At 69.4% G+C, this 115,343-nt stretch carries 86 protein-coding genes, 10 tRNA genes, 6 rRNA genes, 1 other RNA gene, 3 pseudogenes and 1 riboswitch (1 of these 107 only partly in view); of the genes and pseudogenes, 51 read left to right on the top strand and 55 right to left on the bottom strand.

Annotation, left to right across the window (positions count from 1 at the left end; all coding sequences use genetic code 11):
- Nucleotides 1–249: the final stretch of a phosphate ABC transporter permease PstA gene (gene pstA, locus OG780_RS22575; protein WP_328450887.1), read on the top strand. 810 nt of this gene lie to the left of the window's left edge; only the last 249 of its 1,059 coding nucleotides appear in the window; the start codon falls outside the window, past its left edge; its stop codon occupies nucleotides 247–249.
- Nucleotides 250–296: 47 nt separating this feature from the next.
- On the top strand, nucleotides 297–1,073 hold the full coding sequence (gene pstB / locus OG780_RS22570; protein WP_328450885.1) for a phosphate ABC transporter ATP-binding protein PstB: 777 nt from the start codon (nucleotides 297–299) through the stop codon (nucleotides 1,071–1,073).
- A 443-nt stretch (nucleotides 1,074–1,516) separates the two neighbouring features.
- On the opposite strand, the gene OG780_RS22565 is transcribed toward pstB, so the two are convergent.
- Nucleotides 1,517–2,515, bottom strand: coding sequence for an inorganic phosphate transporter (locus OG780_RS22565; protein WP_328450884.1), 999 nt, complete (start codon nucleotides 2,513–2,515; stop codon nucleotides 1,517–1,519).
- 7 nt (nucleotides 2,516–2,522) lie between these two features.
- The gene (locus OG780_RS22560) at nucleotides 2,523–3,143 is read right to left on the bottom strand and encodes a DUF47 domain-containing protein (protein WP_037622416.1); all 621 of its coding nucleotides are present in this window, start codon (nucleotides 3,141–3,143) and stop codon (nucleotides 2,523–2,525) included.
- 237 nt (nucleotides 3,144–3,380) lie between these two features.
- Here OG780_RS22560 and OG780_RS22555 point away from each other — a divergent pair, with 237 nt between their 5' ends.
- Nucleotides 3,381–3,737, top strand: coding sequence for a metal-sensitive transcriptional regulator (locus OG780_RS22555; protein ID WP_326786949.1), 357 nt, complete (start codon nucleotides 3,381–3,383; stop codon nucleotides 3,735–3,737).
- Between the two features lie 132 nt (nucleotides 3,738–3,869).
- On the opposite strand, the gene OG780_RS22550 is transcribed toward OG780_RS22555, so the two are convergent.
- Both OG780_RS22550 and OG780_RS22545 read right to left on the bottom strand, forming a co-directional pair.
- Nucleotides 3,870–4,058 (bottom strand): hypothetical protein, encoded by a 189-nt coding sequence (locus OG780_RS22550; protein WP_328450881.1) that lies wholly within the window; start codon nucleotides 4,056–4,058, stop codon nucleotides 3,870–3,872.
- A 133-nt stretch (nucleotides 4,059–4,191) separates the two neighbouring features.
- Nucleotides 4,192–5,025 carry a hypothetical protein gene (locus tag OG780_RS22545; RefSeq protein WP_328450879.1) on the bottom strand — a complete coding sequence of 278 codons (834 nt, stop codon included), beginning with the start codon at nucleotides 5,023–5,025 and terminating at the stop codon, nucleotides 4,192–4,194.
- 118 nt (nucleotides 5,026–5,143) lie between these two features.
- On the opposite strand from OG780_RS22545, the gene OG780_RS22540 reads away from it, so the two are divergent.
- Entirely contained in the window at nucleotides 5,144–5,305 is a 162-nt protein-coding gene (locus OG780_RS22540) for a hypothetical protein (protein WP_328450877.1), read from the top strand.
- 369 nt (nucleotides 5,306–5,674) lie between these two features.
- Nucleotides 5,675–7,261, top strand: a complete 1,587-nt coding sequence (locus tag OG780_RS22535; RefSeq protein WP_328450875.1) for an FAD-binding oxidoreductase — start codon at nucleotides 5,675–5,677, stop codon at nucleotides 7,259–7,261.
- 47 nt (nucleotides 7,262–7,308) lie between these two features.
- Here the strand turns inward: OG780_RS22535 and OG780_RS22530 are convergent, their stop codons facing one another.
- From OG780_RS22530 to OG780_RS22515, 4 genes are all read right to left on the bottom strand, one after another.
- The gene (locus OG780_RS22530; RefSeq protein ID WP_328450873.1) at nucleotides 7,309–8,010 is read right to left on the bottom strand and encodes a phosphatase PAP2 family protein; all 702 of its coding nucleotides are present in this window, start codon (nucleotides 8,008–8,010) and stop codon (nucleotides 7,309–7,311) included.
- Nucleotides 8,011–8,202: 192 nt separating this feature from the next.
- Nucleotides 8,203–9,210, bottom strand: coding sequence for a C40 family peptidase (locus tag OG780_RS22525; RefSeq protein WP_328450871.1), 1,008 nt, complete (start codon nucleotides 9,208–9,210; stop codon nucleotides 8,203–8,205).
- A gap of 107 nt (nucleotides 9,211–9,317) precedes the next feature.
- Nucleotides 9,318–10,097 (bottom strand): trypsin-like serine peptidase, encoded by a 780-nt coding sequence (locus OG780_RS22520; protein WP_328450869.1) that lies wholly within the window; start codon nucleotides 10,095–10,097, stop codon nucleotides 9,318–9,320.
- 139 nt (nucleotides 10,098–10,236) lie between these two features.
- Nucleotides 10,237–10,683 carry an ATP-binding protein gene (locus tag OG780_RS22515; protein WP_328450867.1) on the bottom strand — a complete coding sequence of 149 codons (447 nt, stop codon included), beginning with the start codon at nucleotides 10,681–10,683 and terminating at the stop codon, nucleotides 10,237–10,239.
- A 206-nt stretch (nucleotides 10,684–10,889) separates the two neighbouring features.
- Here OG780_RS22515 and OG780_RS22510 point away from each other — a divergent pair, with 206 nt between their 5' ends.
- The 10 genes from OG780_RS22510 (at nucleotide 10,890) to OG780_RS22465 (ending at nucleotide 21,723) form a co-directional block, all read left to right on the top strand.
- Nucleotides 10,890–11,735 carry a helix-turn-helix domain-containing protein gene (locus OG780_RS22510; protein ID WP_328450865.1) on the top strand — a complete coding sequence of 282 codons (846 nt, stop codon included), beginning with the start codon at nucleotides 10,890–10,892 and terminating at the stop codon, nucleotides 11,733–11,735.
- An 11-nt stretch (nucleotides 11,736–11,746) separates the two neighbouring features.
- Complete coding sequence (locus tag OG780_RS22505; RefSeq protein ID WP_328450864.1) at nucleotides 11,747–11,941, top strand: DUF397 domain-containing protein; 195 nt, start codon at nucleotides 11,747–11,749, stop codon at nucleotides 11,939–11,941.
- Nucleotides 11,934–12,194 carry a DUF397 domain-containing protein gene (locus tag OG780_RS22500; RefSeq protein ID WP_328450862.1) on the top strand — a complete coding sequence of 87 codons (261 nt, stop codon included), beginning with the start codon at nucleotides 11,934–11,936 and terminating at the stop codon, nucleotides 12,192–12,194. Before OG780_RS22505 ends, OG780_RS22500 begins: the two co-directional genes overlap by 8 nt.
- 329 nt (nucleotides 12,195–12,523) lie before the next feature.
- Nucleotides 12,524–13,849, top strand: coding sequence for a S53 family peptidase (locus OG780_RS22495; protein WP_328450860.1), 1,326 nt, complete (start codon nucleotides 12,524–12,526; stop codon nucleotides 13,847–13,849).
- 479 nt (nucleotides 13,850–14,328) lie between these two features.
- Complete coding sequence (locus OG780_RS22490) at nucleotides 14,329–14,637, top strand: hypothetical protein (protein ID WP_037622434.1); 309 nt, start codon at nucleotides 14,329–14,331, stop codon at nucleotides 14,635–14,637.
- Between the two features lie 213 nt (nucleotides 14,638–14,850).
- The gene (locus tag OG780_RS22485; RefSeq protein ID WP_328450858.1) at nucleotides 14,851–15,702 is read left to right on the top strand and encodes a hypothetical protein; all 852 of its coding nucleotides are present in this window, start codon (nucleotides 14,851–14,853) and stop codon (nucleotides 15,700–15,702) included.
- Complete coding sequence (locus tag OG780_RS22480; protein ID WP_328450856.1) at nucleotides 15,692–17,014, top strand: hypothetical protein; 1,323 nt, start codon at nucleotides 15,692–15,694, stop codon at nucleotides 17,012–17,014. The genes OG780_RS22485 and OG780_RS22480 overlap by 11 nt, the downstream gene beginning before the upstream one ends.
- The gene (locus tag OG780_RS22475) at nucleotides 17,011–18,570 is read left to right on the top strand and encodes an SCO6880 family protein (RefSeq protein ID WP_328450854.1); all 1,560 of its coding nucleotides are present in this window, start codon (nucleotides 17,011–17,013) and stop codon (nucleotides 18,568–18,570) included. Before OG780_RS22480 ends, OG780_RS22475 begins: the two co-directional genes overlap by 4 nt.
- Before the next feature lie 14 nt (nucleotides 18,571–18,584).
- A complete protein-coding gene (locus OG780_RS22470) occupies nucleotides 18,585–20,009 on the top strand; it encodes an ATP-binding protein (protein ID WP_328450852.1) in 1,425 nt (474 codons plus the stop codon).
- 1 nt (nucleotide 20,010) lies between these two features.
- The gene (locus tag OG780_RS22465) at nucleotides 20,011–21,723 is read left to right on the top strand and encodes a type IV secretory system conjugative DNA transfer family protein (protein WP_328450850.1); all 1,713 of its coding nucleotides are present in this window, start codon (nucleotides 20,011–20,013) and stop codon (nucleotides 21,721–21,723) included.
- A gap of 147 nt (nucleotides 21,724–21,870) precedes the next feature.
- Here the strand turns inward: OG780_RS22465 and OG780_RS22460 are convergent, their stop codons facing one another.
- Nucleotides 21,871–22,431 (bottom strand): GNAT family N-acetyltransferase, encoded by a 561-nt coding sequence (locus OG780_RS22460; RefSeq protein WP_328450848.1) that lies wholly within the window; start codon nucleotides 22,429–22,431, stop codon nucleotides 21,871–21,873.
- A 149-nt stretch (nucleotides 22,432–22,580) separates the two neighbouring features.
- Here OG780_RS22460 and OG780_RS22455 point away from each other — a divergent pair, with 149 nt between their 5' ends.
- Nucleotides 22,581–23,342, top strand: a complete 762-nt coding sequence (locus OG780_RS22455) for a CDP-alcohol phosphatidyltransferase family protein (protein WP_328450846.1) — start codon at nucleotides 22,581–22,583, stop codon at nucleotides 23,340–23,342.
- A 178-nt stretch (nucleotides 23,343–23,520) separates the two neighbouring features.
- Here OG780_RS22455 and rrf (OG780_RS22450) read toward each other — a convergent pair.
- From rrf (OG780_RS22450) to OG780_RS44660, 6 genes and pseudogenes are all read right to left on the bottom strand, one after another.
- Nucleotides 23,521–23,637, bottom strand: a 5S ribosomal RNA gene (gene rrf, locus OG780_RS22450).
- 89 nt (nucleotides 23,638–23,726) lie between these two features.
- A 23S ribosomal RNA gene (locus OG780_RS22445) occupies nucleotides 23,727–26,849 on the bottom strand.
- 314 nt (nucleotides 26,850–27,163) lie between these two features.
- Nucleotides 27,164–28,689: ribosomal RNA gene (locus tag OG780_RS22440) — 16S ribosomal RNA — on the bottom strand.
- Together the 16S, 23S and 5S rRNA genes form the textbook arrangement of a ribosomal RNA operon.
- Nucleotides 28,690–29,388: 699 nt before the next feature.
- Nucleotides 29,389–29,802 carry a hypothetical protein gene (locus OG780_RS22435; RefSeq protein WP_328450844.1) on the bottom strand — a complete coding sequence of 138 codons (414 nt, stop codon included), beginning with the start codon at nucleotides 29,800–29,802 and terminating at the stop codon, nucleotides 29,389–29,391.
- Nucleotides 29,803–29,950: 148 nt separating this feature from the next.
- Nucleotides 29,951–30,274, bottom strand: coding sequence for a hypothetical protein (locus tag OG780_RS44665; RefSeq protein ID WP_443062193.1), 324 nt, complete (start codon nucleotides 30,272–30,274; stop codon nucleotides 29,951–29,953).
- 61 nt (nucleotides 30,275–30,335) lie between these two features.
- Nucleotides 30,336–30,820 (bottom strand): annotated as a pseudogene (locus tag OG780_RS44660) (IS110 family transposase); the annotation flags it as partial.
- A 26-nt stretch (nucleotides 30,821–30,846) separates the two neighbouring features.
- On the opposite strand from OG780_RS44660, the pseudogene OG780_RS22425 reads away from it, so the two are divergent.
- Nucleotides 30,847–31,019, top strand: a pseudogene (locus OG780_RS22425) (IS5/IS1182 family transposase); the annotation flags it as partial.
- Nucleotides 31,020–31,040: 21 nt separating this feature from the next.
- Here OG780_RS22425 and OG780_RS22420 read toward each other — a convergent pair.
- The gene (locus OG780_RS22420) at nucleotides 31,041–32,282 is read right to left on the bottom strand and encodes an IS110 family transposase (RefSeq protein WP_328444927.1); all 1,242 of its coding nucleotides are present in this window, start codon (nucleotides 32,280–32,282) and stop codon (nucleotides 31,041–31,043) included.
- A 344-nt stretch (nucleotides 32,283–32,626) separates the two neighbouring features.
- Here OG780_RS22420 and OG780_RS22415 point away from each other — a divergent pair.
- From OG780_RS22415 to OG780_RS22395, 4 genes and pseudogenes are all read left to right on the top strand, one after another.
- Nucleotides 32,627–32,742: pseudogene (locus tag OG780_RS22415) on the top strand (IS5/IS1182 family transposase); the annotation flags it as partial.
- 485 nt (nucleotides 32,743–33,227) lie between these two features.
- A complete protein-coding gene (locus OG780_RS22410; protein ID WP_328450840.1) occupies nucleotides 33,228–33,560 on the top strand; it encodes a hypothetical protein in 333 nt (110 codons plus the stop codon).
- 148 nt (nucleotides 33,561–33,708) lie between these two features.
- The gene (locus OG780_RS22400) at nucleotides 33,709–34,212 is read left to right on the top strand and encodes an IS5 family transposase (RefSeq protein WP_328450838.1); all 504 of its coding nucleotides are present in this window, start codon (nucleotides 33,709–33,711) and stop codon (nucleotides 34,210–34,212) included.
- 85 nt (nucleotides 34,213–34,297) lie between these two features.
- Nucleotides 34,298–34,684: a hypothetical protein gene (locus tag OG780_RS22395; protein ID WP_328450836.1), complete on the top strand. Its 387-nt coding sequence runs from the start codon at nucleotides 34,298–34,300 to the stop codon at nucleotides 34,682–34,684.
- Nucleotides 34,685–34,851: 167 nt separating this feature from the next.
- Here OG780_RS22395 and OG780_RS22390 read toward each other — a convergent pair whose 3' ends face one another.
- Entirely contained in the window at nucleotides 34,852–35,718 is an 867-nt protein-coding gene (locus tag OG780_RS22390; RefSeq protein WP_328450834.1) for an AraC family transcriptional regulator, read from the bottom strand.
- A 333-nt stretch (nucleotides 35,719–36,051) separates the two neighbouring features.
- Nucleotides 36,052–36,405 carry a hypothetical protein gene (locus OG780_RS22385; protein WP_328450832.1) on the bottom strand — a complete coding sequence of 118 codons (354 nt, stop codon included), beginning with the start codon at nucleotides 36,403–36,405 and terminating at the stop codon, nucleotides 36,052–36,054.
- Between the two features lie 181 nt (nucleotides 36,406–36,586).
- Between OG780_RS22385 and OG780_RS22380 the strand changes: the two genes are divergently transcribed.
- A complete protein-coding gene (locus OG780_RS22380; RefSeq protein ID WP_328450830.1) occupies nucleotides 36,587–36,982 on the top strand; it encodes a contact-dependent growth inhibition system immunity protein in 396 nt (131 codons plus the stop codon).
- A 306-nt stretch (nucleotides 36,983–37,288) separates the two neighbouring features.
- Here OG780_RS22380 and rrf (OG780_RS22375) read toward each other — a convergent pair.
- From rrf (OG780_RS22375) to OG780_RS22360, 4 genes are all read right to left on the bottom strand, one after another.
- Nucleotides 37,289–37,405 (bottom strand): 5S ribosomal RNA (rrf, locus tag OG780_RS22375).
- A gap of 89 nt (nucleotides 37,406–37,494) precedes the next feature.
- Nucleotides 37,495–40,615 (bottom strand): 23S ribosomal RNA (locus OG780_RS22370).
- 313 nt (nucleotides 40,616–40,928) lie between these two features.
- Nucleotides 40,929–42,454: ribosomal RNA gene (locus tag OG780_RS22365) — 16S ribosomal RNA — on the bottom strand.
- A 591-nt stretch (nucleotides 42,455–43,045) separates the two neighbouring features.
- The gene (locus OG780_RS22360) at nucleotides 43,046–43,594 is read right to left on the bottom strand and encodes a MarR family winged helix-turn-helix transcriptional regulator (RefSeq protein WP_326786919.1); all 549 of its coding nucleotides are present in this window, start codon (nucleotides 43,592–43,594) and stop codon (nucleotides 43,046–43,048) included.
- A gap of 181 nt (nucleotides 43,595–43,775) precedes the next feature.
- Here OG780_RS22360 and OG780_RS22355 point away from each other — a divergent pair, with 181 nt between their 5' ends.
- Nucleotides 43,776–45,050, top strand: a complete 1,275-nt coding sequence (locus OG780_RS22355; protein WP_328450828.1) for an MFS transporter — start codon at nucleotides 43,776–43,778, stop codon at nucleotides 45,048–45,050.
- An 89-nt stretch (nucleotides 45,051–45,139) separates the two neighbouring features.
- On the opposite strand, the gene OG780_RS22350 is transcribed toward OG780_RS22355, so the two are convergent.
- From OG780_RS22350 to OG780_RS22340, 3 genes are all read right to left on the bottom strand, one after another.
- Nucleotides 45,140–45,955, bottom strand: coding sequence for a class I SAM-dependent methyltransferase (locus tag OG780_RS22350; protein ID WP_328450826.1), 816 nt, complete (start codon nucleotides 45,953–45,955; stop codon nucleotides 45,140–45,142).
- 131 nt (nucleotides 45,956–46,086) lie between these two features.
- The gene (locus tag OG780_RS22345) at nucleotides 46,087–47,766 is read right to left on the bottom strand and encodes an ATP-binding SpoIIE family protein phosphatase (RefSeq protein WP_328450824.1); all 1,680 of its coding nucleotides are present in this window, start codon (nucleotides 47,764–47,766) and stop codon (nucleotides 46,087–46,089) included.
- Nucleotides 47,767–47,896: 130 nt separating this feature from the next.
- Nucleotides 47,897–49,258, bottom strand: a complete 1,362-nt coding sequence (locus OG780_RS22340; protein ID WP_328450822.1) for an NAD(P)/FAD-dependent oxidoreductase — start codon at nucleotides 49,256–49,258, stop codon at nucleotides 47,897–47,899.
- A gap of 377 nt (nucleotides 49,259–49,635) precedes the next feature.
- Here OG780_RS22340 and OG780_RS22335 point away from each other — a divergent pair, with 377 nt between their 5' ends.
- The gene (locus OG780_RS22335; protein ID WP_328450820.1) at nucleotides 49,636–50,415 is read left to right on the top strand and encodes a TetR/AcrR family transcriptional regulator; all 780 of its coding nucleotides are present in this window, start codon (nucleotides 49,636–49,638) and stop codon (nucleotides 50,413–50,415) included.
- Between the two features lie 421 nt (nucleotides 50,416–50,836).
- Entirely contained in the window at nucleotides 50,837–52,930 is a 2,094-nt protein-coding gene (locus OG780_RS22330; protein ID WP_328450818.1) for a sigma-70 family RNA polymerase sigma factor, read from the top strand.
- A 14-nt stretch (nucleotides 52,931–52,944) separates the two neighbouring features.
- Here OG780_RS22330 and OG780_RS22325 read toward each other — a convergent pair whose 3' ends face one another.
- Entirely contained in the window at nucleotides 52,945–56,436 is a 3,492-nt protein-coding gene (locus tag OG780_RS22325) for a BTAD domain-containing putative transcriptional regulator (RefSeq protein WP_328450816.1), read from the bottom strand.
- 464 nt (nucleotides 56,437–56,900) lie between these two features.
- Nucleotides 56,901–58,994, bottom strand: coding sequence for an asparagine synthase-related protein (locus OG780_RS22320; protein ID WP_328450814.1), 2,094 nt, complete (start codon nucleotides 58,992–58,994; stop codon nucleotides 56,901–56,903).
- An 844-nt stretch (nucleotides 58,995–59,838) separates the two neighbouring features.
- Here OG780_RS22320 and OG780_RS22315 point away from each other — a divergent pair.
- The 4 genes from OG780_RS22315 to OG780_RS22300 all read left to right on the top strand — a co-directional run bounded on the left by OG780_RS22315 (nucleotide 59,839) and on the right by OG780_RS22300 (nucleotide 64,979).
- On the top strand, nucleotides 59,839–61,260 hold the full coding sequence (locus tag OG780_RS22315) for an MFS transporter (protein WP_326786910.1): 1,422 nt from the start codon (nucleotides 59,839–59,841) through the stop codon (nucleotides 61,258–61,260).
- A gap of 145 nt (nucleotides 61,261–61,405) precedes the next feature.
- Nucleotides 61,406–62,611, top strand: coding sequence for an L-2-hydroxyglutarate oxidase (gene lhgO, locus OG780_RS22310; protein WP_328450812.1), 1,206 nt, complete (start codon nucleotides 61,406–61,408; stop codon nucleotides 62,609–62,611).
- 97 nt (nucleotides 62,612–62,708) lie between these two features.
- Nucleotides 62,709–63,545 carry a tRNA (guanosine(46)-N7)-methyltransferase TrmB gene (gene trmB / locus OG780_RS22305; RefSeq protein WP_328450810.1) on the top strand — a complete coding sequence of 279 codons (837 nt, stop codon included), beginning with the start codon at nucleotides 62,709–62,711 and terminating at the stop codon, nucleotides 63,543–63,545.
- A gap of 87 nt (nucleotides 63,546–63,632) precedes the next feature.
- Nucleotides 63,633–64,979 (top strand): PrsW family intramembrane metalloprotease, encoded by a 1,347-nt coding sequence (locus tag OG780_RS22300; protein ID WP_328450808.1) that lies wholly within the window; start codon nucleotides 63,633–63,635, stop codon nucleotides 64,977–64,979.
- Nucleotides 64,980–65,076: 97 nt separating this feature from the next.
- Here the strand turns inward: OG780_RS22300 and OG780_RS22295 are convergent, their stop codons facing one another.
- The 5 genes from OG780_RS22295 to OG780_RS22275 form a co-directional block, all read right to left on the bottom strand.
- Entirely contained in the window at nucleotides 65,077–66,021 is a 945-nt protein-coding gene (locus OG780_RS22295; protein WP_328450806.1) for an aldo/keto reductase, read from the bottom strand.
- A gap of 132 nt (nucleotides 66,022–66,153) precedes the next feature.
- On the bottom strand, nucleotides 66,154–67,188 hold the full coding sequence (locus tag OG780_RS22290) for a M23 family metallopeptidase (protein WP_328450804.1): 1,035 nt from the start codon (nucleotides 67,186–67,188) through the stop codon (nucleotides 66,154–66,156).
- An 11-nt stretch (nucleotides 67,189–67,199) separates the two neighbouring features.
- A riboswitch (cyclic di-AMP (ydaO/yuaA leader) is annotated at nucleotides 67,200–67,356 on the bottom strand.
- A 304-nt stretch (nucleotides 67,357–67,660) separates the two neighbouring features.
- A complete protein-coding gene (locus OG780_RS22285; RefSeq protein ID WP_443062326.1) occupies nucleotides 67,661–68,797 on the bottom strand; it encodes a PP2C family protein-serine/threonine phosphatase in 1,137 nt (378 codons plus the stop codon).
- Between the two features lie 337 nt (nucleotides 68,798–69,134).
- A tRNA-Met gene (locus tag OG780_RS22280) sits at nucleotides 69,135–69,208 on the bottom strand.
- 95 nt (nucleotides 69,209–69,303) lie between these two features.
- Entirely contained in the window at nucleotides 69,304–70,446 is a 1,143-nt protein-coding gene (locus tag OG780_RS22275) for a dihydrofolate reductase family protein (RefSeq protein ID WP_328450800.1), read from the bottom strand.
- Nucleotides 70,447–70,528: 82 nt separating this feature from the next.
- Here OG780_RS22275 and OG780_RS22270 point away from each other — a divergent pair, with 82 nt between their 5' ends.
- Together OG780_RS22270 and OG780_RS22265 are read left to right on the top strand one after the other, a co-directional pair.
- Entirely contained in the window at nucleotides 70,529–71,038 is a 510-nt protein-coding gene (locus OG780_RS22270) for a MarR family winged helix-turn-helix transcriptional regulator (RefSeq protein WP_328450798.1), read from the top strand.
- A gap of 122 nt (nucleotides 71,039–71,160) precedes the next feature.
- Nucleotides 71,161–71,823 (top strand): GTP cyclohydrolase II, encoded by a 663-nt coding sequence (locus OG780_RS22265; RefSeq protein WP_328450796.1) that lies wholly within the window; start codon nucleotides 71,161–71,163, stop codon nucleotides 71,821–71,823.
- A gap of 58 nt (nucleotides 71,824–71,881) precedes the next feature.
- On the opposite strand, the gene OG780_RS22260 is transcribed toward OG780_RS22265, so the two are convergent.
- The 6 genes from OG780_RS22260 to OG780_RS22235 all read right to left on the bottom strand — a co-directional run bounded on the left by OG780_RS22260 (nucleotide 71,882) and on the right by OG780_RS22235 (nucleotide 79,214).
- A tRNA-Lys gene (locus OG780_RS22260) sits at nucleotides 71,882–71,954 on the bottom strand.
- Nucleotides 71,955–72,076: 122 nt separating this feature from the next.
- Nucleotides 72,077–73,612: an amino acid permease gene (locus tag OG780_RS22255; protein WP_328450794.1), complete on the bottom strand. Its 1,536-nt coding sequence runs from the start codon at nucleotides 73,610–73,612 to the stop codon at nucleotides 72,077–72,079.
- A gap of 58 nt (nucleotides 73,613–73,670) precedes the next feature.
- Nucleotides 73,671–74,528, bottom strand: a complete 858-nt coding sequence (locus tag OG780_RS22250) for an FG-GAP repeat domain-containing protein (RefSeq protein ID WP_328450792.1) — start codon at nucleotides 74,526–74,528, stop codon at nucleotides 73,671–73,673.
- A 142-nt stretch (nucleotides 74,529–74,670) separates the two neighbouring features.
- Nucleotides 74,671–76,869, bottom strand: a complete 2,199-nt coding sequence (locus OG780_RS22245; RefSeq protein WP_328450790.1) for a DEAD/DEAH box helicase — start codon at nucleotides 76,867–76,869, stop codon at nucleotides 74,671–74,673.
- Between the two features lie 387 nt (nucleotides 76,870–77,256).
- The gene (locus OG780_RS22240; RefSeq protein WP_328450788.1) at nucleotides 77,257–77,775 is read right to left on the bottom strand and encodes a hypothetical protein; all 519 of its coding nucleotides are present in this window, start codon (nucleotides 77,773–77,775) and stop codon (nucleotides 77,257–77,259) included.
- 191 nt (nucleotides 77,776–77,966) lie between these two features.
- Complete coding sequence (locus tag OG780_RS22235; RefSeq protein ID WP_328450786.1) at nucleotides 77,967–79,214, bottom strand: serine hydrolase domain-containing protein; 1,248 nt, start codon at nucleotides 79,212–79,214, stop codon at nucleotides 77,967–77,969.
- A 163-nt stretch (nucleotides 79,215–79,377) separates the two neighbouring features.
- Here OG780_RS22235 and OG780_RS22230 point away from each other — a divergent pair, with 163 nt between their 5' ends.
- From OG780_RS22230 to OG780_RS22190, 9 genes are all read left to right on the top strand, one after another.
- Nucleotides 79,378–79,728: a metallopeptidase family protein gene (locus OG780_RS22230; protein WP_326790896.1), complete on the top strand. Its 351-nt coding sequence runs from the start codon at nucleotides 79,378–79,380 to the stop codon at nucleotides 79,726–79,728.
- A 148-nt stretch (nucleotides 79,729–79,876) separates the two neighbouring features.
- On the top strand, nucleotides 79,877–81,409 hold the full coding sequence (locus OG780_RS22225; protein WP_328450784.1) for a metallophosphoesterase family protein: 1,533 nt from the start codon (nucleotides 79,877–79,879) through the stop codon (nucleotides 81,407–81,409).
- Nucleotides 81,410–81,609: 200 nt separating this feature from the next.
- Nucleotides 81,610–81,682: transfer RNA gene (locus OG780_RS22220), tRNA-Glu, on the top strand.
- A 48-nt stretch (nucleotides 81,683–81,730) separates the two neighbouring features.
- Nucleotides 81,731–81,805: transfer RNA gene (locus tag OG780_RS22215), tRNA-Asp, on the top strand.
- 24 nt (nucleotides 81,806–81,829) lie between these two features.
- Nucleotides 81,830–81,903: transfer RNA gene (locus tag OG780_RS22210), tRNA-Phe, on the top strand.
- A gap of 208 nt (nucleotides 81,904–82,111) precedes the next feature.
- Nucleotides 82,112–82,489, top strand: coding sequence for a hypothetical protein (locus tag OG780_RS22205; protein WP_443062192.1), 378 nt, complete (start codon nucleotides 82,112–82,114; stop codon nucleotides 82,487–82,489).
- 71 nt (nucleotides 82,490–82,560) lie between these two features.
- On the top strand, nucleotides 82,561–86,538 hold the full coding sequence (gene hrpA / locus OG780_RS22200) for an ATP-dependent RNA helicase HrpA (RefSeq protein WP_328450782.1): 3,978 nt from the start codon (nucleotides 82,561–82,563) through the stop codon (nucleotides 86,536–86,538).
- A gap of 95 nt (nucleotides 86,539–86,633) precedes the next feature.
- Nucleotides 86,634–86,708: transfer RNA gene (locus OG780_RS22195), tRNA-Asp, on the top strand.
- A 326-nt stretch (nucleotides 86,709–87,034) separates the two neighbouring features.
- A complete protein-coding gene (locus OG780_RS22190) occupies nucleotides 87,035–87,226 on the top strand; it encodes a DUF6274 family protein (RefSeq protein ID WP_328450780.1) in 192 nt (63 codons plus the stop codon).
- Nucleotides 87,227–87,693: 467 nt separating this feature from the next.
- Here the strand turns inward: OG780_RS22190 and bldC are convergent, their stop codons facing one another.
- Together bldC and OG780_RS22180 are read right to left on the bottom strand one after the other, a co-directional pair.
- Nucleotides 87,694–87,900: a developmental transcriptional regulator BldC gene (bldC, locus tag OG780_RS22185; RefSeq protein ID WP_003949541.1), complete on the bottom strand. Its 207-nt coding sequence runs from the start codon at nucleotides 87,898–87,900 to the stop codon at nucleotides 87,694–87,696.
- A 623-nt stretch (nucleotides 87,901–88,523) separates the two neighbouring features.
- Nucleotides 88,524–89,372 carry a hypothetical protein gene (locus tag OG780_RS22180; protein ID WP_328450778.1) on the bottom strand — a complete coding sequence of 283 codons (849 nt, stop codon included), beginning with the start codon at nucleotides 89,370–89,372 and terminating at the stop codon, nucleotides 88,524–88,526.
- Nucleotides 89,373–89,594: 222 nt separating this feature from the next.
- Here OG780_RS22180 and OG780_RS22175 point away from each other — a divergent pair, with 222 nt between their 5' ends.
- Nucleotides 89,595–90,689, top strand: coding sequence for a Leu/Phe/Val dehydrogenase (locus OG780_RS22175; protein ID WP_328450776.1), 1,095 nt, complete (start codon nucleotides 89,595–89,597; stop codon nucleotides 90,687–90,689).
- 301 nt (nucleotides 90,690–90,990) lie between these two features.
- A complete protein-coding gene (locus OG780_RS22170) occupies nucleotides 90,991–91,245 on the top strand; it encodes a DUF3073 domain-containing protein (RefSeq protein ID WP_328450774.1) in 255 nt (84 codons plus the stop codon).
- Nucleotides 91,246–91,445: 200 nt separating this feature from the next.
- Here OG780_RS22170 and purM read toward each other — a convergent pair whose 3' ends face one another.
- The 7 genes from purM to purS form a co-directional block, all read right to left on the bottom strand.
- Nucleotides 91,446–92,546, bottom strand: a complete 1,101-nt coding sequence (gene purM / locus OG780_RS22165; RefSeq protein ID WP_443062191.1) for a phosphoribosylformylglycinamidine cyclo-ligase — start codon at nucleotides 92,544–92,546, stop codon at nucleotides 91,446–91,448.
- A 41-nt stretch (nucleotides 92,547–92,587) separates the two neighbouring features.
- Nucleotides 92,588–94,114 (bottom strand): amidophosphoribosyltransferase, encoded by a 1,527-nt coding sequence (purF, locus tag OG780_RS22160; RefSeq protein ID WP_328450770.1) that lies wholly within the window; start codon nucleotides 94,112–94,114, stop codon nucleotides 92,588–92,590.
- Between the two features lie 61 nt (nucleotides 94,115–94,175).
- Entirely contained in the window at nucleotides 94,176–94,967 is a 792-nt protein-coding gene (locus tag OG780_RS22155; RefSeq protein ID WP_328450768.1) for an META domain-containing protein, read from the bottom strand.
- A gap of 117 nt (nucleotides 94,968–95,084) precedes the next feature.
- Entirely contained in the window at nucleotides 95,085–95,879 is a 795-nt protein-coding gene (locus OG780_RS22150) for a maleylpyruvate isomerase family mycothiol-dependent enzyme (protein WP_328450767.1), read from the bottom strand.
- Between the two features lie 193 nt (nucleotides 95,880–96,072).
- Nucleotides 96,073–98,346 (bottom strand): phosphoribosylformylglycinamidine synthase subunit PurL, encoded by a 2,274-nt coding sequence (purL, locus tag OG780_RS22145; RefSeq protein WP_328450765.1) that lies wholly within the window; start codon nucleotides 98,344–98,346, stop codon nucleotides 96,073–96,075.
- On the bottom strand, nucleotides 98,343–99,047 hold the full coding sequence (gene purQ / locus OG780_RS22140; protein WP_328450764.1) for a phosphoribosylformylglycinamidine synthase subunit PurQ: 705 nt from the start codon (nucleotides 99,045–99,047) through the stop codon (nucleotides 98,343–98,345). Before purQ ends, purL begins: the two co-directional genes overlap by 4 nt.
- Entirely contained in the window at nucleotides 99,044–99,307 is a 264-nt protein-coding gene (purS, locus tag OG780_RS22135; protein ID WP_005482678.1) for a phosphoribosylformylglycinamidine synthase subunit PurS, read from the bottom strand. The genes purQ and purS overlap by 4 nt, the downstream gene beginning before the upstream one ends.
- A 361-nt stretch (nucleotides 99,308–99,668) precedes the next feature.
- On the opposite strand from purS, the gene OG780_RS22130 reads away from it, so the two are divergent.
- The 8 genes from OG780_RS22130 (at nucleotide 99,669) to OG780_RS22095 (ending at nucleotide 104,472) form a co-directional block, all read left to right on the top strand.
- Nucleotides 99,669–99,986 carry a histone-like nucleoid-structuring protein Lsr2 gene (locus tag OG780_RS22130; protein ID WP_328450762.1) on the top strand — a complete coding sequence of 106 codons (318 nt, stop codon included), beginning with the start codon at nucleotides 99,669–99,671 and terminating at the stop codon, nucleotides 99,984–99,986.
- A 161-nt stretch (nucleotides 99,987–100,147) separates the two neighbouring features.
- Nucleotides 100,148–100,219: transfer RNA gene (locus tag OG780_RS22125), tRNA-Gly, on the top strand.
- A gap of 77 nt (nucleotides 100,220–100,296) precedes the next feature.
- Nucleotides 100,297–100,369 (top strand) — tRNA-Gly (locus OG780_RS22120).
- 175 nt (nucleotides 100,370–100,544) lie between these two features.
- Nucleotides 100,545–101,549 carry an ABC transporter ATP-binding protein gene (locus tag OG780_RS22115; RefSeq protein WP_328450760.1) on the top strand — a complete coding sequence of 335 codons (1,005 nt, stop codon included), beginning with the start codon at nucleotides 100,545–100,547 and terminating at the stop codon, nucleotides 101,547–101,549.
- A complete protein-coding gene (locus tag OG780_RS22110) occupies nucleotides 101,546–102,349 on the top strand; it encodes an ABC transporter permease (protein ID WP_328450758.1) in 804 nt (267 codons plus the stop codon). The genes OG780_RS22115 and OG780_RS22110 overlap by 4 nt, the downstream gene beginning before the upstream one ends.
- A gap of 20 nt (nucleotides 102,350–102,369) precedes the next feature.
- Complete coding sequence (locus OG780_RS22105; protein ID WP_328458299.1) at nucleotides 102,370–103,716, top strand: sensor histidine kinase; 1,347 nt, start codon at nucleotides 102,370–102,372, stop codon at nucleotides 103,714–103,716.
- Nucleotides 103,717–103,729: 13 nt separating this feature from the next.
- Nucleotides 103,730–104,374: a response regulator transcription factor gene (locus OG780_RS22100; protein WP_328450756.1), complete on the top strand. Its 645-nt coding sequence runs from the start codon at nucleotides 103,730–103,732 to the stop codon at nucleotides 104,372–104,374.
- Between the two features lie 22 nt (nucleotides 104,375–104,396).
- Nucleotides 104,397–104,472 (top strand) — tRNA-Gly (locus OG780_RS22095).
- 77 nt (nucleotides 104,473–104,549) lie between these two features.
- Here the strand turns inward: OG780_RS22095 and OG780_RS22090 are convergent.
- The 7 genes from OG780_RS22090 to ffs form a co-directional block, all read right to left on the bottom strand.
- Nucleotides 104,550–105,449: a phosphoribosylaminoimidazolesuccinocarboxamide synthase gene (locus OG780_RS22090; protein ID WP_328450754.1), complete on the bottom strand. Its 900-nt coding sequence runs from the start codon at nucleotides 105,447–105,449 to the stop codon at nucleotides 104,550–104,552.
- Nucleotides 105,450–105,582: 133 nt separating this feature from the next.
- Complete coding sequence (locus OG780_RS22085; RefSeq protein ID WP_328450752.1) at nucleotides 105,583–107,109, bottom strand: N,N-dimethylformamidase beta subunit family domain-containing protein; 1,527 nt, start codon at nucleotides 107,107–107,109, stop codon at nucleotides 105,583–105,585.
- Between the two features lie 220 nt (nucleotides 107,110–107,329).
- Nucleotides 107,330–109,168 (bottom strand): hypothetical protein, encoded by a 1,839-nt coding sequence (locus tag OG780_RS22080; protein WP_328458297.1) that lies wholly within the window; start codon nucleotides 109,166–109,168, stop codon nucleotides 107,330–107,332.
- Between the two features lie 366 nt (nucleotides 109,169–109,534).
- Entirely contained in the window at nucleotides 109,535–110,788 is a 1,254-nt protein-coding gene (purD, locus tag OG780_RS22075) for a phosphoribosylamine--glycine ligase (RefSeq protein WP_328450750.1), read from the bottom strand.
- Between the two features lie 473 nt (nucleotides 110,789–111,261).
- Nucleotides 111,262–111,858: a hypothetical protein gene (locus OG780_RS22070; RefSeq protein ID WP_328450748.1), complete on the bottom strand. Its 597-nt coding sequence runs from the start codon at nucleotides 111,856–111,858 to the stop codon at nucleotides 111,262–111,264.
- A complete protein-coding gene (locus OG780_RS22065; protein ID WP_328450746.1) occupies nucleotides 111,828–113,576 on the bottom strand; it encodes a DNA polymerase III subunit gamma and tau in 1,749 nt (582 codons plus the stop codon). Before OG780_RS22065 ends, OG780_RS22070 begins: the two co-directional genes overlap by 31 nt.
- A 130-nt stretch (nucleotides 113,577–113,706) precedes the next feature.
- Nucleotides 113,707–113,805: signal recognition particle sRNA small type (gene ffs / locus OG780_RS22060), an RNA gene on the bottom strand.
- Between the two features lie 72 nt (nucleotides 113,806–113,877).
- Here ffs and OG780_RS22055 point away from each other — a divergent pair.
- Nucleotides 113,878–113,965 (top strand) — tRNA-Ser (locus OG780_RS22055).
- 62 nt (nucleotides 113,966–114,027) lie between these two features.
- Here the strand turns inward: OG780_RS22055 and OG780_RS22050 are convergent.
- Complete coding sequence (locus OG780_RS22050; RefSeq protein ID WP_328450744.1) at nucleotides 114,028–115,305, bottom strand: tyrosine-type recombinase/integrase; 1,278 nt, start codon at nucleotides 115,303–115,305, stop codon at nucleotides 114,028–114,030.
- Between the last annotated feature and the right edge of the window lie 38 nt (nucleotides 115,306–115,343).

Below are 115,343 nucleotides of genomic sequence, written 5' to 3'. Positions count from 1 at the left end.
GCGCGTATCGCCGGCGAGACCGCTCCCGTGCTGCTGTTGGTGTGGGGTACGAACTTCATCAACAACAACCCGTTCGACGGCCCGCAGGCCTCGCTCCCGCTGTACATCTACCGCCAGTACAGCGCCGGAACCGATGTGGCCACCGACCGGGCGTGGGCCGCAGCACTGGTCCTCATCCTCTTCGTCATGATTCTCAACATGGGAGCCCGCGCCATCGCGCGCTGGAAGGCACCCAAGACGGGCCGCTGACGCGGCCGATCAGCGACCCGATCCTTTCGAAAGAAGCAGTGACTGACATGGCCAAGCGAATCGACGTAAGCGGTCTGACCGCCTACTACAGCGCCCACAAGGCGATCGAAGACATCTCCATGACGGTCGAGCCCCGCTCCGTGACGGCCTTCATCGGCCCCTCCGGCTGCGGCAAGTCGACCTTCCTGCGCACCCTGAACCGCATGCACGAGGTCACCCCCGGCGGCCGCGTCGAGGGCAAGGTGCTCCTGGACGACGAGGACCTGTACGGCAACGGCATAGACCCGGTCGCCGTGCGCCGCACCATCGGCATGGTCTTCCAGCGCCCCAACCCCTTCCCCACCATGTCGATCTTCGACAACGTGGCGGCGGGCCTGAAGCTGAACGGCAGCTACAAGAAGTCCGAGCTCGCCGACGTCGTGGAGCGCTCCCTCAAGGGCGCGAACCTCTGGAACGAGGTCAAGGACCGGCTGAACAAGCCCGGGTCCGGCCTGTCCGGCGGTCAGCAGCAGCGTCTGTGCATCGCGCGGGCGATCGCGGTGGAGCCGCAGGTCCTCCTCATGGACGAGCCCTGCTCGGCCCTGGACCCGATCTCCACCCTCGCCATCGAGGACCTGATCGGTGAGCTGAAGGAGCGCTTCACGATCGTCATCGTGACGCACAACATGCAGCAGGCCGCGCGCGTCTCCGACCGCACCGCGTTCTTCAACCTCTCCGCGGTGGGCCAGCCCGGCCGCCTGATCGAGATCGACGACACGGAGCGCATCTTCTCCAACCCGTCCGTCCAGGCCACGGAGGACTACATCTCCGGTCGCTTCGGCTGACCGGACCGCCTCCTGGAACCCCTCGCGGTGCTGCATGGCGGTGCCACCGCGAGGACGAGAAGGGCCCGCCCCTGGCTCCCAGGGGCGGGCCCGTTCGTTTTCCCTTCCGCGGGCCACTTCCGAGGGCCCGTTCGTTTTCCCGCACCGAGCCTGGCGTTGGATACCCCGGCCGCTGATCTTCGGCCCGTCCGGCGTTCGAGGACGAGGCCGTTCAGGCCGACGCGGGGGTCCGAGGGCGGCAGCCCCCAGGTACGGGACGGGCAGCGGTGGGAGGGGGCGAAGTCCCCGAGGCCGGACCACGACGGACCTGCTCCCACGCGAACTCCCAAGGCCGGACCACGACGGGCGGCGCCCACGCGAACCCCCGGGCCCCGGAAACGCAAAAGGCCGGCCCCGAAGGACCGGCCCGCGCTCTGCCGGGCACCCCCAGCAGCGATCACGCCCTACAGGAACGCCAGGTTCACGACCCAGAAGGCGCACGCCGCCACGATCGCCGCGGCCGGCATGGTGATGAACCAGCCGAGGACGATGTTCTTGGCGACACCCCACCGCACGGCGTTCACCCGCTTCGTCGCCCCGACACCCATGATCGCCGAGGTGATGACATGGGTCGTGGAGATCGGCGCCTTGAAGAGGTAGGCCGACACGAACATGATCGACGCACCGGTCGTCTCGGCGGCGAAGCCTTGCGGCGGATCGAGCTCGATGATCTTCCGCCCGAGCGTCCGCATGATGCGCCAGCCGCCCGCGTACGTCCCCAGCGACAGCATCGTCGCGCAGACGATCTTCACCCAGACCGGGATCGGGTCGTTCGGTCCCTGTTCGCCGGCGATGACCAGCGCCATCACCACGATGCCCATCGTCTTCTGGGCGTCCTGGAGACCGTGGCCGAGCGCCATGCCGGCCGCGGACACCGTCTGTGCGATACGGAATCCGCGCTTGGTCTTGTGCGGGTTGGACCGCCGGAACATCCACATGATCGCGGTCATCACGAGATAGCCGACGAGCAGACCGACGAGCGGCGACAGGAACATCGGGATGATGACCTTGTCGAGCAGCCCGCTCCAGTAGACCGCCGTGCCACCGGCCAGCGCCGCGCCGACCATGCCGCCGAACAGTGCGTGCGAGGACGAGGACGGCAGACCGAAGTACCAGGTGATCAGGTTCCAGGTGATCGCGCCGACGAGCGCGGCGAAGAGGATGCCCATCCCCTTCGAACCCTCGGGCGTCTGGATCAGCCCCTCACTGACGGTCTTGGCGACCCCGCTGCCGAGGAACGCGCCGGCGAGGTTCATCACCGCGGCCATGGCGAGCGCGGCCCGCGGCGTCAGGGCGCGCGTGGACACGGAGGTGGCGATGGCGTTCGCCGAGTCGTGGAAGCCGTTCGTGTATGTGAATCCGAGCGCGACCCCGATGGTCACGATCAAAGCAAAGGTGTCCATGAACGGGTCAGGACTCCTTGACGGCGATGGTCTCCACCGTGTTCGCCACGTGCTCGAACGCGTCGGCCGCTTCCTCCAGCACGTCCACGATCTGCTTGAGCTTCAGCACCTCGATGGCGTCGTACTTGCCGTTGAAGAGGTGGGCCAGCAACTTGCGGTGGATCTGGTCGGCCTGGTTCTCCAGACGGTTGACCTCGATCCAGTACTCCGTGAGGTTGTCCATGGTCCGCAGGTTGGGCATGGCCTCGGCGGTCAGCTCTGCGGCCCGCGCCAGCACCTCGATCTGCTGCTCGACGCCCTTGGGGAGTTCCTCGACGTTGTAGAGGACGACGAGATCGACGGCCTCCTCCATGAAGTCCATGATGTCGTCGAGGGACGAGGCGAGGTTGTAGATGTCCTCGCGGTCGAACGGCGTGATGAAGGAGGAGTTCAGCTGGTGGAAGATCGCGTGTGTCGCGTCGTCACCGGCGTGCTCCGCGGCCCGCATACGCTCTGCGATCTCGGCCCGAGCGGAAGCGTCCGCCCCGAGCAGTTCCATCAGGAGTTTCGAGCCCGTGACGATGTTGTCCGCGGATGCGGAGAACATGTCATAGAAGCTCGTCTCCCTGGGGGTCAGACGAAAGCGCACGTTGGGGTCCTCGGGGTGCTTCGATTCGGTCAGGCTGATGCTAGGCGCATCATCCGGCCACGGCTAATGGGCCGCCACCCAGTGTCGCCCATCAGCCACAGGGATCGGCACGGGGTCCGGTACCGGCGCCGGGCAAGGGCTCCTTACCCAGCAAAGTTCGGTACGATATACCCACCAGGGGTATATGTAAGTGGCGTTTCAGACAGGATCGCCGATCGGATCCAGCAGGAGGACGCGATGACGACCACCGAGGCCGGCGCGACGACGCCCTCCGGCGACGCGCAGAAGATCGTGACCGACCACGACCGCGGCATCCACGGCTACCACCAGCAGAAGGACGAGCACCTGAAGCGGCTGCGCCGCATCGAGGGCCAGATCCGCGGCCTCCAGCGGATGGTCGACGAGGACGTCTACTGCATCGACATACTCACCCAGGTGTCCGCCTCCACCAAGGCGCTCCAGTCCTTCGCCCTCCAGCTCCTGGAGGAGCACCTGCGCCACTGCGTGGCGGACGCGGCCCTCAAGGGCGGCGACGAGATCGACGCGAAGGTCGAGGAAGCGACGAAGGCGATCGGCCGCCTGCTGCGCACCTGAGCCACCCGCCGACAGCACAAACCACGAGAAGTACGCGAAACGTGAGAGATACGACGCATGTGACATCCACGGCGCGCGCGCCTCGGCCACCGGACGGGGCCGGGCGGGGGGGCGTATGGGGGCCGGAAAGGACTAGTCCTCCACGCCCCGCTGCCCTGGAGCGCGTTCTTCGGCCACTTTCAGCACCGCGTCGATGCTCTCCAGGCTGAGGCGGTCCTCGTGCACCGCCGAGGCCGCGATGATCAGCTCGGCGCACAGGTCGATCTCGGCGAGGGCCACGTGGTCCTGAACTGCCGCACCGCCGACCGGAGCCACGCGCATCACCTCTTCCTGCCGTAACCGACTTCCTAGAGTAGGGAGCGGCCTACACAACGCGCATGGCACGGAAGGGCCATTTCCAGCCCTCCTCTGAAGCTACGGCTCCGGATGCTCTTGCCCATCTCTCCGGAAGCCACTACTCCGCGATCTTCCCGGCGTAGATGTCCGAGGAATCCGGCAGCCGTACGACGGCGGGGCTGCCGAAGTCGTACAGCAGGAGTGTCGAGGCGACCGCGACAGTGCCCGTCCGCTGTCCGTTGACGAAGCTGAACCGGTGCCGGACCTTGCGCAGCCGCCCCTCGTCGTCGAGGTAGGCGTCGAACGGGACCTCGGTGGTGGCGAACCCCTTCGCCGCCGCCCTCAGCGCCGGCCGCTGCCCCTCCGCGGCGTCCCGCGCGGCGGTGCCGAGGTCGGCGGTCCCCCGGTAGTGCCGTACGGAGATCCCGGCGACCTCGGTCTTCCCCACGTAGGTCACCGACCGCGCGCCGCGCAGCAGTTCGGCCGCGGCGTACGGGTCGGTGGCGCCGCCCGTGACCAGGTTGCCGTCCGTGAGACCGGCCGTCTCCACGCGCACCCACTTGTCGGCGGGCACCCCGGCGCCCCGGTTCTTCATGAACAGAGCGCCCGGGGCGAGGAGTTCGGTGATCGGACGGTGCTCGGCCGCTCCCGCCGGGTCCTGCGGCAGCAGCACCTTCAGCCGCCCGGTCTGCTTCCTGAAGTCGTACACGCCCTGCCCGCGGATGGTGACCCGGGTCCCGCCGGTGGCCATCTCCATCGACGTGCTGGCCTTCGCGCTGCCGGCGCGCTCCAGGACGGCCACCGCCCGGCGCAGCGTCCCGGCCGTGCCTGGCCCGGTGCGGACGTCCTCCGCGGCCGCCCCGCCGCCCGAGCACCCGGTGCCGCAGACGATCAGCCCCGCCGCGACGAACGCGACCAGGACCGCCGTCCGTTCCTGTTGCTGCGCCACCATCGTCCACCGACCCCCAGCCGGTCCGTCCCGGGCCTTCCCGTCGTTCCGGTTAACGACAGGTGAGGGCACCCGTCACGCGGCAGGAGTCCGTTCACCGGGCTTGGGTAACGTTGGAGGCGTGGAGCATCTGGACGAGACGGACCCTCCCTCCGGCCACCGGACGACTACGGTCGAGCAAGGCCCCTTCTGTCTGGCCCGCTGCACCTGCGGCTGGCGAGGCCCGGCCCGCCGCGCCAGGAGCCAGGCCCGCACGGACGCCGACAAGCACAACACGGGCTGAACCTGCGTACGGGCGGCGGCGATGCCGCCGGCCGCCGCGGCCCCCAGGGGGCACCGTCACAGCCACAGCGCGGGTGTCATCGACATCGGAGTTCAGGTCGCCAGGTACGAAGGAAGCGAATACCTGAACTCCTGCACCTACTGGCCGTCGGCTCCGGCTGATCGATGCGGGCGTCCACCGGACTTCCGCGAGCGGCCGACGTCACGAAGCGTCGGCCGCTCCGCCCGCCCCGCTCCGTCCACCCCGCTGCCCCCGCCCCCGAGCGGGCGTGCTGGGATGCGAAGTGCTGTAGCAGTTCTGCGACACAGCCGCGCGGAACCCCGGGGCCCGGGGACCCGTCTCGTTCCACGGAACCCACGGGAGGCACACATGCAACGGCGTTCGTTCATCGGCGGAGCCACCGCCGTCCTCACGGCGGCGACGACGTCCGCCTGCAACGGCAGCGACCAGGGCGGCGCGGGCGCCGACGGCAAGGCCGGGAGCACGAACACCACGAGCACCGCCGCCGAGAGCACCGGCATCCGGACGGAGACCGCGGCGAACCGCGCGGCCGCCAACTGGACCGCGCTGTCCCACCAGCTCGACGGCGCCCTGATCCGCCCCGGCGACCGGAGCTGGCCTGCCGCCCACCAGCTCTACAACACGCGCTTCGACAACCTGAAGCCCGCCGCCGTCGCCTATGTCGCGCACGCCGACGACATCCGCACCACCATGGACTACGCCCGCGCCCACGGCGTGAAGGTCTCGATCCGCAACGGCGGCCACTCCTACGCGGGTTGGTCCTCCGGCAACGGCCGTCTGATCATCGACGTCTCCAAGCTGAACAAGATCCGCGCGTCGGCGAACGAGGCGGTCGTCGGCGCCGGTTCCAAGCTGATCGACGTCTACCGCGCGCTGGCCGCCAAGGGCGTCACCATCCCCGCCGGCTCCTGCCCCACCGTGGGCGTCTCCGGACTGACCCTGGGCGGCGGCCACGGCGTCGTGTCACGGGCGTACGGACTGACCTGCGACAGCCTCACCCAGGCGACGCTGATCACCGCCGACGGCAAGCAGCTCACCGCGAACGCGACCGAGAACAAGGACCTCTTCTGGGCGCTGCGCGGCGCCGGCAACGGCAACTTCGGCGTCGTCACCGAGCTCCGCTTCAGGACGCATCCCGCGCCGCAGGGCGTCTCGGCGTACATGACCTGGCCGTGGGCCAAGGCCGCCGCGGTGGTGAAGGCCTGGCAGGAGTGGGGCCCGAGCCAGCCGGACGAGATCTGGTCCTCCTGCCACCTGTCCAACGCGGCCGGCGGCACACCCACCGTCTCCATAGCCGCCTTCTCCCTCGGCACCTACGGCGAACTCCAGAACGCGGTGGACCGGCTGGCGGACCGGATCGGCTCCCCCGCGCGCAGCGTCTCCCTCAAGAGGCGTTCGTACGAGGAGTCGATGGAGGTGTACGCGGGCTGCTCGTCGTTCTCGGCCGACGCCCAGTGCCACCTGCCGGGGTCGACGCCGGGCCGCAGCCCGCAGGGCGTCCTCGGCCGCGAGACGTACGCGGCCCGTTCGGACTTCTTCGACCGGTCGATCTCGGCGGCCGGTGTCCAGACGCTCCTGAACCAGATCTCCGCCGTCCGCGGCGGCGCGGGCAGCATCGCGCTCACCGCGCTCGGCGGCGCCGTCAACCGCGTCGCGCCCACGTCAACGGCGTTCGTGCACCGCCGTTCGCGCATGCTCGCCCAGTACATCGTCTCCTGGCGGGCGGGCACCTCCGGCACCACCGCCCAGTCCTGGCTGACCGGCGCCCACAACGCGATGGCCCGGTACGCCTCGGGCGCGGCCTACCAGAACTACACCGACGCGACGCTGACCGACTGGCGCAAGGCCTACTACGGTGACGCGGCCACCCGGCTGACGGCGCTGAAGCGCCAGTACGACCCGCACCGCTTCTTCTCCTTCCCCCAGGCCCTGTGAGGGTGACCGGGGGTGCCGTGCGGGCGGTGCCGTGACCGGGCGGGGAGTCAGGCGGCGAGGTCCCTTTCCTCGGTGTGCTCGGTCCGCGCCCCCGGGATCAGGGCCTCCTGTCCGGCGGGTGCGGTGCCGCGCGCCCGGATCAGCCGGCCCGCCCGCGGAGCCCCCTCCACGGCCTTCATGACCGGGGTCAGCAGGGCCGTGGCGAGTGGCGACAGCAGCAGGACGACGGCTGTGCCGAGTGCGAATCCGCCGATGACGTCCGTCGGGTAGTGCACGCCCATGAAGACCCGGCAGAACCCTTCGAGCAGCGCCAGCGCGATCCCGGCGAGTCCGAACTTCCGGTGGGCGACGAAGAGTCCGACGCCCACCGCCATGGTGATCGTCGCGTGGTCGCTGACGAAGGAGAAGCCGGTCTTGCCGCTCACGAGGACGGCCAGGCCCTGGTGGTCCACGAAGGGGCGCGGACGCTCCACGAACCCTCTTATCGGAACGTTCACCAGGAGCGCGATCCCGGCCGCGAGCGGTGCCCAGACGAGTGCGGCCACGGTCGCCGCCGCGTCGGCCCCGCCCCGCCGCCGCACGGACGACCAGCACCACAGGACCAGCAGGACCATCGCGAGCAGCAGACCCCACTCGCCGACGAACTCCATGACCCGGTCGAACCAGTGCGGCGCGTGCTTGGCCAGGCCATTGATGTCGTAGAGCAGGTCGACGTCGGGGTTCGAACCGGATTCGGCGAGTTGCGCCATGGCGCTGCGGCCCCTTCGTCGTCTTTCCCGCGACCGCGCCCTTTCGCGCGCCGCTCGATCCACCCCCGTGGTTGTAGATCAGTTCTCTACGTCAAAAGGAACGCACGGTTCCCTCTCATACGTTCCACCCTCCACGGAATGATCACGCACACGTTATCGAAGAGAGATATCGCCGCAGGTCAAAGGGTGGATTCATACCGAAGTGGGCAATGCTTTCGCGCCATCTTCCGTCACCCGGGTGGCCCCGAAGTAGTCGGGCGTGTCGATGGGGTCGAACCGGATGACGGCACCGGACCGGGGGGCGTCGATCATGTATCCGCCGCCCACATAGATGCCCACGTGCCGGATGGCGCGGGAGTTGGTGAGGTCGTCCGAGAAGAAGACCAGGTCCCCGGGCAGCAGTTCCTCCCGCTTGGGGTGCGGCCCCGCGTTGTACTGGTCGTTGGCCACCCGCGGCAGGCTCACCCCGACACTGTCGTACGAGGCCTTGGTCAGACCCGAGCAGTCGAACCGTCCGCCCTGGTCAGCCGTGCCGTTGCCGCCCCACAGGTAGGGTGTGCCGAGCTTCTTCTGCGCGTACGTGATGGCCGCCGCGGCCTGCTTCGAGGGGTCCACGCGGGTCACCGGGGCCGCGAAGCTCTTCGCCAGGGTGGTGATCGTCTTCACATAGTTCCGGGTCTCCGCGTACGGCGGCACACCCCGGTACTTGATGACCGCGTAGGCGCCCGCGTTGTAGGCGGCGAGCATGTTCTCCGTGACGTTTCCCGGAGCGTTCTTCACATAGGAGGCGAGCTCGCAGTCGTACGAGGCGGCCGACGGAATCGCGTCATTCGGGTTCCATACGTCGCGGACGCCGTCCCCGTCGCCGTCGACCCCGTGCGTGGCCCAGGTCCCCGGAATGAATTGCGCTATCCCCTCCGCCTGTGCCGGACTCTTCGCGTTCGGATTGAATCCGCTCTCCTGATAGAGCTGAGCGGCGAGCAGGGCCGGATTGATCGCGGCGCAGAGGTTGCCCCACTTCTGTACGAGGGTCTGGTACGCGGCGGGTACGGCGCCCTTGGCGAGCCCGACCGAACCGCCGCCGATGCCGCCCGCGAGGTTCCCGGCGACCAGGTAGACCCCGACGACGAGCACCATCACGAAGCCCATCCCCGCGCCCACGGCCGCGGTCGCCACGATCCAGGCCTTACGCACCGTCAACCGCCCCTCGCCGCACAGGAGTCCGCCGCGGCCAGTGTAGAGGCGGGCTCCTGTGCGAGGGGGTTGTCGCGCGCGGGGACGGAGCGGGATGTCCCTGCGTAGGGGTGCTATCCGGCCAGGGCGGCCACGTGGTAGAGGTCCTCGGCCTCGGTGCCGAACACGGCGCTGTACGAGACGTCGTCGGTGTCCCCGCCCTGTTCGTGGCCGCCGATGACGCCGACGACCGCCCCGTCCCCGTTCACCCAGGGACTGCCGCTGGTCCCGCCGGCGAAGTCGGGGCAGGCGACGCGCTGCTGCGTACGGCTCTGCGCGCCGGGCTTGTCGGTGCAGGTGATGGGGGTGTCGAGGGAGCCGGGGTATCCGGTGACGGTGACGGCGGTGGCCCCGGTGGCGCGGTGCGCGGCGAAGGCGTTCCCGCCGCCGACGACGTCCTCGACCTCCTCGCCGTCGCGGGTGCCGAGGACGGCGAAGGCGACGTCGCTGTCCTCGTCCTGGTCCTTCCTCCACCCCTCGGGGAGGAACACGCCCTGGACGTCCCAGAACCCGTACGGCGCCCTGCCGTCCCGGTAGCCGGGCGCGAAGGACAGTTCCGCCTCGCCGTCCAGACAGTGGGCGGCCGTGAGGAGGAGGTCCCGTCCCTCGCTGTGCACGACGGAGGCGGTGCAGAAGTGTCCGCCGGCACCACCGCTCGCGGCGCCCCCGTGGAACAGCGCGCCCACCCGGACGCTCCGGCTGTTGTCGGCGGCCCGGACGGTCACGCCGAACGGCCCGGGACCGTCGTTCGCCGCGGCGATGGATGAGGACGTCACCGCCAGCAGCACGAGGGCCGCACCGAGCAGGGCGGGCCGCCGGATTCCCGGGAGACGGGTGATGCGGATGCTCTTCATCGCCCCTCACCTTGCCGCGAGCGGGTGAGACAAACCTCGGACCAGTCCGAGTATCACCTGTGAAGACCGACCCCGCCCGGCCACCCGTGCCCGGCCGGGCCCACAGGCCCCACCCGCCCCGGAACCACCGGGCGCCGCTTCAGTCCCGTGCTCCCCCGGAGTGGCGGCACTCCGCCCACAGCAGCTTCCCGCCCCGCGACGCCCCCAGCTCGCGCAGCACGGAGACCCCCCACGCGTCGGCGCAGGCCCGTACGAGGTGCAGCCCCCGGCCGTGTTCGTCGTCGTGCGCGGGTGGGCCGACGGCGGGACCCTCCCGGAATCCCGACGGGACGGCCGGGTCCGAGTCCCACACGGCGACCCGCAGCCGGTCCGGTTCCGCCGAGAGAACGCGCAGGGCGTACGGACCGGGCGCGTGCAGATGGGCGTTGGTCAGCAGTTCGGAGGCCAACAGCTCGGCGGTCGGCGCCAGTTCGGTGAGCCCGCGGGCCGCGAGCACGGCACGCAGGGTGGCACGGGCGATCCCCGGGGAGCGGGGATCGTGCGGGAGTTGGAGGGTGTAGGACCAGGGCGGGGATACGGTGGCCATGAAAGTCTCCGATCACGGAGGGGAGTTGACTGCTCTCGTGTCGCTAGGTGCCCAGTGACCGCGGCCGCTCCGTCGAGCGGGGTACTTCTGGGCGGGGTCCCAGCAATAAGGTAGCGGCGCCCAGTAAAGGCGTTCACCAGATTGCGAGAATCGGCTTTACTGCCACCCGAGTGGGTGACGGGTACCAGCAAGGAGGCAGCGAGCCCGTGAGGACGAATCCAACGGGTCGCCAGCTCCGTTTCGGCACGGAGCTGCGCAAACTCCGCGAGCGCGCGGGCCTGACGTCGACCGAGGCCGGTCAACTCATGGGTATCAAGCAGACCCAGGTCAGCAACATGGAAGCCGGGCGGGTCGGCGTGAGCGCAGAGCGCGTCCAGACGCTCGCCTCCCACTACGACTGCCTGGACAGGGCCTTGATCCAGGCGCTCGGCGCCATGACCGCCCAACGCGTCCGCGGCTGGTGGGAGGAGTACCGCGAGATCCTGCCGGCCGGCCTGCTGGACCTCGCCGAGCTCGAACACCACGCCGGACGACTGCGCACCGCCGTCACGGCGCACATCCCTGGCCTGTTCCAGACCACGGACTACGCCCGCGAGATCTTCCGCCAGGCAGTACCCGAACTACCGCCGCCCGACATCGAGCACCGGGTGTCGTTCCGGGTGAAGCGGCAAGCCGTCCTCTTCCGCAGCCCTCCGACGCCGCACCAGGTGATCATTCACGAGGCTGCCCTGCGCATGATGTTCGCCGGCTCCCGGGTGACCCGGGAGCAGCTGACCTACCTGACGGACATGAACGAGCGGGAGCACATCGCGATCCACGTCCTCCCGTTCCAGTCGACCGTCTTCCCCGGTTCAGGACAGTCGATCTACTACGCCGAAGGACCCGTGCCGCAGCTCGACACCGTGAACCTCGACCAGTCGCACGGCCCTGTGTTCCTCGACGCCGAGGCCCAATTGCGCAAGTACCGAGTGCTGCTCGACCGTATGGAGGCGGCCGCCCTTCCCCCCGAGCAGTCACAGACGTTCATCCACAACATCCTCAAGGACCTGTGAAGGAGTCCGTGATGCCCACGCCCGCGTGGCAGAAGTCGTCGTACTGCCCGGAAGGCAACTCCTGCGTCCACGTGGCCGGAGAGCGCGCATCCGGCGCGATCCGTCTCACCGAATCCGGCGACCCGCGCGGAGCGATACTCACCGCCGCGCCCGCGGCCTTCCGCTCTCTTCTGGGTGCTCTCAAGGAGGAACGGCCCCGTGACTGACATCCCCTCGGACCTCGACTGGGTACGCGCCGCCCCGGAGGACGCGACCGGTCCCGGCCCCTGGATCGAAATCGCCTTCGGCGCGGACGACTTGGTCTACATCCGGGAGACCGGCGACGCGGAGAACGTCGTCACCACCACCCGCAGGAAGTGGGACGCGTTCGTCCTGGGCGTCCAGGCGGGCGAGTTCGACCACTTCGTCGAGGGCCTGGAGGACGAACGGCCCCCGGCTCCCGCCGAAGACCGCCCATGAGGCCCTGAGGTCCTGAGGTCCTGACGTGAGCGTGGCTGCCACGGAAGCGCGCGGCGCTCCGCCGAGCGCGGCGCCGCCACCAGTGCAATTCCCTTGAACGAGCTGTGAGTCGGGTCAAGAGGCCGTCAGCCTCCAGCCATCCGGGAGCCATGGGAAGGTCACGCGCCTGCCGCGTTCAGTAAGGCGGAAGTAAGGCTTCCATAAGCCTCTTGTTGTCGCGTACTCAACAAGGGATGGTCGTCCGCGGGCCGGCTCGGCCCACCGCCGGGGACACCGCACCGGCGGCGCACCCGCACCGCCCCTGTCAACCATCCTCAGGAGGCTGTCCGTTGCGCACCACAATCCCCCAGAGACCTTCCCCCACCCCCGCCCGCGGCACCTGGCGCCGGACCGGCGCGGCCGTCCTCGGCGTCGCCGCCCTCGTCCTCGCGGGCCTCGGCGCCGCCGGGAGCGCGGACGCCCGTACCGGCGCCGCGAAGGTCACCCCCCACGTCAGCTGGACCAGGGCGTGCGCGACGCCCACCAGGGCCGGCGTCGCCGCCTGCAACGCCAAACGGGTCACCGGCGGCGTCACCGAGTACATGGCGGAGAAGGCCTTCGCCAAGGGCGTCACCCCCAAGGCCGCCGACGCCTCCACACCGTCCGGCTTCGGACCGACGGACCTCCAGGCCGCGTACGGCCTGACCTCGGCGGCCGCCTCCAACGGCTCCGGCGAGACCATCGCCATCGTCGACGCCTACAACGACCCCAACGCCGAGGCCGACCTCGCGACCTACCGCTCCTACTACGGCCTCAGCGCGTGCACCACCGCCAACGGCTGCTTCAAGAAGGTCAGCCAGACCGGCTCGACCACCTCACTGCCGTCGAGCGACACCGGATGGGCCGAGGAGATGTCCCTCGACCTCGACATGGCGAGCGCCGTCTGCCCGAAGTGCAGCATCCTCCTCGTCGAGGCCAAGTCCGCGACCATGGCCAACCTCGGTACCGCCGTGAACGAGGCGGTCACCCTGGGCGCGAAGTACGTCTCCAACAGCTACGGCGGCTCCGAGTCGTCCTCCGACACCTCGTACGACACCTCGTACTTCAAGCACACCGGTGTCGCCATCACCGTCAGCGCGGGCGACTCGGGCTACGGCGCCGAGTACCCGGCCGCCTCGCAGTACGTCACCTCCGTCGGCGGCACCGCGCTGACCAAGGCGGCCTCCACCACCCGCGGCTGGACCGAGTCGGTCTGGAAGACCAGCAGCACCGAGGGCACCGGCTCCGGCTGCTCCTCGTACGACACCAAGCCGAGCTGGCAGACCGACACGGGCTGTTCCAAGCGCACCATCTCCGACGTCGCGGCGGTCGCCGACCCGGCCACCGGTGTCGCGGTGTACGACTCGTACGGCATCACCGCGGGCTGGTACACGTTCGGCGGCACCAGCGCCTCCGCGCCCGTCATCGCGGGTGTCTACGCCCTCGGCGGCACCCCGTCGAGCGGCTCCTACCCGGCGAAGTTCCCGTACGCGGCGGCCGGCACCTCGGCACTCAACGACGTGACCTCGGGGAACAACGGCACCTGCACCACCAGCTACCTCTGCACCGCCACCACGGGCTACGACGGCCCGACCGGCTGGGGCACCCCGGAGGGTGTCACCGCCTTCACCGGCTGACCTCCGGAGTGCGGGCGGCCGCCGGGAGACGTGGGGTTCCCCGGCACCGCCCCGCGAACGGGCCGCGGCAACCAGCCGCGGCCCGTTCCGCGTGTCCACCCCACGCGCACCCGGCGACCCGGGGAACACCGGCGCGACGCACCGTCAGAAGCCTTCCGGCGCGGCCGTGTCCGTTCGAATTCACCCGGCGCGCGAACCGTAGAAGGGGACAACGACGGAACCATGTGCCAGGTTCCGCTTCCACTTCATTGCCCGGCGTGACCGCCCGTGATACACAGAGTGACGATACGACTCTTCGTACACCGCCGTACGCCTCCCGCGAGGGTCCCGCGTACGCCGGTGCCAAGGAATTCGCACGAATCCCGCCAACCAATGACGTCAAGTCGACATACGAAGGCGTCATTGTCGGCGAGAATGGGCCCGACCTCTGCGCGCAGTGGCAGGGGGTGCAGAACTACCCACTAGGGGCGGTGACTTACATGCTTTTCGCAGCCGACAAGGGCGACATCAACACAATCATCGGTGGAATCGCCCCGGACTGGGGCCCCTTCGGCAGCCTGGGCAACGAAGCCAAGGTGATGGTCGAGGTGGTGATGGCGGTCGCCATCCTGCTCTGCCTCGGCATCGCGATCTGGGGTGCGGCCAAACAGCGCATCGGCGCTACCGCGCTCAGAGACACCTTCAGCGCCGAACAGGGCAAGGGGCTCATCATCGCCGGGCTCACGGGGGTCTTCATCATCGGATCCCTCGGCACGCTCTTCACCATCGTGTACGGCATGGCCGTGTAGCCCGGCCGGGCCGCGCCACACCCGGCGCGCCGCCAGTACCCGGCCGGGCGCGCCCGGATTCTCGCTCCTCCGATCCATCCGTCCGTCCGTCGTGCCCACCGGCTGAGGTTGCAACTCCCTGATGTCCAGTCACCACACCGCGCCCGCAAGGGAACCAGCACGGCTACCGTCGTACTACGTGGTTCAGCGAGAGATTGAGGGGGCGTACGCGGCATGAGTCTCGGTGACGAACCCGGGTACGGCGACGGCCCGCACGGCGAGGACGGGGGGTACGGCGGCTCCGGCCAGACCCGCACCCGCCTGCCCGACCGTCCGGGCGACGTCTACGGCGGCGCGCGGCGCGGACGCGGATCCTCCTCGCGGAGCCTGGTCACGGTCGTCGGCGTCGTCGTCCTGCTCATCGCCGCCATCGCCTTCGCGAACCGCGGGGACGACGCGGCCTCGCCCGGCGACAGCAGTGGTGACAAGGCGAAGACATCCCCCACGGCGGCCTCCGGCAACCACCCGGTGACCTCGAAAACGGCCGGCATCCCGTCGGGCTTCGCCCACACGGGCGAGGGAGCACAGAGCGCTGCCGCGAACTATGCGGTGGCTCTGGGTTCCACCGCCATGTTCAAGACGGCCACCCGTCACGACATCGTCGGCGCCATCTACACGTCCGCTGCCGTCACCCGGCTCCAGGGGCCGATGGATCAGGCGTACTCGACGGACTTCCTCAGCAAGCTGGGACTCGACGCGAACGGCAATCCGCCGGCGGGCAGCACATTCGTCTCGCGCACGGTCCCTGTCGGTACCAAGGTCGGGCAGTACAACGCGTCCGGCGCCAAGGTCTCGGTCTGGTACATGGGCCTCATCGGCATGTCCGGCGAGACGTCGACCGACCCGGTCAGTTCGACCTGGAAGACCTGGACCTTCGAGCTCCAGTGGGACAACGGAGACTGGAAGATCGTGGCGGACGCCCAGACGGACGGGCCCGCCCCGGTCCCCGGCGACGACAAAGCCGCCACCTCCGACGAGATCAGCAAGGCCGTCGAGGAGTACGGAGGGTTCACGTATGCCCGGTAGCCGAAGCAGTGTCCTCAAGCTCGCATCTGTCGTCACCGCCGTACAGAGCGCTGCCGTCCTGCTCGCCACCCGTGCCGCCGCGGCACCGAGCCCGACGCCGTCGCCTTCCAAAGACTCGTGCCATCTCCTGATCGGCCCCGCCAAGCAGTACTGCGAAAGCGGCACCAAGGGATCCGGAAAATCAGGTCTCACCACCGACCCCGGTGTCGGGTCCACGCTGGACCCCCTGTCCTCCCTGGCCAACGGCTGCGCCGACGCCGCCTCCTGGACCATCGACAAACTCTCCGCCGCCGTGAACGACACAGCCAACGTCGACTTCACGAACCCCAAGTTCCTCCAGCAGTACGCCGTCGTCTTCGCGGCGTCCACGATCCTGACCCTGCTGCTGTGGCTGCTGGCCGTCGCGAAGCGGGCCGTACGAGGTGTCCCCCTCGGCACGGCCCTGTCCGAGGCGATCGGCTTCCTCTGGCTGACCGTGCTGGCCTCGGCGTTCACCCCGCTGATCCTCTACACGGTCGTCTCCGCGACGGACGGCGTGACGGAGGTGCTCGCCAAGACGACGGGCAACCAGACGGACGCGTTCTTCGGGACGTTCTCCGGCGCCCTGGACAAGGGCGGCAACATCGGCGGCGGCCCCATCATGCTCATCGTCGTGTCCATGGTCTCGATCCTGGCCGCCGGAATCCTCTGGCTGGAGCTCGTCATCCGGGCCGCCCTGCTCTACGTGGGCGCCCTGCTCGGCACCGTCGTCTACGCGGGCCTCGTCGACAAGAACCTGTGGGGCCACGTCCGCCGCTGGGCGGGCATCATGATCGCGGTGATCCTGGTGAAGCCGGTCATCGTGATAGTGCTCGGCCTCGCCGGAGCCCTCAGCTCCGACAACGGACCCGACGCGTTCTCCGCCGTCGTCTCCGGGCTCGCCATCATCCTGCTCGCCATCTTCGCCAGCGCGATGATCTACCGCTTCGTACCGGGCTTCGGCGACGAGATCGCCGGTTCCCGCAACAACCGCATCATGCAGGGCGCCGAGAGCAAGGCCGCCGCCGTGATCAGCTCGCCGGCCACCCTGGTCGCGCAGGGCATCAAGACGCACAGCTCGCGCGCCGACAACAACGGCGGAGGAGGCGGCAACAGCCAGCCCCGCCCCGCCAACCCCGCGTCCGGCGGCGTGGCCGCGCACAGCAGCCGTACGCCGAACGGAGGCGGCGGATCTGTCCCCTCCGCCGCACCGCCGCCGCGCAGCAGCCCGGTCAACACCCCGCACGCAAGCAACACCCGCAACAGCAACCGCACGGGAGGTGAAGGGCGTTGACGACCGAGTCCCACCTGTCCCATCCGATCACGCCCCGCCGTACATATCTGATCGGCCGCGCCCGGCCGAACGCGATCGTCGGCCGGAACCGCGAGTCCGGCGAGATCGCGCTCATCATCGGAGGCGCGTTCCTGGGCATGATGTGCGGCCTGCTCGTCCCGGTGCTGTCCCTGCGGATCGTGCTGCTGATGGGCTTCCCGCTGCTCGCGCTCGCCGCGGTGTACGTCCCGTACAAACGGCGCACCTTCTACAAGTGGTTCGAGATCAACCGCAGCTACAAGCGGACCCTGCGCCAGGGAACGGCGTACCGCAACCAGGTGATGGAGGCCGGCACCCACCTCGACGGCAGAGAGATCGAGATCGGGCCGCCGCCCGGCATCGGGCGCATCGCCTGGCTCGCCGCCCCGTTCGGACCCGACGAGATCGCCGTACTGCTGCACGCCGACCGCCGGACCGTCACGGCCGCCATCGAGATCGAGGGGCCCGGTGTCGGTCTGCGCGACAGCGAGGACCAGGAGGCCCTCGTCGACCGCTTCGGCACGCTGCTCAAGCACGTGGCGAACGGCGACGGCTTCGTCACCCGCCTCCAGATGCTCGCCCGCACCCTCCCCGCCGACCCCGACGCCCACGCCAAGGACGTCTCCCAACGCGGCGACGAGCGGGCCCCCGGATGGCTCCAGCAGTCCTACGACCAGCTCCAGTCGATGGTGTCCACGAGCAGTGAGCAGCACCGGGCCTATCTCGTCGCCTGCATGCACTACTCGCGTGAACTGGCCGCCGAGGGCCAGGCCATGGCACGGGCGGCACGGCCGCAGGGCGGACGCAAGGTCGACCGGGACGCCGGACTCGCCGTCGTCATGGCACGTGAGCTGACCGACATCTGCTCCCGGCTCCAGGAAGCCGACATCCGCGTACGGCAGCCGCTCGGCCAGGGACGGCTGGCCTCCCTCGTGCACTCGATGTACGACCCGGACCACCCGATCGACCACATCCAGGCGATGACCAAGCGCAACGCCTGGCCGGCCGAGCTGGACGCCATGGAGCCGACATACCTCCAGGCGAAGACCCGCGAGTCCTCCACCCGCGCGCCCTGGTGCCACGCCACGGCCTGGGTGAAGGAATGGCCGATGACCCCGGTCGGCGTCAACTTCCTCGCCCCGCTCCTCGTCCACACCCCCGACGTCATCCGCACGGTCGCCGTGACCATGGACCTCGAACCCACCGAGATCGCCATCGAGCGCATGCTGACCGAGAAGACGAACGACGAGGCCGAGGCCAGCCGCGCCGCCAAGATGAACCGCACCGTCGACCCGCGCGACATCGCCTCGCACAACCGCCTCGACCAGCGCGGCGAAGACCTCGCGAGCGGCGCCGCGGGCGTCAACCTCGTCGGCTACATCACCGTGTCCTCCCGTAACCCCGAGGCCCTCGCGCGCGACAAGCGCACCATCCGCGCCTCGGCCGGCAAGTCGTATCTGAAGCTGGAGTGGTGCGACCGCGAGCACCACCGCGCCTTCGTCAACACCCTCCCGTTCGCCACCGGAATCCGCAGGTAGGGGCTGATGCACTGATGCGGGATCCGCTGTCCGCCGCGACGGACGCCTTCACGTCCTTCCTCTTCGGCAAGGTCGAGACGACCCGCCTGCCCGTGCGCACGTCCACGGGCCAGGCGCAGGCGGTCTACCTGCCCACCGCCGCACCGGGTCTCGGCGACTCGGGCGTCATCATCGGCCGCGAGGTGTACTCCGGCAAGGGCTACATCTACGACCCCTTCCAGCTCTACGGGCAGCAGCTCCCGGCCCCGCACTGGCTGGTCCTCGGCGAGTCCGGCAACGGCAAGTCGGCCCTGGAGAAGACGTACGTCCTGCGGCAGCTGCGCTTCCGCGACCGCCAGGTCGTCGTCCTCGACGCCCAGGGCGAGGACGGCGTCGGCGAATGGAACCTCATCGCGCAGGAGCTGGGGATAACTCCCATCCGGCTCGACCCGACGGCCGCCCTGGACATGGGCATCCGCCTCAACCCGCTCGACCCGACGATCACCACGACGGGCCAGCTGGCACTGCTGCGCACCATCATCGAGGTCGCGATGGGGCACAGCCTCGACGAGCGGTCCGGCTTCGCCCTGAAGGTCGCGCACGCCTACGTCAACGAGACCATCGTCGAGCGCCAGCCGGTGCTCACCGACATCGTCGAGCAGCTGCGCCACCCCGAACCGGAGTCGGCCGAGGCGATGAACGTCGCCCTGGACGACGTACGGGCGTGGGGTCTGGACGTGGCACTGGTCCTGGACCGGCTGGTCGACGGTGACCTGAGGGGCATGTTCGACGGCCCGACGACGGTCGGCATCGACCTGGACGCCCCGCTCATCGTCTTCGACCTGTCGCACATCGACCGGAACTCCATCGCCATGCCGATCCTGATGGCGATCGTCGGTGTGTGGCTGGAGCACACCTGGATCCGGCCCGACCGCAAGAAGCGCATCTTCCTGGTGGAGGAGGCGTGGCACATCATCAACAGCCCCTTCGTCGCCCAGCTCTTCCAGCGGCTGCTGAAGTTCGGGCGCCGCCTCGGCCTGTCCTTCGTGGCGGTGGTCCACCATCTGTCGGACGTCGTCGACGGAGCGGCGGCCAAGGAGGCCGCCGCGATCCTGAAGATGGCCTCGACGCGGACCATCTACGCGCAGAAGGCGGACGAGGCCCGTTCGACGGGCCGGGTCCTCGGCCTGCCCCGCTGGGCGGTCGAGATCATCCCGACGCTGACCCCGGGCATCGCGGTCTGGGACGTCAACGGCAACGTCCAGGTGGTCAAGCACCTCATCACCGAGACGGAACGCCCGCTGGTCTTCACCGACCGCGCGATGACGCAGTCGTCCGCCGACCTCATCTCCGACGACGCGATGCGCGCCGCCGAACTGGAGGCCGAGGAACGGGCGGCCGCCTTCATGGAGCAACACCTCAGCGATCTCGACGGCTCCACCGAGTCCACGGTCGCGTGAGATGAGCCAGTACCCCGACCGGCACGACGACCGCCACGCCCCCCGGCCCGAGGGGGCGGGCGGCATCCCGGACGGCCTGCTGATCGGGGTGCTGGGCTTCCTCCTCGGCATGACCCTGATGGTGTGGTCGGCGACAGGCCTCGCGGGATGGTTCTCCCACGGCGCCTGGCCGGACGCGATCACCTTCACCCGTACTCCCCTGGCCATGCGTCACCTGATCGGCGAGCCGCACGACATCGCCGGCGCCTGGCCCGACACCCCGGCCTCCCAGTTGTCGGGCTACGGCCTCTTCTGGGGCCTGTTCATCGGCCAGTTGATGGTGCTGCTGGTCCTCGCCGTGTTCGTGATGGGGACGGTGGCGCGGTGGCGGGCGGGACGAGCGCGAAGACGAGCGCAGGCCAGGGCGGCCGAGGAGTTCGCGGACACCCGTGATCCGGTGGTGCCACCGGCCAGGACGGAACAGCGGCCTCTGCCGGCAGGGCCCCTGGAGACGGCCCACAGGACGGCCGAGGGCGATCGAGCGGGCACCCCGCCACGGGAGCGGCCGGCCGAGCAGCCGGCCCAGCAGGGAAATGGCCAACCGGCCCAGCAAGGGAACGGCCAATTGGTCTCGCAGGCACAAGCGCAGGGACTCGCGGCCGCGCAGGCACAAGCGCAGGGGCAGGTGACCACGCAGGCACACGGAACCGGAAGCGGCTGGGACGCCGTCGCCTCCGAGGCCGCACCGGCCCGTCCCGCCACGACATCCCTTCCCGTCACGGCACCCCAGCGGCAGCCCGCGTGGACTTCCCCGCACGCGGTGGTCCTCGCCTCTGCGGAGACCCGCCACCCCACCGCGGCCCAGGCCGTACGCGACGCCGAGGGCCCGGCCCTCGTCATCACCTCCGACCCCCGCACCTGGTCGGAGACCAAGGACGCCCGCGCCAAACTGGGACCGGTCCTCCTCTACGACCCGGCCCACCTCTGCGACACCCCGGCCCGGCTGCACTGGTCCCCCGCGACAGGCTGCGAGGACAAGGAGACAGCGGCGGCCAGAGCGGTCGCCCTCCTCGCCCCGGTGCGCCCCTCCGCCAAGGCGGACCAGGCGATGGCCGATGTCGCGGAGACACTCATGCGCAGCTATCTGCACGCCGCCGCTGTGGAGGGCAAGGCCTTCCGCCACGTCCACCGCTGGGCCCAGGGCTCACAGGTGCAGGACGCCGTACGAGCCCTGCGCACGAACCCGAGGGCCGCGTCCGGCGCCGCGGGCGAGCTGGAGGCCGCGCTCGTCTCGCACCCCGAACGCCGGGACATCGCACAGGAGCTGACGGCGCGGGCGCTGTCGGCGCTCGCCACGGTCAACATCCGAGAATCCTGCACTCCGAACCGAAATGACAGCCTCGCCTTGGATTCCTTCGTCAACGAAGGGGGCACGCTTTATCTGATCGGTGAACCCATCGAGGACCCCAAGGCCGGCCCCGGTGCCATGCCTCTGCTGACGGCCCTCGCCTCAAGCGTGGTCGAGCGTGGCCGGCGCATGGCCGAACGGTCATCCTCCGGTCGGCTCGACCCACCACTCACTCTCGTCCTGGACGACATCGCGGCCGTGGCCCCGCTCCCCCAGCTCCCCGATCTCCTGGCCACGGGCCCGGCTCGCGGCCTGCCGACGCTGGCTCTCCTCCGCTCCCGCGAACAACTCCGCTCGCGCTGGCCTCAGTACGAGCTTCCGGTCTGACCCGGCTACCGACCTGCCGCGGATGCCGCTCGGACCCAGATGCGGACCTGCCCTGACGCCGACCTGACGCGGATACGGACCTGACCTGACAGCGACCTGACTCAATCCGGGCCTGACCAGATACCGGCCTGACGCCCGCGGGCCGCCCTACCCCCGGGTGATGACGAACTCGAGCTCCAGCTCGCCGGTGTCACCCGGCATCGGCGTCGTCTCCCCGGTCGGCAGGAAACCCGCCTTCCGGTAGAACGCCTCGGCCCGGCCGTTCTTCTCGTGCACGAACAGCCGCACGCGCTCGAGCCCGGCCTTCCAGGACCACGCGAGAGCGGCGTCGAAGAGCCCCCGGGTCACCCCGGCCCGGCTCCCCCGGTACTCGGGCCGTACGTACACCCCCACCAGATGTCCCTGGCTCAGCTCGGGCACCTCCCCGAACACGTCCGACACCCCGGCCTCCTCGACCAGCACGGTCACGGACCCGGCCCAGACCCCGTCCTCGCCCACGGCCACGATCTGCTGCCGCCCGGTGGCATCGACGGCCGCCCCGGACGCCCGCTCCTGCCAGAAGCCGTCCGGCTTGGACACCGCGTCCTCGTAGGTCTCCAGGAACGCGAGGTGCGCGACGGGGTCCCGCAGGGCATCGAGCCTGAGCTCCTTCACCTGCCGCCACTCATCGGAACGTATGGAACGGATCACGAAGGGATGGGAGTTCATGCCGTCACCGTAGTACGCGTGTACGGCCGGGCTCATCTGATATCCACCCTGCCGATCAGCGCCGGCCACGCCACCGTCATGCTCTTCCCTGTACGGCATTGTGAGCCGACCGATCCGATCACGCGCAAGCTCGCCAGGGAGAACACCGCATGGCCAAAGTCCAACTAGAGGAACTCCGCAACGTCATCCACCCCACGGGCAAGTTGGACAGCCGGGCGGAGCACTGGGCCGGACGCCTCTACATGAGATCCCTCTCCCTGCGTGTGACCCGCCATCTCGTCGACACCCGTATCTCGCCGAACCAGATCACCGTGATCATGGTCTTCGCGGGGATGCTCTCCGGAGTCGCCCTGATCCTGCCGGGTCTCGGTGGCGCCGTTCTCTCCGTCGTCTTCATGCAGTTGTATCTGCTGCTCGACTGTGTGGACGGCGAAGTGGCCCGCTGGCGACGCCAGTTCAGCCCGCTCGGGGTCTACCTGGACCGCCTCGGCGCCTACCTCGCCGATGCAGCCGTGATGGTGGGCATGGGTATCCGCGCCGCCCAACTCGGCCTCGACCTCTACCTGGTGGCCGGTCTGGTCGCGGCGATCGGCGTCCTGCTCCTGAAGTCGTCCTCCGACCTCGTGCACGTGGCCCGCTCGGACAGCGGCATGGAGAAGGCGACCGACGCTTCCGTCGTCCCGCGCTCCAGCGGTCTCGCGCAGGTCCGCCGGCTGGCCTCGGCCGTGGGTCTCCACCGCCTGGTCAACGGCATCGAGTGCACCATCCTGCTGCTCGTCACCGCGGTCGTCGACCTGGCGCTCGGCGACCTGACGGCCACGCGGATCGCGACCGTCGCCGTGACGGCGATCGTGTGGCTGCTCGTGCCGGCGCACATCGTCTCGATCGTCGCGTCGTCCCGCCTGAAGTGAAGTAACCGCAAAGCAGCCGCATCACGAGAAACGAGAAAGGGGCGGTCTCCTCAGGAGACCGCCCCTTTCACACGCACGAGAAATACCCTCACGAGAAACAGTCTTGCGGGAAATACCCCTTGGAACGCAGAAAACCCCCGGACCGGTGTCCCCGGTCCGGGGGTTTTCTTCAAAATTTGTTCGGCGGCGTCCTACTCTCCCACAGGGTCCCCCCTGCAGTACCATCGGCGCTGTGAGGCTTAGCTTCCGGGTTCGGAATGTAACCGGGCGTTTCCCTCACGCTATGACCACCGAAACACTATGAAACTGTCAACCAGACCACGCTCTGTGACAAACGTGGGGTTGTTCGTGGTTTCAGAACCAACACAGTGGACGCGAGCAACTGAGGACAAGCCCTCGGCCTATTAGTACCAGTCACCTCCACCCGTTGCCGGGCTTCCAGATCTGGCCTATCAACCCAGTCGTCTACTGGGAGCCTTAACCCCTCAAGGGGGTGGGAATACTCATCTCGAAGCAGGCTTCCCGCTTAGATGCTTTCAGCGGTTATCCCTCCCGAACGTAGCCAACCAGCCATGCCCTTGGCAGGACAACTGGCACACCAGAGGTTCGTCCGTCCCGGTCCTCTCGTACTAGGGACAGCCCTTCTCAATATTCCTACGCGCGCAGCGGATAGGGACCGAACTGTCTCACGACGTTCTAAACCCAGCTCGCGTACCGCTTTAATGGGCGAACAGCCCAACCCTTGGGACCGACTCCAGCCCCAGGATGCGACGAGCCGACATCGAGGTGCCAAACCATCCCGTCGATATGGACTCTTGGGGAAGATCAGCCTGTTATCCCCGGGGTACCTTTTATCCGTTGAGCGACGGCGCTTCCACAAGCCACCGCCGGATCACTAGTCCCGACTTTCGTCCCTGCTCGACCCGTCGGTCTCACAGTCAAGCTCCCTTGTGCACTTACACTCAACACCTGATTGCCAACCAGGCTGAGGGAACCTTTGGGCGCCTCCGTTACTCTTTAGGAGGCAACCGCCCCAGTTAAACTACCCATCAGACACTGTCCCTGATCCGGATCACGGACCCAGGTTAGACATCCAGCACGACCAGACTGGTATTTCAACGACGACTCCACCTGAACTGGCGTCCAAGCTTCACAGTCTCCCAGCTATCCTACACAAGCCGAACCGAACACCAATATCAAACTGTAGTAAAGGTCCCGGGGTCTTTCCGTCCTGCTGCGCGAAACGAGCATCTTTACTCGTAGTGCAATTTCACCGGGCCTATGGTTGAGACAGTCGAGAAGTCGTTACGCCATTCGTGCAGGTCGGAACTTACCCGACAAGGAATTTCGCTACCTTAGGATGGTTATAGTTACCACCGCCGTTTACTGGCGCTTAAGTTCTCAGCTTCGCCACCCCGAAGAGTGACTAACCGGTCCCCTTAACGTTCCAGCACCGGGCAGGCGTCAGTCCGTATACATCGCCTTACGGCTTCGCACGGACCTGTGTTTTTAGTAAACAGTCGCTTCTCGCTGGTCTCTGCGGCCACCCCCAGCTCATGGAGTAAATCCAATCACCGGTGATGGCCCCCCTTCTCCCGAAGTTACGGGGGCATTTTGCCGAGTTCCTTAACCATAGTTCACCCGAACGCCTCGGTATTCTCTACCTGACCACCTGAGTCGGTTTAGGGTACGGGCCGCCATGAAACTCGCTAGAGGCTTTTCTCGACAGCATAGGATCATCCACTTCACCACAATCGGCTCGGCATCAGGTCTCAGCCTTAATGTGTGACGGATTTGCCTATCACACGGCCTACACCCTTACCCCGGGACAACCACCGCCCGGGATGGACTACCTTCCTGCGTCACCCCATCACTCACCTACTACAGGTCTGGTCCGTCGGCTCCACCACTCCCCTTTGCCCGAAGGCTCCGGGGCGGCTTCACGGACTTAGCATCGCCTGGTTCGATGTTTGACGCTTCACAGCGGGTACCGGAATATCAACCGGTTATCCATCGACTACGCCTGTCGGCCTCGCCTTAGGTCCCGACTTACCCTGGGCAGATCAGCTTGACCCAGGAACCCTTAGTCAATCGGCGCACACGTTTCTCACGTGTGTATCGCTACTCATGCCTGCATTCTCACTCGTGAACCGTCCACCACTGCCTTCCGGCGCGGCTTCACCCGGCACACGACGCTCCCCTACCCATCACAGCGGGCGTTGGCCCTATTGCTGCAATGACACGACTTCGGCGGTACGCTTGAGCCCCGCTACATTGTCGGCGCGGAATCACTAGACCAGTGAGCTATTACGCACTCTTTCAAGGGTGGCTGCTTCTAAGCCAACCTCCTGGTTGTCTGTGCGACTCCACATCCTTTCCCACTTAGCGTACGCTTAGGGGCCTTAGTCGATGCTCTGGGCTGTTTCCCTCTCGACCATGGAGCTTATCCCCCACAGTCTCACTGCCGCGCTCTCACTTACCGGCATTCGGAGTTTGGCTAAGGTCAGTAACCCGGTAGGGCCCATCGCCTATCCAGTGCTCTACCTCCGGCAAGAAACACACGACGCTGCACCTAAATGCATTTCGGGGAGAACCAGCTATCACGGAGTTTGATTGGCCTTTCACCCCTAACCACAGGTCATCCCCCAGGTTTTCAACCCTGGTGGGTTCGGTCCTCCACGACCTCTTACAGCCGCTTCAACCTGCCCATGGCTAGATCACTCCGCTTCGGGTCTTGAGCGCGCTACTGAATCGCCCTATTCGGACTCGCTTTCGCTACGGCTTCCCCACACGGGTTAACCTCGCAACGCACCGCAAACTCGCAGGCTCATTCTTCAAAAGGCACGCAGTCACGACGCATTGAGTAAACTCAATGCGCGACGCTCCCACGGCTTGTAGGCACACGGTTTCAGGTACTATTTCACTCCGCTCCCGCGGTACTTTTCACCATTCCCTCACGGTACTATCCGCTATCGGTCACCAGGGAATATTTAGGCTTAGCGGGTGGTCCCGCCAGATTCACACGGGATTTCTCGGGCCCCGTGCTACTTGGGTGTCTCTCAAACGAGCCGTTGATGTTTCGACTACGGGGGTCTTACCCTCTACGCCGGACCTTTCGCATGTCCTTCGCCTACATCAACGGTTTCTGACTCGTCTCACAGCCGGCAGACTGTGAAAGAGAGATCCCACAACCCCCCAAGCGCAACCCCTGCCGGGTCTCACACGCTTGAGGTTTGGCCTCATCCGGTTTCGCTCGCCACTACTCCCGGAATCACGGTTGTTTTCTCTTCCTGCGGGTACTGAGATGTTTCACTTCCCCGCGTTCCCTCCACATACCCTATGTGTTCAGGTATGGGTGACAGCCCATGACGACTGCCGGGTTTCCCCATTCGGAAACCCCCGGATCAAAGCCTGGTTGACGGCTCCCCGGGGACTATCGTGGCCTCCCACGTCCTTCATCGGTTCCTGGTGCCAAGGCATCCACCGTGCGCCCTTAAAAACTTGGCCACAGATGCTCGCGTCCACTGTGCAGTTCTCAAACAACGACCAACCACCCATCACCCCGAACCAGTAGTTCGAGTGCACTGGGGCCGGCACTGAAGGCAGCCTTTCGGCCGTACCTTCAGACACCCAACAGCGTGCCCGACACCCTCGCCACTCATGATCAGCTTTCCACGCTCCGAAGAGCAGTACTGGCAGCCCGAGATGACTGAGAGTGCCGAATAATCAACGTTCCACCCATGAGCAACCAGCATCGGACATTCGCCGATGTACTGGCCTCTGACCTCACCCCGAAGAGTTCGGTAAGAAGTGCTCCTTAGAAAGGAGGTGATCCAGCCGCACCTTCCGGTACGGCTACCTTGTTACGACTTCGTCCCAATCGCCAGTCCCACCTTCGACAGCTCCCTCCCACAAGGGGTTGGGCCACCGGCTTCGGGTGTTACCGACTTTCGTGACGTGACGGGCGGTGTGTACAAGGCCCGGGAACGTATTCACCGCAGCAATGCTGATCTGCGATTACTAGCAACTCCGACTTCATGGGGTCGAGTTGCAGACCCCAATCCGAACTGAGACAGGCTTTTTGAGATTCGCTCCGCCTCACGGCTTCGCAGCTCTTTGTACCTGCCATTGTAGCACGTGTGCAGCCCAAGACATAAGGGGCATGATGACTTGACGTCGTCCCCACCTTCCTCCGAGTTGACCCCGGCAGTCTCCTGTGAGTCCCCATCACCCCGAAGGGCATGCTGGCAACACAGAACAAGGGTTGCGCTCGTTGCGGGACTTAACCCAACATCTCACGACACGAGCTGACGACAGCCATGCACCACCTGTACACCGACCACAAGGGGGGCACTATCTCTAATGCTTTCCGGTGTATGTCAAGCCTTGGTAAGGTTCTTCGCGTTGCGTCGAATTAAGCCACATGCTCCGCTGCTTGTGCGGGCCCCCGTCAATTCCTTTGAGTTTTAGCCTTGCGGCCGTACTCCCCAGGCGGGGAACTTAATGCGTTAGCTGCGGCACCGACGACGTGGAATGTCGCCAACACCTAGTTCCCACCGTTTACGGCGTGGACTACCAGGGTATCTAATCCTGTTCGCTCCCCACGCTTTCGCTCCTCAGCGTCAGTAATGGCCCAGAGATCCGCCTTCGCCACCGGTGTTCCTCCTGATATCTGCGCATTTCACCGCTACACCAGGAATTCCGATCTCCCCTACCACACTCTAGCTAGCCCGTATCGAATGCAGACCCGGGGTTAAGCCCCGGGCTTTCACACCCGACGTGACAAGCCGCCTACGAGCTCTTTACGCCCAATAATTCCGGACAACGCTTGCGCCCTACGTATTACCGCGGCTGCTGGCACGTAGTTAGCCGGCGCTTCTTCTGCAGGTACCGTCACTCTCGCTTCTTCCCTGCTGAAAGAGGTTTACAACCCGAAGGCCGTCATCCCTCACGCGGCGTCGCTGCATCAGGCTTTCGCCCATTGTGCAATATTCCCCACTGCTGCCTCCCGTAGGAGTCTGGGCCGTGTCTCAGTCCCAGTGTGGCCGGTCGCCCTCTCAGGCCGGCTACCCGTCGTCGCCTTGGTGAGCCACTACCTCACCAACAAGCTGATAGGCCGCGGGCTCATCCTTCACCGCCGGAGCTTTTAACCCCCACCCATGCAGGCAGGAGTGTTATCCGGTATTAGACCCCGTTTCCAGGGCTTGTCCCAGAGTGAAGGGCAGATTGCCCACGTGTTACTCACCCGTTCGCCACTAATCCACCCCGAAAGGCTTCATCGTTCGACTTGCATGTGTTAAGCACGCCGCCAGCGTTCGTCCTGAGCCAGGATCAAACTCTCCGTGAATGTTTACCGGTAATCCGGTGGAACATCACGAGAGCGGAACCAAGGGGAGGAATAATCCCCCGGTTCACAGCGTCCTCGCTGATGCGCCTACCCCGAGGGGCAGGACTTTTTCAAAGGAACCTCGTCCCGGCCGAACGGCCGGAGACGGGGTATCAACAAATCTGGCGTTGATTTTTGGCACGCTGTTGAGTTCTCAAGGAACGGACGCTTCCTTTGTACTCACCCTCTCGGGCTTTCCTCCGGGCGCTTCCCTTCGATCTTGCGTTTCCGACTCTATCAGATCCTTTCGGGCCTGATTCCCAGTCAGCGGGGTTTGTCTTCCCGGCCGTTGGGCCGTTCCGACGTCTCAAACTTTAGCGGATCTTCCCGGCAGTTCCTAATCGGGCCGCCGGGTCCCAATCGAATTGAATTCGGACACGCCGAATTTGCCCCGGTTGGGAGATCGTGCTGGTGGTTTGATTGCCGCATCAGCGACGGAGGCGCCGTCGCGGAACCGTTCCGGCTCCGTGACAACTCGGAGAACTTTACGGATCCGCCGGGACGGTGTCAACCTCCCCTGTCAAGATCTTTTAGGGCGGCCCCGGGCACCGCTCCCGGTAGCTACGGGAAGAACCGGTCGGCGTCCCTCCACCACGGGGACGCCGCCGATGCGCACCTCGAACCGGTCCAGGTGGGCCTGTGCGGCACCACAGCTGAGGGTCAAGCTGTGTCAGGGTCGGTGCCGATGGCGCCGGCCGAGCAAAGCGAACGCCCGAGGTCTCCGGTGAGGATGCGGGGGTGTCGACGCCACCACCAGAGCTCGGGTCCGGGCAATCCGTGGAACTGGTCGAGTGCTTGGCCGTCGTCATCGACAGTCGCGGCCTTGTACCGGTCGTCCAGAGCTTTGATCTGCGGAGTCCAGATCTGGACGATGTGTTCATCCAGCAGGAGCCACGCCTCGTGCAGCCAGTTTCGGCAGTAGAGGTCGTTGGTGTACTCGTAGATGTCGTAGCCGTAGCCGCGCTCGATGCCGCTCACCAGGGCGGCCCACGCGTTCACTCGTTCAGCGACCGTGAAAGCCGTTCGCCAGCCGCGCTGGTGCAACAGCTCTCCCACCTGGGTGTCAGTAGCCACGGGCGTGAGGCTCTCACGCCAAATCCGTCCGGGCGACCGGGATATGCCTCGGCAGAGGTTGCGGGCCCTGGAACGTGATCGAGGTGCCACGATCTCACCGTGGCTGATGTGATCACGGCGTCGGAACCCTCCTGGAGATCTCAGAGCTCTAACGCGTCAGGTCCTCCTCGGTGAGTCCGTGGTTTCCCCAGCGGTTCCAGAGCGTGTGATGCCAGACGTCGGCGTCGGGGCCCGGGCGTGTCACTGACGGCAGAGGGCCTGGGCTGGTCTCGATCAGGTGCAGCAGCGACCAGGCGACGCCGTAGCAGTCGTCGGGGCCGAAGCAGGCAGCCAGGGCGTGCGCCTCGTCGGGTGTGACGGGCGCGGAGATGGCTTCGAGTTGTCTGTATCGCAGGTCGACGATCTCCTCCTCGTCGGTGTCCCAGTCGGGGAGGGGGCCGTCGGCGACGAAAGCCTGAACTTCGGGTCTCATCCGTGAATGCTCGACTGCTGTGTACGCTCTGCGCAAGGTACGTAGCCTCAGGTCAGGCGACGGCCGTGTCGGCCCGGAAGGCCTCGCGAAGTCGCTCGGTGTCAGCTGCGAGACCCCGCTGCGACCGGCCTGACCGGCCCTCTTGAGCGCGCCCTGCAACTGTGTGCGGGACAGCCGAGCCGCCTTCCCCGATGTCAGGGCCGGCTTGAGGAGCTCGTGAGCCTCGGGCAGGCAGAGGCCGTTCTTCCAGGGTTCGACGGCCACGAGAGCGGCAGGGTGGTACTCGCGCAGCAGAGATCGGAGCTGGTTGTCGATCTGGTGGCGGGTCCAGGTTGCGTCCTGCTGAGCGCGCGCGAGGACGGCGCCGACGCGGGCCAGGCCGCATTCCTGGGGAAGGGGCCGGTGGGCGTGCGTATCGGTCCGCGGCACGTCGGTCAGGACCAGGGCGTCGCCCAGGTCGGACTTCTTGCGCGAGACGGAGTGACGGTCGCGGCATCGGTCGGCGGCCATCGGATCGATCGCGAACACCTGCCGCTTACCGGTCCGCTACCCCGCTACCCCGCTACCCCGCTACCTGCAAGATCCACCTCACGGGTGAAGGCGGATGCCGGCCGATGGCCTTCCTGGTCACGCCCGGCCAGTGGGGCGACGCACCCCAGATGATCGAGGTTCTCAAACACATCCGCGTTCCCCGCCCCAGGACAGTCATCCGCGTACCCGGCCGGACCACCTGGGTGGCGACAAGACACCCCATGCAGCTATCGGGTCAAGCAGCAGCTGCTGGCGGTGTCCGTGAGATGACGGTGAAGGCGATCGTTTCGTCGAACTTCTGGCGGGTCGTCAAGCAGTGATGCAGTTGGCCGAGCATGCGGTTGAACAGGCGTCGGAGGGCTGCGTGGTAGCGATCACCGGTGTCTCTTCGGCGGTTGTAGTGGGCATGGGCCCCGGGTGAGGCGGTGAGGGCGGCGAACGCCCAGTGCCGTCCGGTCGCTGCCAGGCGGCTGTTCTTGATCCGCCGATGGCTGACGCGTCTGCTTTTGCCGGATTCACGGGTCACCGGAGCGCTTCCGGCATAAGCCTTGAGGTCCCGGCCCGTCGCGAACCTGGTGCGGTCGTCACCTATCTCAGCGAGCATCCGGGCGCCAGTGAGCACGGAAAGGCCGGGGAAACTTGTGATGATCTCCGCGTCGGGATGCTGAAGAAAGAGTTCCTCGGTGTCACGAGCGAGGTCCTCGCAGGCCCGGCATGCCGCGTCGAGCTGGGCGAGCAGTGCGAGTGTCTGACGCCCCATCGCCGTTTCCACCAGAGCCGGTTGGCGAAGCCGTGTCTCGCGGAGCACTCCGAGGAGTCGGTCGGTCTCGGTATCGATCCGACGCTGGCGGCCGGCCCTTGTGACGGCGGCTCTCAGTCGGCTGCGGGTGAGGCGGGCAGCCTCCGCCGGAGTCGGCGCAACCGCCAGGATCGCGCGGGCCTCTCGGGCAAGCAGACGCTCGCGTTTGTCCGCAAACGCCTCAAGGATCGCCGGGTAGTACTCACGGAGATGAGATCGGAGCCGATTGTGGGCTCGCGTGCGGTCCCAGACCGCGTCCTGCTGAGCTCGAGCCAGAACGGCAATCGCCCTGGCCAGATCGGAGTCGTTCGGCAGCGCCCGATGCTGCTCGGCGTCGGTCCGCAGGATGTTCGCCAGGACCAGGGCGTCGTGGTGGTCGGACTTTTTGCGGGAGACGACATGGCGGTCGCGATAGCGGGCCACAGCCATCGGATTGATGGCGTAGACCCGGCGGCCGGAAGCCCGCAGGCAGGCCACCAGGAGTCCGCGGGAGGTCTCGATCGCGATCGGGATCGGATCGTCCGGGCTGTCGCCGTGCTCGGCGAGCAACTGCAGCAGGTCCTGGAAGCCGGCCGTGTCGTCACTGATCCTGAGCTTGCCGAGCAGTCGGGCGTCGGAGTCGACCACCGCCACGTCGTGGTGGTCCTCCGCCCAGTCGATTCCGCAGGTCACGTGCAACGTGCGCTCCTCTCGAGCCTTCGCTGTCCCTCGGCTTCGAGCCGAGACGGGACCACCCGGCCACCTAATAGAAGCGCTCGCCGGCGCACCACCCCATCAGCCGTCCGTGGCCCCAGCTGAGCCCAGGGGCCTCGCTCTTGTGGAGAGCTCCACGGCTCCGGCTGATCGGGAGGTGGCCCTGGGAACGGCTCGAACCACGGCACGGTACGCCGACCGAATTCGAATCGGCAGAGGCTGGGTCTGCGTCCCTCTTGTCGAAGCGCTCCAGGCGCTGCATACAGACCAGACGTCGCACCCAGCCCCTGCCAGGACTGGCTCAACGGCCAACCCACAGCGCCTATTAGGCATACAGCTCACGCCGCAACCGGCGCTATCTGCGGAGGCGCCAGATCAAGACACCATTCCCGAGCCGAAGAACCAGCGGGCCAACCGCAAGCGGCGCGGCAGTGGTTCCGGCCGTGATTCGCCGGCACGCTTCAGACGCCTGAGGGATCGGTGTGATCCCGGCTTCGGCCAAGCGGTAGCAGCTGGCTGAGGACAATCAGGAGCAGCCCAGCAAGGAAGAGCGCGTTCCCACCGAAGAAGCGGGCCTCCCAGGAATCACTCGGCAGGACTCGAAAGTAGAAGAAGCCCTACAGAACGAGGGAGCTGCCCGTGAGTAAGGCACCGAGACCGTGAAGTCGGGGCCTGGTGACGTGGCGGCGCGCCGTGGGCACGATCCACCCTGTCCGAAGCGTGACGATTCCCAATGCGATCGCCAGCAGTCCCAAGAAGGCTCCCGCTCCTACTACCCATGCCATGGCGCCGCTCCGCTCCGCCCCGTGAAAGGACCGGAACGCGAGTAACGTCCGGGCCCGAAGACGCCGACATTGTCGCTGGACCCGGTGGTGCCTGACGATGCCGGGGTCAGGCAAATTCCGTCCGGCTCCGGCTCAGCTGCTGTCTGTGCCCGATGTGCTCAAGATCCGCCGGACAGTGCCTGGCGGCAACAGGCTGCCCGCGATGGATATCGGGTGTACCCGCCTGGGGTTCGGCCGTGCAGGTTGCTCAGCAGGCCGTCGTGCTGGCGGGTACGAGTTCGGTGCTCTGCCGGTGTCGGGTGATGCACCGGGCGGCGCGGTCGAAGATCAGGCCGGCGACGGCCAGGTGGATCTCGCCGCGGTCCTCGCGTCGTCCGGTGTACCGCTGGAGGGGCCGCCACTGCCGATGCTCGGCGTTAGCATCCTCGACGCAGATCCGGCGGGCATCCTGTACGTCCTCTGCAACGACATTGCCTGACAACTGCTGCCGCTGCAGCTGGGGTTCGGCTCCGGACAGACCTGCTGGCGCCGTCTGGAGCGGTGGCAGCAGGCCGGGTCTTCGACCGGCCGCACCGCATTCTGCTCGCCGAGCTGAATGCGGCCGGCGAGCTCGACTGGTCCCGCGCGTGTGGACGGCTCCCACATCCGCGCGAAAGGGGGGAGCCGACACCGGTCCGTCACCGGTCGACCGGCGGAAGACGGGCAGCAAGCACCACCTGATCTGCGACGGCCGCGGCACCCCGCTCAAAGCCATCACCACCGCTGCCGACGTCAACGACGTCACCCAGACCCTCGCCCTGGTCGACGGCATCCCGCCCGTGGCCGGGCGTCCCGGCCGGCCACACCGCCGCCCCGATTCGCTGCCCGGCGACAAGGGCTACGACTCCAACCCCCACCGCGAGGAGCTGCGCAAGCGCCGGATCCTGCCGGTCATCTCCCGCAAGGGCGTCCCGAACATCAAGGGCCTGGGCAAACTCCGCTACGTCGTGGAGCAGGCCTTCGCCCTGCTCCACCAGTTCAAGCGCCTCGCCGTCCGCTGGGAACGCCGCACCGAACTCCACGACGCCTTCGTCTCATTGGCCTGCGGTCTCATCTGCTGGCGACGGCTTCGGAGGCCCAAGAACGACTGACCGGTGTCAGGGCAGGCCAGGCCCCAGCGGGCTGCTTCAGAGCGTTGGTACTCTCCGCACCAAGGGCGAGGCGGGGGAGATGATCGTGGGAGCAGCGCCGTCGAGTCCTCCGAGCCGCTGGTTCAGCGGAATCGGCTTTGGTGTCCTCTTCGGCGGGCTGACCGCAGTGGTGACCATTGCTGCGGTCGGGAGGGCATGGGCTGCTTGTGACATCGGCAGCAGCGCAGGAGCCAACGGCATGACTTTGCTGTTTCTTACGCCTCTTATATGGATCGCCGCTGCGGTTCCGTGGGTGATCCTGCACAGCACCATCGGGAGACGTCATCGCAGGACAGCCCTGATCGCAGGGCTCATCTTCACCTTGTGGTTCACCTGGTTCCTTGTCACATGGATCGGGATGCCGGACTCCTACCCCGCCCCGTTCTGCCCGGGCAACATCCCACCCTGGTGGCCGAGCTTCATCCCGGCATGACTCCGGCATGGCTTGTGAACGGCCTTGGCACCGGCAGCGCCAACCCACTCAGCAGCGCCCCCGACCAACCGCTTCACGCCAGCAAGATCGTGTTACGAGCTCTAAGCAGAGCAAGCGGCTGCACGAATACGGCGGGCTGCTCTGCAAGCCGTAGTCGGCGTCGGGGTTCAGCCGCCGACCCGCTCCACCGGAATCCACACTTCGGCGTCTGCGTGCGTACCGTCCTCGGACACCCGAGTGCGCGAGAGCGACGGACCCGGCCGGCTCCGGTACGGGTTCGACGGGAACCACTGCGTGTACACGTCTCGCCAGAGGTACTGCACCGCCAGCGGGAACTGGCCCGAGGACTCGAACACCGCCCACGTCCCCGGCTCGACGTCGAGGCTGTCCGAAGCACCGGGCACCTCCGCGTCGCTCACCACCCCTTGGAAGTAGTCGATCTCGGTGCCCTCCGCGTCGTCCGCCGAGTGGTTGCTGACAGCGGCCACGACACCGCCGGGCTCCCCGTCCGTGCACTCCTCCCAGCGCCCCAGCGTCTCCTTGCCGATGCTCTTGACGAACTCCACGATGGCCGGGTTCATCCCCTCGTAGACCAGCGGGACCTGTGTCCCCCTGCCCACGAGCCTGAACCCGTCCTTCTCCACTACCCGGTACCGCATGCTTGTGCTCCCTTCCACGATCAGCCGGAAGGACATCCGCGGCTGGGATTGCAGCGCCGCTCCTGTCCGCCGCGCCTCGCCGGGACCGACCCCGTGCACGGCGCGAAAGGCACGCGCGAACGCCTCGCCCGAGCTGTACCCGTACCGCACCGCGACATCGAGCAACGTCCGCTCCCCGGCGAGCACTTCGGCCCCGGAGAGCGTCAGTCGCCTGCGGCGGATGTACTCGGAGAGCGGGATGCCCGCCAGCGCGGAGAACATCCGCCGGAAGTGGTACTCCGACGTCATGGCGATACGGGCCAGCTCGGCCGCGTCGATGGGCTCATCGAGGTGGTCCTCGATGTAGTCCATGGCCTCATTCAGCCGCTCCAGCACTCCTGGCCGTCCTTCCCTTACTGATCTCCACGCTAGGGAAGTCCCACTGTGCCGGACCCGACATCCTGTGCCCGGTGCGGTCGGGTCAGCTCGTCGCCTGCGTCTCCCGCATGTCCTGATCACGCAGCGCCAGATGGCCGAGGTGTGCAACTTGGCCAGCAACTGGCCGCTGTCTTCGACCAGGCCGAGCATCGGGCACCACCGCTCCGGGTACAGGGCTCAAGCCCCAGACGCGTGTACGCCCCTCAAGGGCTGTCGCTATCACCGGATCAGGACGGCTCCGGCGCCGGGATCATCGCACCGTAGGCTCCCCTGGCAGCAGGCCTCCCCGCCTCAGTGGAACTCGTGGACCACCTGGATCCCGCCGACAATGTGGGCGTTGAAGTCGTCCAGTTCCTCGGCCGGAACCCAGAGCTCGAGGATCGTCTGCCCGCCTGCCTGCTGGATGGGGTACCGGCTCAAGAACTCCGACTCGACCTCGAAACGAGTGACGAAGCCGGCGCCATCGTGCTTCACGTTCCAGTCCCGCGCGATCCTTACCGCGTAGTCCTCGTTGAGGACCGGATAGAAGATCGGCTGCTCAGGCAGTCGGGGCGGCCAGGCACGCCAGTTCAGCTCCCGAACCAGATCCAGCTCCTTGGGGCCGGTGGGGCGCCACAGGGTCGTCGTGGATTGCTGGTTAGTCATCTGCATCGCTCTCTGGACGTAGGCCACCGGTACAGCGGGTCGGAAGAGCCGGACGATACCGGCACCGCCACCGCAGCAGCTCCGCAGCTCCCGTGCCCTGGCCATCTCAGTGCCCAGCACTTACGGGACGACCCTTCAGCCAGACCGCGGCTGAGATCTGCCGGCGTGGGACGATCGGCCGATGACTCGGCTCGTGGATCGTGACCGCTCTCTGGAAGATCTTGAGCACGACCATTGGCCGGCCCCGCCGGCTGACTCAAGTCGCCTGGTTTCGACGGCGCATGCCCTTCGGCGTCGGCCGATCGGCGGACTGACCGTCGAGGACTTGCGTCTGTTGATCGGGCAGGACGTGGGGCTCGCTCATCTTCTGCCGCTCGCCCTGAAGGTGCTGCGGGACGACCCGATGGCCGAAGGTGACATGTACGAGGGCGATCTGCTGTCCGCCGTTCTCACCAGAAGTCCAGTCGTCTGGGAGGAACGGCCCGAGCTCGCCCGGGAACTGGCCACGATCGTCTCGGAGTTGGCCGACCTGCCGCCGTCCTTGATGCAGGCGACGGCAAGGTTCCTGGCTCGGTAGTCGGTACTGCCGGTTGAATCCGTCGTACATCGCACCCTGCCGGCGCCGTTGTTCCGGCAGCAACGTCCGCTCCGCCACCGAGTGCACCGCACTCGCATCGCACGCCACCGATTCACCGGCTCGCACAGCTCCCACCGTTCGAGAGCGTGGCACGATGGACGGCATGACGACGAACCGAAAGGTCCGTGCCGCGTAGACGGGCCGGCTCGTCGTAAACGGGCGTCGATCCGCCATTGTTCGGATAGGTCCTGAACGCAGAAAACCCCCGGACCGGTGTCCCCGGTCCGGGGGTTTTCTTCAAAATTTGTTCGGCGGCGTCCTACTCTCCCACAGGGTCCCCCCTGCAGTACCATCGGCGCTGTGAGGCTTAGCTTCCGGGTTCGGAATGTAACCGGGCGTTTCCCTCACGCTATGACCACCGAAACACTATGAAACTGTCAACCAGACCACGCTCTGTGACAAACGTGGGGTTGTTCGTGGTTTCAGAACCAACACAGTGGACGCGAGCAACTGAGGACAAGCCCTCGGCCTATTAGTACCAGTCACCTCCACCCGTTGCCGGGCTTCCAGATCTGGCCTATCAACCCAGTCGTCTACTGGGAGCCTTAACCCCTCAAGGGGGTGGGAATACTCATCTCGAAGCAGGCTTCCCGCTTAGATGCTTTCAGCGGTTATCCCTCCCGAACGTAGCCAACCAGCCATGCCCTTGGCAGGACAACTGGCACACCAGAGGTTCGTCCGTCCCGGTCCTCTCGTACTAGGGACAGCCCTTCTCAATATTCCTACGCGCGCAGCGGATAGGGACCGAACTGTCTCACGACGTTCTAAACCCAGCTCGCGTACCGCTTTAATGGGCGAACAGCCCAACCCTTGGGACCGACTCCAGCCCCAGGATGCGACGAGCCGACATCGAGGTGCCAAACCATCCCGTCGATATGGACTCTTGGGGAAGATCAGCCTGTTATCCCCGGGGTACCTTTTATCCGTTGAGCGACGGCGCTTCCACAAGCCACCGCCGGATCACTAGTCCCGACTTTCGTCCCTGCTCGACCCGTCGGTCTCACAGTCAAGCTCCCTTGTGCACTTACACTCAACACCTGATTGCCAACCAGGCTGAGGGAACCTTTGGGCGCCTCCGTTACTCTTTAGGAGGCAACCGCCCCAGTTAAACTACCCATCAGACACTGTCCCTGATCCGGATCACGGACCCAGGTTAGACATCCAGCACGACCAGACTGGTATTTCAACGACGACTCCACCTGAACTGGCGTCCAAGCTTCACAGTCTCCCAGCTATCCTACACAAGCCGAACCGAACACCAATATCAAACTGTAGTAAAGGTCCCGGGGTCTTTCCGTCCTGCTGCGCGAAACGAGCATCTTTACTCGTAGTGCAATTTCACCGGGCCTATGGTTGAGACAGTCGAGAAGTCGTTACGCCATTCGTGCAGGTCGGAACTTACCCGACAAGGAATTTCGCTACCTTAGGATGGTTATAGTTACCACCGCCGTTTACTGGCGCTTAAGTTCTCAGCTTCGCCACCCCGAAGAGTGACTAACCGGTCCCCTTAACGTTCCAGCACCGGGCAGGCGTCAGTCCGTATACATCGCCTTACGGCTTCGCACGGACCTGTGTTTTTAGTAAACAGTCGCTTCTCGCTGGTCTCTGCGGCCACCCCCAGCTCATGGAGTAAATCCAATCACCGGTGATGGCCCCCTTCTCCCGAAGTTACGGGGGCATTTTGCCGAGTTCCTTAACCATAGTTCACCCGAACGCCTCGGTATTCTCTACCTGACCACCTGAGTCGGTTTAGGGTACGGGCCGCCATGAAACTCGCTAGAGGCTTTTCTCGACAGCATAGGATCATCCACTTCACCACAATCGGCTCGGCATCAGGTCTCAGCCTTAATGTGTGACGGATTTGCCTATCACACGGCCTACACCCTTACCCCGGGACAACCACCGCCCGGGATGGACTACCTTCCTGCGTCACCCCATCACTCACCTACTACAGGTCTGGTCCGTCGGCTCCACCACTCCCCTTTGCCCGAAGGCTCCGGGGCGGCTTCACGGACTTAGCATCGCCTGGTTCGATGTTTGACGCTTCACAGCGGGTACCGGAATATCAACCGGTTATCCATCGACTACGCCTGTCGGCCTCGCCTTAGGTCCCGACTTACCCTGGGCAGATCAGCTTGACCCAGGAACCCTTAGTCAATCGGCGCACACGTTTCTCACGTGTGTATCGCTACTCATGCCTGCATTCTCACTCGTGAACCGTCCACCACTGCCTTCCGGCGCGGCTTCACCCGGCACACGACGCTCCCCTACCCATCACAGCGGGCGTTGGCCCTATTGCTGCAATGACACGACTTCGGCGGTACGCTTGAGCCCCGCTACATTGTCGGCGCGGAATCACTAGACCAGTGAGCTATTACGCACTCTTTCAAGGGTGGCTGCTTCTAAGCCAACCTCCTGGTTGTCTGTGCGACTCCACATCCTTTCCCACTTAGCGTACGCTTAGGGGCCTTAGTCGATGCTCTGGGCTGTTTCCCTCTCGACCATGGAGCTTATCCCCCACAGTCTCACTGCCGCGCTCTCACTTACCGGCATTCGGAGTTTGGCTAAGGTCAGTAACCCGGTAGGGCCCATCGCCTATCCAGTGCTCTACCTCCGGCAAGAAACACACGACGCTGCACCTAAATGCATTTCGGGGAGAACCAGCTATCACGGAGTTTGATTGGCCTTTCACCCCTAACCACAGGTCATCCCCCAGGTTTTCAACCCTGGTGGGTTCGGTCCTCCACGACCTCTTACAGCCGCTTCAACCTGCCCATGGCTAGATCACTCCGCTTCGGGTCTTGAGCGCGCTACTGAATCGCCCTATTCGGACTCGCTTTCGCTACGGCTTCCCCACACGGGTTAACCTCGCAACGCACCGCAAACTCGCAGGCTCATTCTTCAAAAGGCACGCAGTCACGACGCACTGAGTAAACTCAATGCGCGACGCTCCCACGGCTTGTAGGCACACGGTTTCAGGTACTATTTCACTCCGCTCCCGCGGTACTTTTCACCATTCCCTCACGGTACTATCCGCTATCGGTCACCAGGGAATATTTAGGCTTAGCGGGTGGTCCCGCCAGATTCACACGGGATTTCTCGGGCCCCGTGCTACTTGGGTGTCTCTCAAACGAGCCGTTGATGTTTCGACTACGGGGGTCTTACCCTCTACGCCGGACCTTTCGCATGTCCTTCGCCTACATCAACGGTTTCTGACTCGTCTCACAGCCGGCAGACTGTGAAAGAGAGATCCCACAACCCCCAAGCGCAACCCCTGCCGGGTCTCACACGCTTGAGGTTTGGCCTCATCCGGTTTCGCTCGCCACTACTCCCGGAATCACGGTTGTTTTCTCTTCCTGCGGGTACTGAGATGTTTCACTTCCCCGCGTTCCCTCCACATACCCTATGTGTTCAGGTATGGGTGACAGCCCATGACGACTGCCGGGTTTCCCCATTCGGAAACCCCCGGATCAAAGCCTGGTTGACGGCTCCCCGGGGACTATCGTGGCCTCCCACGTCCTTCATCGGTTCCTGGTGCCAAGGCATCCACCGTGCGCCCTTAAAAACTTGGCCACAGATGCTCGCGTCCACTGTGCAGTTCTCAAACAACGACCAACCACCCGTCACACACCACTTACGCGATGCTTCACCGGGGCCGGCACTGAAGGCAGCCACATGGGCCGTACCTTCAGACACCCAACAGCGTGCCCGACACCCTTACCGCTTCCCTCATTCTTTCCACGCCCCGAAGAGCAGTACTGGAAGGAGAAGACAGTCAAGAGTGCCGAATAATCAACGTTCCACCCATGAGCAACCACCGTCGAACATCTGCCGACGTAATGGCCCTGGACCACCGGGCAAGCCCGGCGGCCTAGATGCTCCTTAGAAAGGAGGTGATCCAGCCGCACCTTCCGGTACGGCTACCTTGTTACGACTTCGTCCCAATCGCCAGTCCCACCTTCGACAGCTCCCTCCCACAAGGGGTTGGGCCACCGGCTTCGGGTGTTACCGACTTTCGTGACGTGACGGGCGGTGTGTACAAGGCCCGGGAACGTATTCACCGCAGCAATGCTGATCTGCGATTACTAGCAACTCCGACTTCATGGGGTCGAGTTGCAGACCCCAATCCGAACTGAGACAGGCTTTTTGAGATTCGCTCCGCCTCACGGCTTCGCAGCTCTTTGTACCTGCCATTGTAGCACGTGTGCAGCCCAAGACATAAGGGGCATGATGACTTGACGTCGTCCCCACCTTCCTCCGAGTTGACCCCGGCAGTCTCCTGTGAGTCCCCATCACCCCGAAGGGCATGCTGGCAACACAGAACAAGGGTTGCGCTCGTTGCGGGACTTAACCCAACATCTCACGACACGAGCTGACGACAGCCATGCACCACCTGTACACCGACCACAAGGGGGGCACTATCTCTAATGCTTTCCGGTGTATGTCAAGCCTTGGTAAGGTTCTTCGCGTTGCGTCGAATTAAGCCACATGCTCCGCTGCTTGTGCGGGCCCCCGTCAATTCCTTTGAGTTTTAGCCTTGCGGCCGTACTCCCCAGGCGGGGAACTTAATGCGTTAGCTGCGGCACCGACGACGTGGAATGTCGCCAACACCTAGTTCCCACCGTTTACGGCGTGGACTACCAGGGTATCTAATCCTGTTCGCTCCCCACGCTTTCGCTCCTCAGCGTCAGTAATGGCCCAGAGATCCGCCTTCGCCACCGGTGTTCCTCCTGATATCTGCGCATTTCACCGCTACACCAGGAATTCCGATCTCCCCTACCACACTCTAGCTAGCCCGTATCGAATGCAGACCCGGGGTTAAGCCCCGGGCTTTCACACCCGACGTGACAAGCCGCCTACGAGCTCTTTACGCCCAATAATTCCGGACAACGCTTGCGCCCTACGTATTACCGCGGCTGCTGGCACGTAGTTAGCCGGCGCTTCTTCTGCAGGTACCGTCACTCTCGCTTCTTCCCTGCTGAAAGAGGTTTACAACCCGAAGGCCGTCATCCCTCACGCGGCGTCGCTGCATCAGGCTTTCGCCCATTGTGCAATATTCCCCACTGCTGCCTCCCGTAGGAGTCTGGGCCGTGTCTCAGTCCCAGTGTGGCCGGTCGCCCTCTCAGGCCGGCTACCCGTCGTCGCCTTGGTGAGCCACTACCTCACCAACAAGCTGATAGGCCGCGGGCTCATCCTTCACCGCCGGAGCTTTTAACCCCCACCCATGCAGGCAGGAGTATTATCCGGTATTAGACCCCGTTTCCAGGGCTTGTCCCAGAGTGAAGGGCAGATTGCCCACGTGTTACTCACCCGTTCGCCACTAATCCACCCCGAAGGGCTTCATCGTTCGACTTGCATGTGTTAAGCACGCCGCCAGCGTTCGTCCTGAGCCAGGATCAAACTCTCCGTGAATGTTTTCCCGACTGCGTCTAATTAAAGACTGCGGGGCGACACCACGAGAGCGGAACCAAGGGGAGGAATAATCCCCCGGTTCACAGCGTCCTCGCTGATGCGCCTGCCGGAACAATGCCCGGCAGGACTTTTTCAAAGGAACCTCGTCCCGACCGAACGGCCGGAGACGGGGTATCAACAAATCTGGCGTTGATTTTTGGCACGCTGTTGAGTTCTCAAGGAACGGACGCTTCCTTTGTACTCACCCTCTCGGGCTTTCCTCCGGGCGCTTCCCTTCGGTCTTGCGTTTCCGACTCTATCAGATCCTTTCGGGCCTGATTCCCAGTCAGCGGGGTTTGTCTTCCCGGCCGTTGGGCCGTTCCGACGTCTCAAACTTTAGCGGATCTTCCCGGCAGTTCCTAATCGGGCCGCCGGGCCCCAATCGAATTGAATTCGGACACGCCGAATTCGCCCCGGTTGGGAGATCGTGCTGGTGGTTTGATTGCCGCATCAGCGGCGGAGGCGCCGTCGCGGAACCGTTCCGGCTCCGTGACAACTCGGAGAACTTTACGGATCCGCCGGGACGGTGTCAACCTCCCCTGTCAAGATCTTTTAATCGAGGTCGCTGAGCCGGCCGCCCGCGTCCGGCTGGGCGTCCTCCACCCGCCGCAGCAGGCGCGTCAGGACCTCGCCCAGGACACCCCGGTCCTCGGTGGAGAGGTCCTGGAGCAGGTCCTCCTCGAAGACCGTGGCGAGGCGCATGGCCTCCAGCCACTTCTCACGGCCCTCGTCGGTCAGCTCGACGATGACCCGCACACGGTTCGACTCGTCGCGCTCCCGGGTGACCAGCCCCTCCGCGACCATGCGGTCGATGCGGTGGGTCATGGCGGCCGGGGTGAGACCGAGGCGCTTGGCGAGCTCGCTCGGGCCCAGGCGGTACGGGGCGCCGGCGAGGACGAGTGCCTTCAGGACCTCCCACTCGGCGTTGCTGATGCCGAGCGCGGCGGTCTGGCGGCCGTAGGCGACGTTCATCCGCCGGTTGAGGCGGGACAGCGCCGAGACGATCTTCTCGACCTGGGGGTCGAGGTCCTGGAACTCGCGCTGGTAGGCGGCGATCTGTTCTTCGAGTGTCGGCTCGCTGACGCCGGGGGTGTCACCCATGGCCCGAGTATCGCACGACGCCGCTTGGTGTCGAAGTCCTTCAACGTGTAGAGTTCAAGTTCAAACTTTAGCTTTGAAGTCTTCAGGCTTGCATCCATGCGTAGGGAACGTGTCATCGGCACAGTGCCCGCAGGGGGCCCGTACGGCTTCACTACCAAGGCAGGTGAAAGTGACCAGGGCGATGGGCGCAGCAATGCGCCGGATCCAGGTGGGCAACGCGCTCAGCGCGTTCGGGCTCGGCTTTACCGTCCCCTTCCTCTACGTCTATGTGGCGCAGGTGCGGGGACTCGGCTCCATGACGGCGAGCGTCGTGCTCGCCGTCTTCGCCGTGGCCGCTCTCGTCGTGCTGCCGTTCGCCGGGCGGGCGATCGTCCGGCGCGGTCCCCTGCCGGTGCTCCTCGTCGCCCTGGTCACCGCCGCCCTGGGTGCGCTGAGCCTCGGACTGGCGAACAGCGCGACGACCGTGGTGCTGTCGGCCGCGGCGCTCGGTGCCGGGCAGGCCGTGATGCAGCCGTCGCTCGCGACGATGATCGTGGACTGCTCCACGGCGGACACCCGGTCGCGCGCCTTCGCGACGCAGTTCTTCCTGCAGAACCTGGGTCTCGGTGTCGGCGGTCTCATCGGCGGGCACATCGTCGACCCGGACCGCGCGAGCTCGTTCACGCTGCTGTTCGCGATCGAGGCGGCGATGTTCCTGGTGCTGGTCGTGCTGATGGCGACCGTGCGGATGCCGCACGCGCCGCACATCAAGGGGGACAGGCCGCAGGCCAGTGGCGGCAGCTGGAAGCAGTTGCTCGGCAACCGGGCCATGGTGCAGCTGTCCGTGCTGGGCTTCGTGCTGTTCTTCGCCTGCTACGGACAGTTCGAGTCGGGGCTTTCGGCGTACGGCGTGGAGGCGGCCGGGATCTCCACGTCCGCGCTCGGTACGGCGATGGCGGCGAACACGGCGATGATCGTGGTCGCGCAGTTCGCGGTGCTGAAGTTCGTCGAGCGCCGCAAGCGGTCCCGGGTGATCGCCGCGGTCGGGCTCATCTGGGCCGTCGCCTGGCTGGCGGCCGGATACGCGGGCCTCGGGCACGGCAGCCGGACCATGGCGACGGCGGCCTTCGTCTCGACGTACGCGCTCTTCGGGCTCGGTGAGGCGATGCTGTCGCCGACGATCGCTCCGCTGGTCGCCGATCTGGCGCCGGCGGGCATGGCGGGTCAGTACAACTCCGCCTTCGCCCTGGTGAAGCAGCTCGCGCTGGCGATCGGTCCCGCGGTGGGCGGCCCGATGGGGGCCTCGCTGCACGGCCCGTACGTCGTGACGTTCCTGCTCTTCTCGCTCGGGATCACCTTCCTGGCCGTGCGGCTCGGGCGGCGGCTCACCCCCGTACAGAACCAGCCGTCGCTCGCGCGGAGCCGGGTGGTCGCGCAGGGCGGGGCTCCGGCCGAGCCGGTGCCCGCAAGCGCCTGACCGCCGGGGCTGCGGGACGGACGCGGACCACGACGGCCGCCATCACGAAGGGACGTGATGGCGGCCGTTTCGTGTGCGCGGGGCGGGTCTCAGCGGATACCGGTCAGCAGGTTGGCGGTGAAGGGGAGGGTGGCGGTGCCATCGGGGGCCGTGTGGCCGGCGAGTCGGGTGTGTACGGTCCGCCCCGCGCGCAGGAGTGCGTCCTCGCCCGCGGTGTCGACGATCGCCTGTCCCCAGGATGTGGACGAGAGCTGGCCGGGGGCGTACGCGTCGAGGGGCGGGAACGGGATGCCGAAGGTGACCTGGCGGACGGCGACGTCGTGGAAGCCGGCGCCTCGCAGGGCGGCGGAGAGCCGTTCGGGGGTGCCGGAGAACGCGCCCTCGTAGTCCGCCGCGAGTTCCTTCCCGCCGTGTTCCTCGACCGCCTCGTACTGGGCGACGAAGTACGGGATGAGGTCTCTGGCGGCCCACGCGGTGGCGGCGAAGCGGCCGTCGGGGCGCGTCACGCGGGCCGTCTCCGCGAAGGCCGCGTCCAGGTCGGGGAAGAACTGGACGCCCTGCTGGCACACGACCGCGTCGAAGGCCGCGTCCTCATAGGGGAGCCTTTCGGCGGGGGCGACGGTGAACTCGATGTCCGGGTACATGCGGGGCGCGTGCTCCGCTGCCACGCCGATCATGCCCGTGTTGATGTCCGCCCCCGAGACCCGGCCGGCGGGGCCGACCCGGGCCGCCGCCGCGTGGGCCGCGAAGCCTGTGCCGCAGGCCAGGTCGAGCACCTTGGCTCCGGGGTAGAGGTCGACCGCGTCCAGGATCGCTTCCACGAAGGGCGCCATGAACGGCGCCGCGTACCGCTCGTAGCGCTCGGGGGCACTTCCTTTGAGCTGAAAGCCCGATTCATCTGCCATGGGGAGCTCTTAGCACCGGGCGTCCCGCTCGGCCAGGGGACGCGCGGAACGTGTCCGGGTGGCCGCCCGTGGGTGTCCGGGAGGACGCACGGGGCCGGCCCGGCGGACGGTTTCAGCTCCCGGGCGCGGTTTCACTTTGCGGCGCGCGGGAGTGCGAACTCGCACCACACCGCCTTGCCGCCGCCCGGTGTGCGGCGGGACCCCCAGTTCGAGGCGATCGTGGCCACGATCGCGATGCCGCGGCCCGCTTCGTCGCCGGGCTCCGCGCGGCGGCGGCGCGGGAGGTGGTCGTCTCCGTCGGTGACCTCGATGATCAGGCGGCGGTCGGTACGGCGCAGGCGCAGCCGCATCGGCGGGGTGCCGTGCTGGAGCGAGTTGGCGACGAGTTCGCTGGCGGCCAGGACGCCGAGGTCGTGCAGATCGCCGGGGAAGCGCCAGCTGGCCAGCACGCCGGAGGCGAAGGCGCGCGCGCGTGGGGCCGCTTCCATGCCGCCGAGCAGTTCCAGGGCGGCGTTGCGGAAGAGCTCGCCGTCGGGGCCCGTGCGGGAAGGGTGCTGGACGACCAGGACGGCGACGTCGTCGTCGTGGTCGGCGGTGACGCCGGCCGCGCGGACCAGGCGGTCGCAGACCACCTGGGGGGTGCCCGTGGCGCCCGCGAGGGCGCGCTCCAGGGAGGCGATGCCCTCGTCGAGGTCCTCGTCGCGGCGCTCGACCAGGCCGTCCGTGTACAGGACGGCGGTGGAGCCGGGGCCCAGGGGCACCGAGCCTGAGGCGTGCAGCCAGCCGCCGGTGCCGAGCGGGGGTCCGGTCGGCTCGTCGGCGCGGTGGATGGTGCCGTTCTCGTCACGGACCAGGATCGGCAGGTGGCCGGCGGAGGCGTACACCAGGCGGCCCTCGTTCGGGTCGTGGATGGCGTACACGCAGGTGGCGATCTGGTTGGCGTCGATCTCGGTGGCGAGGCCGTCGAGGAGTTGCAGGACCTCGTGCGGCGGCAGGTCGAGACGGGCGTACGCGCGCACGGCCGTACGGAGCTGGCCCATGACGGCGGCCGCGCGGACACCGCGGCCCATGACGTCGCCGATGACGAGCGCGGTGCGCCCGCCGCCGAGGGTGATCACGTCGTACCAGTCCCCGCCGACCGCTGCCTCCGTGCCGCCGGGCAGGTAGGTGGCGGCGATGCGCAGGTCGTCGGGCTCCTCCAGTTCCTGCGGGAGCAGGGAACGCTGGAGGGTGACGGCGGTCTCGCGCTGACGGCGTTCGCTGGCGCGCAGCCGCTCGGCCGCCTCGGCGTGATCGGTGACGTCGGTGGCGAAGACGAGGACGCCGCGGCCGTCGGCCTCCGGGGAGGTGTCGACGGGGGTGCAGGTGAACGTGTAGGAGCGGCCGGTCGACACCTTGCGGGACTTGACCGTGCGGGGTTTGGCGCTGCGCAGGACCTGGTCCAGGAGCGGCAGCAGGCCGAGTTCGTCCAGTTCGGGCAGGGCCTCGCGCGCGGGTGCGCCGGCGGGGCGGGCGCCGAAGGCCGCCGTGTAGGCGTCGTTGACGTACGAGACGCGGTGTTCGGGGCCGTGCACGAGGGCGACGAGGGCGGGGACGCGGTCGAGGACCGCGCGCACCGGGAGTTCGTCGACGGCGAGGCCTGGAAGGGCGTCGTCGGTGAGCTGTTCGACGCGGGCCGCCGGCACGGAGCCTTCCCCGCGCCGGTCCGGGGCTGCCGTATGCGCGGTCGTGTGCGCGGCCGTGTGCTCGGTCCGCGCTGCGGCGCGGCGCTGCGTTCCGGGGAGCCGGGCGCTCCAGCGCGTGAAGTTCACAGTGGGGAAAGCCTCGTGTTAGAAGGGCGAGCGGTTCACCCGCCCAAAGTCGTGGACCTGTCTGGCAGTCTGACCGACCGGGTCTCCATCCGTCAGACGCCGTCCCCGCCGGTGGAGTTCCTCGGTCCGGTCAGGACGACCCCTTCGGGTCGGTCGGAGGCTTTCCCCCGGCCGCCAGTTCGAACTCCGCACGGGGGTGTTCGAGTGAACCGAGGGACACGATCTCCCGCTTGAAGAGACCCGCCAGGGTCCATTCGGCGAGTACACGGGCCTTGCGGTTGAAGGTCGGCACCCTGCTGAGGTGGTAGACGCGGTGCATGAACCAGGCAGGATAGCCCCTCAGCTTGCGCCCGTAGACGTACGCGACTCCCTTGTGCAGTCCGAGGGACGCGACCGAGCCGACGTACTTGTGGGAGTACGTCTCCAGGGGTTCGCCGCGCAGGGTGTGCGCGAGGTTGTCGCCGAGGACCTTCGCCTGGCGCACGGCGTGCTGGGCGTTGGGCGCGGTCTCCTTGCCGGGCTCGGCGGTCACGTCGGGGACGGCGGCGGCGTCTCCGGCGGCCCAGGCGTGCGAGGCGCCGTCGACGGTGAGCTGGGGGGTGCACTTGAGCCGGCCGCGCTCGTTCAGGGGGAGGTCGGTCGCGGCGAGGACGGGGTGCGGTTTCACGCCGGCCGTCCACACGACGGTGCGCGTCGGGAAGCGCGCGCCGTCACTGAGGACGGCGACCCGGTCCGCGCAGCTGTTGAGGCGGGTCTCCAGGCGTACCTCGATGTTGCGCCGTCGCAGCTGGCTGACCGTGTACCTGCCCATCTCCTCGCCGACCTCGGGCAGGATGCGGTCGGAGGCCTCGACGAGGATCCACTTCATGTCCTCGGGCTTGAGGTTGTGGTAGTACCGCGCGGTATAGCGGGCCATGTCCTCCAGTTCGCCGAGCGCCTCGACGCCGGCGTAACCGCCCCCTACGAAGACGAAGGTCAGGGCCGCGTCACGGATCGCGGGGTCGCGGGTGGAGGAGGCGATGTCCATCTGCTCGATGACGTGGTTGCGCAGGCCGATGGCCTCTTCGACCGTCTTGAAGCCGATGGCGTAGTCGGCGAGTCCGGGGATCGGCAGGGTGCGCGAGACCGAGCCCGGGGCGAGCACGAGTTCGTCGTACGTGATCTGCTCGGCGCCCGCGCCCTCCTCCTCGGTGGCGAGCGTGGTGAGCGTGGCGGTGCGTTTGGCGTGGTCGATCGACCGGACCTCACCGATGACGATCCGGCACCGGTGAAGGACCCGGCGCAGCGGAACGACCACGTGACGCGGCGAGATGGAACCCGCGGCGGCTTCGGGAAGGAATGGCTGATAGGTCATGTACGGGTCAGGCGACACGACCGTGATCTCGACCTCGCCCCGCTTCAGTTCGGGCTTGAGCTGCCGCTGGAGGCGCAGGGCGGTGTACATCCCGACGTAGCCGCCGCCGACGATGAGAATGCGCGCACGTTCCTTCACCGTCCCATGACGCACCCCTCTTCGGAGTTTGTCCACAGCCCCGACAATTTGTGTGACCGGTCGCCGACAACGTGCGGAGTTGGCCGATTTGCCGGAGTCTAGGGAAAACCCGCAGCTCAAGGTGGGTGAGGGGGGTATTCGGACGGGGTGTAATCGGGACGTACGGGGTCCGTACTCCGATCGGGGGGCGCTCCGTGCGGAACCTGCCCCTTCTGAATTGACCCCCTCTCAACTATGTTCGTGTGTCGACGGGGTGTAGGGGGATGCGCTCGGCGATTCCGCACGACGGACTCGCGCACCAGCTTGTTCCACACGCTCCGGTCTGTCGATGGCGGGGAGAGTCTCCGGGGGGAGACGTCATTACCGGGGGAACGCTTATGCATATTCAGGACTCTCATTGGTCTTCCGCGTCAGCCATCGCACCTGGTGGTGCGATGGGCGCGGCGACGAGCGGCAACGGCCGCGGTCCGACGGACGGACCGCGCACGACGCCGCTGCGTGTGGACGCACAGCGCAATCTGGAACATGTACTGCGGGCGGCGCGCGAGGTCTTCGGCGAGCTGGGGTACGGCGCGCCGATGGAGGACGTCGCCCGACGGGCGAGGGTCGGTGTCGGCACGGTGTACCGGCGCTTCCCGAGCAAGGACGTGCTCGTGCGCCGGATAGCCGAGGAGGAGACCTCCCGGCTGACGGACCAGGCCCGTTCCGCGCTCGGCCAGGAGGACGAGCCGTGGTCGGCGCTCTCGCGCTTCCTGCGGACCTCGGTGGCCTCGGGCGCCGGACGGCTACTGCCGCCGCAGGTGCTGCGGGTCGGCGTGGCCGAGGACGGTCCAGAGCACGACGAGGCACGGGTGCCGCAGCAGCGGTCCCAGCCCGCGCCCGAGTTGCGGCTCGTCGAGCAGCGGACCGCCCCCGAGGACGAGCAGGTGATCGCCGCGGTGGACGACGCCGGGGCGGCGGCGCTCCTTGAGGTGGTCGGGCGGCTCGTCGACCGGGCGCGCGCGGCGGGCGAGTTGCGCGCCGACGTCACCGTGGCGGACGTCCTGCTGGTCATCGCGACGGCGGCACCCTCGCTGCCGGACGCGGCCCAGCAGGCGGCGGCCTCGGCCCGGCTCCTGGACATCCTGCTGGAGGGCCTGCGCTCGCGTCCCGCGTGAGCCGGACCGAAGGCCCCCGCGGTGTGGGCGGGTTCCGGACGCGGAGGCGTACCGAAGCACGTGGACACCGCGGGGCTGTGGACACCGCGGGGCACGAAGGCACCCCGCGTGCGCGGGCGCCGTCGTACGCGGCCGCCGCCGAACACACGGTCGCGCCTGGACACCCCGATGCTCCCGGGGCGAGTGACGTCACTCGCCCCGGGAGCATCGCGCTACCCGGCCGCGCTCCCGGTACGGAACGACTGCTTCCGCGCGTACGACGACTGTTGAACATTCCCCGAACGGGTGACAGTTAGTACTCCAGAGCGACAAAACCCCTCGGACGAGTGGTTGGGCTGTACGAGCACGTTCCGCTCGGGGAGCCTGTGGCACTCTGGCCCGGTATTCGGGTCCGAGAGTGTGCAGGCGGGGGCTTTCCGCGATGAGCGTTGACGGGCGGGACGAGTCACCCGGTGACGGTGGCGCCGACGGCGGCACGGAAACCGGCGGCTCACCGTCACGGCGGGTACCGAGCCAGGGCGGCCCGCACGGCGGGAACCCGCACGGCGAGAACCGGGACCGCGGAAGCCGGGACAGCGGCAACTCGGACCGCGGAAGCCAGGACGACGACTCGGACACCCGAAGCCGGGACGGCGACGACCGGCACCATGCCGGCACGGACGCCGAAACGGCCGACCGCGGCATGCCTGCGCAGCGCGACCGCTGGGACGCGCGCGACGACGGCGTTCTGCCGCCCCTGCGCGAGCCCGGGACCCCGGTGGACGCACCGCCCCCCGACGCGGGTCTGATCGAGCGGATGCGCGCGGGCGACGACACGGCGTACGAGGAGCTGTACCGCCGGCACGCCGAAGCCGTCCGTCGCTACGCCCGCACCTGCTGTCGCGACTCCCACACCGCCGACGACCTCACGGCCGAGGTGTTCGCCCGCATGCTCCAGGCCGTACGCGGCGGCAGCGGCCCCGAGCACGCCGTGCGCGCGTATCTCCTCACCACCGTCCGCCGGGTCGCCGCGAACTGGACGAAGACGGCCAGACGGGAGCAACTGGTCGACGATTTCGCCGTGTTCGCCGCACAGGTCGCCCGCGGATCCGAGGTCTCCGACGACGACACGCTCGACCTCGGCGCGGACGTACGCGCGATGCACGAGGCCGAACAGTCCATGGCCATGCGGGCCTTCCGCTCGCTGCCGGAACGCTGGCAGGCCGTGCTGTGGCACACCGAGGTCGAGGACGAGTCCCCGAGCGAGGTCGCCACGCTCTTCGGTCTCGACGCGAACGGCACCCGTGTGCTCGCCAGTCGCGCCCGCGAGGGACTCCGGCAGGCCTACCTCCAGGCACACGTGAGCACCACGCTCACCATGGACGAGGAGTGCGCGCGCTACGCCGACCGGCTCGGCGCCTACGCCCGCGGCGGCCTGCGCACCCGTGCCGAACGGGGTCTGCGCAAGCACCTGGAGGAGTGCGCCAGGTGCCGGCTGGCCGCGGGCCAGATCAAGGAAGTGGCCGGCGGGATCCCCGCGGTCGTGCCGGTCGCGGTCATCGGCTGGTTCGGTGCCGCCGGGTACGCGAAGGCCGTCGCGCTCATCGCCGGTGGCGCCGGAGCGGGTGCGGCCGGAGCCGCGGGCGCGGCAGCCGTGGCGGGCGGCGGCTCGGGAGGCGCCGGGGGCGGTGCCGCGGTCTCCGAGGGCCTGGGAGCGCCGGTCAAGGCCGGTATCGCGGCGGGTGTCGTCGCGGTGGCCGCTGCGGCGGTGGCACTGTCCCTGGTCGGCAACGACAGCCACGCCCGGCGGCCCGAGGCGGAACCGGCCGCCTCTCCCGCCGTCGAAGCGCCGGTGCAGCCGCCGGCACCGCCCAGGAAGTCCCCCACGCCGAAGCCGGCGCCGGTGGTACGCGGGCCGGCCCCCGCCCCGCCCCCCTCGGCGGAGCCGAAGCCCGCCCAGAAGCCGGCGCCGAAGGCGACCCCGAGTCCGCCCCCCTCGCCGGCCCCGGCCCCCACTCCGGCACCGCCGCCGACGCCACCCCCGCCGGAACCCGCCCCGGAGCCCACGCCGGAGCCCACGCCGACGCCTCCCCCTCCCGCCTCCGCCATCTACCGGTGGAGCGACCTGGACTACGACGTCATCGGCGACCACACCGGGCCGGAGATGCGGATCGGTGCGAGCGACTGGGTGTGGCAGCGCCACTCGATGAGCATCGCGAACACCCGGTACGCGCATGGTGTGACCGTCCACGGCCGCTCCTCGGTCACCATCGACCTGAACCGCGACTGCGGCTCGTACGACGCCATGGCCGGTGTGGACGATCTGATGCTGGGCCTGGGCAGTCTGCGCTTCTCCGTCTACGCGGACGGGTCACGGTTGTGGCGGTCACCGCTGATCGAGGGCGGCGACCCGGCGGTCCCCGTCCATGTGAACCTCACCGGCCACCGGACGGTCCGGCTCGTCGTCGAACCCCGGGGCCCGTTCGACTCGACGTCACTGGGCGACTGGGCGGACTCGAAGTTCCTGTGCCGGTGAACACCTAGTCCGACCTAGTCCGCCGAGTACGCCTCCCCTGGATGCACCCCGGGATACGCCTCGGGGTACGCCTCGAGCACTTCGGCCAGGTCGCCGAGGGCCTCTTCCTGGGTGTAGCCGGAGCCTCGGACGCGCTCGGACTCGTAGCGCTCCGGGCCGAGTGCCGCGAGAGCCGCGGCTGCGGTGCGCCGCGCGTCGGCGCTCTCACGGGTGGGCCGCAGATCCCCGCCGCGCCAGCCGGTGCCCGCGGCCAGCAGTCGCGCCGCCACCGGGTGGGCCCCCAGCTCGGTGAGCAGACGCGCGGCGCTCTCGACGAAACCCGAGGCCACCACGTCGGCGCACCGCGCGTCCATCGCTTGCCGCAGCGCGGCGCTCAGCTTCCGCAGTCCCGGCACGGGACCGGACTCGGCGGCCGTGACCAGGGCGTCCACCCAGTTCAGACCCGCCGAGAACTGGGGCGGCGGGGTGCCCCGGAGGCTCTCCTCGCGCGACTTCTCGCACAGTTCGCGTGCGAGGGCGACCTCCCCGTCGTCCAGGACCACCTGGGCGCGCAGCAGATGGACGAACGCCCGGGAGTCCGTCACCCCGTACCGGTCGGCGGCGACGCTCGCCTCGTCCAGCGTCGCCAGGGCCAGCGAACGCTCGCCGGCGCGGTGGGCGATCTCGGCCAGCCGCGCCATGAGGAACGGCACCTCCGCGTACGCCCCCACCTCGTAGGCGAGCCGCAGCGCCTCCGCGTACTCGCCCTTCGCCTCGTCGAACCGGCTGCGCGCCATGGCCGCCTCACCGGCCGCGCTGCACACCTGGGCGCGCATCCAGCGGTCCCCGACCCGTCGGCTGAGTCCGCGCAGTTCCGCCAGGTCCTCGTCCACTCCCGGCATGCCGCCCGGGGCGTCGACGACCATGTGCGTACGGAACATCAGGGCGACACCGATCTCCCATTCACCGCCGAACTCACGGCAGTTGGCGACCGCCGAGTTCATCGCGGGCCCCACGTCGTCCGGATCGCCCAGGAAGTGCGCGGCCATCGGCCAGACGATCCCCGGCATGCGCGCCGCGTCCGGACCACCTCGCTCGAAGGCGCCCCGCACCCGCCCCACGTACTCCCGCAGCCGCTTGTCGCCCCAGTCGTCCAGCGGAACGACGTCCACCTTCATGAACAGGTGGAGCATGCGCACCCTCATCCGCATGGCGTGCAGCGGGTGCCGCCAGTCACGCTCGGGATGGTCGAGGAAGGCGTCCACCGGATCGACGCCGTCGAGCTCGGAGAGGAGGCCGTCACCGGCAGCGGACACGGCACCGCCGTCCGCCACCGGACGGTCACCGGCCGGCGTGTCGAGCAACGCGCCCAACTTCAGGACGAGTTCCGTCCACGTGATGCCCTCGTACCGGAAGTTGCGCAGCCACCAGAACCAGCCCATGTCGAGGACGAGAGCGCCCGCCTCTTCCTCGTCGTGGGCGGCGAGCGCGCGCCGGAGAGCGGCCCGGATGTTGTCGAGCTCGGTCTCCAGACGCCGGATCCAGGGGAGTTGGCCGGCCGAGCGCAGCTGGGGCTCGGCCTCCGCGGCCAGGGCGCGCACCCACGCACGGTGGCGCCGCTCGGCGGTGGCACGCAGTTCCGGAACCTCGGCGGCGCGCTCGGTGGCGTACTCGTGGATGGTCTCCAGCATGCGGTAGCGCATCCCGCCGCCCGTATCGCCGCCATCGCCCCCGGCGTCCGGGCGCCCGTCGCCCTGCCCGCCGTGGTCACCGGGTCCGTACGGATGGCCGTCGGCGCCCGCGGGGTCCGGGGTGGCGACGAGGAGGGACTTGTCGACGAGCGCCCCGATGAGGTCGGCGGCGGGGCCGGTGCAGACGGCCTCCGCGGCGGCCAGGTCCCAGCCGCCCGCGAACACGGAGGCCTCCCGCAGCACGGTCCGCTCCCGTTCGTCGAGCAGATCCCAGGACCAGTCGACGACGGCGCGCAGGGTCTGCTGGCGGGGCAGCACCGTACGGCTGCCGGAGGTGAGCAGCCGGAAGCGGTCGTCGAGCCGGTCGGCGATCTGCCGCGGGGTGAGCAGCCGCAGGCGGGCCGCGGCCAGTTCGATGGCCAGGGGCAGGCCGTCGAGCCGTCGGCAGATCTCGTCCACGGCGGCGGAGTCGTGGAGGGCGGTGGCGGCTTCGGAGCGCACCACGGAGGCCCGCTCCATGAACAGGCGGCGCGCGGGATCGGGCGGGAGCGGCTCGACCGGGCGCACCAACTCGCCGGGGATTCCCAGGGGTTCGCGGCTGGTGGCGAGGATCGTGAGCCCTGGGCAGCGGGTCAGCAGCGTCTCGGCGAGTTCGGCCGCCGCGTCGATCACGTGCTCGCAGTTGTCGAGGATCAGGAGCTGGCTGCGCGGGGCGCAGTACTCGACGAGCAGGGCGACCGGGTCGTCCTGCGCGACCGCCATCTCGTTGGTGATCAGCGCTGTTTCGCGCAGGCCGAGGGCGCTGACCACGGCGCCCGGGACCGCCTCGGGCCGGTCGAGCGGGGCCAGTTCGGCCAGCCACGCCTGCGAGAGCCCGGCGGCGGCTTCCTCGGCGAGGCGGGTCTTGCCCGAACCGCCCGGTCCGGTCAGCGTGACCAGTCGTGCCCTCCGCACATCCGAACGGATGGCCCCGACCTCGCTTTCCCGCCCGACGAACGAGTTCAGGCGAGGACGGATGTTCCCGGTCCGCTGGGCACGGGAGGGGTCCGTGGAACGCGGTCCGGCGTCCGGTGCGGCACCGTCCATGGCTGGTCCGGGTTCCCGCGCTCCGCGGGCGTCCGGCGGGTCGAGCAGTGCGGCGTGCAGGTCCCGGAGCTCCGGCCCGGGGTCGGCGCCCAGACCGTCCATCAGCGCTCGGCGCACGTCCTCGTAGGCGGCCAGCGCGTCGGCACCCCGGCCGGTCTCGCGCAGGGCGCGGATGAGCAGGACGTGCAGCGCCTCGTCGTACGGGTGGGCCGTCGTCAGCCCCTTCAGCTCCGGTACGACGTCGGCGGCGCGGCCGAGCCGCAGGTCCGCCTCGACGCGGCTGCGCGTCGCCTCCAGGCGCAGGGCCTCCGGGCGGGTCGCCGCGGTGCGGTCGGGGAGGTCCGCGAGGGCGGGGCCGCGCCACAAGGCGAGGGCTTCGCCCAGTCGGGCGGCGGCGGTACGGGCGTCGCCCGTGTCGAGCGCGGACCTGCCCTCCGTGACGAGCCGCTCGAACACGAACAGGTCCACGTCGTCGCGGGCGGCGCGGAGGCGGTAGCCGCCGGTCTCGGAGGTGACCGCGTCCTTTCCGATGGCACGGCGGAGGCGGCCCACCAGTGCCTGCAGGGCTGCGGGGGCGTCCTGGGGCGGGTCGTCCGCCCATACCTCGTCGATGAGGGTGTCCGGGGAGAGCGTCCGGGCGGGGTGGCAGGCCAGGGCTGTGAGCAGCGCGCGTACCCGGGGGCCGCCCACCGCGACGAGCGTCCCCCGGTCGTCCTCCGCCTGGGCAACCCCCAGAATCCCGTACCGCACGCCCCCATTCTCACCGCCCCGCCTGCCCGGGGTCACCGTGTCACCCCGCCCGAGCCGCCGAAGCCCCCTTCTTCCCTGCGTCCCCGCCCCACCAAAACCTTCTTTCGCCCCCTCCGCCCCTACCCAACCCGTACCTGGGGCTCCGCCCCACACCCCGCTCCTCAAACCGGAGGGGCTGGATGTTGCCCCTGCACCCGAAAGGCGACCCGGAGGGAAGCGACCCCTCGGGGCTCCGCCCCACACCCCGCTCCTCAAACGCCGGAGGGGCTGAGATTCACGCATCGAAGGGGCCGTGCCGGTACATCGATGCCCGTCGCCACCGACGGCCACGCCTCATCCAACGGCGACGGGCTGATGCACCGGCACGGCCCCGACCCACAACGCACCCGGCACCGACACCCGCAAACGCCAGCGCAAGCGAACCCGCACCCCCGAACGCCGGCGCAGCGAACCGGCACGCACGTTCAGCCCCGCTGGGCTCCCGCCCCGAGTGCTCGTCCCTGCGGAACTATCCCCGCGGGAACGGCGCGTTGGCGGGCCGGTGTGCCCGTCCAGCACGTTCCGCGCCGGGCCAGCAGTCGCCGCAGCCACAGTTCGAGCGAGACGAGATCGGCCAGCCCGTCGAGGGGCAGCGGCGCCCCCTCCGCGGCCGAGCGCAGCGCCTTGCGGACGACGCGGGCCTCGACCAGCCCGGCCTGCGCGAGCAACGGCGTGTCGAACAGGGAGATCAGGGAATCCGCCGCCACCCGCACCCCCGTACGGGCCGCCGCCGTGGAGGACGCGTGAGACGGATCCCCCCACCCGGGGGGCAGATCGGCCACTCCGGCCCCCTCCAGCACCGTACGCAGGATCGCCGCCCGCGCTCCCGGCTGCACCCGCAGCGCCTCCGGCAGTTCACGGCACGCCCGGACGACCTGGTTGTCCAGGAACGGCGTGTGCAGCCGCTGGAAGCGGATCTCGGCGGCCTGCTCCAGGACGCGGACGTCGGCCGCGTGGCGGGCCAGCGCGGCCCGGGCGCGGAAATCCCCCGGCCGCTGTCCGGGACCGATGTTCGGCCGCCCCCCGCCGCCCTGGAGGCGAACCGATACTTCAGCCAGTGCCTCCCCGGTCAGCCAGCGCGCCGCCGGCCCGGGTCTCGCCCAGCTGAGCGCGGCGAGCGACGCGCCCACCGCGCCTCCGGGTTCCTCGAAGCGCCGGTGCAGCAACTGCTCGGCGAGGACGTCGACCCCGGTGCGGTACGGGGTGCGGGCGAGCTTGCGCGCCGCGCCGTACACGCGCGCGGGGACCATCACCGAACCGTCGGCCTTCGTCAGCGCGGCGACGGGTCGCACCAGATGACGTCGTTTGCGGTCCATGAGCAGGTCGGCGAGCCGGGCCGGATGGGCGTCGAGCACCTGCCGCGCGCCGTAGCCCGTGAAGTGGTCCGCGCTGCCGGAGGCGAGCCGCGCGCGGTGGCGTGCCGCGGTCACCAGGGAGGGGCCCGGCTCGTCGGTCAGCGGTCCCTCCAAGTCGGCGTAGGGAAGCGCCTCTTCGCCCCCGGCGACGACCACGTGGTGCAGCCGGGGGTTCGCGGCCAGCGTCCCGGCCCGCTCCAGCTCGGCCTCGCGCCCTCGTACGGCGAGGTCGTTGAAGGTGACGGCCAGGAGCCGTTCCCCGGCACCGGTGCCGTGTCCGAGGACCGTGCCGGGCGCCCCGGGAAGGCCGGCGGCGAGCAGCGCGAGGGTTCCCGAGGCGGGCCCTCCGGAGAGGTCGGCCCCGATGCCCGGTACCGGCGTCCCGCGCGCGGCGCGCCGCTCGGCGGGCCCCATGCCGGGCACGGGCCCGGGGTCCACGTCGGCGCCGGGCACATGGCGGGGAGCGGAGAGGCGGGCGCGGACGGCTTCCACGAGGGCGTCCCGTACGGCGTCCACGGCGATCGCGGGATCGGCGATGGGCGCGGCGACGGCGAGGGAGGCGACGGGTTCGTACCCGGCGATCTCGCGTGCTCCGGCCCGCAGGATGAGCGTGTGTCCCGGCGGGATGCGGCGCACGCCTTCGTACGGGGTGGAGTCGTGCACCGCGGCCGGTACGTCGGGGGCGGCGAGCATCGCGGCCAGGTGTCCGAAGTCGAGGTTGGCCTCGATGAGGTCGGCGAGCGGGAGCGCGGCGGTGGCGTAGGCCGTGCCGCCGGCCCAGGGGGTGTAGAACACGGGCCGGGCGCCGGCGAGATCGCCGCAGACGGTCACGCGGCGGCCGACCTGGACGACCGCGGTGTAGCTGCCGGACCAGTTGGTGAGGTGGCGCAGTGCTCCGCCGCGCGCGGCGAACAGTCCGACCCTCAGCTCGTCGTCGGTCGCCCCGCAGGTGCCGAGGACGGCGATGCGGTTCGCCGCGTCGGCCTTGACGACGCGCACCTCGTCGGGGCGCCAGTCGCCGACGGCCCACAGCGGATCCGGGTCGCCCCAGAGGAGTTGGGAACCGACGGGGTGCACGGTCTCGCCGTCGTTGCCCGTGGCGCCCGCCGAGCCGATCGCGGACGCTCTGGCGACGGTGCTGCTCCACCCCACCAACCATCGCATCGCCGCCTCCACAGGCTGTGGACAACCAGTGCACCGTACGAACTCGGCACCATGCTGCCACGAAGGAGGCGTACGGGAGGGCCCCTGCGGCGGCTTGCACTCCCCGAAGTGCGCCCCCACCCGAACGTCCGCGCCGTCACGCAGGGGCGCGCTACCGGCAAATACCCTTCATACAACGCCTGTTGAGGTCATCGACAGTCGCCACCCCGCACCGGAGGAAAACCCGCTCCGGATCGCCACGGGACCGCCACCGGACGACCCCGGCCGACGGCCGCGGCCACGACCCGGCCGACGAGGCACTACCGTCCGGGAGTCGCCCGGACCCCACCCCCGACGGGTCGACGTGAATGCGCCCCCGATACGCTCCCTCAGGACGCCCTTCGCGCCCTCAACTCACGTGGTGGGAGCCCTGATTGCCCTCAGGAGAGGTCATCGGTTTTCGGCCAAATCGGTGAGAGGCGGACGGACGCGGACACGCTCCGTACAGGCCTTGCGCACCGGTTCGGCAACGCACAGTCCGGGAGGCGGAGTTCGCCCCCCGGACCGGTCCGCCGCCCGCGGGGATGTAGGCGGCGGTGTCCCCCAGCCCACTGGATCCAGTACAGCGGGCCGACCCACGCATGTTCCATGGAAGCGCTCCCCACCGTGGCCGGAGAAGAGCGCACGGACGGGCGCACAGCCACACAACAGGAGCACGCCGCGACAGTCCGTACAGTCGTACGGACCACAATCCCGCCAACCGGACGTACGCCCCTTAACGCTGGGGATCGGGCGAACTACGCTGGGTTTACGAATGCCGCGTGGTTATGCCATTGCGGCAGCCGTCTGTGTCGAGGGGTGGCGCATGTCCAGGGAGCAACGCGGGCCGAACGAAAAACTCGGCGCCGTTCTCGCCCTCGCGGGAATCAGCAACGCAGGACTCGCGCGTCGCGTCAACGATCTTGGCGCTCAACGCGGGTTGACTCTTCGCTACGACAAGACGTCGGTGGCGCGCTGGGTGTCGAAGGGCATGGTGCCGCAGGGCGCCGCGCCGCACCTCATCGCGGCCGCCATCGGCCAGAAGCTCGGCCGTCCGGTGCCGCTCCACGAGATCGGCCTGGCGGACGCGGATCCCGCGCCGGAGGTGGGCCTCGCCTTCCCCCGTGACGTCGGGCAGGCGGTGCGGTCGGCCACGGAGCTGTACCGCCTCGACCTCGCCGGGCGCCGGGCCGGCGGCGGCATCTGGCAGTCACTGGCCGGCTCCTTCGCCGTGAGCGCCTACGCCACGCCCGCTTCTCGCTGGCTGATAACCCCGGCCGACAGTTCGGTGGCGCGCGAGGTGAGTCCGGGCGACGGCTCCGGAGCGCCGCTGAAAGTCGGCCACAGCGATGTGCTGAAGCTCCGCGAGGCGGCCGAGGACGCCAGGCGCTGGGACTCCAAGTACGGGGGCGGTGACTGGCGTTCGTCCATGGTGCCGGAGTGCCTGCGGGTCGAGGCGGCACCCCTGCTGCTCGGCTCGTACTCCGACGAGGTCGGCAGAGCGCTGTTCGGCGCGTCGGCGGAGCTCACCCGTCTCGCGGGCTGGATGGCCTTCGACACGGGCCAGCAGGAGGCCGCGCAGCGCTACTACATCCAGGCGCTGCGGCTGGCCCGCGCGGCCGCCGACGTGCCCCTCGGGGGCTACGTCCTGGCGTCCATGTCCCTCCAGGCGACGTACCGCGGCTTCGGCGACGAGGGCGTCGACCTCGCCCAGGCCGCCCTGGAACGCAACCGCGGACTCGCCACCGCCCGCACCATGAGCTTCTTCCGGCTCGTCGAGGCACGTGCCCACGCGCGCGCGAGCGACGCCCAGGCGGCCGGCGCGGCGCTGAAGGCGGCCGAGGGCTGGCTGGAACGGGCCCGTGACGGTGACAACGACCCGTCCTGGCTCGGCTTCTACGGGTACGACCGCTTCGCGGCCGACGCCGCCGAGTGCTACCGCGACCTGAAGGCACCGCGCCAGGTACGCCGGTTCACCGAACAGGCGCTGTCGAAGCCGACGGAGGAGTTCGTGCGTTCGCACGGACTGCGCCTGGTGGTGTCGGCGGTCGCCGAACTGGAGTCCGGCAACCTGGACGCGGCGTGCGAGCAGGGCGTGCGGGCGGTGGAGGTCGCGGGGCGCATCTCCTCCGCGCGCACCACCGAGTACGTGAAGGACCTGCTGCACCGGCTGGAGCCCTACGGCGACGAACCGCGCGTGGTGGAGCTGCGGGAGCGGGCCCGTCCTCTGCTGATGGCTCCGGCGTAGGGCCGGTTCCGGAGGGGACGCCCGACGACTCGGGACGGACAGGGCGCCACGGCCCCGCGGCGCGAAGGAAACGCGGGGCTCGGTCCTCGGGTTTGAGGGCATTGTCAGTGGCGCAGTGCACTATCGAGGCCGGGAGGTGGTGCGGATGCGGAGCGCCTACGACTGCGATGTTCTGGTGATCGGCGGGGGGATCGTCGGTCTGTCGACGGCGTATGCCGTCACACGGGCGGCACCGGGCACGCGTGTGACGGTGCTGGAGAAGGAACGGGGACCCGCCCGGCACCAGACCGGGCGCAACAGCGGGGTGATCCACAGCGGGATCTACTACCGCCCCGGCTCCCTGAAGGCGCGGTACGCGGTCCAGGGTGCCGCCGAGATGGTCAAGTTCTGCGCGGAGTACGACATCCCGCACGCCGTCACCGGCAAGCTGATCGTCGCGACGGAGAAGTCGGAGCTCCCCCGCCTGCACGGTCTGGTGCAGCGCGGCCGGGAGAACGGCATCCCGGTCAAGGAACTGGGCCCGACCCAGCTCACCGACTACGAACCCGAGGTCCGTGGCCTCGCCGCCATCCACGTCGGCACCACGGGCATCTGCGACTACGTGGCGGTGGCCCGCCGGCTCGCGGAGGCCTCCGGGGCGGAGATCCGGTACGGGGCGCAGGTCGTGCGCGCCGACCGCCGGCCTCACCTCGGCGTCGCCGTGCGCACGGCCGACGGGACGATCGTCCGCGGCCGCGTGCTGGTCAACTGCGCGGGGCTGCACTGCGACGAGACGGCCCGGCTCACGGGCGACGACCCCGGGATGCGGATCGTCCCCTTCCGTGGCGAGTACTACACGCTGGCGCGGCCGGAGCTGGTGCGGGGCCTGGTGTACCCGGTTCCGGACCCCGCGTTCCCGTTCCTCGGCGTCCATCTCACCCGGGGCATCGACGGCGGTGTCCACATCGGCCCCAACGCGGTTCCCGCGCTCGCCCGTGAGGGATACGGATGGAAGGTGGTCCGGCCACGTGAACTGGGCGGGACCCTGTCCTGGCCGGGTTCCTGGCGGATAGCGCGGCGGCACTGGCGCTACGGAGCCGGGGAGCTGCGCCGCTCGGTGTCGAAGTCGGCGTTCACGGAGGCGGTGCGGAGGCTGCTGCCCGCGGTGACCCCGGAGGATCTGGTCCCAGCCGCCGCCGGTGTCCGCGCCCAGGCGGTCCTGCGGGACGGCACCCTGGTGGACGACTTCCTGATCAAGGAGGGCCCGAGGACCGTGCACGTACTGAACGCGCCGTCCCCGGCGGCCACCGCCTCCCTCCCGATCGGGCGCGAGGTCGCCCGCCGGGCACTGGCGGCGCTGGCGGCGGTCTGAGCGCCCCACCCACCACCGGGACGGACCGCCCCACTGCACGCACCCACCACCGGGACGGACCGCCCCGCGGCACGGCGCCCGTAAAATCGACCCCACTGTGTCTGAATTCCTCGACTCCACCGAAGAGACCCGGCCCGCCTCCGCCGAGGACGGCTCGCCGCGTCACCACCGCGCCAAGGGCGGGCCCCGCTTCCCCGACGGTCCGCAGGCGGATCCCGCCGGCTCGCACTTCGAGCGGCGGATCCGGAGCTTCCAGCCGCGTCGGAGCCGGGTGACCACCGGACAGGCCGACGCGTTGCAGCGGCTGTGGCCCAAGTGGGGTCTGGACATCGACGGACGGCGGACGCTCGACCTCGCGGAGCTGTTCGGGGCGGACCTGCCGGTCGTGCTGGAGATCGGCTTCGGCATGGGCGAGGCCACCGCGCAGATGGCGGCCGAGGACCAGGGGACCGGGATCCTCGCCGTGGACGTGCACACACCGGGGCAGGGCAACCTGCTCAATCTCGCCGAGCGGAACAGCCTGACCAACATCCGCGTCGCCAACGGGGACGCGATCATCCTGCTGCGCGAGATGCTGCCGCCCGCCTCCCTGAACGGCCTGCGCGTCTTTTTCCCCGACCCCTGGCCCAAGAAGCGGCACCACAAGCGGCGGCTGATCCAGCCCGAGTTCCTGGATCTCGCCGCGACCCGCCTCGCGCCGGGCGCGCTCGTGCACTGCGCGACGGACTGGGAGCCGTACGCCGAGCAGATGCTCGAAGTGCTGAGCGCGCACCCCGCCTTCGAGAACACCCGGCCGGACGGCGGTTTCGCGCCCCGCCCCGAGTTCCGGCCGCTGACCCGTTTCGAGGGCCAGGGACTGGACAAGGGTCATGTGGTGAACGACCTCCTCTTCCGGCGCGTACAGCATCGAGACCAGCACACCCCGGGCGACTGACCCGCACACACCCGCAGCGTCCGCCGGGAGAACCCGGGACGCCGGTTACCGTCGCGGGCCACGCCCTCCCTCGTTAGGGTCAATGCCGTGGCCATCCATCCGCCGTACCCGAACCGGCCCGGCGCCCCCGCCGGACCTGCACTGCGACATCCGCACTGGTGGCAGCGTGGTTGGGTGCGGTACGGAGCGCTGATCACGCTGCTCGCGATGTCGGGTCTCGTGATCCTCGCCCTCGTCCGCGAACAGACCGGGACCGAGGGCTTCCTGGTCGGCCTCGGACTGGCCGTGTTCCCCGTGCCGCTGCTCATAGCCGCCTTCCGGTGGCTGGACCGGGTCGAACCGGGCCCCTGGCGCAACCTGTTCTTCTCCTTCGCCTGGGGCGCCTGCGCGGCCGCGCTCATCGCGATCGTCGCCAACAGCTTCGCGACCCGCTGGATAGCCATGACGACCGCGGATCCCTCCGGCGCCGACACGCTCGGCGCGACCGTCATAGCCCCCGTCGTCGAGGAGTCGGCGAAGGCTGCGGCCGTCCTGCTCGTCTTCCTCTTCCGCAGACGGGACTTCACGGGGATCGTCGACGGTGTCGTCATCGCCGGGGTCACCGCCACCGGCTTCGCCTTCACCGAGAACATCCTCTATCTCGGCACCGCGTTCGGCACCGACCAGCTCAGCGGGGAGAGCGGGCTCGCCTCGGTCACCGCGGCGACGTTCTTCGTCCGCGTGGTGATGTCGCCCTTCGCGCATCCGCTGTTCACCGTGCTGACCGGCATCGGCTTCGGCGTCGCGGCGCTGTCCGCGGAACGCCAGCACGCGCGCAGGGTGCTGCTGCCCCTCACCGGACTGCTGCTCGCGATGGGCATGCACGCGATCTGGAACGGCTCGGCGGGTTTCGGCCGGTTCGGGTTCTTCGGTGTGTACGCGGCGTTCATGGTGCCCGTGTTCGGGCTGCTGACCTGGCTGGTCGTCTGGACCCGGCAGCGCGAGCTGCGGACCGTGCGCGCCGAACTGCCCGTGTACACCGCCGCCGGCTGGCTGGGCGCGGCCGAGCCGTGGGTCCTCGGCTCGATGCGGGCGCGGCAGCTCGCGCGCGAGTGGGCCGGCCACCACTTCGGGAAGAGCGCGGAACGCTCGGTGGCGGAGTACGAGGCGTACGCGACCTCGCTGGCGTTCCTGCGCCACCGGGGGCGCCGGGGTCGTGCGGGCGCCGACTTCGTCGTACGGGAGCGCGAGTTGCTCGACGAGCTGTGGCGCCGCCGGGAGATCGCCCGTCCGGCCCTCGCCTACGCGGCCCGCGCCACGGCACCGCTGCCCGCACCGCCGCCCTGGCCGGCCCCCGGGTACGGCTACATCGCCCCGCCGGCCCGGCCCTACGGCCCGCCGGCACAGGCATCCGCGCCGGTCCCGTATCCCGCGTACAACCCGTACCGCTCCTAGGGCCTGTCGCCCGGGACCGGCGTGGATACCACCGCTCCCCCACACCCGCGCCACGGACCGGTGGGGACCCGGGGTCCGCGCGCCCGCGCTACGGCCGTTACACCGACGCCTGCGTCAAGCGCGTCAGTTCCTCGTCCGTCAGCACCAGGTCCGCGACCCCCAGCAGGGCCGGGAGCTGCTCCACGGTGCGGGCGGAGGCGATGGGCGCGGCGACCGTCGGCTGTGCGGCCAGCCAGGCGAGGGCGACCGTCGGGACGGCGACGCCGTGGGCCGCGGCGATCTCGTCGAGGGCGGCGAGGACCAGCGGCCCGCGTTCCGTGTCGAGGTGCTTGGCCGCGCCCGCGGCCCGGGCCGAGTCGACCGTCGTGCCGGGGCGGTACTTGCCGGTGAGGAAACCGGAGGCGAGCGCGAAGTACGGGACGGCGGCCAGACCGGCCCGGGAGGCGACCTCCAGCAGGGAGCCCTCGTAGGTGTCGCGCGAGACGAGGTTGTAGTGCGGCTGGAGCGCGACGTACCGCGCGAGGCCCTCGCGGTCGGAGAACTCCAGGGACTCCCGCAGCCGCTCCGGAGAGATGTTGGAAGCGGCTATGTGCCGCACCTTGCCGGCCGTCACCAGCTCGTCGAGGGCGCCGATGATCTCTTCGACCGGCACGTCCGGCTTGTCGAAGTGCGTGTAGTAGAGGTCGATGTGGTCGGTGCCCAGGCGGCGCAGCGACGCGTCGGCCGCGGCCTTGATGTTGGCACCGGACAGACCCGGGTACGCGGGGTGCTGGCTGACCTTGGTGGCGACCACGATGTCCTCGCGGTTGCCGCGGGTCCTCAGCCACTTGCCGATGATGGTCTCGGACTCGCCGCCCTCGTTGCCCTCGATCCAGGCGGAGTAGGAGTCGGCCGTGTCGAGGAAGTTGCCGCCGGCGGCCGCGTAGGCGTCGAGCACGGCGAAGGACCGGGTCTCGTCGGCCGTCCAGCCGAAGACGTTGCCCCCGAGGGAGAGCGGGAAGACCTCGAGGTCGGACGAACCGAGCTTGCGAAGAGAAGTCATGTACGGGCTCAACACCCGCCCCGGACGGATGTATTCCGCAATCACCGGGCCCGGCGCGCCGTCGTCCGCGCCCGGACGACCGACAGCCCTGACGTCGGGGGGGTTGACGTCAGGGCTGCCGGAGATCGGAAATCAGGGGTTGAGGCCCTTGCTCTGGAGCCACGCCATCGGGTCGATGCCGGTGGCGGCGCCGCCGGGGTGCACTTCGAGGTGCAGGTGCGGTCCGGTGACATTGCCCGTCGCGCCCACTCGCCCGATGACATCACCCGTGGCGACCTTCTGGCCCACGCTGACGCTGATGGACGACTGGTGGCAGAACCAGAGCTCCGTACCGTCGTCGAGGGTGAGGATCGTGCGGTAGCCGTACGATCCGGCCCAGCCGGCCTCGGTGATGGTGCCGCTGTGGATCGCCTTGATGAGCGTGCCGGTGGGCGCCGCGAAGTCGAGTCCGGTGTGGTAGCCGGAGGACCACATGGAGCCGGCCTCGCCGAAGGTCGAGGTCAGCGTGTACGAGGACGTCGGCAGCGAGTAGCTCTTGGCGAGCTCGGCGAGGCGCTCCTGCTCGGCCTTCGCCTTGGCCGCCTCCTCCGCCTTCTCCTTCGCGGCGTCGGCCTTGGCCTCGGCTTCGTCCTGCTGCTTGGCGGCGAGCTCGACGGCCTTCTTCGCGGCGGCCGTCTGGGCGGCCTGCTGCGTGGCGGTGTCGGCCTGGTTCTGCTGCGACTGGGCCTGCTGCATGATGCGGTCGCGCAGCGCCTCACCGGCGTCGGTGGTGCCCTGGGCCGCGTCGGCGGTGGTCAGACCGGCGTTGGTGAGCGGGGTCGTGGAGCCCTTGGGAGTGCTGGATCCGCCGTCCGAGATCAGGGCCTTCGCCGAATCGGTGACCGACGACAGGTCGGGCAGCGAGATCGAGACGGGCGGCTTGCCCGGAGCGGCGCTGGCGATACCACCCGCACCGACGGCGGCTATGACGCCGACGCCGAGAACCGTGGAGCTGCGGGCGAGTCCTCCGCCGCGCTGCTTGCCCGTGCGGTGCCGGCCGCGGACGGGAGCGACGGAATCCGCGGTGGGATTCCACTCCTCCCAGGGTCCCTCGTCCTTGCCGTAGCCGAAGGTGTGTGTTTCGTTCGGCGTGAACGAGGTTGGCTGAGCGGGCCGGTTGGACGCCACGTGGGCGCACTCCTTTCCTTCCTTGCCGCCTACCGGGTTAGCTGACGGGTTCGGAGCAGGAAGGTCTCCTACGCGCGTACGGCCACCGTGCTTCCACGGCGGAATACGCTCGATTCACCCCACGAGTTGGTTCCCCGGTTCCCTTGCGGGATTCGGCGCGTGCGCACGGAGCCACCTCTTGTGACGGCTGTAACGACCGCGCTGCGTTATCGAACGTTAATAGACCCAGGCACCGAATTCCAAGCTGTTCCGACTGATCATTAACGGCTCTTGGCCAGGACTTTGGGGTCATGAGCGATGAAAAACGGGCGAGTTGACCTCATGGTGTCGACACGGGTTTCCCTGACGGTAAGTCAGGTGCTACGCGGAGGGACACCGTCCGGTCACAGCTCGTGACCGGGGCCGGAAAAGCCGTCGCCCAGGGGGTGAAAGACCTCCCGTACAACGCGCGGCTCCCCTCGGCGAGCACCCGTCACGGGCGCCGGACGGCGAGCAGCGCCATGTCGTCCGTCAGCGCGCCGCCCGTGTGCAGGCGGGCCGCCTCGAAGAGGGCGGTCAGCAGCGCGTCGGGGCCGGGAAGGACCCGTCCGGCCAGCCAGGCGGCCGGATCGAAGAACTCCCCCCGCGCGTCGCGGGCCTCGGACAGTCCGTCGGTGTGCAGCAGCAGCGTCGTCCCGCGCGGAAATCCCTCCCGCACCGTCGGGGCGGGCAGGCTTCCCAGTTCGCTCATCCCGAGGGGCAGCGCGAAGGACTCGGCGGTGAGGGTGAGGAGCGTGCCGTCGGGACGCAGCAGCAGGGGCGGCGGGTGGCCGCGGTTGACGACGCGTACGACGTCCTCGCCGTGCGGGATCTCGGCGAGGACCGCGGTCGTGAACCCCTCGGCCGCGTCGACGCTGTCGCGCCGGGTGCCCGCGCGCGTCAGCGCCCGCTCCAGGCGCTCCGCGACGCCCTCCAGGGTCGCCTCCTGCTCGGCCGCCTCCCGGAACGCCCCGACCACCGTCGCCACGGTGGCCACCGCGGTCATCCCCTTCCCCCGTACGTCCCCGACGACCAGCCGTACACCGTGCGGGGAGTCCTGCACGGCGTACAGGTCACCGCCGATGAACGCGTCCTCCTGCGCCGCCTCGTACCGGGCCGCGACCTCCAGTCCGGCGATCCGCGCCTCGGGCTCGGGCAGCACGGCACGCTGTGCGAACTCGGCGATCTCCCGGACGGAGGCGAGCCGTTCGTCGCCGCGCCGGACGACTGTGTTGATGAGGACGGCGAGGACCGCGGCCATCGCCACGGTGACCACCTCGGTGACCGCGTCGACCTGAAGGACGATGCCGAGGACAAGGTGGGTGATGAGCACGGCGCCGACGGCGAGGACACCGGCGAGGACGGTTCCGCGCAGCGAATGGAGGGGTGCGGCGACCAGGGGCGCGGCCGCGAACAGGGGGGTCGCGGTGAATTCCGACGGGGTGAGGTAGTCGTAGACGACCCCGGCGGCGACGAACAGCACGGGCAGGATCCGGACGAAGGCGCGTGCGTACACGATCCCGCGCGGCTCCGCTCCCGCCGCCGGACCGGGCGGCGGGACGCTCCCGGACCCGCGGACACCGCGGGACAGCCGGTCCGCCCGGTCACGGGGCTGTCCGGTCCGCCACTCACCTGCCGGCTGCCCCGCCACCCGTCCAGAAGACCCGGTACGGGGGCGGCGGGCGACCGGTGTGGCCCGACCGGGGGAGGACACCGCCTGCCGGAGCGAACCGGGGCCGGCCCGGAGAACCGCGCGAACCGGGACCGGCGCCGGAGAACCACGGCCGGAAGAAGGCGAAAGCAGCCGAGAGGCGGCGGAGGAAGCCGGAAGAAAGCCGGAAAGGAGCCCGGAGCGGCCGGCGGAAGCTGTGGAGGCAAACACCAAGGGCCGGAACTCGTAAATCCGAGTTCCGGCCCTTGGCCTTGAGTAGCGGGGACAGGATTTGAACCTGCGACCTCTGGGTTATGAGCCCAGCGAGCTACCGAGCTGCTCCACCCCGCGTCGTTGAAACCAGTGTACGCCATCCGCGGGACCCGAAGCACACCCGTTTAAACGCACCCCTCCAGCGGCGTCGGCACCCTGCTTCTCCCCGGCTTCTACCCGGCCGCCAGATGCCGGTTGGGGGCCTTGGCGCGGTCCGCGTACTCGGGCAGGACGGCGACCTGGGCGCCCGCGGCGGCGAGGAGCCCGTTCCCGTCGGCGTCCCTGACGAACGTGTCGGGCTCACGCCAGGCGGTGACGACCCGTCGCACACCGGCGTCCAGGATGAGCCGGGCGCACGGCGCGGGCCGGGAGGCGCGGTGGGCGCACGGCTCCAGGCTGCTGTAGACGGTGGCGGCGGCCAGCCGGGGATCGGCCGGGTCGATCTTGGCGAGGGCGGCCTCCTCGGCGTGCACGACGGGATCGCCGCCCTCGCGGGAGTGGCCCCGGGCCAGCTCGGTCCCGTCGGCCGCGACCACGACGGCGCCCACGCTGAACGCGGTCTTCGAGGGCGGGCACAGCTCCGCCAGCTCACAGGCGAGCTCCAGCCACCGCCGGTCCGCGGCGGAGGCGAGCGGGCCGGTGCCGGGCGCGGTGGGGACGTAGCGGATGAGCACGACGTCGCCGACGGGCCGCGTCTCCACCAGCCGCATCCGGCCCAGGGGGTACTCCCCGGTCCCGAACAGCCGCGGCGCGTCCGGCTGCCCGACGAAGAGGGGGGCGACGGCGAGCTGGAGCTCGTCGGCGAGCTCCTCGCGCACGAGCTGGGTGTGGACCTTGCCGCCCCCTTCGACCATGAGGCGGCGCACCCCCCGTACGTCGTGAAGGTGTTCCAGGAGCACACGCCAGTCGAGTGCGGGTCCGGTCGGGACGACGTCCACGCCGACGATTCCCTTCAGCAGGGCGGACGCCCGCAGCGCGCCCTCGTCCGTCGTGTAGACGATCTTCTCGCCGCCCGTGTGCCAGAACTGGGCCCCCGGGTCGAGCTCACCGGAACCGCTGACGGTGACCTTCAGGGGGTATTCGGGGCGGCCGCCGGCGACACGGGCCGCACGCCGTTCGGCGGAGTTGACCAGGAGCCGCGGATTGTCCGTGCGCAGGGTGCCGGCGCCCACCAGGATCGCGTCGCTGGACGCCCGCACCTCGTCGACCCGGTCGAAGTCGGCCGGGCCCGAGAGCAGCAGCCGCTCGGGGCCGGTGTCGTCCAGGAAGCCGTCGAGGGAGACGGCGGCGGACAGCAGGACGTAGGGACGGGGCATCGGGACGCTTCCTCCGGTCGCACGCGCGCGGTGAGTTTCGAGCGCAGTGGTTCAAGTTTTAAACAATACCTAGACTGGTCTCATGACGACCCGCTGGCTGACCGCCGCCGAACAGCACGCCTGGCGCTCGTACCTCTCCGCGAGCTCCCTCCTGGAGGACGCCATCGACCGCCGGCTCCAGGCGGAGGCGGGGATGCCCCACCTTTACTACTCCATCCTGGCCAAGTTGTCCGAGGCGCCGGAGCGGAGGCTGCGGATGACCGACCTCGCCGAGGCCCAGAAGATCACCCGCAGCCGTCTGACGTACGCCGTGACCCGGCTGGAGAAGGACGGCACCGTACGCCGGGAGGGCTGCCCCACCGACAAGCGCGGGCACATGGCCATCCTCACCGACGAGGGCATGGCCCTCCTGGAGCGGGTCGCGCCGGGGCACGTCGAGACGGTGCGGACGGCGATCTTCGACCATCTGACCCCCGAGCAGGTGCGGCAGCTGGACGAGATCTGCGGAACCATCACCCGGGCGATCCAGGGCGGGAATTCCGGGGCGCCCGGGGAGGATCTGCCCTGGCGGCGGCGTTCCTGCTCCTCGTGAGGCGCCCGGGGGGCGTGAACCCCCATTGCTTGAAGTTTGAAGCAGATGTAGTGTCTCGTTCCGTGGCTGTGCTTCAAATCTGAAGCACAACCCCGTACGAACCCGCCGGACGGAGAGACCCCATGCGCGACCACCCCACCGCCACCGTGCGCACCCGCGTCCGCGTACCCCTGCGCTTCGGCGACGGCTACTCCGTCGACGCCCAGCTCGTGACCTTCCACGGCCTCGACGACGGCAAGGAGCACCTGGCCGTCGTCCTCGGCGAGCCCGGCCCGGACCCGCTGGTGCGACTTCACTCCGAGTGCCTGACCGGCGATGTGTTCGGCTCGGCCCGCTGCGACTGCGGACCCCAGCTGCGCGAGGCGGTGGAGCAGATCGCGGACCGCGGCGGCGTCCTGCTGTACCTGCGCCAGGAGGGCCGCGGCATCGGCCTCTACAACAAGCTCGACGCGTACGCCCTCCAGGACCAGGGCCTGGACACCTACGCCGCCAACGCGGCCCTCGGTCTGCCCGAGGACGACCGCGACTACACAGCGGCCGCCCAGATGCTCCGGGCCCTCGGCATCGACTCCCTGGACCTGCTCTCCAACAACCCGGACAAGGCCGAACAGCTCCGCGAGCTCGGCATCACGGTCTCCCACCGTGTCCCCACGGGCGTCTTCACCACCGCCCACAACGTCCGCTACCTGCGCGCCAAGGTCCTCCAGACCCAGCACACGCTGCCGCTGCAGGAACTCACGGAGCGCACGGAACTCACGGGACTCACGGGACTCACGGCCGGCTGACAGCCCTCGAACGAAACAAGCCCCCGGCTCAGATCGCTCTGAACCGGGGGCTCTTCCGTAGACCCTGTGGGACTCGAACCCACAACCAATGGATTAAAAGTCCACTGCTCTGCCAATTGAGCTAAGGGTCCCCGCACCGGGAAAACACCGACACGGCGCACCGGCTCGCGCCGATGCATCCCCGAGCATAGCGGGACGTGGCCGGGACTCCGATCGGGTATCGGTGCCCCGGCCACGCCGAAGGCCCACAAGGTCAGGGATCGACCGGTTCGGGTGCACCCCTGCGGGCGGCCTCACGGGCGATCGTGCGCCGGTGCTCGGGGTTGAGGAACCAGTGACGGGCCGAGGCCAGCCACCAGGCCGCGGCGAAGCCGAGGACGGCCAGGACGGCGATCGGGGCGTAGTTGAACGTCTCCCAGGTGATCGGGGAGACCTGGGGCAGCATGAACAGGACCGTGATGACGGCCACCCAGCCGACCGCGATCACCCCCACGGGCCGGGACCAGCGGCCCAGGTGCCAGGGCCCGCGCTCGAAGGCGTCCCCCTTGCGCACCCGCAGCAGCGTCGGGATGACGTACGCGACATAGAGGCCGATCACCGCGATCGACGTCACGGCGGCGTAGGCCGCGTAGTTGATGAGGTACGGCAGGCCGAGCACCAGAGCGCCCAGCGCGGCCAGCCAGACCGCCGCCACGGGGGTCCGGGTGCGCGGATGCACCGTGTGCCACACCGAGGAGAACGGCAGGGCTCCGTCGCGCGAAAAGGCGTAGATCATGCGGCTGTTGGCGGTCACGGACGCCATGCCGCAGAACAGCTGCGCGCCGATCACGACGAGCAGCAGGAGCTTCCCGGAGGTCGCGCCGAGCGCGTCCAGCAGGATCTGCGCCGGGGGCGCGCCCGTCGCCGAGCCCAGCTCCTTGTCGTACGACTGGATGGCGAAGGTGAAGCCGAGCAGCAGGACGAACCCGGCGATCCACGAGGTCCAGATGGACCGCACGATGCCCTTCGGGCCGGCCGTGGAGGCGTCGTGGGTCTCCTCCGTCATGTGGGCGGAGGCGTCGTACCCGGTGAACGTGTACTGGGCCATGAGGAGTCCGACGAGGACGACGTAGACCCCGCTGCCCCAGCCCGTGTTGTTCACGAACTTCGTGAACACGAAGCCGGCCGACTGGTGGTGGTCCGGCACGAAGGTCAGCGCGCCGACGATGACGGCGACGCCGATGACATGCCACCACACGCTGATGCTGTTGAGGAGGGCGACGATCCCCACGCCGAAGGTGTTGAGGAGGCCGTGCAGGACCAGGATCCCGGCGAACAGCAGGACCGTGCGGCCCGGCGTCACCTCGAAGTCGAACTGGAGGTTCAGATAGGCGCCGAGGAAGGACGCGGCGCCGAAGTCGATGCCCGCGGTCACGGCGACCTGGCCGAGGACGTTGAACCAGCCGGTGAACCACGCCCAGGCGGCGGCGCTGCGCTCCGGGGCGAGCCGGTGCGCCCAGAAGTACAGCCCTGCGGAGGTCGGATAGGCCGAACAGATCTCGGCCATCGCGAGCCCGACGAACAGCGTCATCAGTCCGACCGCGACCCAGCCCCAGGTGATCACGGCGGGACCGCCGGTGTTCATGCCGAACAGATACAGCGTCAGGCAGCCCGACAGGACCGAGATGATCGTGAAGGACACCGCGTAGTTGGAGAACGCCGACATGCGGCGGGCGAGTACCTGTGTGTAGCCGAGCTGGGCCAGCCGCTCTTCGTCCGACAGCCCAGTGGCTCTGGCGTCATCTGTCATGCCCCCAGCGATTCCCTCGCCGGGGGCATGACATGCGCTGCGGGGGAGAGCAAACTGGCTAGAAAAGGCCCTTGCAGCTCTGCCAGCCGCCGGCGATCTTCACCCGGGAGCCGAACGAGCCCGTTCCCGTGCCGGCGCTGCGGTAGACGTTCCCCGAGGTGTCGCGCTCGACCAGGTCGTTCTTGCCGTCGCCGGTGATGTCGCCGACCCCGACGATCGCGTTGTACGACGCGCCCCAGGCGGAGAACACCTTCACCCGGTCCTTCAACAGCCCTGTCCCGGTGCCGTTGTAGCGGTAGAGCGTTCCCGCCCTGTCCCGCGCGAGCACGTCCCCGATCCCGTCACCGTTCAGGTCCCCGGCACCGACGATCTTCGTGTAGCCCGTCCACGCCGTACGGATCTTCCTGCCCGCGGCGAGCGTTCCGTCGCTCTTCGCGGCGAACAGGTAGAGGTCGCCGGTCGAGGCCTTCCGCGCGAGCAGATCCGGCCGCCGGTCACCGGTCAGGTCGCCGGGCGAGATCAGGACGTCGTACGCGTTCCAGCCGGTGCCGAGCGCCTTGTACGAGGTCGAGGGGGTCGGCGCCGTGCCGCACGCGGGCTTGTAGCCGCGCAGGGACCCGTCGCTCATCCGCACCAGGACGTCGTTGCAGCGGTCGCCGTTCAGATCGCCGAACGGCACCGCGACCGCCTTGGCCGACCAGCCGTTGCCGGTGACCTTTCCGGCGAACGCGCCCTTCCCGTCGCCCTGCTGGAAGGTCAGCCCGCCCGAGGAGTTGAGGGTGAGCAGGTCACCGGTGCCGTCCGGGTCCCCCTCGGCCCCCACGTGGTCGTGCCGCACCGGGCTGCCGCCCTTCAGCCGGACCGTGCCGCGCACCTGGAGCGGACCGCCGACACCGTCCGCGGGCGTGACGGTCACGGTCCAGTCGTAGGAGCCGTCCGGCGCGAAGGTGTCGCCGGGGAAAGCGGGAACGCGTTTCCCCGGCTCGCCCCCGGAAACGACGATGTGGCCCCCACCCGGTCCGGGTGGGGGCCACATCACTTCACCGAGCTAGCCGGCGTCAGCCGTTGCGCTTCCAGCGCGGCTTCTCGTCACGGCGGAACGAACCGGGAGCGGTGCCGGTGCCGGTCGTGCGGTGGTCGTCACGACGGCCGGTCGGGCGGTCGTGGCCGGAGCGGAAGCCGCCGCCCGCGGGACGGTCGCCCTGGCGGTCACGGTTGAAGGGACGGTCGCTGCCACGGTGGCCGCCACGGTCGTCGCGGTTGAAGCCGCCACCACTGCGGTTGTCGCGGTTGAAGCCGCCACCACTGCGGTTGTCGTCACGACGGAACCCACCACGGTCGCCGCCACGGTCGTCGCGGTTGAAGCCGCCACCACGGTTGTCGTCACGACGCTCGAAAGAACGGCCGCCACGGTCGTCGCGGTTGAAGCCGCCACCACTGCGGTTGTCACGGTTGAAGCCGCCACCACGGTTGTCGTCACGACGCTCGAAAGAACGGCCGCCACGGTCGTCGCGGTTGAAGCCGCCACCACTGCGGTTGTCGCGGTTGAAGCCGCCACCACTGCGGTTGTCGTCACGACGGAACCCACCACGGTCGCCGCCGCGGTCGTCGCGGTTGAAGCCGCCACCACGGTTGTCGTCACGACGGAAGCCACCACGGTCGTTGTCACGACGCTCGTAGTTGCCCCGCTCGTCACGGCGCTGACGCGGCTCGTAGGCGGGACGCTCGGCCGGCTCGGCGGCGACGGCCTCGGCGGCCGGAGCCTCGACGACGGCCTGCTCGGCCGCGGCCTCGGCAGCGGCGGCGACGGCCACCTCCGGGTCCTCGCCCCGCTCACGCGCGGCACGGGCGACCAGACGGTCGGCCTCGCCGCGCAGCTCGACGGCACGGCGCTGCGCGCGCTCCAGCTCCTTGGTGAGCTGCGTGACCTCACGCTCGGCCTGCTGGGCGGCGTCGCCCGCGGACTGGGCCTGGACCTCGGTCATCGAGCGGGCGCCGGTGATCTCGGCGACCTCGGGCTCGAAGGCCGTACCGGAGTTGATGATGTGACGCGCGGCGTCGACGCCCGCGTCCTCCATCAGCCGGAAGATCTGGCGGCGCTGGTGCGGCAGCGACAGCGACACGACGGTGCCGGAGCGGCCCGCGCGAGCGGTACGGCCGGAGCGGTGCAGGTAGTCCTTGTGGTCGCCGGCCGGGTCCACGTTCAGGACCAGGTCGATGCCGTCGACGTGGATACCGCGGGCGGCGACGTCGGTGGCGACGAGCGCGTTGACGTAACCGTCCTTGAAGTCGGCCAGCGTCCGCGTACGGGCACCCTGCGTCATGCCGCCGTGCAGCGCGTCGGCCTTCACACCGGCGTCGCGGAGCTGCTCCGCGATGCGGTCGGCGCCGAGCTGGGTGCGGACGAAGATGATCGTGCGGCCCTTGCGGGAGGCGATCGCGGCGGTGACCGGCGCCTTGTCCTTGGGCTTCACGATGAGGATGTGGTGCGACATGGTCGTGACGTTGCCCTGGGCGCTGTCGACCTCGTGCGTCACCGGGTTGGTCAGGTAGCGCTTGACCAGCGTGGAGATCTCGTTCTCCATCGTGGCGGAGAACAGCATGCGCTGGCCGCCGGCCGGGATCTGGTCGAGCAGCTCGGTGACCTCGGGCAGGAAGCCCAGGTCCGACATCTGGTCGGCCTCGTCGAGGACGGCGATCTGGGTGTTCTCCAGCGAGCAGGCGCCGCGGTTGATGATGTCGCGCAGACGGCCCGGGGTGGCGACGAGGACGTCGACGCCGCGCTCCAGGGCGTAGATCTGGTTGCCCATCGACGTACCGCCGCAGACGACCTTCATCTTCAGGCCGAGGACGTCGCCGTAGGGCTGCAGCGCGTCGGCGACCTGCATGGCCAGCTCACGGGTCGGCGTGAGGATGACGGCGCGCGGCTTCTTCTTCTCGGTGTGGCCGCCGGCGAGCTGCGCCAGGGTCGGCAGACCGAAGGAGAGGGTCTTGCCGGAGCCGGTGCGGCCGCGGCCGAGGATGTCCTTGCCGGCCAGGGCGTCCGGGATGGTCGCGGCCTGGATCGGGAAGGGGCTGGTCACGCCGTTCTGCGCGAGCTTGCGGACGACGCCCTCGGGAAGACCGAGGTCGGAGAACGTGAGCTCGGGGGCGGACTCGACGGCCTCGACGGTCTCGATGACCTCGACGGCCTCGACCGCGTCGTCGTTCTCGTTGTTCTCGGGCACGACGATGTGGTCAGTACTGGAAACAGACATGCGAAATGCGAACCTTCCGGAGTTCTTCGGCACGCGCCCAAACTCCGTGAAGTCGCAAACGACCGCCTCTATGCGGTCCGGCCACGGCAAGGGAGAGTACGCGCCACGCGGCGCTCTCTGCGGCGGCGCCGGGCAAATGGGATCAAACGATCTACTACCATACGCACCCTTCCCCCATGAAGGCAAATTGAGCCCCATACGAGCAGGCCAGGGTGCGTTCCTAGCCACCTGCTCGCTTCATCAAAGCTACCCCGCCCGCGCCGATCGCGCTGTTGTACCGGCCACATCCACGGCTCCGACGTCCGTGAACCCCGCCACACCCGCCTCTCACCCCGGCCACGGACGCCCGCTCCAGGACAGGGGCATCGGCGGCGGCACGGGGCCGGGCTACACGGGCGAGCCCGCCTCCGGGGCCGGTTCCCGCTGGATCAGTTGCGTCACCGGCTGCTCGTGCGCCGACGACGACGGCTCCGGCGTTCCGGGGTCGGGCGGCGACGGCGGCGGGGGCTCGGGCGACGGCTCCGACGTCGTACGCGTGGGGGTCGGCTCGCCGCCCGGCGACGCGGTGTCCTCGGAGGGGGCCCCGCCCTTGTCCGGCGCCTTCTCGGACGGCTTCGCCCCCGGGGACGCCGAGGCCGACGCGTCGGCGGACGCGGACTCCCCCGGCTTCGCCGAGGCCTTGCCGCCCTTTCCGCCCTTTCCGCTCCTCCCGCTCTTCCCGCTGTACGACCCCGCCCCGCCGCCGCCCACGGCGGACCCGCCGTCGGGCACCCCGTCGGCCCGCCGGCCCGCCGAGTGCGAGGGCCCCGGCCGCCCCGCGTCGTCGCCGACGCTCATGCAGCCGGCGGTGGCGGCCGCGGCCAGGACCACGGCGGCCAGACGGACGGGTACGTACAAGGCACGCACGAGCGGCCACCTCCGAACGGGGTGTCCCCCGCCCGCAAGGAGCCGGGAGCGTGGGGAGAAACGGGAGTTCTCCCTTCCAACTCCCGCCGCCCGCGGGAGGACACGCGCCCTCCGGGCCCAACCGGGCCCGGAGGGCGCGGGGCAGACCGCTCCCGCCGCGCGGTACGGCGCTGTCCGGGAGGTGCCGGGCGTCAGCCGATCGCCAGCGGGGTCTCCGGCGCCAGCGCGGCCGCGATGCGCTGGGCGACCACCTCGGCCATGTTGCCGTCGGGCGTGTCCTTGGTCTTGGTGGCGTTGACCGCGATGGCCAGACGGTCGGACGGGAGATACGCCTGGATCGCCGCGTAACCCGAGAACGACGGGTTCTGCAGGACCCATCCGTTGATCACGATGACACCGAGTCCGAAGTGCCTGGCCTCGGTCTGCTCCAGGCAGACCGTGGCGGGGCACTTGGCGGTCGGGTGGCCGAGACCGACCGTCCCCGGGTTGAGCAGGGTGCGGTAGGAGCGCTGCGAGAGGAGCTCGCCGCTGCCGATGGCCTGTGCCGAACGGGCCAGGTCACAGACGTGCGTGGTGATCACGGCACCGGGCGCGGTGGTCCACGACGGGTTCCAGAAGGTGGACTCCTCGTACAGGCCGCGCTCGGACGTGAAGGCGTGCAGGGCCGGACGCGGGATGTCGGGGGTGAAGTTGTTCCGGGTGTTGTCGAGACCCAGCGGACCCGTGACCCGCTCCCTCAGGAACCTGTCGATCCGGGTACCGGTGATCTTCTCCAGCGCCTGGATCAGCAGCAGGTAATTGGCGTGCGAATAGCTCCAGTTGGTACCCGGCTCGTACCAGAACGAGTGGCTGTAGGGGTACGCGAGCAGCTGCCGCGGGGTCCAGCTGCGGAACGGGTGGGCCTCCAGCTCGGCCAGGAAGGCCGGGTCGGTGACGTAGTCGTGCAGCCCGGTGGTGTTGGTGGCCAGCATCCGCAGGGTGATCCGGTTCGCCTCGGGCAGACCGGGCAGCCAGCGCTCCACGGTGTCGTCGAGGCGGACCCTGCCCTCCTGGACGAGCTGGAGCAGGGCCGTGCCGACGTAGGAGAAGGCCACGGAACCGGCGCGGAAGTGCATGTCCGGCTGGGCCGGGACACCGGTCATGGACTCACCGAGCGCGTCGGTCAGGACCTCGCGCCCGTCGCTGGTGACCTTCAGCTCCACCGACTTCAGACGCAGGTCGGTCTTGGCCTTCCGGGCGATGGCGAGGACCTCGCGGCCCTCCGGGCCGAGAGGTCTCCCGGTCCTCACACAGTCGCCGCTGCCGTAGCGGGCGTCCGCCCGGGCGAACGCCGGCGCGGCGGCAGTCTGGAGCGTGACGGCGAGCAGCGCGGCGCACAGGAGGACCTTGCGGGCACGGGAGCGCGCGCCGCGACGGGCCGGGGAAGGGGTGCGTGTCATGCCCGCACTATCACCGGACGGCCGAGGGCAATTCGACAGAACACTCCGAAAATGCTACGAGACACCCCATGTGGGGCAGGCGCCCGGCTCCCCCGCCGGATTCCGGCCCTTCCGGGTCTCCGTCGTCCGCCGCCACCGGCGCGCCATCCCCGACAATGGCCAGGTGCTGGAGATGACGCGCGAAACCTTCGAAGAGCTCGTGAGCCAGGCGCTGGACCGGATCCCGCCCGAGCTGACCCGGGTCATGGACAACGTCGCCGTGTTCGTCGAGGACGAGCCTCCGGCGGACGATCCCGAACTGCTGGGCCTCTACGAGGGCACCCCGCTCACCGACCGCGGCGAGTGGTACGCCGGGGTGCTCCCCGACCGCATCTCGATCTACATGGGCCCCACCCTGCGTACGTGCGAGACCACGGACGAGGTGGTCCACGAGGTCGCCGTGACCGTGATCCACGAGATCGCCCACCACTTCGGCATCGACGACGACCGGCTGCACGAACTGGGCTGGGGCTGACCCCGGCCGCCGACGGGCCCGCGGCCGGAAGCGAGCCCGCCCTCCCCCGCGGAGCCGGCCCGGCACGACGCCCGGCCGCCCGCACTCCCGCGACGCGAGGGTGACGGAACTCCGCATACCGGCCCCACCCCTTGGGCAGACGGGACAAATGGCCCGCGCCCCTGTTGCCGCAACCGCCACCGTCCGCCGCACGGCCGCCCGCGCCGGACGGGCGCTGCACGCGCTCGCCCGCCGCCGCCCCGGCCGCCGCAGGAGCCCGGTGCCCGAACTCGCCGCCCGGCAGAACCCGTACGCCCGCGCCCTCGGACTGCTGTGCGTGGTGCTGCTCGGCGCCTGGCTGGGACTGCTGGTCGTGGGCGACGTCCGCGTCCCGGTCGGCCCCATGAACACCACCATGACCCTGCGTCCCTCCCTCACCGGCGGCACAAAGATCAACATCTCCCCTCTCGGGGCGCTGGAGCTGCGCAGCCACGAGGCCCCGCTGCGCCTGGACGTGGATGTGGACCGGCTCGACCCGGAGCGCTCCCAGGCTCTCGTCGAGCACCCGGAACGCCTCGCCGGACTCCAGGACGAGGTCGTACGGGACGTCGAGCACGGCACCCTCGACCTGGCCGTGCGCTCCTGCATAGCCGTGGTCTCCGGCGCCGCCGCCCTCGGCCTCGCGGTCTACCGCCGCCCGCGCCGGGCCCTCGCCGCCGGCGGACTCGCCCTGTGCCTGCTGGCCGCCTCGGGAGCGACCGCCTTCGCCACCTGGAACCCCGAATCGGTCCTGGAGCCGAAGTACTCGGGGCTCCTCGCCTCCGCACCGTCCCTGGTCGGCGACGCCCGCAGCATCGTCAGCGAATTCGACGTCTACCAGAAGGAGCTGGCGCGCCTGGTGACCAACGTGACGAAGCTGTACGACGTCACGTCCACCCTCCCGGTCTACCAGCCCGACCCGACCACGATCCGGGTGCTCCACGTCTCCGACATCCATCTGAACCCGGCGAGCTGGAAGATCATCGCCTCGCTCGTGGAGCAGTACGCGATCGATGTGATCGTCGACTCCGGCGACACCATGGACCACGGCTCGGCGGCCGAGAACGGCTTCCTGGACCCGATCCCGGACCTGGGCGCCCCGTACGTCTGGGTCCGGGGCAACCACGACTCGCGTGAGACGCAGCGCTACCTCGAACGCCTGAAGAACGTGCACGTCCTCGACGACGGCCGGGCGGCCACGGTCGCGGGCCTGCGCTTCGCCGGCATCGGCGACCCCCAGTTCACCCCGGACCGCGCGGTCGCGCCGGGCGGCGACGCGGCGGAGGGCCTGGCGGGCGCGCGCCTGGCCTCGGCCCTGCGCGACCAGCGCGCCGCGGGCACCCCGGCCGACATCGCCGTCGCCCACGAACCGCTCGCCGCCCGCGGGACGGACGGCGAGGTGCCCCTGGTGCTCGCCGGTCATCTGCACCACGAGGAGATGGAGGTCATGAAGTACGGCACCCGGCTGCGCGTAGAGGGCTCGACGGGCGGCAGCGGGCTGCGCGCCGTCGAGGGAAGGTACCCGGACCCGATCGAGGCATCGGTCCTCTACTTCGACCGGGACACCCGCCGCCTCCAGGCCTGGGACGAGATCAAGCTCGGCGGTCTCGGCCTCACGACGGCCGAGATCAGCCGCCATCTCCCGGAAGGGAACCGGCCCTGAGGCCCGCCTCCGTATCTGGTTTGGTCCGCGTCCAGACCACGTAGTACAGTCTGTTCGTGCCCAAGGGCGCCGGTCAGGGCTTGACCGTCCAGAGCTTCTGTCGAAGTGAAGGAGAAGCGGAACCCCTCGGGGGAAAGCGGAGTCACATGCTTCTCACGTCCCTTCGGGAACGCGAAGACGAAGCAGAGCGGTACTGGCTCGCCCTCATCGTCTAGCGGCCTAGGACGCCGCCCTTTCAAGGCGGTAGCACGGGTTCGAATCCCGTTGGGGGTACGCAACACCGTGTGGGACACTGGTTACACGTCGCACGCAAAACAGCTTGGTCCTGTGGAGCAGTTTGGAGTGCTCGCCACCCTGTCAAGGTGGAGGCCGCGGGTTCAAATCCCGTCAGGACCGCTGAGGTTTCTCCGGAAGCCTCGTGGCTGGGTAGCTCAGTTGGTACGAGCGATCGCCTGAAAAGCGATAGGTCGCCGGTTCGACCCCGGCCCCAGCCACAAGAACGAAACCCCCTCCGGGTCACCGGAGGGGGTTTCGTCGTTCCGCTTGAGACATGCCGCCGGCGGAGAGGGGGCGGACCCGTTCGGGTCCGCCCCCTCTCCGTGCACCGGGACGGTGTGGCCGACAAGGGGCAATCCGCTTGGCACCGCACCCGGTCGACGCTAGCTTCTTTGGCTGATCGATCAGTTCCTTCGGGGGGATGACATGAGGCGGGACGAGACCGCGGCCATGCGGGACACCGAGCTGGAGAAGGACCGGGCCCGGTACGGGCTGATCGCGGTCACCATGAGCAATCTCGCCATCGCCGGCGTCGCGATCTTCGGGGTCTGGCGGCTCGACGGCGACAAGGCCGTGATCGTCGGTGTGCTCACCGCCGCGTTCACCGCGGTGAGCAGCATGACCACCGCCTACCTGGGCATCAAGGCCATCTCCAACACCGCCCGGTCCATCGCCCTGGGATCGGCGTCCCGGCGGGAGCCCGCGCACACCCCGGCCAGGACCCCCGCGCCCGACGCCGGTACCCCCGTGCCCGCCACGCCCTCCGCCGACGCGCCCGCGCCGCCGGCACAGCGCGCTCCCTGACACCCCCGTCCCCACAGCCGCGGCAAAAGGGTTCGCCACGGATTTCCCCGGGATGAGATCCTGGACCGCGTATGTCTACGCACCCCGCCCCCGCCCTCGGCGATCTCGCCGCCCGTCTGGCCCAGCTGTCCCTGCGCGACGCGCACCGGCTCGGGCGCAGGCTCGAAGGCGCGCGCAAGATCCGCAAGCCCGAGGCCCGCTCCGCCGTGTTCGCCGAGATCGAGGCGGAGGTCACCCAGGGCGAGGTCCGCATGGCCGCGCGCCGCGCCCGCGTACCCGCCATCACGTATCCCGAGCAGCTGCCGGTCAGCCAGAAGAAGGACGTGATCGCGGACGCCATCCGTGATCACCAGGTCGTGATCGTCGCCGGTGAGACCGGGTCCGGCAAGACCACGCAGATCCCGAAGATCTGCATGGAGCTGGGCCGGGGCGTCCGCGGCATGATCGGGCACACCCAGCCCCGTCGTATCGCCGCCCGTACGGTCGCCGAACGGGTGGCCGACGAGCTGGACACGCCGCTCGGCGAGGCCGTCGGCTGGAAGGTCCGCTTCACCGATCAGGTGAATCCGGACGCCACCTTCGTCAAGCTGATGACGGACGGCATCCTGCTCGCCGAGATCCAGACGGACCGCGAGCTGCGCGCGTACGACACGATCATCATCGACGAGGCCCACGAGCGGTCCCTCAACATCGACTTCCTGCTCGGCTACCTCGCCCAGCTGCTGCCGAAGCGTCCCGACCTCAAGGTCGTGATCACCTCCGCGACCATCGACCCGGAGCGTTTCTCCCGGCACTTCCGGGACGCCCCGATCGTCGAGGTCAGCGGGCGGACGTATCCCGTGGAGGTGCGCTACCGCCCGCTCCTGGAGGAGGACTCCGAAGACTCCGACCGCGACCAGATCACCGCGATCTGCGACGCCGTCGAGGAACTCCAGGCCGAGGGCAAGGGCGACATCCTCGTCTTCCTGTCGGGAGAGCGGGAGATCCGCGACACGGCCGACGCGCTGACCAAGAAGAACTATCGCTTCACCGAGGTGCTGCCCCTGTACGCCCGGCTGTCGCACGCCGAGCAGCACCGGGTCTTCCAGGCGCACACCGGGCGCAGGATCGTTCTGGCGACCAACGTCGCCGAGACCTCGCTGACCGTCCCGGGCATCAAGTACGTGATCGACCCGGGCACGGCGCGCATCTCGCGGTACAGCCACCGCACGAAGGTGCAGCGGCTGCCCATCGAGCCCGTCTCGCAGGCCAGCGCCAACCAGCGCAAGGGCCGCTGCGGCCGTACCTCCGACGGCATCTGCATCCGGCTGTACTCCGAGGACGACTTCCTGGCCCGCCCGGAGTTCACCGACGCCGAGATCCTCCGTACGAACCTCGCCTCCGTCATCCTCCAGATGACCGCGGCCGGCCTCGGCGACATCGAGAAGTTCCCCTTCATCGACCCGCCGGACCACCGCAACATCCGCGACGGCGTCCAGCTCCTCCAGGAGCTGAACGCGCTGGACCCGACGGAGAAGGACGCCCGCAAGCGGCTCACGCCGACCGGCCGCAAGCTCGCCCAGCTGCCCGTCGACCCCCGGCTCGCCCGGATGGTCCTGGAGGCCGACAAGAACGGCTGCGCGCGCGAGGTCATGGTGATCGCGGCCGCGCTCTCCATCCAGGACCCGCGCGAGCGGCCGTCCGAGAAGCAGGCGCAGGCCGACCAGCAGCACGCCCGCTTCAAGGACGAGACCTCCGACTTCCTGGCCTTCCTCAACCTGTGGCGCTACCTCCGCGAGCAGCAGAAGGAGCGGGGCTCGTCCGCGTTCCGCCGGATGTGCAAGCAGGAGTACCTGAACTTCCTGCGCATCCGCGAATGGCAGGACATCTACAGCCAGCTGCGGACCGTCGCCAAGCAGATGGGCATCCATCTGAACGAGGAGGACGCTCCCGAGCAGAGCGTCCACGTGTCGCTGCTCGCCGGTCTGCTCTCGCACATCGGCATGAAGGACGTGAAGGAGACCGGCGGCGAGAGCGGGCGGAGCACGGGGAAGAACGAGTACCTGGGCGCGCGCAACGCCAAGTTCGCGATCTTCCCGGGTTCGGCGCTCTTCAAGAAGCCCCCGCGTTTCGTGATGTCCGCCGAGCTCGTCGAGACCTCGCGGCTGTGGGCGCGCGTCAACGCCCGCGTCGAGCCGGAGTGGGTCGAACCGCTGGCCGGCCATCTCCTCAAGCGGACGTACAGCGAACCGCACTGGGAGAAGGACCAGGCGGCCGTGATGGCGTACGAGAAGGTCACGCTGTACGGCGTACCGATCGTCGCGCAGCGGAAGGTCAACTACGGCCGGATCGACCCCGAGGTCAGCCGCGAGCTGTTCATCCGCAACGCGCTCGTCGAGGGCGACTGGCGTACGCACCACAAGTTCTTCGCCGACAACCGCAAGCTCCTCACCGAGGTCGAGGAGCTGGAGCACCGGGCCCGTCGCCGGGACATCCTGGTCGACGACGAGACCCTGTACGACTTCTACGACCAGCGGGTGCCCGAACACGTCGTGTCCGGGGCGCACTTCGACTCCTGGTGGAAGCACAAGCGTCACGAGGAGCCCGAACTCCTCGACTTCGAGCGCTCGATGCTCATCAACGACCGGGCCGGCGCGGTCTCCAAGGACGACTACCCCGACTCCTGGCTCCAGGGGCGGCTGAAGTTCCGGGTGACCTACCAGTTCGAACCGGGCGCGGACGCGGACGGCGTGACCGTCCACGTCCCGCTCCAGGTCCTGAACCAGGTCACGGACGAGGGCTTCGACTGGCAGATCCCGGGGCTGCGGGAGGAAGTGGTGACGGAGCTGATCCGTTCCCTCCCGAAGCCGATCCGGCGGAACTACGTCCCCGCGCCCAACTTCGCCCAGAAGTTCCTGGAGCGGGCGGTACCGCTCCAGGAACCGCTGACGCTGACGATGGCGCGCGAACTCAAGCGCATGGTCGGAGTGCCGCTGACGGCCGACGACTTCGACTGGTCACGTCTGCCCGACCATCTGAAGATCACTTTCCGGATCGTCGACGAGCGGCGCCGCAAGCTCGCCGAGGACAAGGACCTGGAGGCGCTCAAGCTCCGGCTGAAGCCGAAGGCGCGCCAGGCGATCTCGCAGGCCGCCGCGGCGACGGCGGAACGCGAGGGTGGCGAGTCCCTGGAACGCTCGGGGCTGACGGACTGGACGATCGGCTCGCTCCGGCGGGTCTTCGAGACGCGCCGGGCGGGCCAGCCGGTGAAGGCGTACCCGGCGCTGGTCGACGACGGCCCCGCGGCGAACACCGTCTCCGTGCGGCTCTTCGACACGGAGGCCGAGCAGGCCGAGGCCATGTGGAAGGGCACCCGCCGGCTGATCCTGCGGAACATCCCGGTGAACCCGGGCAAGTTCGCCTCGGACAAGCTCACCAACGCCCAGAAGCTCGCCCTGTCCGCGAACCCGCACGGCTCGGTCCAGGCGCTCTTCGACGACTGCGCGATGGCCGCGGCGGACAAGCTGATCGCGGACTTCGGCGGCCCGGCGTGGGACGAGGAGTCCTACCGGAAGCTGTACGACAAGGTGCGTGCCGAGATCGTCGACACGACCGTGCGCACGGTCGGGCAGGTGCAGCAGGTGCTCGCCGCCTGGCAGGCCTGTGAGCGCCGACTGAAGGGCGTCAGGAGCCCGACCCTGCTCGCGAACCTGGCGGACGTACGCGGGCAGCTGGACGCCCTTGTGAAGCCCGGTTTCGTCACGGCGACGGGACTGCGGCGGCTGCCGGACCTGATGCGCTATCTGGTCGCCGCGGACCGCCGTCTCCAGCAGATGCCGACCGGTGCCCAGCGGGACACCAGCCGCATGGAGAAGGTCCACGAGATGCAGGACGAGTACGCCTGGCTCCTGGAGCAGCTTCCGCAGGGCCGGCCGGTGCCCTCGTCGGTCCTGGACATCCGCTGGATGATCGAGGAACTCCGGGTCAGCTACTTCGCCCACGCGCTGGGCACGGCGTACCCGGTCTCCGACAAGCGGATCGTGAAGGCGATCGACGCCGCCGTCCCGTAACGGCGCCCGCACGTGCGGTGAGTTCGACCCCGGGCCTGAGCTCATGTACAGTCTGATTTCGCAGCACAGCGCAAGAACAAGTCGCTGCGAAACCAGGTCCTGTGGAGCAGTTTGGAGTGCTCGCCACCCTGTCAAGGTGGAGGCCGCGGGTTCAAATCCCGTCAGGACCGCATGAAGAAAGGCCCGGAGCTTCGGCTCCGGGCCTTTTCGCGTGTCCGCTCCCGGTCCGCTTCCCGTCCGCCCGCGTCTCGGCACTCGATCGGCCCGTACGACGTCTGATCTGCCCCTACGCCGGCCCGCACTGCCCGTGCGTCCGCCCGATCCACCCGTACGCCGGTGTCCGCGCCGCCCGTTCACATGCGCGCACCGGTCCGTGTCCGGCCACAGGGGCCTTGGGGTGCTCCCCCGCGACGCGCTCCCGTCCCTTGACGGCGTCACATTCCGCCGGTACCCCGGAATCCAGGGCCTTCGTCCTGCCGGCCCCCTGGAGGTACGCATGGCGGTGTCCGCTCGGCACGAGACCCGGGCTCTGCTCCGAGCCCACCTGGCGGCCGCCTCCGGGTACCGCCATCTGACGCGGCACTGCCCGATCTGCCATCAGCTCGCGCGCCTGGCCATGGAGGCCGTCCCGAACGACGAGCAGGACCCCGAGAGCACTCCGGAGGACGAAAGCCCCTCGACGGCGTGACCGGGGCCCGCTCCCGTGACCGCCACCCGACGCGGGCACCTGCCTGGCACACCCCCTCACGACCCCAACTCCCCTAGCGCAGAGGGCTCTCGGAGGACAAGGACTGTGGCATGTGACGGGAGTCACCGCATATGTTTTCAGAAGTGTGGAACTTACCCCCCTCCTACAACCAGTCAATTTAATATGTGCAATTGCACCCCTCACCGGAGGCATCCACAGCTGATCCGACACCCGCCCCCAGACTTCGACAAGGCCGCTCACAGACCGGCCGTCCAGGCGCGTGGAACGCACAAAAAAAATCGCGCTGGACTCGGCGGAGTCCAGCGCGATCTACGACGCACCCTGTTCATCTGGCAAAAACGCTTGGGCGTGAGCTCTGTTGGGGCAGAACCCGCGTCGCTTGGAGCTGTGGTGTGGACGCCTCGACGGGTTGGGGGATCCGTTGACTTGTCCGGTTATGCGATGACTCAGGCTTCACTGCGCTGCTGCGGGATACCCGCGAGCAGTGCGCGGACCTCAGCCTCGCGGTAACGACGGTGTCCTCCGAGCGTGCGGATGGACGTGAGCTTGCCGGCCTTCGCCCACCGCGTGACCGTCTTGGGGTCGACGCGGAACATCGTGGCGACCTCAGCGGGGGTCAGCAGCGGCTCGGCATCAGGGGTGCGAGCGGTCATGAGCGGCCTCCTCGGGAGAACCGAACCTTCTCGGTTCTTTCCTCTAAATTCTGCACCTTGACCCGCGTTGCCCGAAATGGCGGACGCGAGTCGAGTCGGTTATAGGACGAACGGCTTGTCCTCGGCACTACAACTACACCATCCGTCCAGCCGCGTCGGCCAAACCGATGGAATTGCCCTCCCAGGTGTTCATCAGCGACGGAAGCCGATGGACCATGCCATAGCGGACAGTCACGCCACTGTGACGATCAGTCACAGGGGCGATCAGGAGTCACCAGACGTCCTAAAAGAGTGCAATGCCGAGATTCCCCCCCAAAAGCGGGCGGAGGGAGCCCTCCCCCGGGCTCCTTGTCCTATTTTGACATGAGGAGGGGGAAGCGATGCAAGAGCCGGGTAAGTGCCGTCCGTCACGCTTGACACCCGTTGACGCATACGCCCGGATAGGGGCCTACGTCCTGGACGTGAGGGTTCTTCAGCGTGTGAGGACCATACGCGAGTTCGACCCCAAACCTGTGAGAGGCAGGTCACACCGGAGCGGGCGCCTTGAGAGCGCTCCCGGCCCGTCAGGCTCCCGCGCACGGGCCACGCCGGTACCGCCCGCCCGGGACCGCCGGCGCCGCGCCTCAGTTCGACGAGCGCCGGTCCCTGACGGACCGCCAGCGCTCCACCAGCCGGCCGTACGCCTCGCCCGCGGTCGGCCCGTCCCCGGTGCGCAGCGCCTCGATCCCCTCGGCCACGTCCGCGGCGGAGTGGTCGTCCTCCAGCTGACCGGCCGGCAGCGTGTGCACGAGCCCGCCGTAGTCCAGCTCGACCAGCGAGCGCGGATGGAACTCCTCCAGCCAGCGCCCCACGTCCACCAGGCCCTCGATGAGCGGCCCTTCGTCCAGCGCGTCCCTGAGCGTCCGCAGGGCCCGCGCCGTGCGCCGCCGTGCCTGCACCATCGGCGTCCGGTAGCGCAGCAGCGGCGCGGTCCCGCCCTGGCCCGTCCCCTTCTCGTACTCCCGCTCCTCGTCGGTGACGAGCACGAACCAGTTCAGCGGCACCTGCCAGGTCGACGTGCGGATCCACGGGCGGGCGTCGGGGTTGCGCGCCAGCCAGCGCTCGTAGTCGAGGGCGGCCTGACGGCGCACCAGCGGCGGCAGCACCGCGTCCAGGACCGACGCGGGAAGCTCCTCGCCCAGCTCGTCCAGGGCCTGCCAGCCGCGCAGCCGGGTGCGCCAGGGGCAGACGCACACCACCCCGTCGACCTCGGCGACGAACGCGTCGCCGCTCTCGTGCACCGGCACGGGGATCGGCGGGGTGGGCAGCAGATCGGCCAGCGAGCGGCGCAGTTCGTCCTGGTAGGAGGGGCGCTCGGGGCGCCGGGCGTAGCGCGTCCAGTGGGCGCGCTCGGACTCGGGGAACGCGGCCAGCGGCTCGTACACCCGCAGGTACGACGTGTACGGGACGATCACCGCGGACACCTTCGGCACGCCTGCTCCCTCCCCCGTCGACCACAGGGAAAACCAGCGAGAACCACTCGGAACCTGAAGAGAAATCTATGCAAATCGAACCACGGCCGTACCCCGCCCGTAGGTGATCCTGACCACTGCGCCGAGGGCGGGTCGGCACAGGCTCTAGTCTCATTCCCACGGAGCCCGCCATCCGCACGGGCACCGCACCCAACCGCCGCTTTTTACCTGGGAGTCACCACAGTGACCGACGTAACCGGCGCGCCTGCTGATGTACTGCACACCCTGTTCCACTCGGATCAGGGCGGTCATGAGCAAGTCGTGCTCTGCCAGGACCGCGCCAGCGGCCTCAAGGCCGTCATCGCCATCCACTCCACCGCCCTGGGCCCCGCCCTCGGCGGCACGCGCTTCTACCCGTACGCGAGCGAGCAGGAGGCCGTCGCCGACGCCCTCAACCTCGCGCGCGGGATGTCGTACAAGAACGCCCTGGCCGGGCTCGACCACGGCGGTGGCAAGGCCGTCATCATCGGCGACCCCGAGCAGATCAAGTCCGAGGAGCTGCTCCTCGCCTACGGCCGGTTCGTCGCCTCGCTCGGCGGCCGGTACGTCACCGCGTGCGACGTCGGCACCTATGTCGCCGACATGGACGTCGTGGCGCGTGAGTGCCGGTGGACGACCGGACGCTCCCCGGAGAACGGCGGCGCGGGCGACTCGTCGGTCCTGACCGCCTTCGGTGTCTTCCAGGGCATGCGCGCCTCCGCGCAGCACATGTGGGGCGACCCGACGCTGCGCGGCCGCAAGGTCGGCGTCTCCGGTGTCGGCAAGGTGGGCCACCACCTGGTCGACCACCTGCGCGAGGACGGCGCCGAGGTCGTGATCACGGATGTGCGGGCCGAGTCCGTGCGCCGGATCCTGGACCGGCACCCCTCGGGTGTCACGGCCGTCGCGGACACCGAGACGCTCATCCGCACCGAGGGCCTGGACATCTACGCGCCCTGCGCGCTGGGCGGCGCCCTCAACGACGACACCGTGCCGGTGCTCACGGCCCGGATCGTGTGCGGCGCGGCCAACAACCAGCTCGCGCACCCGGGCGTGGAGAAGGACCTCGCGGACCGCGGGATCCTGTACGCCCCCGACTACGTCGTGAACGCGGGCGGTGTCATCCAGGTCGCCGACGAGCTCCACGGCTTCGACTTCGACCGGTGCAGGACCAAGGCCGCGAAGATCTTCGACACCACGCTGGCCATATTCGCACGTGCGAAGCAGGACGGGATCCCGCCGGCCGCGGCGGCCGACCGGATCGCCGAGCAGCGGATGGCGGAGGCACGGCGTCACTGACGCCTGCCGAGGCCATAGGTGCTTGTCAGGGACCCGTCGGCGGCCGGTTGGGAGAGAACTCTCACGTCCGTCGGCGGGTCGGGCGCCAATAAGGGGTTAAAATCGCGGTTGACCAGCGAGGACAGGGCACCTCGCGGGTTCTGGGTGGAGGCGCGTGCTGCGGGCGACGTACCGTATGGGCGCGGGCTCAGGTACCGTGGAAGCCCTACGGACCGGTCTCTCCACGGAGAGTCCGTTCCAGATCATGAACGCGTGTCAAGACTCTGGGGCCGTCGAGCCCCGTATCCGAGGGGGTCGAGCCATGGGGCGCGGCCGGGCAAAGGCCAAGCAGACGAAGGTCGCCCGCCAGCTGAAGTACAGCAGCGGCGGGACTGACCTCTCGCGTCTGGCCAATGAGCTGGGCGCTTCGACTTCGAACCAGCCGCCGAATGGCGAGCCGTTCGAGGACGACGACGAGGAAGACGACCCGTACGCACAGTACGCGGATCTCTACAACGACGACGACGAGGACGAGGACGATCAGTCCGGGCCTCAGTCGCAACGTCGCGGCGCTTGACGCAACAGCGTCCCTCGCAGTTTCCGCGATCTCTTCTCGTAGCGGATCTCCTGGCGTGGGTTTCTGGCTGATCCCGCCTGGCGGCTTTCTCGTAGCGACTGCACCTCACCCGGTCCGGGGCCTCAGCGCCGGACCGGGTTTCGTGCTGCTTCGGGAGCCGGGGCCCGCGTGACCGCCGGCCCCGGCTCCCGTCGCCCGCTTCAGCTCGCGTAGTCGCCGATGAGCTCCGCGCCCGTCGTGTGGTCCCCGCGCTCGGTGATCTCACCGGCGACCCAGGCGTCCACTCCGCGGTCCGCGAGGACGGCGAGGGCGACCTCGGCCGACTCCTCGGGCACGATCGCCATCATGCCGACGCCCATGTTCAGCGTCTTCTCCAGCTCCAGACGCTCGACGTCGCCGGTCCTGCCGACCAGGTCGAAGACCGGTGCCGGGGTCCAGGTCCCGCGGTCGACCACGGCGTGCAGGCCGTCCGGGATCACACGGGCCAGGTTGGCCGCGAGACCGCCGCCGGTGATGTGGCTGAAGGCGTGCACCCGGGCGCTCTTCGTCAGCGTCAGGCAGTCCAGCGAGTAGATCTTGGTGGGCTCCAGGAGCTCCTCGCCGAGCGTGCGGCCGAACTCCTCGACGTGCTGGTCCAGGCGCAGATTCGCCCGGTCGAAGAGGACGTGCCGGACGAGCGAGTACCCGTTCGAGTGAAGACCGGAGGCCGCCATGGCGATGACCGCGTCACCCGTACGGATGCGATCCGGACCGAGCAGCTGATCGGCCTCGACCACGCCGGTGCCGGCGCCCGCGACGTCGAAGTCGTCCGGGCCGAGCAGACCGGGGTGTTCGGCCGTCTCACCGCCCACCAGGGCGCAGCCCGCGAGGACACAGCCCTCGGCGATGCCCTTCACGATGGCCGCGACCCGCTCCGGGTGGACCTTGCCCACACAGATGTAGTCGGTCATGAAGAGCGGCTCCGCGCCGCACACCACGATGTCGTCCATGACCATCGCCACGAGGTCGTGGCCGATGGTGTCGTACACGCCGAGCTGCCGGGCGATGTCGACCTTGGTGCCCACGCCGTCGGTGGCGGAGGCGAGCAGCGGGCGCTCGAAACGCTTGAGGGCCGAGGCGTCGAAGAGACCGGCGAAGCCGCCGAGGCCGCCCAGGACCTCCGGGCGCTGCGTCTTCTTCACCCACTCCTTCATCAGCTCTACGGCGCGGTCGCCCGCCTCGATGTCGACTCCGGCAGCCGCGTAGGACGCGCCGGAGGCACTGCCCGTCGCCGCAGGGGACTGATCAGACACAGAAGACATTGCCTGGGATCTTTCGGTTGGTGAAACGGGGCTCTGCGGCGCTACGGGCGACGGATGGCGTCAGCCGCGGCCGTGGCTGCGGGACCCGCGGCCAGCTCGGTCTCCAGGAGCTGCTTGCCGAGCAGTTCGGGGTCGGGAAGCTCCATCGGGTACTCGCCGTCGAAGCAGGCGCGGCACAGATTCGGCTTGTCGATCGTCGTGGCCTCGATCATCCCGTCGAGCGAGATGTACGAGAGCGAGTCGGCGCCGAGCGAGGTGCCGATCTCCTCGACGGTCATGCCGTTCGCGATCAGCTCGGCGCGGGTCGCGAAGTCGATGCCGAAGAAGCAGGGCCACTTCACGGGCGGGGAGGAGATCCGGATGTGGACCTCGGCCGCACCCGCCTCGCGGAGCATCCGGACCAGGGCGCGCTGGGTGTTGCCGCGCACGATCGAGTCGTCCACGACGACCAGACGCTTGCCCTTGATGACTTCCTTGAGCGGATTCAGCTTCAGGCGGATTCCGAGCTGGCGGATCGTCTGCGAGGGCTGGATGAAGGTCCGGCCGACATAGGCGTTCTTGACCAGGCCGGCGCCGAACGGGATGCCGGAGGCCTCCGCGTAACCGATCGCGGCGGGCGTCCCGGACTCCGGGGTCGCTATCACCAGGTCGGCCTCCACAGGGGCTTCCTTGGCGAGTTTGCGGCCCATCTCGACGCGCGAGAGGTACACGTTCCGGCCTGCGATGTCCGTGTCGGGACGGGCCAGGTAGACGTACTCGAAGATGCAGCCCTTGGGCTTCGCTTCCGCGAATCGCGAGGTCCGCAGACCGTTCTCGTCGATGGCGACGAACTCGCCCGGCTCGATCTCGCGCACATAGCTGGCGCCGCAGATGTCGAGGGCCGCGGACTCGGAGGCCACCACCCAGCCGCGCTCCAGGCGGCCGAGGACCAGCGGGCGGATGCCCTGCGGGTCACGGGCGGCGTACAGGGTGTGCTCGTTCATGAAGACGAGCGAGAAGGCGCCCATGACCTGCGGGAGGACCTTGGTGGAGGCCTCTTCTATGGTCAGCGGCTTGCCGTCGTCGTCGACCTGGGCCGCGAGGAGCGCGGTGAGCAGGTCGGTGTCGTTGGTGGCCGCCACACGAGTGGTGCGGCCTTCCTGCTTGGGCAGGTCGGCGACCATCTCGGCGAGCTGCGCCGTGTTGACGAGGTTGCCGTTGTGGCCGAGCGCGATGGAACCGTGCGCGGTGGCACGGAACGTCGGCTGGGCGTTCTCCCACACGGAGGCACCGGTGGTCGAGTAGCGGGCGTGACCGACCGCGATATGACCCTGGAGCGAACCGAGCGAGGTCTCGTCGAAGACCTGGGACACGAGGCCCATGTCCTTGAAGACGAGGATCTGGGAGCCGTTGCTGACCGCGATTCCCGCGGATTCCTGACCCCGATGCTGGAGGGCGTAGAGCCCGAAGTAAGTGAGCTTGGCGACCTCTTCGCCCGGAGCCCAGACACCGAAGACGCCGCAAGCGTCCTGGGGGCCTTTCTCACCGGGGAGCAGATCATGATTGAGTCGACCGTCACCACGTGGCACGGCACCGAGTGTAGGCGAGATCGACCACTGGTCCGAATTGGGGATACGGGCCCCGATGGGATCACTCGTCGGCCACCGCACTGACCACCGTGCCGTTCTTGCTGGTCAGCGCGATGCCGCGATGATCCAATGCGTAGGCGACCTTGCCGTCGAAGAGCCCCAGCAGCGTCTTCTCGGTCCTCATGAGTGAGTCTTGGCACATCATGCGGGTCGTCCGGGGCCTGCCGAGGGCGATATGTACGTCGTCGACGGTGGCGTGGCCGGAGGCATGGTTGCAGCCGAGCAGGGCCTCGAAGGTGCCGTCCTCGTGGAGGACGAAGTACGCGTTCGCCCCCTTCGGGAGCGGCTGGGAGACGTTGTCGTCACCCAGTGCCGTGACCGTCCACCTCGTCCCCCGCAGGGGTGCGTCCTTCTCCTCGGCGAGGCCGATCCGGTCGCCGTTGTCGGCGGTGAGCGTCAGCCGGCGGCCTTCGGCCTTCGCCGTGAACGGGCCCTTGTCCGCGAAGGCCCGGCCCAGGCTCCGCTCGAAGTCCATCGGACCCTTCGCGCAGGCCATGTCCGTCGTCCGGAGGTCGCCGAAGTCGACACGGTCACCCGTGAGGACGGCCTTCGAGCCGAACCCGTTGCAGCCGAGGTTGCCGCTGACGCGGCCGTCGTTCCCGATCCGCAGATACGCCCCCGCGGGCGCTCGTGTGGTCTTCCCTCCCACGGTGAGGTTGTCGACCGTCCAGTGCACTCCGGTCAGCGGCGCCGTCTCCGTCCGGGCTGAACCGCTCCCCGCCGTCTGGGCACCGCACGCGGCGGCGAGGGGCAGCAGGGTCAGGACACCGAGGGTCATTCGCTGCTTGTCCATGCAGATGTGACGGGAGGGTCGGGCGACCGGTTCCCCCGGGCGTGGGGCGGGAAGCCCGCGCAGGTGGCGCGTGCGGGCTGTCCCATCAGCGCGCAGGCTGTCCCTTCAGCGCGCGGGCTATCCCATCAGCGGGAGCAGGCCGCCGAGGTCGGCGCGCTCGCCGCTCGCGCTGACCTTCGCCTCGTCCAGCGCGGCCTTCCATTCCGTGCGGCCCGTCGCGAGCCGGATCCAGGTCAGCGGGTCGGTCTCGACGACGTTCGGCGGGGTGCCACGGGTGTGCCGGGGTCCTTCCACGCACTGCACGACGGCGTACGGCGGGATCCGGACCTCGGTCGACGCGCCGGGCGCCTTCACGGCGAGGGTGTCGGCGAGCAGCCGGGTGCAGGCGGCGAGGGCCTGCCGGTCCAGGGGGATGTCGGTACCGGCTGCGCGGTTCAGGTCGTCGGTGTGGACGACGAGTTCGACGGTGCGGGTGACGAGGTAGTCGGCGAGGGTCATCGCCCCGGCGGGCACGCCGAGCAGCCGGTCGTCGGGGGCCGTGGCCAGGTGCTCGGTGATCCGCGCGCCGACGACGGCGTAGAGCGCGTCGAGGTCGGGGTGGGCGGCGGCGAGTGCGCGCGTGCCGTCGGCGATCTTCCCGGAGCGGGATGCCGTCCCGAACGGCCATTCCAGCAACCCGAGTTCCTTCGCGGCGGGCGCGGCCAGGTCGAGATGCCGGCTCACGACGTCGAGCGACATCGTGATGTGCGCGGCCAACTCCCGTACGCTCCAGTCCCCGAGCCGCGCGGGCCGCGCCAACTGCTCCTCGTTCAGGGCGCGTACACCCTCCCGCACGTTCCCGAACTGCGCGAGCACCGCCGCGCGGGTCTTGGCCGAGTCGTACGTCCGTGTGCGCTTCTTGACCGGGGGCATGGCTGGGAGCCTACGCCTTGGCGGCATGACCGTTCAGGCGCCGGGACGGGCCGGGCACCGGAGCGGTGACGCTTCGCGCCGAAGCAAGAACTACGTCCGTCGAACCGAGAAGCCCCCGCCCGGATCCGCATCCGGGCGGGGGCTTCGCCGTACGAGCCGTAGAGCCCGTACAAGCCCATAGGGGCTGAACCGGCTACGCCAGCAGCGCCGGGATCGTGCCCTCGTGCGCCGTGCGCAGCTCGGTCAGGGAGAGCGCGAACTCGCCCTGGACCTCGACCACGGCGGCCTCGGACTCCGTGCCGTCGACGACACCGATACGGGTGACGGGCAGACCCCGGGCACCGCACATGTCGTTGAAGCGGAGCTCCTCCGAGCGCGGGACGGCGACGACCGCGCGGCCCGCCGACTCCGAGAACAGGAAGGTGAACGCGTCGAGACCGTCGGGGACGATCAGGCGCGCGCCCTTGCGGCCCTGCAGCGCCGACTCGACCACGGCCTGGACCAGACCGCCGTCGGACAGGTCGTGCGCGGAGTCGATCATGCCGTCGCGGGAGGCCGAGATGAGGATCTCGGCGAGCAGCCGCTCGCGCTCCAGGTCGACCTTCGGCGGCAGACCGCCGAGGTGGTCGTGGACGACCTGCGACCAGGCCGAGCCGCCGAACTCCTCGCGGGTGTCACCGAGCAGGTAGAGGAGCTGGCCCTCTTCCTGGAAGGCGACCGGGGTGCGGCGGGCGACGTCGTCGATGACGCCCAGCACGGCCACGACCGGAGTCGGGTGGATGGCGGCCTCACCGGTCTGGTTGTACAGCGAGACGTTGCCGCCGGTCACCGGGGTGCCGAGCTGCTGGCAGGCGTCGGCCAGTCCGCGGATCGCCTCGGCGAACTGCCACATGACGGCCGGGTCCTCGGGCGAGCCGAAGTTCAGGCAGTCGGAGACGGCGAGCGGCTTGGCGCCGGTCGTCGCGACGTTGCGGTAGGCCTCGGAGAGGGCGAGCTGCGCACCGGCGTACGGGTCCAGCTTGGCGTAGCGGCCGTTGCCGTCGGTGGCGATGGCGACGCCGAGTCCGGTCTCCTCGTCGATGCGGATCATGCCTGAGTCCTCGGGCTGCGCCAGCACCGTGTTGCCCTGCACGAAGTGGTCGTACTGGGAGGTGATCCAGGACTTGGAGGCCTGGTTCGGGGAGGAGACGAGCCTGAGGACCTGGTCCTTCAGCTCCTCGCCCGTCGTCGGGCGGGGCAGCTTGCCGGCGTCGTCGGCCTGGAGCGCGTCCTGCCAGGACGGACGGGCGTAGGGACGCTCGTAGACCGGGCCGTCGTGCGCGACCGTGCGCGGGTCGACGTCGACGATCTTGCCGCCGTGCCAGAAGATCTCCAGCCGGTCGCCGTCGGTGACTTCACCGATGACGGTGGCGATGACGTCCCACTTGTCGCAGATCTCCAGGAACCGGTCGACCTTCTCCGGCTCGACGACCGCGCACATGCGTTCCTGCGACTCGCTCATGAGGATCTCCTCGGGCGAGAGCGTGGAGTCGCGCAGCGGCACGTCGTCCAGGGTGACGCGCATGCCGCCGGAGCCGTTGGACGCCAGCTCGCTCGTGGCGCAGGACAGACCGGCCGCGCCGAGGTCCTGGATGCCGACGACCAGCTTCTCGGCGAAGGCCTCCAGGGTGCACTCGATGAGGAGCTTCTCCTGGAAGGGGTCGCCGACCTGGACGGCGGGACGCTTCGACGGCTTGGCGTCGTCGAAGGTCTCCGAGGCGAGGATCGACGCGCCGCCGATGCCGTCGCCGCCCGTGCGGGCCCCGTACAGGATGACCTTGTTGCCGGTGCCGGACGCCTTCGCGAGGTGGATGTCCTCGTGCCGCATGACGCCGATGGCACCGGCGTTGACCAGCGGGTTGCCCTGGTAGCAGGCGTCGAAGACGACCTCGCCGCCGATGTTCGGCAGACCCAGGCAGTTGCCGTAGCCGCCGATGCCCGCGACGACGCCCGGCAGGACGCGCTTGGTGTCGGGGTGGTCGGCCGCGCCGAAGCGCAGCGGGTCGACGACGGCCACCGGCCGGGCGCCCATCGCGATGATGTCGCGGACGATGCCGCCGACACCGGTCGCGGCACCCTGGTAGGGCTCGACGTACGACGGGTGGTTGTGCGACTCGACCTTGAAGGTGACCGCGTAGCCCTGGCCGACGTCGACGACACCGGCGTTCTCGCCGATGCCGACGAGCAGCGCGTCGGACTGCGGGGCCTTCTCGCCGAACTGGCGGAGGTGGACCTTCGAGGACTTGTAGGAGCAGTGCTCGGACCACATGACGGAGTACATGGCCAGCTCGGCGCCGGTCGGGCGGCGGCCGAGGATCTCGACGACGCGCTCGTACTCGTCCTTCTTCAGGCCCAGTTCGGCCCAGGGCAGCTCGACGTCGGGGGTCGCGGCCGCGTGCTCGACCGTGTCCAGAGGCGTGCGGCTCATGCGTTGACCAGCTTCTTGAGGATCGAGGTGAAGAAGGGGAGGCCGTCGGTGCGGCCGGACCCGACCAGGGGCTCGACGGCGTGCTCCGGGTGCGGCATCAGACCGACGACGTTGCCCGCCGCGTTCGTGATGCCGGCGATGTCGCGCAGCGAGCCGTTCGGGTTACCGCATCCATCACTGGCTTCGCCACGGACCACGTAGCGGAACGCGACCCGGCCTTCGGCCTCCAGCATGTCGAGCGTGTGCTCGTCGGCGACGTACCGCCCGTCCATGTTCTTCAGCGGGATGTGGATCTCCTGGCCGGCCTCGTAGTCGGCGGTCCAGGCGGTCCCCGCGTTCTCCACCCGCAGCTTCTGGTCGCGGCAGATGAAGTGGAGGTGGTTGTTGCCGAGCATCGCACCGGGAAGAAGGTGCGCCTCGGTGAGGACCTGGAAGCCGTTGCAGATGCCGAGAACCGGCATTCCGGACTTCGCCTGCTCGATGACGGTCTCCATCACCGGCGAGAAGCGCGAGATGGCACCCGCCCGCAGATAGTCGCCGTACGAGAAACCGCCGGGCAGCACGACGGCGTCGACCTGCTTGAGGTCCTTGTCCTTGTGCCAGAGGGCTACGGGCTCGGCGCCGGCCAGCCTGATCGCGCGCTGCGTGTCGCGGTCGTCGAGGCTGCCCGGAAAGGTGACGACTCCAATACGAGCGGTCACTTTCCGGCCTCCGCGACTTCCTCGACCTTGACGGTGAAGTCCTCGATCACGGTGTTGGCGAGGAAGGATTCCGCCAGTTCATGGATGCGGGCGAGCGCGGCGTCGTCCACCGGCCCGTCCACTTCGAGTTCGAATCGCTTTCCCTGACGGACGTCGGAGACACCTTCGAAACCGAGGCGCGGCAGTGCACGCTGCACCGCCTGGCCCTGGGGGTCGAGGATCTCCGGCTTGAGCATGACGTCGACTACGACGCGTGCCACTGGCACTCCCGGTGTGTGGTGCTGAGCAGGTCCCTTCAGACTACCCGTACAAAATTTCTACTCGCGTAGATTCGTAGAATCCTACGTGACCCCGATCACGATCACGCATCAGCCCGGGGGCATGCACGGAAAATCCTGGGAAAAACCGCAGAAGAACGGCAGGGGCCCATTGCCATCGGACACGCGGAGGGATTTAGTCGGGCTTCACAATGCAATGCCGGGCACTGTACAAATGAATTGGCAATAGCCGATACTTTGCTCGATAACAGCCGGACAGCCGACATCTCCCTGACAACTCCGTGACGTCAGCGCACGTCATGACCGTTGATCGCGAAGGTGTCGCACGAAGGGACCGATATTCGTGGCGCAGCGTGTCGTGGTCACTCTCTTTGACGACATCGACGGCTCGGAAGCGGCGGAGACGATCGCCTTCGGACTCGACGGCAAGTCGTACGAGATCGACCTCAATCGAGCCAACGCCGAGGACCTGCGCAAGGCCCTCGAGCCGTACGTCGAGGCCGGCCGCAAGCGGTCGAAGTCCGGGAAGGCGTACACGCACACCGCGTTGACGCCCGATCCCGCGGCGGTCCGCGCCTGGGCCCGTTCCAACAAGATGGACGTGCCGCCGCGCGGCCGGATCCCCAAGAAGGTCTACGAGGCGTTCGCCGAGTCGCACTGAGCCGGCACCCGGCCGCGGACCGAGCCGGGCACCCCGCCGGGGTGCCCCCGGACCCCTCCACCGGACCCCCGAAGAACCGACTTGCGCTGACCCCCGCCCGATCGGCTAGAGTCTGGAACACGCCGAGGGGCAAGGCCGAAAAGCCGGAACCCGAAGGTCGTGCGGGTGTAGTTCAGTAGCAGAACATCCCCCTTCCAGGGGGAAGGCGCAGTGTGCAATTCCTGTCACCCGCTCTGCATCGCTCACCGATCGCTTGCCGATCAGGTAGGGTGGTGCTCGCGCCGATCGGTGGAAGCCGGTCGGAGGCAATGCGGACGTAGCTCAGTTGGTAGAGCGCAACCTTGCCAAGGTTGAGGTCGCCAGTTCGAACCTGGTCGTCCGCTCAGCGAAGTAAAGGCCCCGGTCAGTCGACCGGGGCCTTTCTCGTATCCCCGTACGCGATATCCCCGTGCGCGTCGGCGTCCTCACGACGGGATGCCCAAGCCGTCTGACATTTGTCATGCCGAGTGATGACAACGCGCACTGCTGCCGGGCCCCGTCCCCGCCGACGCTGATTCCATGAACACGAGCGAGCACGACGACGTGATCGAGGTCACTGATCTGCGGCGTGTGTACGGGGGCGGCACAAGAGATTTCGAGGCGGTGCGCGGAGTCACCTTCTCCGTGGGCCGCGGTGAGATCTTCGCGCTCCTCGGCACCAACGGCGCGGGCAAGACCTCCACCGTCGAACTGATCGAGGGCCTGGCTCCCCCGGCCGCCGGGCGCGTGCGCGTCCTCGGGCACGATCCGTACGCGGACCGGGCCGCCGTACGGCCCCGTATCGGCGTGATGCTTCAGGAAGGCGGCTTCCCGTCCGAGCTGACGGCCGCCGAGACCGCACGGATGTGGGCGGCGTGCACCAGCGGCGCCCGGCCCGCCGGAGAGGCCCTGGACAGGGTCGGACTCGGGCACCGCTCGGACGTCCGCGTGAAGCAGTTGTCCGGCGGCGAGAAGCGGCGGTTGGACCTGGCGCTCGCGCTCCTCGGCGACCCCGAGGTCCTCTTCCTCGACGAACCCACGACCGGGCTCGACGTGGAAGGCCGCCGAAACACCTGGGAGTTGGTCCGCGAACTGCGCGACGACGGGACCACGGTCCTGCTGACCACCCACTATCTGGAAGAGGCGGAGGCGCTCGCCGACCGGCTGGCGATCCTGCACGAAGGACGCGTCGCGGCCGTCGGCACCCCGGCCGAGGTGACCGCCTCCCAGCCGTCGCACGTCTCCTTCGAGCTGCCCGACGGCTACTTCCCCGGCGACCTGCCCCCGCTGCCGGAACTCGGGGTGAGCGGCCACGAGGCGACGGGCCGGACGATCCGGCTGCGGACCGGCGAACTCCAGCGGACGGCCACGGCCCTGCTGGTGTGGGCCGAGCGGGCCCGCGTCGAGCTGCGGGGGCTCGACGTGCGCTCGGCCTCCCTGGAGGAGGCGTTCCTGCGGATCTCGCGGGAGGCGGCGCACGGCGTGGACGGGACGAGGACGACCGCGGACACGCGCAAGGCGCGCGGGAAGGGAACGGCGGCATGAGCGGAACAGCGGTCACCACCGGTGCCGGCACGGCCGGGACCACGGCCGCCGGCCGGATCAGAGCACTGGCACGCGCCGAACTGACGCTGCTGGGCCGCACCAGGGCGACCCTGGCCGCGGCGCTGTTCGTCCCGCTGGTCATGCCGTTCACGCTCCGCTCGACCCTGGACACGATGCGTCTGAAGGACGCCGGACTCACGGTCGGCTCGGTCCTGCTCCCCTCCTCCATCGGCTTCGCGCTCCTCTTCGCCGTCTACGGCTCCCTGGCGAGCGTGTACGCGGCACGCCGGGAGGAACTCGTCCTCAAGCGGCTGCGCACCGGGGAACTGCGGGACCTGGAGATCCTCGCGGGCGCCGCACTGCCCTCGGTCGCGATCGGTATCGCCCAGTGCCTCGTCCTGACCGTCGCCTGCCGGGCGGCACTCGGCGTCGGGATGCCCGAGAAACCCCAACTCGTCCTGCTCGGGCTGCTGTCCGCGTTCGTCACCTGGCCGGCGCTCGCGGCCGTCACCGCGAGCTTCAGCAGGAGCGTGGAGGGCGCCCAGGTCGCGGCCACACCCCTGACCCTGCTGTCGCTGGCCGGCTCGGGGACCTTCATCCCCCTCGAAATGCTGCCGGACGGCATGGCCCGGTTCTGCGAACTGCTGCCTCTCACCCCGGTGATCACCCTGATCCGCGGCGGCTGGACCGGACACCTCTCCGCCCACGACACCCTCGGTGCCCTCGCCATGGCGGTGGCCTGGACCGTGATCGCGGTGTTTGCTGTACGACGGTGGTTCCGCTGGGAGCCGCGGCGGTGACCACGGACACGGGGGTGGGCATGGGCAGGCCGTCCGGCTGGTGGCGGGGCAAGAGCACACCGGCGAAGGTCGAGACGTACACCCGGTGGTCGTTCCACTTCTTCGCCCTGCTCGAAGCGATCTCGATCGGACTGCCCGTCTTCGGGAACATGCCGGCGGCCCGGTCCTGGACGGTGTTCCTGCTGGTGTGCGGGCACTCGGTGTGCTGCGCGGTGGCCGCCTCGCGGGCACTGGACTGGACGCGCGGCACCCGGGAACAGCCCCGCGGGACCCTGCTGGCACTGGCCGCGAGCACCTGTGTGACGGCCGTCGTGGGAGCCGTCCTCTCGGGCACCCCCTGGCGCCCGGCGAGCGACGGCGAGTTCCTCGTCGCCTCCTCGCTGCTCGTCGGCGTCACGGCGTTCGGCACGGGCACGGTCGCGCTCGGGACCCGTGACAGACGCCGGATGACGTACGTCGTGCTCGGCGCGGCCGCGGGTGCCGGCGCGCTCTCCCTGCCCCTCGGCTTCCCGGGCCCCGCCGCGCCGGTCACCGCCCTCCTCGTCCTGCTGACCGCCGGTTTCCTCACCTTCACCGCGGCGTTCTCCGTCTGGCTCCTCAACGCCGTCTACGAACTCGACGCGGCCCGCGAGACCCGCGCCCGGCTCGCCGTCGCCGAGGAACGGCTGCGCTTCGGCCGCGATCTGCACGACGTGATGGGACGCAACCTCGCGGTGATCGCCCTCAAGAGCGAACTCGCCGTGCAGCTGGCCCGGCGCGGACGGTCCGAGGCCCTGGACCAGATGACCGAGGTGCAGCGGATCGCGCGGGAGTCCCAGCGGGAGGTGCGCGAGGTGGTACGGGGGTATCGCGACGCCGATCTGGCCAACGAACTGGCGGGCGCACAGGGCGTGTTGACGGCCGCGGGCATCGACTGCGCCATCACCGGCACGGCCGCGGAGCTGCCGGCGCAGGTCCAGTCGACGCTCGGCTGGGTCGTGCGGGAGGCGACCACCAACGTGCTGCGGCACGGGAACGCCAGGAAGTGCGCGCTGTCCCTGCGGGTGACGCGGGAGCGGGTGACGCTCACCGTCGAGAACGACGGGGTGCCGCGGGAGGCCGGACCGGGAGCCGGGCCGGACGGCGGCTCCGGGCCGAGGAGAGGCAGCGGGCTCGTGGGACTGAGGGAGCGGCTGGAGGAGGTGGACGGGGTGCTGCGGGCCGGCGCGAGCGAAGGAGTGTTCCGGCTGACGGCGGAAGTGCCGCTGCGGCCCTCCCCGGACACCCGCGGGGACACTCCCGGGAAACCGGCCCCGGGAAGCGACGAGGCGCCACGGGAGTCGCCGGTCCCGCCGGTTCCGCACCCGATGAGAGAGGCCACCCGATGAGAGAGGCCACCCCATGACTTCCGTGCCGCCCGGCGCGCCGGCGCCCGATGCTCCCGTACGACTGCTGCTCGCCGACGACGAACACCTGATCCGGGGAGCGCTGGCCGCGCTGCTCGGGCTGGAGGACGACCTGGTCGTGGTGGCCGAGGCGGCGACCGGACCGGAGGCACTGGCGATGGCGCGGGCGCACGGGCCCGATGTCGCCGTCCTGGACCTCCAGATGCCGGGAGCCGACGGTGTGAGCGTGGCCACATCCCTGCGGGCCGAACTGCCCGGCTGCCAGGTGCTGATCGTGACGAGTCACGGACGGCCGGGACATCTGAAGCGGGCGCTCGCCGCGGGTGTGCGCGGGTTCGTCCCGAAGACGGTCAGCGCGCGACGGCTTGCGGAGATCATCCGTACCATCCACGCGGGAAACCGTTATGTGGACCCGGAGTTGGCCGCCGACGCGATCTCCGCGGGGGACTCGCCGCTGACCGCGCGCGAGGCCGAGGTGCTCGAATTCGCCGCCGACGGGGCACCCGTGGCGGAGATCGCGGAGCGGGCCGCGCTGTCCCAGGGGACGGTGCGGAACTATCTGTCGTCGGCCGCGTCCAAGCTGGGCGCGGAGAACCGACACGCTGCGGTGCGTCTCGCACGGGAGCGAGGTTGGGTATAGTAGCTGTCGCACCACGGCGCACGCGGACGTAGCTCAGTTGGTAGAGCGCAACCTTGCCAAGGTTGAGGTCGCCAGTTCGAACCTGGTCGTCCGCTCCAAAAAGAAGCCCCCGACTTCGGTCGGGGGCTTCTTCGTGTCCACGGGCCCGGCCGGCGGCCGGGCCCGTGGACACGGGTCAGGACCAGCTGACGCCCGTCAGACGCTCGTACGCCTCGATGTACTTGGCGCGGGTGGCCTCCACGACGTGCTCGGGCAGAGCGGGCGGCGGCTGCTCGCTCCTGCGGTCCCAGCCCGACTCGGCGGAGGTCAGCCAGTCGCGGACGTACTGCTTGTCGAAGGACGGCTGCGCGTGGCCCGGCTCCCACCCGTCGGCGGGCCAGAAGCGCGAGGAGTCCGGGGTCAACACCTCGTCGGCGAGGACGAGCGTCTCGCCCTCGTAGCCGAACTCGAACTTGGTGTCCGCGAGGATGATGCCCCGGTCGCGGGCGATGTCGCGGGCACGGCCGTAGATGGCGAGGGTCGCCTGGCGCAGCTCGGCGGCGGTGTCGGCGCCGACCTGGCGCGCGACCTCCTCGTACGAGACGTTCTCGTCGTGCTCGCCGACCGCGGCCTTGGTGGCCGGGGTGAAGATCGGCGCGGGGAGCTCCGAGCCGTCGACGAGACCCTCGGGGAGCGCGAGACCGCAGACCGTGCGGGTCTCGTCGTACTCGACGAGGCCCGAGCCGGTCAGATAGCCGCGGGCCACGCATTCGACCGGAGCCATCCGCAGGGACTTGCAGATCAGGGTGCGCCCGGCCCAGTCGGCCGGGGCGCCCGGCGGGAGTTCGGTGCTCAGCACGTGGTTGGGCGCCAGTTCGGAGAGCTGGTCGAACCACCACAGGGAGAGCCGGGTGAGGGTGCGGCCCTTGTCGGGGATCTCGGTGGGGAGCACCCAGTCGTAGGCGGAGATGCGGTCGCTGGCGACCATCACGAGGTCGCCCGCCTCGTTCTGGTACAGATCGCGCACCTTGCCGGTGTGCAGATGTACCAGACCCGGCACCTGAAGGGGCTCGGGCTTTTCGACGAATCCGGACACGGTTCCTCCCCGTGGTTCTGTACAAGTGACTCGATTCTCCCGTACGGGACGAGCTGCTGTGGACAGGGGGCGGACCGAGCGGGTGCGGGCGCGCGTGGCGGGGGGTGCGTCACGGCCTCCCCGCGGGGCTTTCTCAGTCGTGTTTGCAGATGCGGTCGAGGAGATTGGCGGTCGCCCGCTGGATACGGGGGTCCACGTGGCCGGGACGGTCGAGGGCCGGGGACCACGCGAACGTTCCGGACGCGAAGACCAGGGCGCCGGACGGGGCACGGTAGAGCGAGGTCTCCTGATGGCGCAGGACGCCCTCGCTGTCCGGGTACGGGGAGTGCGCCAGCAGGATCCGGTCCTGGTGCTCCGGCAGTGCGGTGCGCGGGAAGTAACGGTCCGCCTCGCCCGCGACCATGCCCTCCACCTCGTCGCCGTCGTGCGCCCCGGTCGCCTCCCACAGCCAGTGGTCGGCGTTGCGGACGATCAGGGGGGACGGCTCGGGGACGCGCCCCGCGTACTGGATGCCGATGAGCTGCTGCTCCGGGCGGTCGATCTCGCGCCACAGGACGGGCTTGCCGGGGCCCCGGCGTTTCCGGCAGGTCAGCAGCCGGTCGGCGACACCCGACGGGGACGGCCCCAGCTCCACCTGCCAGTACATGGTGTTGGCGGAGAGGAAGACGAGCGAGGTGCCGTGCTCGCGGGCGAGTTCCGTGGTGCGGCGCATCTGCGGGGACCAGTACTCGTCGTGGCCCGGGAAGACCAGGCCCCGGTAGCGGGTGGGGTCGACGCGGCCGGCGTGCAGGTCGCGGGCGTCGGCGTAGGCGAGGTCGTAGCCGTAGCGCTCGGCCCAGCGGATGAAGTCGTAGGCGTGACCCACGTGGAGGGGCAGGCCAGCGCCCGCGTACGGGCGGTCGAAGGAGACGGTGGTCGCGGCGTCGGCCTCGCCGAGGAGCCGGCCGCTCTCGTCCCACGCGTGGTACAGGCTGGCGCCGGTGTGGCCGTCCTCCGGGTACAGGTTGTACGCCTGCCAGGTGATGTCCGGGAGCAGGAGGAGCAGATCGGCCGTCTGGTGGTCGCGGACGGTGAAGGGGACGTGCGAGCGGTAGCCGTCGAGGGTGGTCAGGACGGCGACGTAGGCGCCGACGTTCCAGTAGGTCGGGATCTGGAGGCGCCAGGACAGCCACCAGTGGTGGCAGGAGACCGTGCGGTCGGCGGTGAGCGGCGGCGGCTGGACGATCCCGGAGAGCCGGGGGCTCGTGGTGATCTTGCTGGCGCCGTCGCCGCCGTAGTGGCCGATGCGGTAGATGTCGACGCTGAACTCCTGCGGCGGGTCGACCGTCACATGGAAGTCGATGGACTCGCCCGGAGCGGCGGCCCCCGTGCTGGTGAAGCCCTTGATCTGACGGTGGACGTCGTCGGCGGAGCGCGGACCTCCGGGACCGGTGCGCACACGGGTGCGGGAGGTGGACCGCGGCGCCGGGATCCGGGAGGCGGCCGCCGGCTGCGGCGGCTGGGGCGCGTCGGTGTCCACGTACCAGGGGACGACGTGGCCGGTGTCGTCGAAATAGGTCTCGCTGCCGCGGAGCCAGGGAACGGGTCCCAGGCCGAAGGGATCCGTGACGGCGTGCGCGAGTGCTCCCGACTCCCAGCGGCGGATCTGCTCCGATCCCATGCCCGCACCCCTCCTTCGTGCCCCCGTCGTACTGGCAAGCCCTTGCGCCGTGCTCGATCGGTCCCAGCACATCACATTACGCACGCAGTCCGTCACCGTTCGTCGCGAATTGGCGTGAGTGGAACGGGCCGCTCCGGCTGGGCCGGGGCGCCTGCGAACGGTGGGGTGCGTGCATGGCCGGGGACACGAACCGTGGGGGCGGCCGCCGGAGGGGCCGCCGTCAGACCAGCCGGACCGGTTTCTCCGGACGGACGCCCAGATGGCGCAGCCAGTCCCGCAGGGGCGTGGGGTCCCCCGTCTCTATGAGCGTGAGGACGCGGGGGCCGATGTCTGCCGCCCGTTCACCGCCGACGAGCAGGGACGGGCCGTCCAGCCAGTCGAGTCCGGGAACCGCCCCGGCGGTGTCCATCGCGGCGCAGCAGACCATCGCCGTGACATGGTCGGCCAGCAGCTCGCGACCGGTCCTGGGCGGCTGGAGGGGGAACAGCGGAAGCATCCGGTCGTCCCAGAGGTCGTGGTCGGAGCCCTGCTGCCCGGCGCTCCCGGCCGGCCGGGGCTTCGCCGGGGCGGACGCCTCCTCGCGGGCCAGTTCCGCGGTGAGCCGGGCCGCGAGGGCCGCCGAGCGCTCGTTCCCCACGGCGAGGTCGGGGTCGTCGCTCTCGGCGATGCCCATCTCCCCGTACGCCTCCGTCCGGTACTCGGCGAGGACGGCCAAGGGGGCCGCATCCGGGGCGGGCGTGGCTCCCGCCGCCACGGACAGGTGGTCGAGCACGCGGGCCAGGGTCGGTCCGTCCGCCTCGGGCAGCGCGGGGTCGGCGGGGTGGCGGACGCCGAGCGCGTCCAGGACCCGGTGGAGCCGGGCCGCGTCGGTGCGCCACGCGCGGTCGACGACCTCGTCCGGGTAGTCCTGCCAGTCGACCGGCGCCCAGTCGGGGCCGGCCTCGGCGGGACCGCCGTGGAAGAGCCGGGCGGCGAGCAGCGAAGCGGCCTCGTCCACCGTGCCGGGCTCTTCGAGCAGGTCGCAGGCGGGACGCTCGCCGAGACGGGAGGTGAAGCCCTCGGCGAGGCGGTCGCGGCGGGACAGCTCGGTCAGGGCCGCGACGACGCCCACGTCCAGCCGGGAGGGCCAGCGGCCCATCCGCCAGGCGGGCAGCGCGACCCGGGTCAGCAGACGGTCCCAGCCCGCGTACGCCAGGCCCACCTGTTCCTGGGCGACGATCCGCACGCCGTAGTCCACGGCCTGTGCACGCTCGGCCGACGCGGACGCCACGGCCCGCTCCATCTCCGCCGCGTGCCCCCGACAGCCGCGCAGCAGGAGCCGGGTGACCCAGCCGACTCCGGCCAGGACCGTGCGGGACAGCGGGCCGCGGCCGGGCGCCGAGGCCACGGCCACCGCCGCGTCCAGGCCTCGGACGAAGCGGCGGGCCGCGGCTATGTCCGGCTGCGCCGACGGGCCCGTACCGGCGACGACGGGGGCGAGGACCGCCCGCAGCTCGCCGACCCGCATCCACCACAGGAACGGGGAGCCGATGACGAGGACGGGGGCGGTGGCGTCCCGGGCGGCGCGGGCCGTCAGCGCGGTCACCGGGCCGCTTCCGGCCGGGCCTCGGCGCGGGCCGTCCGGCTCGTCCCCTCCGCCCGGGAAGAACCGGCCGAGGGCCCGGTGGGTGCGGTCCTCCAGCCAGCTGTCGCAGTCCGGGGTGAGCGCTATCGCCGACGGGGCCGGGACGTCGAGACGGTCGGCCAGGTCACGGACCATGCGGTAGAGATCGGGGGCCGATTCCTCGGAGATCGGGACCGTGGGGCTCGTCGCGGGCCGGGCACGGGCCACGACGAGCGCGATGCCCGCCGCCGCGAGAAGGACGAGGGCGGCGAACACCGTCACGATCCCTCCCGCGATTCCCCAGGGCGCACCGGTGATGCGGCCGGTGTAACCACCGACGAGCAGCACGACGGCCACGGCCGCGGGCAGCAGGGCGACGGCCAGCGCCCTGCTGCGGATGCGCAGCACAGCGAGAGCCCGGGAGCGCGCTGCCTGCGCGCCCGCCTCCACACCCATACCGGTCACGACCGGACGTCACCCCCTCTTGTCCGCCGGGCCCCGGCCCTGTCACTGCCGGTGCCGACGGATGCCCTGGCGTTGGTCACTCCCCCACTGTGGCACCCGCCGCCGACATCGCAATGCCGGTGGGCCAAGTGCCGGAATGCCTTCGCCGCACCCTAGTTGGGGCCCCGGCCCTCGTCAGCCGGATACGGCATCGGTCACCCGATGGAATGGCTCTGGGGAAAGGTGGATGACGGCAGACCCCGGACGGGCTTCCGGTTCCGTACAGAAACCCGCAGGTGGAAGGGCCTGGACGCAACAAGACAAAGCCCCAGATTCCGTACGGAGTCCGGGGCCCGGTGCTGCTATGGGGACCGTGGGCTATGCCTCGGCGGCCGCCTTCGCCGCGATGTCCGTGCGGTGCTGCGAACCGTCCAGACCGATGCGGGCGACAGCCGTGTAGGCGCGCTCGCGGGCCTCGGTGAGGCCGGATCCGATCGCTGTGACGGACAGCACACGGCCGCCCGCGCTCACCACCGCGCCGCCTTCGTGCCGGGTGCCGGCGTGCAGGACGTACGCGTGCGGGGCGTCCTCGGCCGCCACCTCGTCGAGCCCGGTGATCGGGTCGCCGGTGCGCGGGGTGTCGGGGTAGTTGTACGAGGCCACGACCACGGTGACCGCGGCCTTCTCGCTCCAGCGCAGCGGTTCGAGATCGGCGAGGGTGCCGTTCGCGGACGCCAGCAGGACACCGGCGAGCGGGGTCTGCAGCCGGGCGAGGACCACCTGGGTCTCGGGGTCGCCGAAGCGGGCGTTGAACTCGATGACCCGCACACCACGGCTGGTGATCGCCAGACCGGCGTACAGGAGTCCGGAGAACGGGGTGCCGCGGCGGCGCATCTCGTCGACGGTCGGCTGGAGGACGGTCTCCATGACCTCCTCGACGAGCTTCGGGTCCGCCCAGGGCAGCGGCGAGTACGCGCCCATGCCGCCGGTGTTCGGGCCCTCGTCGCCGTCCAGGGCGCGCTTGAAGTCCTGGGCGGGCTGGAGCGGGACGACGGTCGTGCCGTCGGTGATCGCGAAGAGGGAGACCTCGGGACCGTCGAGGAACTCCTCGATGACGACGCGGTCGCAGGCGTTGGCGTGCGCCCGCGCCGCTTCGAGGTCGTCGGTCACGACGACGCCCTTGCCGGCCGCCAGTCCGTCGTCCTTCACGACGTAGGGCGCTCCGAACGCGTCGAGCGCCTCCTCGACCTCCTCGGGCGTCACGCAGACGTAGGAGCGTGCCGTGGGGACGCCGGCACCCGCCATCACGTCCTTCGCGAACGCCTTGGAGCCCTCCAGCTGCGCCGCCTCCCCGGAGGGGCCGAAGCAGGGGATGCCCGCCGCGCGCACGGCGTCGGCGACACCGGCGACGAGCGGGGCCTCCGGGCCCACGACCACCAGTTCGGCGCCGAGCCGCGTGGCCAGCGCGGCCACGGCCGCGCCGTCGAGGGCGTCGACCGCGTGCAGTTCCGCCACCTCCGCGATCCCGGCGTTCCCGGGAGCGCAGTACAGGGCGGTGACGTCGGGGTCGAGGGACAGGGAGCGGCACAGGGCGTGTTCGCGGGCGCCACCACCGATGACAAGGACCTTCACGGGGTCAGCCTAACCGCCGCACGCGGGTGCCCTTGTAGGGGCTTCCGAAGCGACGGGGATACGGCCCTGGTGCGATCCTCCAGGAAACGGGGTCCCCGACGCACCGGGCGGTGGGGCCCCGGGCATGGGGCGGGGCGCGCTCCGGGCGTGCGCGGTGCGGCCCCGTGGCGCCGGACCGGCGACGTCCAGAGCCCGCGCGGCGACGTCTCGCGGCACACCGGGCGGACGCCGTCCAGAACCCGGCCGGTGGCGCCCCGCGCACCAGGCGGGCGGCGTTCAAGGCCGGGCGATGACATCCCCCGCACCGAGCGTGCGGCGCCCGGGACCAGAAACCGACCGGTGCCACTCCGCACCGGGCGGACGTCGTTCGAGGCCCGACCGTCGGCGCTCCGCGCACGGGGTGGGCGGCGTCCGGGGCCCGCCGGTGGCGCCCCGCGCACAGGGCGGGCGGCGTCCGGGACCCGGTCCGCCTCTCACTCGTTCGAGAACTCCTCGACCACCGTCGCGCCGAGTTCGCGGACGATCAGTTCGTGGCCCGAGAGGGCGGACTCGTCCAGGTCGGGGTCGTCGTCCTCGGGGGTGTCGTCCTCCGGGGCGACCGGCGGCGGCTCGTAGGCCGGGGCCTGAGCGGGCGCCGACATGCCCTGGGGCTGGGGACGGCCGGCGGACGGGCCGGACTGCGGGGCCGCGGGCCCGGAAGCCGGAGCGGACGACTGCTGGGGCGCGGGCCGCTGGCCGGCCGGAGCTCCGCCGTACCCACCGCCACCGCCGTAGCCGCCACCGCCACCGCCGCCGAACCCGCCGCCCGCCGGTGCGGGCGGCGGTGCCGAGCCGCCCGAGGCGTCCACGATCGCCTCGACCTTCCACTGCACGTTGAACTGCTCCGCGAGCGCCTGCCGCAGCACGTCCTCGCTGCCGCTGCTCGCGAAGTTGTCCCGGGCCCCGGCGTTGACGAAACCGATCTGCAGGGTCGTGCCGTCGAAGGCCGTGACCTGCGCGTTCTGGCTGAGCAGGATCCAGGTGAACCGGCGGCGGTTCTTCACCGCCTCCAGGATGTTCGGCCACAGCATGCGGGGATCGAGACCGCCCGCGGCCGGAGCGGCCGCCTGGGGCGTTCCCGGTGCGGCGGCGCCCGGAGCGGCGGGTGCGGCGGAGGGCGTCGGCGCCGACTCGGCCGGAGGGCGGCCACCGCCCGCCGGGGTCGCCGTGGGCCAGCCACCGGGGCGCCGGCCGCTGCCGGCCGCCGTGGCGGTGGGCCAGGCGCCGGGCGCGACCCCCGTGGGGGCGCCGGCCGGGGCCGCGGGCCGCTCGGGCGCCGCGGGAGCAGACGGGGGCGCGGACGTCGGTGCCGGGGCCGTGAAGGACGCGGCGGGCGCCACAGGCGTGACGGCAGCGGGCGTACCGGGCACCTCGCCCGGCACGGCGCCGGCGTTCTCCCCGCCGCCCCCTGCCCCGCGCCCTGCCCTGCGGCCGGTCCCGCTCCCCTGGCCGCGGCACGGGCCGCCGCCAGGCCTCCCCCGGGGGAAACGGGGGGAGCCGCGGGCCCGGCCGACGGGACGGGCGCCGCGCCGTGCGCCTCGGGTCCGGGCACGTAGCCCATGGCGGGGGCGGCTCCGCCGCCGGAGAAGTTCACCCCGCGCTCGATACGGTCGAGGCGGGCCATGACGGACCGCTCGTCCCTGTAGGCGGCGGGCAGCAGAACGCGGGCGCAGATGAGTTCGAGCTGGAGGCGCGGCGAGGTGGCCCCGCGCATCTCCGTCAGCCCTTCGTTGACGAGGTCGGCGGCACGGCTCAGTTCCGCGGCCCCGAAGACCCCGGCCTGCGCCTGCATGCGCTCCACCACGTCGACCGGGGCGTCGATGAGCCCCTTCTCCACCGCGTCCGGGACGGCCGCCAGGATCACCAGGTCCCGCAGCCGCTCCAGCAGGTCGGCGACGAAGCGCCGCGGGTCGTTGCCGCCCTCGATGACGGTGTCCACGACTTCGAAGGCCGCGGCGCCGTCCCCGGACGCGAACGCCTCGACGACGGCGTCCAGCAGGGAGCCGTCCGTGTAGCCGAGCAGCGAGGTCGCCATGGCGTACGTCACACCGTCGTCGGCGGCACCCGCCAGAAGCTGGTCCATCACGGACATGGAGTCACGCACGGACCCCGCGCCCGCCCGTACGACGAGGGGCAGCACACCGTCCGCGACGGGAATGCCCTCCTGCGTGCAGACCTCGCCCAGGTACTTGCGCAGGGTGCCCGGCGGCACGAGCCGGAACGGGTAGTGATGGGTCCGCGACCGGATCGTCCCGATGACCTTCTCGGGCTCGGTCGTGGCGAAGATGAACTTGAGGTGCTCCGGGGGCTCCTCGACGACCTTCAGCAGCGCGTTGAAGCCGGCCGGCGTGACCATGTGGGCCTCGTCGATGATGTAGATCTTGTAACGGCTGCTCGCGGGCCCGAAGAAGGCCTTTTCCCGCAGGTCACGGGCGTCGTCAACACCACCGTGCGAAGCGGCGTCGATCTCGATGACGTCGATCGAGCCCCGGCCGCTCCGGGCGAGGTCCTGGCAGGACTGGCACACACCGCACGGAGTGGGGGTGGGGCCCTGCTCGCAGTTCAGGCAGCGGGCCAGGATGCGCGCGCTCGTCGTCTTGCCGCACCCGCGCGGACCGCTGAACAGGTACGCGTGATTGACCCGGTTGTTCCGCAGCGCCTGCGACAACGGGTCGGTGACATGCTCCTGCCCGATGACCTCGGCGAACGACTCCGGGCGATAACGGCGGTACAGCGCGAGAGACGACACGTCTACGAGGTTATAGGCGCCCACCGACATCAAGGACCGCCCTGAGCGCATCCCGGGCGCGACCCCGGCGGCATCCGGTCCCCGGCCCGGGCGCCCACGGCCCGACGGCCGTCCGGGCGACCGCCCCGGAAACGCAAGCGCCCCCCACGCACCCGCCAGAGCCGACCTACCCTTGCTGCCTTCCGGCCCTGGGGGAGTTCAGTCAGATAGCGCCACGTGAGGGGCTCCGCAAAGAGTACAGGATGCCGGGGGTGGGGAACGAGTTCGCGAGCACTCCTCAACGTCTTGTATTGTTTGCCCCGGAGGATTCGCCTAGTGGCCTAGGGCGCACGCTTGGAAAGCGTGTTGGGGGCAACCCCTCACGAGTTCGAATCTCGTATCCTCCGCCAGTGCCTCACCGGGCACTAACGTCGAAGGGCCCCACCGCAAGGTGGGGCCCTTCGACGTGTTCTCAGCCCTCGTTGTCCTGGTTTTTGTCCACAAGGGGTGCCGAGGGTCCCCAGATCGCATCGGCAATCTTCCGGGCCACGTCCTTGAGCATGGCGTCCGGCACGTGGAGGTACCGCGCCCGCATGCGCGCCGACGTGCCCGGCTCCCATCCCATGATCTGGTCGATGACCCGGGCCGGGACACCGAGCAGCATGAGCACGGTGGCGGCGGTGTGCCGGGCGTCGTGGAGCCGGCCGTCCCGGACCCGCGCGTCCGCCAGGAGCCGCTTCCAGTCGTGATAGTCCGTGTTCGGGCTCAGCGGGCCCCCTAACGCCCGGGTGAACACGTAGTCAGACTCGGTCCACAGATTCCCAGCGGTCTTCCGCTCGCGCGCTTGTGCCTCCGCGTGCGAGCGGAGCATGGCGACCAGCGGGCCGGGCAGCGGTACCGCGCGCCGGCCCGCTCGGGATTTGGTGTTCTTGGTCTCACGCCGGACCTGGACCCGGTCCGGGCAGTACCCCGGCTTCCGGCCGCAGGGTGAGGCGTCCGGGCATCCGTGCTCGTACCTGGGACGCAGACGGTTCCGGCGCAGCTTCAGGTACTCGTTGTCCAGGTCCACGTCGGACCAGCGCAGACCGAGAGTCTCGCCCTGCCGCAGACCGAGCGCCAGGGCCAGCATCCAGCGAGCGCTGTTCCGACGCTTGTTCACTTCGAGCAGCAGGCTCTGCACCTCTTCCAGCGAGTAGGGCTCGACCTCGTCTTCCGCCTCTTCCATCCGCGGCGGCTTCGCCAACGCGGCGGCGTTCTTCGCCACGTGACCGCGCCGCGCCGCTTCACCCAGGGCGGTCCGGATGGTGCGGTGTGCTTGGTGAGCCGTACCGGCCTTGCTCCCGCTCTTCTGCATCCGGCGGTACAGGCTCTCCAGGTGCTCGGGCTCCAAGCGGTCGATGCGGTGCTTGCCGAGACCGGGCACGAGGTGGACGCGAACCGCTACCTCGTAGCCGTCGTAGGTGTTTTCGCTGATGACCGGCCTGGCGATGTTCTCGACCCAGTGCAGGAGCCACTTCTCGACCGTCCACGACTTGCCGGGCTGCTGCGCCGAACCCTCGTCGCGCTGCTTCTCAAGCTTCCGGACCTCGTCGACCAGTTCCTTGCGCGTCGGCCGGGTCAGGTGGCGGCGGTAGGGCGTCCCGTCGTCCTTGTAGCCCATCGGCACGCGGGCGTGCCAACGGCCGTCCTTCCCCAGGTAGATCGCTGATTCTCCATTGGCGCGGCGGGTGCGCTTCTTCTCTTCTGCCACTGGCAGGCTCCTGCTTCTTACGTGTCGGGATGGAGACA

The organism is Streptomyces sp. NBC_00386 (assembly GCF_036063235.1).
GTDB lineage: Bacteria > Actinomycetota > Actinomycetes > Streptomycetales > Streptomycetaceae > Streptomyces.
Note: the sequence above shows the minus strand (reverse complement) of the source record. Positions and strands in the feature narration are given on the sequence as shown.

Excerpts from the sequence above, each read along its gene's own strand:
- OG780_RS22490 (WP_037622434.1), top strand. The coding sequence starts at position 14,329 with ATGCTTTTCGCAGCCGACAAGGGCGACATCAACACAATCATCGGTGGA.
- OG780_RS22225 (WP_328450784.1), top strand. The coding sequence starts at position 79,877 with ATGGCCCGCGCCCCTGTTGCCGCAACCGCCACCGTCCGCCGCACGGCC.
- OG780_RS22530 (WP_328450873.1), bottom strand. The coding sequence starts at position 8,010 with ATGGCGCAACTCGCCGAATCCGGTTCGAACCCCGACGTCGACCTGCTC.
- OG780_RS22255 (WP_328450794.1), bottom strand. The coding sequence starts at position 73,612 with ATGACAGATGACGCCAGAGCCACTGGGCTGTCGGACGAAGAGCGGCTG.
- OG780_RS22480 (WP_328450856.1), top strand. The coding sequence starts at position 15,692 with ATGCCCGGTAGCCGAAGCAGTGTCCTCAAGCTCGCATCTGTCGTCACC.
- lhgO (WP_328450812.1), top strand. The coding sequence starts at position 61,406 with ATGCGGAGCGCCTACGACTGCGATGTTCTGGTGATCGGCGGGGGGATC.
- OG780_RS22555 (WP_326786949.1), top strand. The coding sequence starts at position 3,381 with ATGACGACCACCGAGGCCGGCGCGACGACGCCCTCCGGCGACGCGCAG.
- OG780_RS22270 (WP_328450798.1), top strand. The coding sequence starts at position 70,529 with ATGACGACCCGCTGGCTGACCGCCGCCGAACAGCACGCCTGGCGCTCG.
- OG780_RS22355 (WP_328450828.1), top strand. The coding sequence starts at position 43,776 with ATGGGCGCAGCAATGCGCCGGATCCAGGTGGGCAACGCGCTCAGCGCG.
- OG780_RS22170 (WP_328450774.1), top strand. The coding sequence starts at position 90,991 with ATGGGGCGCGGCCGGGCAAAGGCCAAGCAGACGAAGGTCGCCCGCCAG.
- OG780_RS22150 (WP_328450767.1), bottom strand. The coding sequence starts at position 95,879 with ATGCCCCCGGTCAAGAAGCGCACACGGACGTACGACTCGGCCAAGACC.
- OG780_RS22320 (WP_328450814.1), bottom strand. The coding sequence starts at position 58,994 with ATGCGATGGTTGGTGGGGTGGAGCAGCACCGTCGCCAGAGCGTCCGCG.
- OG780_RS22335 (WP_328450820.1), top strand. The coding sequence starts at position 49,636 with ATGCATATTCAGGACTCTCATTGGTCTTCCGCGTCAGCCATCGCACCT.
- OG780_RS22110 (WP_328450758.1), top strand. The coding sequence starts at position 101,546 with ATGAGCGGAACAGCGGTCACCACCGGTGCCGGCACGGCCGGGACCACG.
- purL (WP_328450765.1), bottom strand. The coding sequence starts at position 98,346 with ATGAGCCGCACGCCTCTGGACACGGTCGAGCACGCGGCCGCGACCCCC.
- OG780_RS22460 (WP_328450848.1), bottom strand. The coding sequence starts at position 22,431 with ATGAACTCCCATCCCTTCGTGATCCGTTCCATACGTTCCGATGAGTGG.
- hrpA (WP_328450782.1), top strand. The coding sequence starts at position 82,561 with ATGTCTACGCACCCCGCCCCCGCCCTCGGCGATCTCGCCGCCCGTCTG.
- OG780_RS22380 (WP_328450830.1), top strand. The coding sequence starts at position 36,587 with ATGACTCGGCTCGTGGATCGTGACCGCTCTCTGGAAGATCTTGAGCAC.
- OG780_RS22385 (WP_328450832.1), bottom strand. The coding sequence starts at position 36,405 with ATGACTAACCAGCAATCCACGACGACCCTGTGGCGCCCCACCGGCCCC.
- OG780_RS22235 (WP_328450786.1), bottom strand. The coding sequence starts at position 79,214 with ATGACACGCACCCCTTCCCCGGCCCGTCGCGGCGCGCGCTCCCGTGCC.
- OG780_RS22545 (WP_328450879.1), bottom strand. The coding sequence starts at position 5,025 with ATGGTGGCGCAGCAACAGGAACGGACGGCGGTCCTGGTCGCGTTCGTC.
- OG780_RS22190 (WP_328450780.1), top strand. The coding sequence starts at position 87,035 with ATGGCGGTGTCCGCTCGGCACGAGACCCGGGCTCTGCTCCGAGCCCAC.
- OG780_RS22085 (WP_328450752.1), bottom strand. The coding sequence starts at position 107,109 with ATGGGATCGGAGCAGATCCGCCGCTGGGAGTCGGGAGCACTCGCGCAC.
- OG780_RS22265 (WP_328450796.1), top strand. The coding sequence starts at position 71,161 with ATGCGCGACCACCCCACCGCCACCGTGCGCACCCGCGTCCGCGTACCC.
- OG780_RS22100 (WP_328450756.1), top strand. The coding sequence starts at position 103,730 with ATGACTTCCGTGCCGCCCGGCGCGCCGGCGCCCGATGCTCCCGTACGA.
- purM (WP_443062191.1), bottom strand. The coding sequence starts at position 92,546 with ATGTCTTCTGTGTCTGATCAGTCCCCTGCGGCGACGGGCAGTGCCTCC.
- OG780_RS22275 (WP_328450800.1), bottom strand. The coding sequence starts at position 70,446 with ATGCCCCGTCCCTACGTCCTGCTGTCCGCCGCCGTCTCCCTCGACGGC.
- OG780_RS22470 (WP_328450852.1), top strand. The coding sequence starts at position 18,585 with ATGCGGGATCCGCTGTCCGCCGCGACGGACGCCTTCACGTCCTTCCTC.
- OG780_RS22515 (WP_328450867.1), bottom strand. The coding sequence starts at position 10,683 with ATGGCCACCGTATCCCCGCCCTGGTCCTACACCCTCCAACTCCCGCAC.
- OG780_RS44665 (WP_443062193.1), bottom strand. The coding sequence starts at position 30,274 with ATGAGACCCGAAGTTCAGGCTTTCGTCGCCGACGGCCCCCTCCCCGAC.
- OG780_RS22295 (WP_328450806.1), bottom strand. The coding sequence starts at position 66,021 with ATGACTTCTCTTCGCAAGCTCGGTTCGTCCGACCTCGAGGTCTTCCCG.
- OG780_RS22565 (WP_328450884.1), bottom strand. The coding sequence starts at position 2,515 with ATGGACACCTTTGCTTTGATCGTGACCATCGGGGTCGCGCTCGGATTC.
- OG780_RS22330 (WP_328450818.1), top strand. The coding sequence starts at position 50,837 with ATGAGCGTTGACGGGCGGGACGAGTCACCCGGTGACGGTGGCGCCGAC.
- OG780_RS22520 (WP_328450869.1), bottom strand. The coding sequence starts at position 10,097 with ATGAAGAGCATCCGCATCACCCGTCTCCCGGGAATCCGGCGGCCCGCC.
- OG780_RS22350 (WP_328450826.1), bottom strand. The coding sequence starts at position 45,955 with ATGGCAGATGAATCGGGCTTTCAGCTCAAAGGAAGTGCCCCCGAGCGC.
- OG780_RS22455 (WP_328450846.1), top strand. The coding sequence starts at position 22,581 with ATGGCCAAAGTCCAACTAGAGGAACTCCGCAACGTCATCCACCCCACG.
- OG780_RS22535 (WP_328450875.1), top strand. The coding sequence starts at position 5,675 with ATGCAACGGCGTTCGTTCATCGGCGGAGCCACCGCCGTCCTCACGGCG.
- OG780_RS22485 (WP_328450858.1), top strand. The coding sequence starts at position 14,851 with ATGAGTCTCGGTGACGAACCCGGGTACGGCGACGGCCCGCACGGCGAG.
- OG780_RS22105 (WP_328458299.1), top strand. The coding sequence starts at position 102,370 with ATGGGCAGGCCGTCCGGCTGGTGGCGGGGCAAGAGCACACCGGCGAAG.
- OG780_RS22080 (WP_328458297.1), bottom strand. The coding sequence starts at position 109,168 with ATGGGTGTGGAGGCGGGCGCGCAGGCAGCGCGCTCCCGGGCTCTCGCT.
- OG780_RS22550 (WP_328450881.1), bottom strand. The coding sequence starts at position 4,058 with ATGCGCGTGGCTCCGGTCGGCGGTGCGGCAGTTCAGGACCACGTGGCC.
- OG780_RS22505 (WP_328450864.1), top strand. The coding sequence starts at position 11,747 with ATGCCCACGCCCGCGTGGCAGAAGTCGTCGTACTGCCCGGAAGGCAAC.
- OG780_RS22245 (WP_328450790.1), bottom strand. The coding sequence starts at position 76,869 with ATGTCTGTTTCCAGTACTGACCACATCGTCGTGCCCGAGAACAACGAG.
- OG780_RS22315 (WP_326786910.1), top strand. The coding sequence starts at position 59,839 with ATGTCCAGGGAGCAACGCGGGCCGAACGAAAAACTCGGCGCCGTTCTC.
- OG780_RS22155 (WP_328450768.1), bottom strand. The coding sequence starts at position 94,967 with ATGGACAAGCAGCGAATGACCCTCGGTGTCCTGACCCTGCTGCCCCTC.
- OG780_RS22115 (WP_328450760.1), top strand. The coding sequence starts at position 100,545 with ATGAACACGAGCGAGCACGACGACGTGATCGAGGTCACTGATCTGCGG.
- OG780_RS22465 (WP_328450850.1), top strand. The coding sequence starts at position 20,011 with ATGAGCCAGTACCCCGACCGGCACGACGACCGCCACGCCCCCCGGCCC.
- pstB (WP_328450885.1), top strand. The coding sequence starts at position 297 with ATGGCCAAGCGAATCGACGTAAGCGGTCTGACCGCCTACTACAGCGCC.
- OG780_RS22205 (WP_443062192.1), top strand. The coding sequence starts at position 82,112 with ATGAGGCGGGACGAGACCGCGGCCATGCGGGACACCGAGCTGGAGAAG.
- OG780_RS22360 (WP_326786919.1), bottom strand. The coding sequence starts at position 43,594 with ATGGGTGACACCCCCGGCGTCAGCGAGCCGACACTCGAAGAACAGATC.
- OG780_RS22070 (WP_328450748.1), bottom strand. The coding sequence starts at position 111,858 with ATGCTGTGGCCGAACATCCTGGAGGCGGTGAAGAACCGCCGCCGGTTC.
- bldC (WP_003949541.1), bottom strand. The coding sequence starts at position 87,900 with ATGACCGCTCGCACCCCTGATGCCGAGCCGCTGCTGACCCCCGCTGAG.